The sequence below is a fragment of the Paeniglutamicibacter sp. ZC-3 genome, assembly GCF_025847175.2.
Taxonomy (GTDB): Bacteria; Actinomycetota; Actinomycetes; order Actinomycetales; family Micrococcaceae; genus Paeniglutamicibacter; species Paeniglutamicibacter sulfureus.
In genome coordinates, this window is the sequence record NZ_JAOYTG010000014.1 from 1 (window position 1) to 115,343 (window position 115,343).

The following is a 115,343-nucleotide window of genomic DNA, read 5'->3' on the forward strand; positions in this document are numbered from 1 at the left end:
CATGGACCTCATCGACCACCACATCAAAAACCACAGAAAGTAGCCAGAGAACCGGAACCAAAAACGCCAGGATCCCCGACAATCCGGGGATCCTGGCGTTCTGTCTGTCGTAACTTCAGATTAGGGCCCAGGTAGACCAAAGGCGAAGGTCCCTCCCCGGTTTCTCCGGAAGGGACCTTCGCCTTTGGTGCAGTGTCTGTGCGTTGGCCAAACACCTGACGTCTTGCTCTGGCTACCAGCTCAGAGCCTGGGCGCGACGACGGATTTCGGTCTTGCGTCCTGCCCGCAGTGCATCCATGGGAGTCCCGTTCAACGACTCGTCCGGGGTGAAAAGCCACACCAGGAGCTCATGGTCTTCGTAGCCCGAGTCCTTGAGCACAGAGATCGTGCCCTTGAGGCTGTCGACAATGGCCCCGTCAAGGAGGAAGGCAGCGGGGACGCTGCGGATGTTGCGCTCCCCCACTCGAACGGCAATGATTGCGCGCTCATCGATCAGGCTATGGACTCGTTTGATGGAAACGTCCAGTGCTTCGGCCAGGTCGGGCAGGGGCAGCCATTCGGCCACAAGATTCTCAAGATTGCTCACCATTCCAGCGTGCCACATGTGCGCGTCATTCTGGAGCCATATGAATGATTTCGTCGTGGGATCTTTCACAATTGCCATGTCGTGGTGTAAATTCACAATAGTCACAACCGCACCATGAGTCACATAACGCACATAGGCCACAGTCGTGTGCGTTCAATTGCGACCGAACGATTCGTCCTTGCCCCAACCCAAAGGATCGCTCCATGTCCCTTGCACATAACAATCGCGTCAGAGCCATTGGCAGCGCCGTCGCCACGGCGGCAATCCCGGCGGTGGTCCTTGGTTCCCTAGCAATCCCGGCCCAGGCGGCACCCTTGCCCACCCGTGACGCCCTCCAGCCGAAGCTCGCCACCCCGGCGATGGTGAAGGCTGCAGAGGCACGGATCAGCGCTCACTTGGTCGCGGCCCACGTTCCCGGATCGGTTATCCCCCTCGCAAAAAAGGGTGGAACCGCAACGGTCAAGAAAAACGACACCCTTTCCCATCTTGCCGCTCGTACAGGCGTCTCGGTGAGTGACCTGAAGAAATTCAACAAGCTCTCTTCCGACCTGATCAAGCCCGGCCAAGTCCTGCGTCTGAGCGGTGGCTCCTCAAAGGCGTCATCACCCAAGGCTTCGTCCAACAGCAATGGGTCGTCCGCCAAGGCGCAGACCTACAAGGTTGCCCAGGGTGATGTCATGGGATCGATTGCCAGGAAGCTCGGCGTGTCCCTTTCCGCGGTGCGCACCGCTGCTGGCAACCCTGCCAACGACACCATCTACGTCAACCAGACGCTTCGCTTTGGATCAACCGGTTCCACAGGCTCTGCCAAGGCTGCTCCGAGCGCCAACTCCGGCGGCTCGCAGGGCACCTACACCGTCAAGTCGGGCGACAGCCCCTCCATGATCGCGATCCGGCACAACATGTCGGTCTCCGCCTTCATGAAGCTGAACAACTTGTCGAACGGCGACATCATCCGTCCCGGTGACAAGTTGAAGATCAGCGGCTCATCCTCTTCCGCTTCGTCTTCGCCGTCCAGGGCGGCTGCGCCCTCCGCGCCCAAGTCCCAGTCCGGCGGCTCCAGCTACAAGGTGGTTTCCGGCGACACCCTCGGGCACATTGCCTTGAAGTCCGGGACGCCGCTGAACACCATCCTGCGGTTGAACCCGGGTCTCACCTACTCGACCGTGCTGAAGATCGGCCGGACCCTGAAGGTCAACAGCGGCGGCTCCGCCGCCCCGCAGTCCTCCGGCGTCAACCCCACCAGCTCCAAGCCGTTGGTAGGCAACTCCTTCCTGGGCCGCACCTACAAGTCGGACGTGGTGGGTTCGGCGAACGACAACAAGCGCGAGCTGCTTTCCCGGGACCTTCCATCCCCTGCAGCCATGCAGTCGATGATCGCCAGCACCGCCCGGCAGATGGGTGTCGATCCGGCGCTGGCCATGGCACACGCCTTCCAGGAATCCGGATTCAACATGAATGCGGTCTCCCCGGCAAACGCCGTGGGCGTCATGCAGGTCATCCCGTCGGCCGGCGAATGGGCAGAGGGACTGGTTGGACGCCAGCTCGACCTTCTCAACCCGCAAGACAACGTCACCGCCGGTGTGGCGATCATTCGCTCGCACCAGCGCAACGCGCCGTCCATGGAAATGGGCATCGCCTATTACTACCAGGGTGCCACCGGCGTAAAACGCAATGGCATGTACGCCGACACCAAGAACTACGTGGCCAGCGTCATGGCCCACCGGAACAAGTTCAACTAGCCTTCCGGTCAGCAAGACGGGTGTGGCCCGGTTCCCTCGGAACCGGGCCACACCCGTCTTTTGCCGTGCCCGTGCCGCGCTTAGCGCCTGGCTGCGACCGGTAGTTCGAGGACGACACGGGTGCCGGACCCTGTGCGGTCCTCCCAGTGGATGTTGCCGCTGAGCTCGCTGGTGACCAGCGTCCGCACAATCTGCAGCCCCAGGCCCTCCGTGCGGGGTTCGGGAGGCAGACCCACCCCGTCGTCGCTGATGGCTACCCTCAGGATGTCCGCGCCCACGGCGTTGCGCCGGCGTCCGGCGTCCAACACCACTGTGCCGTCGCGCTCGGCCAGTCCGTGCTCCACGGCGTTGGTGACCAGTTCGTTGATGACCAGCGAGAGCGGGGTCGCCAACTCCGCGGGCAGCTGCCCGAAGGCCCCGGTCCGCTCGGTCTTGACCTTCTGGCCCGGCGACGCGATTTCCACGATCAGCCGGAACTGCCTGTCAATCAACTCGTCAAAGTCCACGTTCTCGCTCAACCCCTGCGAGAGGGTCTCGTGCACCGCGGCGATCGTGGCAACCCGGCGCATGGCCTGGTCCAGGCCCTGGCGGCCCTCCTCCGACTTCATCCGGCGCGACTGCATGCGCAGCAGCGCGGCGACGGTCTGCAGGTTGTTTTTCACCCGGTGGTGGATCTCGCGGATCGTGGCGTCCTTGGACACCAGTTCCTTCTCGCGGCGGCGCAGCTCGCTCACGTCGCGGCACAGCACCAGCGCGCCGTAGCGCCCCTTGGCGTTGCGCAGCGGGATCGACCGCAGCGACAGTGTCACTCCCATCGACTCGATCTCGGTGCGCCAGGGCATCTTGCCCGAAACCACCAGTGGGAGCGACTCGTCGATCAGCCGGCGGTCGCTGACCAGGGACATCGTCGCCTCCGATAGCGACTTGCCCTCGAGCGTTGCGGCCGCCCCCAAACGGCGGTAGGCCGAGACGGCGTTCGGGCTGGCGTACTGGACCACGGCGTCGGCATCGAGGCGGATGAATCCGTCGCCCACGCGCGGGGCTCCGCGCCGGGACCCGGTGGGCGTGGCGAAGTCGGGCCACAGCCCGCGGGTGCACATCCGCAGCAAGTCTTCGGCGCATTGCTTGTAGGTCAGCTCGAGCCGCGAGGGCATGCGCGATCCGGCGAGGTCGAAGTGCACGGAAAGCACCGCCAGGGTGCGCCCGTTGCGGACCAGGGGAACAGTCTCGATGAGCATCGAGTGCTCCCCCGCCGAGGGCGCGCCGGCATCGGAGCGCACGATGTCCTGGGTCCGCCAGGCCTGCTCGACCAGCGGCTTGAGGTCCTTGCGGATCCGTTCGCCCACGAAGTCGGTGTGGAAGACGGTGTGCGAGGTGGAGGGACGCACATGGGCCAGGGCCTTGTACGTGCCCTCCACCGGAAACCACAGCACCAGGTCTGCGAACGCCAGGTCCGCGATGAGTTGCCAGTCCCCCACCAGGAGGTGGATCCAATCCTCATCCCCAGGACCAAAATCGGCCGACTCTCGAATTTGGTCCGTGAAGATGGCCAAGGATTACCTCCGTACGATGGAACGCAACAGCCGCAAAGCCACCGACAAGGACGCCATATCATCGCGTTCCAGCCGGTTCACTTCCGCGAACATGTTCTGTGCACGATCAAGATTAGCCGCGTTCGCTTCCAACCACTGACCCACGCGCGCCGCGGGGTCGGTTTCGGTTCCGTCCGTGGCCGCCACGACGTCGCGGGTGAAGTCGATGATCGTCGAGTACAGGTCGTCTCGCAGGGCCGCGCGGGCCAGCGCCTTCCACCTGTCGTCGCGCGGCAACGCGGTGATTCGCTCGAGCAGCGAGTCAACGCCGAAGCGGTCGTAGAGCACGTAGTACACCTTGGCCAGCTCGACCGCGTCTGTACCGCTGCGCTTGGCCTGGGCGGCAATGTCCAGCAACACGAAGGTCTCGAACTGACCGGCCCAGCGGGTCGCCAGGGCGTCGTCGAGCCCCCAGCCCTTTCCCTCGGCCTTCCACCTGGCCACGCGCTCGGCATCTGCCCCGCGCAGCAGCGAACCGACCACCGGGCGCAGCGACCGCACGGTGGGGGCCAGTGACGCAATGGCGCCGTCGACCGGCTCGTCGCGGTCCACATGGTGGATGAACCAACGAGTGGCCCTATCCAGCAGCCGGCGCATATCCAAGTGCAGCCGGCACCAGTGCTGGGCGTCGAAGGATGCCGGCAGCGCGTTGATTGCCCCGATCTCATCATCGAAGGAGTAGATCTCGCGCAAGGCCACGAAGGCCTTGGCAACCTGCGCCTCGCTGGCACCGGTCTCCTCCATGACCCGGAACGCGTAGGTGGTGCCGCCGATGTTGACCATGTCGTTTGCCACCACGGTGGCGATGATTTCCCGGCGCAGCGGGTGGTTCGCCAGCTCCGCGCCGAAGCGCTCGGCCAGCTGTGCCGGGAAGTAGTTGCGCAGGGTGGCGGCGAAGTACGGGTCATCGGGCAGGTCGCTGGCGGCCAGCGCGCCTGCCAGCTGGATCTTCGCGTACGCCACCAGCACCGACAGCTCAGGGGTGGTCAGCGAGCCGCCGGCGGCCAGACGTTCCTCGAGCACCGCCGCAGAGGGCAGGAACTCCAGGTCCCGGTCCAGCTCCGCGTGTTCTTCCAGCCAATCCATCAGCCGTTCGTAGGCCGGGGACATGGCTGCCAGCTCCTGCTTGTCGTTGAGCAGCATGACGTTCTGGTCGAAGTTGGTCTTCAGCACCAGGCGGGCGACCTCGTCGGTCATCGACTGCAGGAAGTCGGCGCGCTCCGAGGCCGCCAGCTTCCCGGCGACGACCATGCGGTCAACGAAGATCTTGATGTTGACCTCGTGGTCAGAGCAGTCCACGCCGGCGGAGTTGTCGATGGCGTCGGTGTTCAGGATGACCCCGTGAAGCGCCGCCTCGATGCGGCCGCGCTGGGTCATGCCCAGGTTGCCGCCCTCGCCGATGACGCGGGCCCGGACCTGCGCCCCGTCCACCCGGATCGCGTCGTTGGCGCGGTCCCCGACCTCCGCGTGCGATTCGCCGGAAGCCTTGACGTAGGTCCCGATGCCGCCGTTGTAGAGCAGGTCGACGGGAGCGCCGAGGATGGCCTTGAGCAACTCGTTCGGTGCCATGGAGCTGACCGTGGTGCCCAGGCCCAGGGCCTCGCGCACCTCGGGGGAAATCGGGATGGACTTCAGGGCCCGGGAGTACACCCCGCCGCCGGCGGATATCAATTCCTTGTTGTAGTCGGCCCAGGAGGAACGGGGCAGTTCGAAGAGCCGCGCCCGTTCGTCGAAGGAGGCACCCGGCTCCGGGTGCGGGTCCAGGAAGATGTCGCGGTGGTCGAAGGCCGCCAGCAGCTTGACCGTGCGGGTGCGCAACAGTCCGTTGCCGAACACGTCCCCTGACATGTCGCCCACGCCGACGGCGGTGAATTCCTGTGTCTGGGTGTCGACGCCGAACTCGGTGAAGTGGCGCTTGACCGATTCCCAGGCGCCGCGGGCGGTGATGCCCATGGCCTTGTGGTCGTAGCCCACCGAGCCGCCGGAGGCGAAGGCGTCGCCCAGCCAGTGGCCGCGCTCGGCGGAGATCGCGTTGGCGATGTCGGAGAAGGCGGCGGTGCCCTTGTCGGCGGCGACCACCAGGTAGGTGTCGTCCCCGTCAAGACGCACCACGTTGGCCGGCGGTACGACCCGTTCGCCGTTTTCGTCCACCACGAGGTTGTCGGTGATTTCCAGCAGCGAACGGATGAAGGTGCGGTAGGCGGCCTTTCCCTCTTCCAGCCAGGCATTGCGGTCCTCGGCGGGGTTGGGCAGTTGCTTCGCATAGAAACCGCCCTTGGCGCCAGTGGGCACGATCACGGCGTTCTTCACCATCTGGGCCTTGACCAGGCCCAGCACCTCGGTGCGGAAGTCCTCGCGTCGGTCGCTCCAACGCAGCCCGCCGCGGGCAACCTCGCCGAAGCGCAGGTGCACGCCTTCGAGGCGCGGGGAGCAGACCCAGATCTCGTACTTGGGCCGCGGGAACGGTGCGTCGGTGATCTTCCCGGGCATGAGCTTGAAGGCCAGCGCGGCCGGGTCGGTGTAGTAGTTGGTGCGCAGCGTGGCCTCGATGAGGTTCACGAAGCGGCGCAGCAGCTTGTCGGCATCCAGCGTCGGCACCTTTTCCAGGGCCTCGGCAAGCACCGCGTGGGCAGCCTCGATCTCCCGGGCGGATTCCTCGGCGCCAAGGGCAGGGTTGAAGGTGCCTTCAAAGAGCGCGATGATTCCGTGGGTGACCTCCGGGTTGCCGACCAGTGCGTCGGACATGAAGGTGTACGAGTTGGAGACGCCCAGCTGGTGCAGGTACCTCGAGTAGGCACGCAGCAGAGCGACCTGCCTCCAGGACACGCCCTCGAGCAGCACCAGGCGGTTCATGTGGTCGGACTCGGCCTCGCCGGTGACGACGGCGCCGTAGGCCTGGGCGAGCAGCGGCTCGGCGGCCAGCGGGTCGATTCCGGCCGGGAACTTCAGGCCCAGATCGTAGAGGTAGCGGTCCTCGGCGCGGGAAGGGGTAACGGCGAAGGGGCGTTCGTCGATGACCTCAAGGCCCAGGTTCTGCAGCACCGGCAGGATCTTCGAGAGCGAGAGCGGCGCGGTGAGGTAGAGCTTCATCCGCGCGTTGATCTCCGAGTCCTCGTCCTCCTCGGGGACGAAGAACTTCACCACCGGCCCGGTGTGGCCGGGCTTTTCGTATAGCCCGAAGCGCTCGATGTCCACCAAGGCGTCCTCGACCTCGTACTCGACGCGGTACGCGGCGGGGAAGGCCTCGGCCCAGTGGGCGGCCAGCTCGGTGCCTTGCTCGGGTCCGTAGCGCTCGTTGGCGGCCACGGCGATTCCCTCTGACCACGAGCGAACGGCGGCAACGAGGCGGGTTTCCAGCGCCGCGCGGTCCACCACCGGGGTCAGCCCGTGGCGCTGGAGGCGGATCCGGTAGAACAGCCGGACCAGCGAGGATTCGCTCATGCGGACCTCGAAATCCATTGACTCGGCGTTGAACGCCGCTGTCAGCTCCTTCTCGATGCGCAGGCGGACGCCGGTGGTGTACCTGTCACGAGGCAGGTACACCAGTGCCGACATGAAGCGCCCGTAGACGTCGGGGCGCAGGAAGAGCGAAGTGCGGCGGCGTTCCTGTAGGCGCAGGATGCCCAGCACGGTGTGCGTGAGGTCCTCCACTGAGATCTGGAAGAGCTCGTCGCGCGGGTAGGTCTCCAGGATCGTGACGATGTCCTTGCCGGAATGCGAGTCGGGGGCGAAGCCGGCGCGCTTGAGCACTGCCTCGACCTTCTCGCGGACCACCGGGACGCTGCGTACCGAGGAGGTGTAGACGCTGGAGGCGAAGAGGCCGATGAAACGGCGTTCGCCGTTGACGTTGCCCTCGGCGTCAAAGCGCTTGACGCCCACGTAGTCCAAGTAGATCCCGCGGTGCACGGTGGAACGGGAGTTGGCCTTGGTGATCACCAAGGCGCGCTTGTCGCGGGCCATGGCCCGGCCGCGCTTGGTCAGGTGCTGGAGGCCGCTTGCAGGTACCGCGTTGCGCATCAGCCCCAGGCCGGACTCGACCTGCAGGCGCAACACGTCTTCGTTGTTCTCGGTGATCAGGTCGTATTCGCGGTAACCCAGGAAGGTGAAGTTGCCGTCGTCGAGCCAGTGCAGCAGGTCCACGGCCGCGTTCAGGTCCGCGATGTCCTCGGCCCCCGTGACGTTGGCCAGCGAATCGGCGATCTCGTGCACCTTGTTGCGCATCGGAACCCAGTCCTCAACGGCCGCACGCACGTCCTTCAGGATCCGTTCGAGCCCGGCGACCAGGTCGGAGACGGCCTCGTCGCTCGGGTCCCCGCCCAGTTCAACGGAAATCCACGATTCGATGGCGGTGTCGCTGTTTTCGGCGACCAGCGCGGAGATCGACGGCATTGCCGCAGTGTCGCCACTGGCCAGGTGGCTGTTGGCGGAAACGGTGTGGAAGGTGGTGATGTGTCCGTCGGATGCATCGCGCGTCACCAGGAAGGTGGGGTGAACGACCACGTTGATGGCGATCTTTTGCCGCACGATCTCGGCGGTGACCGAGTCGACCAGGAACGGCATGTCGTCGGTGACCACGTAGACCATGGCGGTCGCGCCGTGCCGGGTGACAGCAACACCGGCGGTCTTGGACGCCCGCTGCCACCCCACGTCAAGGTGGGCAGCCACCCGGGCTTCGAGCTGCTGCGGCGAATAGCCCGCTTCGTCCTCTTGTGCCAACTGCCCGTAGTAAGTGTTTACCAAATCGGGCGTAAGTGTCTCAGCGATGAAAGTTTCGGACATGCTGGACTCCGACGTGTTCAAAAGAACGCCTCCGTGGATATCGAGTTTGCGTTTCGCTCCATTGCGCAACGCTTGTGTTACAACACTATCCCGCCGGGTTACGGACGTCACATCGAGGGGGTAAATCTGCGCAGAAGCGGCGTTTTGGCCCTAATTCGACGCCCGGCCAGGCCTGCGATCGCCACGCGGAGACCGGAATGCGGGGCGATTTCTGCTAGGGCGCTGCCTGCCAGCAGGGCGGCGTCGACCGCCGCGGCGTCGTGCGGCAGGTAGGCCGCGACGGGGATCTCGGGTCCGAAGCGCTCCCATGTCTCGGCAAGGGCCTGGCGCGGCGAGGCGCCAACATTGGCCGCGGAGACCTTGTTGAAGACCACTTTCATCTCCAGCTCCCCCAGCACCTCGTGCAATTCCTCCAGCGCCCGGATCAGTCTGGGCACACCGATGCTGTCGGCCGCGCCGACGGCGTAGATTTCATCGGCAACGCGCAGCATCGCCGCGGTGACGCCATTGCGTTGCGGGGCAGCGGTGTCGAAGGACAGTTCCTCGTCGAGTTCCAGCGGAGCCGCGACGTCGACGACGATGGTGTCGCAGCCTTCCTGCAGGGCAAGCACCGCCCGGCGCAGCGCGGTCGGGCGCAGCTCGGGCCACCGGCTGGCCCGCGGCAGCCCGGTGGCGACGCGCATACGGGCACCGGCAATCACCACTGGCGCACAGATTCGCTCCAGCTTCGTCGCATCGAACCTGCCCGAATCCACGGTGCGGCAAATCTGGGCTATGCCCGCTGCCTCGTCGAGCAGGCCCAGCTGCACCGCCTGGGACGCTCCGTAGGTGTCGGCATCCAGCAGCACCACGTCCTCGTCGCCCAAGGCACATTCAACCGCGTAGTTCAACGCCACCAGGGAGCGGCCAGGAGACCCGACCGGACCCCAGAAGACCACGACGCGGGCGCGCTTCCCCGTCGTCCCGTTCGCCGGTTCGCCGGCGTGGGCAGGGTCGGGTCCGCGCTCGCGGTGGCCAAGCTCGGCACGGGCGCGGGTGACCAGGATGCCCAGTTCCGCCGCCGGCGTTCCGGTCGGCGACACGTAGGCACCGGCGGCACGCAACCGCTGGCCCTGCGCAACGTCGTCGCAGAGCACCACCACCGGAACGCCGCGCTCGATCATGGAATCGATATCCTGCGTATCCACCTCTTCCGCCGGACCGGCCAGGATGACCGCATCGGCGAGCCCGGTTTCGCACAGCGCGATCACTTCGGCTATTTCCGCACAACTGCGGGCAACCGTGAGGACGCCGCGGTGGCTTTCCAGCTTGTCCACCACGACACCGTCGTCCCCGTGCACCACCACGGAAATGTTCATGAGGCACTGGCTCCTGGATTGAAGACGACTGTGATGCGGGCATCGTTGGCCATGGCCTCGAGCAGGTCCGCCAACCCGGTGTCCACCACCAGGATCTCGACCAAGGTCCCGGCGGTGCCGCCGAATCCGGTGGCGCGTTCGGTGCGTGCCGTCACTTCCGCGGCGGGCAGCAGCAGGGTGGGTGGCGAATAGGCGTTGGCCGAGCGGTCCTTCAGTGACACCCAGACATCGACATGTGCACCGGCGGTGATGGCAGAAGGCAGGGCGTCGGGCAAGTCGATGGAGACCGGGCGGCGGTTGGTGCCGTCGTTCAGCCCGAGCGCGCTGCGCGGAAGCAGCTGCCCGGCGCGGATCAGGGAGTTGGCCCGCGTCCCGGACAACATTCCGGGATCCGCCGGCACGTAGCCGGCTTCCAGCGCGTCCAGCTTCACGTTGACCACGTGGAGCTTGTCAGCGGTGATTTCCTCGCCCAGCGAGATGTCCGACTTGGCCGAGTACATGGGCGTGGTGCGGTCCATCGAACTGGTCAGGGCAACCACCCCTACGCTGGAAGCCAGCACGATGAGAATGCCGAGCAACAACCGGGGATCCTTCCAGCTCGGTCTGCCCAGCCGGCCCGCCGCCGCGGAAACCTGATCGTGTGCCTTGTCCATGTCCCACTGCACCCTCCGCCGCCCATCTCCCCGTGCGCGGACATCCGTCCGTTGTCCGGTGCGCACGATGGATGGAATGCTCCAACCCCGGGACCACTGGTCCCTTTTCGGTCCTTGTGGGCCACCCTACGCCGCGGCGGCGACCGGTGAACAGCAGGCTGCGTAACAATGTGGATAACTGGCGGCCGGTCGCTCAGCCCTCGCGGCGCACCCTGGCCAGCGCGGCGAATGGAATCACGGTCCTGCCCAACAGCGCGCCGGGCCGGCGAAACTCGTCCCGGGCATGCAGTGCCACCTCGAGGAAGTCCTGACCCACCTGGTCCAGGGTGCCGCTGGCCAGAAGCTGGCCGTCAATCCCACCGACGCTGACCCGGGCCCGGTCGCGCACCAGCACGCGAAGGGCCTGGGAGAATCTGACCCGCCGCTCCCCCGGCTCGGGCGCGCTTCCCGCCTCGAGTGCGGCCCACCAGGCCACCGCCTGGACGGGGATCAGTTCCTCGCTACCTCCGTGCTGGAGCATCAGCCAGTCCTTGCCGATTCCGGCCAGGCGTCCACCGATGCGTTCGGCGCCCAGCAGCTGCACGTCAATGCGGGTGCCCACGTGCCGGGCCAGCCGCTGCATCAGGGACTGCCGTGCACGCTCGATCCGCACGAATTCCTGGATCTCGCTGTTCTGCTCCCGGGCAGCCTCGGCCCCGAATTCCGCTTCAAGATCTGCGAAGAGCGCTTCCCATCTCATGAGCACACCCTAGATGCTCAAAAGTTTTCCGCCTACCCCCTAGCTTCCTCCATCATGAAGTGCCATCATACTTTTACAAACAACATCAAATGGCATCAAATCACATCTAAGGAGATCGGCATGGTCACCCAAGGCATCCGCGATACGTTGTCCCTCGCCGGCATTTCCTGCCTGTCGCTGGGCATGCTTGGGGCGAGTGCGGGAATCTGGCGCTCCCTGGATGCGCGTTCCTTCACCGGGACGACGCTCGATGCGACGTCGCTGCAACAACTCACCGGATTTGTCCTGGGCCTTCTGGGCGGGCTTGTGCTCGCCTGGCTGCTGGTCTGCCTCGGACTAGCACTTGTGGCCCGTCTGGCATATGCCTGCGGCCACCGGCGCCAAGCAGCGATCCTGGCCGGAGTCGTCCCTGCATTCGTTGCCCGGCTGGCACTTGCGGGCCTGGGTGGATCGCTGGTGCTGGCGACGTGCTCCCTCGCAGCCGGACCTGCCGGTGCCGCCACCGCCATTGCCGCTGAAGCCCCCGCACTGCCGCAAATGCAGCCGGAAACCTCCCCCGGGACACTCCCTGTCCACGAGGCCGTGAAGTTGCCGCCCGAAGCGATGGTCCCGCCCGGCGAAACAGAGCTGCTCAGCCCGGGATGGATTCCGCACCGGGTCCCGTTGCAGATGCAACGGCTCGTCGGGGGCGGCAACACGCGCCCCGCCACTGAAGTGGTGGTAAGCCCCGGCGACAGCCTCTGGTCCATCGCCGCCCGAAACCTGCCGGAAGGTGCCAGCGCCGAGGAAATATCCGCATCCTGGCCGCGCTGGTACGAGGCCAACCGCCAGCTCATTGGCCCGGACCCCAACAAGCTTTACATCGGTATGGTGCTTCAGGCACCCCTAAGCGCATCACTGCGATCCTGACCTGCAGGTTCGCCACCCCTACCGACAACTTGCCCGCACACCAGGAGCCCCTTATGACCACCACAGCGATTACGCCTTCCACAACAAACGCCGAGCCGCTGCTCTTGCACGAGAACGTGTTTGCAACGCCAGGCAATGCAACGGCACCGCCCATCGAGGTCAGGCGGTTCCCCGAAGCGCTGCGCGCTGGAGCCGGATCTCGTCCACGGCGATGCCTCAGCCCCGAGCCGGGCCCCGAGTCGCCGCCGCGCGGCGTGGTGTCCTCCGAAGATCGCCAAGCGAACTCCCCCGCGGAATTGGGTTGCGAGTCCGAGGAGGACTATCCGGCGCGGACCCCGAACCCTGCGGTAAGAGTGGTGCTCGAACAGCTATTCCCACCCACCAACGCGCTGTTGGGCCTGGAAGAATCCGTGGCGGCAGTCGTCCATGCGGCGGCACCTGCGGTCCTGGAAGTGCTGGCAGGTGCCCGTCCCGTGCGCCAACTACACCATGCCCTGAGCCCGAATTGCCTGGACAAGCTGGAGCAGCACATGCGTCTGGGTGCGATTCACCGGCCAGACCCCGCTGACTGCACGTACTCCAATCCGCGGGTCATGCGCATGCGCATCACCCAGGTCCTGCCGCTGGTCTTCGAGGCCGCAGTGATCCTGCGGGACATGCAAAAAGTCCGTGCCACTGCCCTACGAATAGAGCGGTGGCACGGACGCTGGCAGGTTACCGCCCTCGAAATCGGTTAGCGGCGCTTGCCCTTTTTCTTCTTGCCATCGGCCGGCTTCGTGGCCTCGGCACCTGGCGTGCGCTCGATGTGCGTGGCCGCCTCGCCGCTCTCCTCCGGCGCCGTGTAGCGCAGGGTGGACGGGCGCGCCGGGGCTTCGAGCCCCGGGGTGCTCAGGACCGGTTCGTTGGTCATGGAACGGGCATCGGTGACACCTGGCAGCGAAACCGCGGGTGCCTGCCGGGTTTCAACCTCGATGTTGAAGAGCATGCCGATGCTTTCCTCGCGGATGGACTCCATCATGGTCTGGAACATCAGGAAGCCTTCGCGCTGGTACTCGACCAACGGATCGCGCTGGGCCATCGCACGCAGGCCGATGCCCTCCTTGAGATAATCCATCTCGTAGAGGTGTTCCTGCCACTTGCGGCCAATGACGGAAAGCACCACACGTCGTTCGAGCTCTCGCATGTTTTCGTGGCCGACGGCCTCCTCGCGTGCCGCGTACTGCAAGCGGGCATCGGAGAGGATTTCGCGTTCGAGCAGTGCGGGGGTGATGGCGTCGTGGTGCCCGGCCTCCTCGGCGACCTCTTCCAGGGTGATGGAAATCGGGTAGAGCTGCTTGAGGTTCGCCCAGAGCCGCTTCAGGTCCCAGTCCTCGGCATGGCCCTCGCCGGTGGACTCGCTGACCATGGCCTTGACCACGTCTTCGAGGAAGTGCGCAACCTTTTCATGCAGGTCCCCGCCCTCGAGGATGCGCCGGCGGTCGCCATAGATGGCCTCGCGCTGGCGGTTCATCACGTCGTCGTACTTCAGCACGTTCTTGCGCTGCTCGGCGTTGGTGCCTTCCACCTGGGCCTGCGCAGTCTCGATGGCCTTGGAAACGATCTTGGATTCCAGTGCCACGTCGTCGGGCATCGAAGGATTGTTCATGATCCGCTGGGCAGCGCCGGCATTGAAGCGGCGCATCAACTCATCGGTCATCGACAGGTAGAAACGCGACTCGCCGGGGTCGCCCTGGCGCCCGGAACGGCCGCGCAGCTGATTGTCGATGCGGCGGGATTCGTGGCGTTCGGTGCCCAGCACATAGAGTCCGCCGGCGTCGGTGACTTCCTGGGCCTCGGCCTGCACCTGCTCCTTGGCACCGGCAAAGACGTCGTCCCAGACCCGTTCGTATTCCTCGGAGTTCGTCTCCGGATCCAGCCCACGGCGTTCCATCTCCGCGACGGCCAGGAACTCGGCATTGCCGCCAAGCATGATGTCGGTGCCGCGACCGGCCATGTTGGTGGCGACGGTGACCGCGCCCTTCTTGCCCGCCTGCGCAACGATCGCGGCTTCACGGGCATGCTGTTTGGCATTCAGGACCTCGTGGCGGATTCCCTGCTTGGCCAACAGCCGCGCCAGGTACTCGCTCTTTTCAACGCTGGTGGTGCCCACGAGCACCGGCTGCCCGGTGGCATGCCGTTCGGCGATGTCCTGGACGACCGCGTCGAACTTTGCGATCTCGTTCTTGTAGATCAGGTCGGCCTGGTCCTTGCGCAGCAGTTGCTTGTTGGTGGGAATCTCCACCACGCCGAGCTTGTAGGTGCCCATGAATTCCGCGGCCTCGGTCTGGGCCGTACCGGTCATGCCGGCAAGCTTTTCGTAGAGTCGGAAGTAGTTCTGCAGGGTCACGGTCGCCATCGTCTGGTTCTCGGCCTTGATCTCCACCCCTTCCTTCGCCTCAATCGCCTGGTGCATGCCCTCGGAGTAGCGGCGTCCTGCAAGCGAACGACCCGTGTGCTCGTCGACGATCATGACCTCGCCGTTGATCACGACGTAGTCCTTGTCGTTCTTGAACAGTTCCTTGGCCTTGATCGCGTTGTTCAGGAACCCGATCAGCGGGGTGTTGGAGGCCTCGTAGAGGTTGTGGATGCCCAGGTAGTCCTCGACCTTTTCGATGCCCGGTTCCAGCACGCCGATGGTTCGCTTCTTCTCATCGACCTCGTAGTCGACGTCAAGGGACAGCCGGGTGACGAGCTTGGCGAATTCGGTGTACCAACGGTTCACGTCGCCCGAGGCCTGCCCGGAAATGATCAGCGGGGTACGTGCCTCGTCGATGAGGATCGAGTCGACCTCATCGACGATGGCGAAGTTGTGGGTGCGCTGGACGAGCTCGTCGGAGCTCCAGGCCATGTTGTCGCGCAGGTAGTCGAAGCCGAACTCATTGTTCGTGCCGTACGTGATGTCCGCTTCGTACTGCTTGCGGCGCATCGCCGGGTCCTGATTGGACAGGATGCAGCCGTTGGTCAACCCCAGGAAGCGGTAGACCCGTCCCATGAGATCCGACTGGTATTCGGCCAGGAAGTCGTTGACGGTGACCACGTGGACGCCCTTGCCGCTCAGGGCATTGAGGTAAGCCGGCGCCGTTGCGACAAGGGTCTTGCCCTCACCGGTCTTCATTTCGGCAATGTTGCCCAGGTGCAAGGCTGCGCCGCCCATGAGCTGGACGTCGAAGTGGCGCATGCCCAAGGTTCGGTCGGCGGCCTCACGGACCGCGGCAAACGCCTCGGGCAACAGGTGGTCGAGGGACTCGCCGTCGGCGATGCGCGCCCTGAATTTGTCGGTTTCACCACGCAGCTCTGCATCGGACAGGGCACGGAATTCGCTATCAAGCACGTTGATGGCGTCAGCGTACCCTCGCAACGTCTTCAGCGTTTTCTTGTCGCCGGTACGCAGGATACGTTCAAGCAGTGATGCCACGAGGCAGCTCCCAAATCTCAAGCACAGGAATTCTGGCGTGTTCAGTCTACGTGAGGGAATGCTCTCACCTGTGGCTTTTAGCTGGAATCGGGCGAGCTAAGTGAAAACTCCAAGGCTGCTGCCAGATTCCCCCGTGCCGAAACCACCACTCCATCGAGCCCCAACCACCGGGCCATGAGCCGCAATTCGGCTGCAAGCTCGTCCGCTGTCTGCGCTGGCGCGCCGGGCTCGGCGAAGGCCCCGCGGACCAAGAGCAGCTTGTTTGCCCGGTCCGCCTTCAAATCGACCCGGGCAACCAGATGCTCTCCCAGCAGGAACGGCAGGACGTAGTATCCGTAGACGCGCTTGGCCTCGGGCGTGTAGATCTCCAGGCGGTAAGTGAACCCGAACAGCTTTTCGATGCGTCGGCGGTTGAACACCATCGAGTCAAAAGGTCCCAACAGGGCCCGGCCGGTCGCCGCCCTCGGAACGACGGTGCCGGGCAGCACATAGAATGCGTCCTTCAGCCCTTGGACGCCCACGCGTTCCAGCGCACCGCGCCCGGCCAGGTCTTCAAGCGCCACGGCGCTTTGCCGCAGCGGCAACCGGAAATAGTCGGCCAGGCAGTGCATGCTGCCCACCCCGTGCGCCTTGGCGGAAGCCAGCAGCAGCCGTTCCATCCCACATCGGCGTTCCTGCTCCGTCGCGGGTGCCCGGGATTCGGGAAACACCCGGTGCAGTGAGGTGTAGCGGCGTTCAAAGGCACCGTTGCGGCCCTCGGTGCTGATCATTCCCTCCGCAAACAACGCCTCCAGGGCGCGCTTGACCGCGGACCAGTTCCAACCCCAGGATTCCTGGTCCTTGACATGTTCATGGCCGAGTTCGGCGGCGACTTCCCGGGCTGTCAGCGCCGATCCCTGCGCGAGCAACTCCAGGATCCGGTGCGCCAGCACTCGCCCCTCTTCGTCGATGGTCTTCATGCTTCCGGGCCAGGAGCGTTGCTGCCACGGCACGAGGTCGTGGAAATGCTCGCTGCGCACCAGGGAGGCCTCATGCGCCCAGTATTCAACGACCTTCCGCGGGTGTCTCACCGCGAGCCTGTCCAGGAGGTCCGGGGCGTAAGGGCCCAGCCGCGAAAAGATCGGCAGGTACTGTGCGCGGGCCAGGACGTTGACCGAGTCGATCTGGATCAGTTCCAGACGCGCAAAGGTCCGGCCCACCGCACCGAGGTTGATCGGTGCGGTGGGCCGGACCCGATGCAGCCCTTGGGCTGCCAATGCAATGCGGCGGGCCTGCGATGCGGAAAGAATCCTGCTCATGAACCCATCGTAGGTCCCGCGATGCTAGGCGTTGGCCGTTGCCGGTTCCGGGTCGCGGTATCGGCGGGTCTCCAGGGTCGCCTCGTCGGTGGCGTCCGGATCCAGGGTGATGGTTCCGTAGGAGTACTGCTGGGTGCCCTTGCCCTTGCGGGCGTACACGACCGAGTGTGCCCCGGTTGCCGCGTCCACGAAGAGGTAGAAGGGGTGGCCGATCATTTCCATGCGGTCTACCGCGTCATCGACGCTCATTGTTTCCGCAGGGAAGACCTTGCGCCGGATTTCAATGGGTGGTGCGCCGTTTTGGTCGGCTTCCGCGGCCAGCCGGGCTTCTTCTTCCTGCTGGGCCAGGCGCGTCGATTCGTGCAGCGGAAGCGTGCTGTTGGCGGGCTCCAGGTTGCTGGTGGCCTGGTGGACGGCCGTCGGGGTCTGGCGTCCGTGGTGGATCTTGCGACGATCCCGGGCCTTGCGCAAACGCTCCAAAAGCTTTGCAAACGCGGTGTCAAAGGCGGCGAACTTGTCCGCTGCCTTGGCCTCGGCGCGGATCGCGGGGCCACGGCCCAGAACCGTCAATTCGACGGTCAGAGCAGTGTCCGCGTTGCGGGCGTGTTGCTCCTTGGTGACCTTGATGTCCAAGCGCTGGATCTTCGTCGCAAGCTGGTCGACCTTGTCAATCTTCTCGTCGACGTACTCGCGGAACCGATCCGTAACACTGACATTGCGTCCGTTGATCGTCATCTCCATGGTGTCCTCCATCATTGCTCAGGTGACACATCAGCGACCGAGGAATTCACTCCTTTCGGTCGCTGAAGATGGGTTCTTTTCCCCTTGCGGGGTGCCCATACCTCACCCTATGACAGATGGAAGGATAATCAAGGATGTACGGATTATTACTTCATCGCGTTGAGCGAACACCGCGTTTTTCATCGGGTGCCGGAGTCGCCGCCAGGACAACTGCACCGCACACCTGCAGCCCCGCCTCGGCCAACACGCGTTTCGCCTCGGCAAGCGTCGATCCGGTGGTCAGCACATCGTCCACGAGCAGGACCCGAGCACCCAAGACGGCGAGGCGGGCGGGCAATCCGCCTCCGCCCGCGCACATCGAATTCCGCACTGCGCCCCGGGCGCGTCGCCCCTTGCCCTTCTGCGCCGAGGTGAATTGCCGCGTCGCCCGGTAGCGCACCAGCCCGGCGACCAGCACCCGATCCGGGAGCACCCGCGTTCTTCGCAGCCGGCCCAGCAACAGGCCCACCGGGAAATAGCCGCGCCGGTTGCGCGCCTGCAGGCGGGTGGGCACCGGCACCAGCACCACGGGCGCTCCGGGTTCAACGAGCGTGTCGATGGCGGACTTTACGGCGCGGGCCAGCGGCGGCACCAGCATTCCGACAAGGCCCGGCATCTGGCGGTTCTTGAAGGCCAGGATGACGGCGGCCAGCTCGTGTTCGTAGGCGCCCGCCGCCACCACCGGCAGCGGCTCGTTGTGGTGATTCAGCGGCAGCGACTCGGCGCGGTGCTCAACCCTCCGGGGGCGGAGGCATGCGGTGCGCATGGCCTTGGCGCAGGGGGCGCACAGCACGGAGTCCGGACGCCGGCAGCAGACGCAATCCACCGGTAGCAGCACTGCTGCAGTGCCTTGCATTGCCGAGCGCACGGCGTACACGGCACCGTGCGCCCACCAGGCATCGACACGCCCCAGCAAGGTCCGCGCCGGTGCGCCGGCGACGGGACGTGCCTGCTTGAAGATGGCGTCGGCATCATTTCGCTTCCGGTCCTTCATGCCTTCCAGCATCACCCCCATGTTCCGTGGCGGGGACGCGCAGGCCACGTGCTGTGGACCATCCCGTCCCCGCACAGATCAGCCGGGGTAGGACAGGTCCCGCACCATGTCTTCCATTTCATGCCAGGAGCTGCCCACGCGCGAGTAGATTTCGTCATTCGTCTCGGCGTAGACGGGGCGGCGATCCCCGGGCCCGGCGGACAGGCCGACCATCCCCAGCAGCGGCAGGTACTTAACCCGGGTGCCGGTGAGGCTGATCTCCTCGGCCGTGACCCTTTCGGTGGTGCTGGCGGAAGAGACAATCACCGAGACATCCGAATTCCACACCGCCTGCGTCGCAGGTACGTCGGGATAGATGTTTTTCGGCGGCGCAAAGCCGCGCGGTGCGCCGTCAGCATCCCGCAGGATCCCGGCGATTGCCACGCTGGTCTGCCCGTCCTTGCTTGAGACGATCAACGCGCGCGTGCCGTCGCGCGAAACGCGCAGCGAGGAGACGTGGGCATCGGTGAGGCCGTCGGCGGTGATGGGGCGTACCTTCCCGTTCACGGTCGGGTCGGCGGGCACCGCCAGCACGCTGGTGGTCGAGGAGTTGTCCACGGTCCAGGTCCACCCGTGGGCGTCCATGGAGGGCCGCACCAGGTCTTCGCCGGTGGCGACCACGGAACTGCGGCCTTCCTCGTCGACGACGATAAGGGAGGTGAGGGATCCGTTCAGGAACGCATAGCGGTTCCCCAACGGGCTCATGGCCGGCAGCCGCGGCTGGTATCTGGCAATGTCTCCGATGCCGCCGACCAACCGCAGGGACCTGCCCTTGAGGTAGTACAGCGCATCGTCGACGACCCCGATCTGCGTGTCGGGAACGGCGGGATTGACTTCCGCGACCTCGAACTCCGGGTCCTTGGCTCCGATCTTTATCTCGGATTGCTCATCGCTCATCACCACCGAGCGCACGCTGCCCAGCCCTCCGAGGGTCAGCTCAAGCTGCTGTTGCATCAGCTGCCGCGAAAGCTCGGTGGATTCCAGGAACGTGGCCGAGCCAAGGTCCACCGTGGCCCGCTGTGATTCGATGGGCACCGAGGAACGGACCAGGCTGCTTCCTCCGGGGAAGGCGGAGACCACCGCGTTTTCCAGGTACTCGGAGGGACCCGCCAGTAGGGCCTCGACCATGGCGGCCGCCACGCCCGTGCGGTTCGGGAACCAGCGTACGTCGGGCACGGCGTATGCGAAGGTGACGTCGTAGAAGTACAGCGTCTGCGGGGAGAAGACGTGGGCGAAGTTGGCGGTGTCCAGCATGATGCCGTCGGGCAGCTGCGAAATGCGCCACTGCCCGTCGACCTTTTCCAGCGACACGTCAAGCGCCCGGGTGGTGTGCGGCGGCATTTCGGTCATGATGCCCGCCTCGTCGATCTCCGAGACGAGCTCCAGCTGGATGGTGTAGGTGTTGGGGTTGGACCCGGGGATCACCGACGGGCGGTCATCGTAGACCAGGGACCGCACCGACCCCTTCCAGACACCTGACTGCTTCGGGGTCAGGTATTCGCGGGCGACCTTGTAGTCGTCCTGCGATGCGACGCCTGCCTGGATGAAGTCCTCGACGATTTCGCGCGGGCCGTCCCCCTCCGTCGGGCCCGGGGCCGTGAACTGCACGTCCCCGCCCTCCTCGTTGTTGTTCCCGTCCAGGGCGATGGACTGCACCGGCGAATTGCGCGGGATCTCCGAGCAACCGGTGAGCACCAGCACCACGCCCAGCAGCACGGCCAGGAGCGAGGCGGTCGAGGGACGTTTCCTAGTCATGCGGGTGGTGCCTTCCTGAGGTGCGCGCGGGGGTGCCCTGGACATCCGCGTCGCTGCCCGGGGTTTCCTCGGGGATCAGCGGCGGTGCCGGCTTGAAGCCGATGGCGGGGATTTCGCCGGTCAACGGGAAGGAGACGACCATGCCGTCGTCCAGTACCGCGTCCGCCAGTACGATGGGTTCCAGCGGCAGCGGCGAGGCGACGATCTGGTTGCCCAGGATCCGCGGCAGGGTCAGCCGGAAACACGATCCCACGCCGCGCTCCCCCCAGGTCTCGAGCCTGCCCTCATGCAGGCGGGTGTCCTCCATCGCGATGGACAGGCCCAGCCCCGACCCCCCGGTGGTGCGGGCGCGGGCGGGGTCGGCACGCCAGAATCTGTCAAAGACCCGGCCGGCGGACTCCTGGCTCATGCCGATGCCGCGGTCGCGCACCGTGATGGCCACGGCGTTGGCGTTCCCGCCCACCGTGATGTCGATGGGGTTGCCCTCGCCGTGCTCAACGGCGTTCATCACCAGGTTTCGCACCACGCGCTCGATGCGCCGCGCATCCATTTCCGCCACCGCTCCCCCGGTCGGGGTGCCCAGGCGCAGCACCGAGCCCATGGCGTCGGCGTGCGGGGTGGCGGCGTCGATCACGCGCCGGGCCACGGAGACCAGGTCGGTCGGTTCGGCATCGAGCACCGCCACCCCGGCGTCGAAGCGCGAGACCTCCAACAGGTCGTTGAGCAGGATCTGGAAGCGCTCGACCTGGTTGTAGAGCAGCTCAGCGCTTCTCTTGTTGATGGGGTCGAAGTCCTCGCGCGCGTCGTGAAGCACCTCGGCGGCCATCCGCACCGTCGTCAGCGGGGTGCGCAGCTCGTGGGAAACGTCGGAGACGAAGCGCTGCTGCATCTGCGAGAGCGTGGCCAACTGGTTGATCTGGTCCTGCAGTGACGCTGCCATGTGGTTGAACGAGTTTCCCAGCCGCGCGATCTCGTCCTCGCCGGAGACGACCATGCGTTCTTGGAGCTGCCCGGCGGCAAGCTTCTCGGAAACCTGCGCGGCGGCCGCCACGGGGCGCACCACGGCGCGGGTCACGTACCAGGTGATTCCGCCGACCACCAGCAGCAGCAGTCCGCCGATCAGGCCCATGGCCCGGTTGATGAAGTCGAGGGTGTCCTGCACGCTGGAGAGATCGTAGACCAGGTAGAGGCCGTATTCGCGGCCCGGGGGCAGGGTCACCTTGGTGCCGAAGATCAGGCCCGGCCCGGCGCTGTCCCCGGCGTTGACCTCGATGGACTGCCAGTAGGTCGCGTTGGACTCCTGGACCTGGGCGGCCATCGCCTCCGGGACGATGCGGGAGGTCAGGTTGCCGCTGGCGGTGGGGCCCACGTAGAGGTTGTCATCACCGGGCAGCGGGACCAGCACGAAGTCGCGCGGCACCAAGGCCGTCTCGCCCTCGAGGATCTTCAGCGTGCTGGTCACCAGGGAGTGCGTGCTGGAGCGGTCGGTGGTGGCTGCGGAGTCGAAGATTGCGCGCACCTGGTTCAGCCCGCGCAGGGATTCGGACTCGACCTGGTTGAAACGCTCCTGGAACAGGCCCGTGGCGATCTGGTTGGACAGGAAAGCCCCGGCGCCCAGCATGGCCACGGCGCTGAGCAGCATCGCGGAGGTGACCGTCCTGAAGAGCAGCGAGCGGGTCCAGCGCGAACGCATGATGTTGCGCGTGCGCACCACCGCAGCCAGTGCGCGGCGGATCCAGGATGTCACCCGGGGAGGTTGCGCCGGGGTCGCGGGTGCGGGTCGCACCGGCTCGACGGAGTCCATGCTTCCCGCCACCTCCTGCCTCAGGCCTGTCCCGCCTTGTAGCCCACGCCGCGAACGGTCAGCACGACGCCCGGGTTTTCGGGGTCAAGCTCGACCTTCGAGCGCAGGCGCTGCACATGCACATTGACCAGGCGGGTGTCGGCGGCGTGGCGGTATCCCCACACCTGTTCAAGCAGCTGCTCGCGGGTAAACACCTGCCACGGCTTGCGGGCCAAGGCGACCAGCAGGTCGAACTCCAGCGGCGTCAGGCCGATGGGATCCCCCGCGCGGGTGACGCGGTGGCCGGCGACGTCGATGCTCAGGTCGCCGATCTTCAGGGTCTCGGGGGCATGTTGTTCGCCGGGGCGCAAGCGTGCGCGCACGCGGGCGACGAGTTCGGCCGGCTTGAAGGGCTTGGGGACGTAGTCGTCGGCACCGGATTCCAGGCCGCGGACCACGTCGGCGGTGTCCGACTTGGCGGTCAGCATCACGATGGGAACGTCGTCCTCGGCGCGGATCAGCTTGCAGACCTCGATGCCGTCCAACCCGGGAAGCATCAGGTCAAGCAGCACCAGGTCGGGCTTGACCTCGCGGAAAACACCCAATGCCTTGGCACCGTCGTAGCAGAACACGGCCTCGAAACCGTCGTTCTGCAACACGATGCCGATCATTTCGGCCAGCGCCTCGTCGTCGTCGACAACCAGGATGCGTGCCTTCATAATCTGCCCTTCCGTAGCCTTGCGCTGGACGCCGCGAAAAGCATGCGCCCGGATACCTCAAGACTACATGAGCATGCCGGGCAAATCGGCGCGGAAACGGCAATCCACCTCACCATTCACCCTCCCGGACCCGGCGCTAGACTGGAGCAAACCCAAGGGTCCGGCACCTGGTACCGAATCCTTGCACCACGTGCGGGAACGCGATGAGAGCGGGAAGCGATGAATACAGACGGCGATTCACCGGCGCCCGGTCCCGGCGACCCCGCGGGCCCCGAGGGCGGCTGGGGCCAGCCCCCTCCCGGATGGAACGAGCCGGCGGGCGATGGCGGGCCGACGGGTCGTGACCAGCGGCCCGGTCCGGCCGGCCCCTCCGGCCAGTGCCCGGCACCCAGGCCCGGTGTGGTGGAATTGCGGCCCCTGGGCTTCGCCGACCTGCTGGATGCCACCTTCGCGGTGGTGCGCCGCGCCCCGCTGGCCACCGTGGCCAATGCAGTGCTCGCCCAGCTGTTGCCCGCGCTGGTCGCGTTGTTGCTGGTGCAGGGGCTCGATGTCCCGCTGGCCGTCCTCGAGCGCACCCTGGACCCGGATACTGCCGGCTCCGTGTCCTGGGCCGAAGTCTTTCCCCACCCCTGGCCGGTCTATGCGGGCACCGCGGTTGCCGTGCTGGCGCTGCAATTGCTGGCCAATGTGCTGGTCGTGGGACCGGCCGCCGTCGCGGGAATGCGCGCAGTGCTGGGGATGCCCACCGGATGGGGGCAGGGGCTGGCTTTGGCACGCGGCGGGATGCTGCGCATCGCCGGGTGGCATGTGTTGCTCGGTGCCGCGGCCATGATCGTCGTCGCGGTTCCGGTGGCGGTTGCGCTGCTGCTGGCCCGCTCGATTGGCCTCGCGGTGGCGGCGCTCGGACTGGTGGGCATGCTCCTGGTGCTGGCGCCGTTGGCCCTCTGGATCGCCATCCGGATCTGCCTGGTGCCCACGCTGCTGGTGACCCGGCCACCGGGGATTCGTCGGGCCGTGCGGTCCTCGTGGTCGCTGACCCAAGGGTCTTGGTGGCGGATCCTGGGGATCCTGCTGGTGGTGGCGGTGGTGCTCGGCATCCTTGGCGGAGTGCTCTCGCAGCTTGCGGCCGTGGTCGGCGGCCAGCTATTCGGCACCGCTGCCACGACGGATGCGGTGCTGTCCACGGCCATTGCGGTCAATGCCCTGGTCGGGGCCGTGGGCATGGTGCTGACCCAGCTCATGCTCACCATGCTGCAGGTGGACCTGCGGATCCGCCGCGAACGCCTGGACTTGGCGCTGGCGGCCGAGGCGCAGGATCCCCGGAACCATCCCATTCCCGGTTACGGCGCCCGGGGCGCGGCGGAACCCCGAGGCTAGGCGTCGACGCGGACCTGGTTCAGCGCTTCCGCATAGCCGGCCAGGCGCCCCAGCACCGCGGTGGCCCCCGACGGGGAGAGGTCGGCCAGTCCCGCGGTGGGGCTCAGCACCAGTGCGCCCAAGGCCGAGTCCGGCAGGCCGAGCTGGCGCCAGGGGCGCCGGATCGCGTTGACGGCATCCACGACGCCGGGCGGTTGGGACCCGGGCTCCAGGCATCCCAGCCAGAGCCTGCTGCCGGATTCCACAGCTGCCGCCAGCAGTTCCCACCCCGGAACGGTGAGCGATGCCGCGTTGGCACCCAGCCCGTCGGCGCCGGACTCCAGCGCCGTGGTGGCCAGCGTCGTCCAGGTGCCGGGCTCGGCATCGGCGCCGATGACCACGGCGGCCGCTCCCGCCTGGTGCAGCCCGTCGGTGAGTTCACTCCACCAGCCGCGGATCTCGGCGGCCGGGACCGAGCGCAGCGTGCGGTAGCCGCTGGCGGTGGGCAGCGTCCCGTTGAGCACCGCACCGGCGTCGGGCTCGTCGATGTACACCGTGACCTGTTGCGCGCCGGTGGTGCGGGAGAGGGTTTGCAGGTGGCGAACGGCTCCCAGCGCCAGGGACTGGGCCAGGTCGCGGCGCGCCCCGTGGTCGGACACGGCACGTTCGCCGTGGTGCAGGTACAGGTTCGCGGCCAACGTGGCCGGGCCGGGGAACTGGATCTTCAGCTCGGTGCCGGGTTTTTCCTCGGCGCCGATGGCATCCGCCAGCACATTCAGGTCGGTGCGCAACGCCGAGGCGGCGCGCCTGGCGTCAATCCCCGGGGCATCGGCCAGGCGCCAGCCGTAGGGCTGCAGGTCCACCGCGAGGTCCTCGAGCAATTGCGCGCCGCGGCCGATGTTGTCGGAGCCGACGCCGCGGGCCGGGAGCTGCTGCAGGTGCGGCAGGTTCGGTTCGCCGATCTCGCCGCGGACCATCAGCACCGCTTCCAGCGGGTCGGTTCCGGGCATGGGGCCGTGCGCGCTGGCCTGCACCTGGCGTTCTGCCGGTTCGGCGGAAAGTTCCTCGTGCATGGGGTCCATCGGTGGCATCGGCTAGTTTCCGGACTCGGCGTGTGTGGCGGAAATGTTGTTGTGGTGCCTGATGACCTCGGAAATGATGAAGTTCATGAACTTCTCGGCGAATTCCGGGTCCAGGTGCGCCTCGTGGGCCAGACGGCGCAGGCGCTCGATCTGCGCTTTCTCCCGTCCCGGGTCACTCGGCGGCAACGCGTGCACGGCCTTGAGGTGGCCCACGCGCTGGGTGGCCTTGAAGCGTTCGGCCAGCAGGTAGACCAGCGTGGCGTCGAAGTTGTCGATGCTGCTGCGGATCGACAGCAACTCCGACATGACCTCATCCGGAACGGTGTCGGCCAGGGAGCTGGCAGTGGGGTCGTAGGCGCCGGCTTCCGCGTCGTCCGCGGCCTGCGGGTTCTTCTGTTGGCTCATGGTTCAAGTCTAGGGTTGCCACTTCATTGCGCCCAACCGTGACGCGCTGCCCGGGAGCCAATCAGCCACGGGCTGACAGGGGGCGGTGCCCCCGTGCCGCTCCCCCGGCCACGGATGATTCCCTGGCGGCGACCGACGGAAGCGGGGGTGCAGTTCAACCTCGGTGGACCGCACCCCGGCGCCAGGCGCTCCGATCCTCAGACGGCCTTGAGGAAGGCCTCGCGGCGCACAGCTTGTTCCACCGGGTCCGGCACCGGCAGTGAGGCGATGAGCCTGCGGGTGTACGGGTGCTGCGGGTCGCCCATGACCTGGTTCCCGATGCCTTCCTCCACGAGCTTGCCGCGGTAGAGCACCCCCACCCAGGTCGAGAGCATGTCAACCACGGCCAAGTCGTGGGAGATGAACAGTGCCGCGAAGCCGAGCTCGGCCTGCAGCTCCTTGAACAACTCCAGCACCTTGGCCTGGACCGAGACATCCAGCGCACTGGTCGGCTCGTCGGCGACCAGCAGCTTCGGGTCCAGGGCCAGCGCTCGGGCCAGCGAGGCACGCTGGCGCTGTCCGCCGGAGAGTTCGTGCGGGAAGCGTGCGGCGAACGCGGCCGGCAGCTGCACCGCCTCGAGCAGCTCGTCGACCCGCTTGCGGGCGGCCCGGGCATCGAGCGCCTTGTGCACCAGCAGCGGTTCGGCCACGCATTCGCCGATGCTCAGTTGCGGGTTGAAGCTGGCCGCCGGGTCCTGGAACACAAACCCGATGTCCTGGCGCAGCTTCTTGAAGCTGCGCTCCTTGAAGTCGAGCATCTCGTAGCCAAAGACCTTCAGCGAACCGGAACTGACCTTGTTCAGCCCGGCGATGGCCCGGCCGATGGTGGTCTTCCCGGACCCCGACTCGCCCACCAGCCCGTAGACCTCCCCCGCGCAGATCTGCAGGGAAACGTCGTCGACGGCAGTGAACGAGGGTGTTCCCAGGCGGCCGGGATAGACGATGGACAGGTTGGTGGCCTGAACCAGCACCTCCTTGTCCTGTCCGGAGCGGGAGGTCATCCCGGCGGAGGCGGAGTTCCTGCCCAGGTGCGGGACCGCGGCCAGCAGCGCCTTGGTGTAGTCCTCGCGCGGGGCGGTAAAGAGCTCCGAGCTCGGCGCACTCTCCACGATCTTGCCCTGGTACATCACCACCACGCGGTCAGCCAGGTCCGCGACCACGCCCATGTTGTGGGTGATCAGCACGATCCCGGTGTTGAAGTCGTCGCGCACCTCGCGCAGCAGCTCCAGGATCTCTGCCTGCACCGTGACATCCAGGGCCGTGGTCGGCTCGTCCGCGACGATCAGCGCCGGGTTCAGGGCCAGGGCCGCGGCGATGATGACGCGCTGCTTCTGCCCGCCGGAGAACTGGTGCGGGTAGTAGTTCACCCGCTTCTCCGGCTCCGGGATGCCGACCTTGCGCAGCACCTCGATGGCGCGGGCCTTGGCCTCCTTGCGCCCGACCTTGCCGTGGGCGCGGATGCCCTCGGCGATCTGCCAACCCACGGTGTACACCGGGTTCAGCGCCGTGGAGGGTTCCTGGAACACCATGGATACCTCGTCCCCGCGCACGGCGCGCAGCTCGCGGGCGCCCAGGGTGAGCATGTTGCTGCCCTTGAGCACCACCGCCCCGCGGGCGACCGCCGTCTCGGCGAGCAGCCCCAGGATGGTGCGGGCCGTCACCGACTTGCCGGAGCCGGATTCGCCGACCACCGCGACGACCTCCCCGGCGGCGACCTCGAAGCCGACCCCGCGCACGGCCGGAACCTCGCCGGCGTCGGTGGTGAAGGTGACCTCGAGGTCCCTGATTTCCAGGACGGTGCCGTCGGCGCGGCCGATCACGTCCCTGCGGTGTGCGTTCATGCTGTGGCCTTTCCGCCGCGACGCTTTGCTTTTCGGCGCATCCGCAGGCGCGGGTCTGCCAGGTCGTTCATGGATTCGCCCACCAGGGTCAGCCCGAGCACCGTAAGCACGATGGCGGCGCCCGGGAAGACGCCGGTCCACCAGATGCCGCTGGTGGCGTCCGAGAGTGCACGGTTCAGGTCAAAGCCCCATTCGGCGGCCTTGGTCGGTTCGATGCCGAAGCCCAGGAATCCCAGGCCCGCCAGGGTCAGCAGCGCCTCGGAGGCGTTGAGCGTGAAGATCAGCGGCAGCGTGCGGGTGGCGTTGCGGAAGATGTGCTTGGCCATGATGCGCACGTTGGAGGCACCGACGACCTTGGCGGATTCGACGAAGGGCTCTGCCTTCAGCCGCACGGTTTCGGCACGGATGACGCGGAAGTACTGCGGGATGAAGACCACGGTGATGGATATCGCCGCGGCCATGATCCCGCCCCACAGACTCGACTGGCCCCGGGAAATCACAATGGACATCACGATGGCCAGCAGCAGCGAGGGGAAGGCATAGATGGCGTCGGCCAGCACCACCAGCACCCGGTCCAGCCAGCCGCCGATGTACCCGGAGAGCAGTCCCAGGATCACGCCGAGGAAGATGGAGAAGACCACGGCGACCACGATCACCGCGACCGCCGTCTGGGCGCCCCAGAGGGTGCGGGAGAAGACGTCGAACCCGCCCACCGTCGTGCCCCAGAGGAACCTGCCGCCGGGGGCGGCCTGCGTGGGGAAGTTTCCCTCGGCATCGGAGGCCTGGGCGTAGCCGTAGGGCGCCAGCAGCGGGGCGAAGATCGCCGCCAGCAGGAAGAGTGCGGTCAGGACCAGGCCCGCCACGAGCATGCCGCGCTGCAGCCCGGCGCTCATCCTGTAGTGGGAAATGATCGGCAGCCGCGTCCACAGCGGCTTCCTGGCCCCGAGGGCCGTGGGCGTTGTGGTGGCCATGGCTAGAACCTCACTCGGGGGTCGATGAGCGCGGCGATGATGTCCACGATGAAGTTGGTGAGCGCGACGATGACCGCCAGCAGGACCACGATGCCCTGCACGGCCACGAAGTCCCGGGCAGTGAGGTACTCGGCCAGCTGGAAGCCCAGGCCCTTCCACTCGAAGGTGGTCTCGGTGAGCACCGCGCCGCCGAGCAGCAGCGCGATCTGCAGGCCCATGACCGTGATGATCGGGATCAACGCGGGGCGGTAGGCGTGCTTGGTGAGCAGTCGGTATTCGGAGACCCCGCGCGAGCGGCCGGCCTCCACGTAGTCGCGGCCCAGGGTGCCGATGACGTTGGTGCGCACCAGGCGCAGGAACACCCCGGCGGTGAGCAGTCCCAGGGCGACCGCCGGCAGGATCGCGTGCTCGATGACGTCGGATGCCGCGGCCATGTTCCCGGAGCGCAGCGCGTCAAGCAGGAAGATGCCGCTGGGGTTCTGCAGCGATGTCAGGGCAAGTTCGGCGTTGATCCCGGCCCGGCCGGCAATGGGCAGCCAGCCCAGCCAGACGCCGAAGATGAGCTTGAGCAGCAGCCCGGCAAAGAACACCGGGGTGGCGTAGCAAAGGATCGCGAAGACGCGCAGGATCGCGTCGGGCCAGCGGTCGCGCAGTTTGGCCGAGAGCAGGCCGAAGGGAATGCCGATCAGCAGGGCGACGACCAGCGAGTTGAAGGCCAGCTCGGCGGTCGCGGCGCCATAGGTGGCCAGCACCTCGGTCACCGCGCGGTTGTCGGTGAGGGTCCGGCCGAAGTTGCCGGTGAACACCTGTCCGAGGTACTCGAAGTACTGGACCAGGACCGGGCGGTCATAGCCCGCGGCGGCGATGCGCTCGGCCAGCTGGTCGGGGGTCAGGCGACCGCCGAGGGCGGCGGTGATCGGGTCTCCGGTGACGCGCATCAGGAAGAACACGAGTGTCACCAGGATGAAGATGGTGGGGAAAATCAGCAGGAAGCGTGTGACGAGGTAACGTACAAAGCTGCCCCCTGCCTTGGTTGCCGTTGCTGCCGGTGTCGGTGGTGGCGACTCGGCTTCGGCGAGGTCGGTCATGATGGCCATGGATGGTGCGTCCTAGCTAGGTTGGGGCTGTGGGAGGCGGGCCTGACATGGCCCGCCCCGGCTCCCCTCCATCGAAGGGGAACCGGGGCCGGGGTGTCGGCGGAACCCGCCGGGGTGGGTGGCTACTTGGAGATGACACCCATGCGGAACTTGAACGACGGGTCGAGGGTCTTCTCGACTCCCGAGACGTTGGCTCCCGCGACGGCAACCTGGGCACCCTGCAATAGCGGAATGGTGGAAAGGTCGCCGGCGACCTTGGTCTGGATTTCCTCGATCAAGGCGGTGCGCTTGGCAGCATCGGTTTCCACACGCTGTTCGCTGATCAGCGTGTCCACTTCCTTGTTGTCATAGGCGTTTCCCAGGAAGTTGTTCTTGGCGAAGAACGGGCTCAGGTAGTTGTCGGCATCTGAGTAGTCCGGGTACCAACCGAGCTGGTAGGACGGGTAGTCGGTGACGCGCGACTTCTGGTAAGTCACCCATTCGGTGGACTGCAGGTCGACCTTGAACAGGCCGCCCTTTTCCAGCTGGCTCTTGACCAGGGCATATTCATCGCCCGAGCTGGGGCCGTAGTGGTCGGGGTTGTACTGGAGCTTGAGGTCGACCGGTGTAGTGACCCCTGCCGCCTCGAGGACCGCTTTGGCCTTGTCCAGCGACGGCTTCCCGTCTTCCCCGTACATGTCCTTGAGCGGTTCGATGGCCCCGGTGAAGCCCTGCGGCACGAAGGAGTACGCCGGCAGGTAGGTGCCCTTGTAGACACCGGTGGCAATCGCCTCGCGGTCAACCAGGTTGGCCGCCGCCTGGCGGACGGCAAGCGACTTCGCCGGGTCGGCGTCATCGGTCTTGGCACCGAACGGCATGATGTCGAAGTTGAAGACGATGTAGCGCAACTCGCCGCCCGGTCCGGTGAGGACCTTGACCTTGGAGTCCTTGCCCAGGTCCTCCACATCGGTGGGCGAAAGCGCGCGCCACGCGACATCGATATTGCCCTGCTGCACGTCGAGCTTCAGGTTGTTGGAATCCGCGTAGTACTTGATATTGGCCGCGCTGTTCGCCGGCGCCCCGAGCAAACCCTTGTAGCCTTCATAGGGCTTGAAGGAAACCAGCGAGTTCTTGGCATAGCTTTCGATCGTGTACGGACCGGCAAAGGACTTCGCGGCGACAATGTCCTCGTCGGAGGCGACCTTGTCGGCGGGGAAGGCCTCGTCGTCGACGATCGGGCCGACGGGGCTGGTGAGCACCTGAGGGAAGGTCTGGTCGTTCCCGCTCTTGAGCGTGAACACGACGGTGGTGGCATCCGGTGCCGCGACGCTGTCCAAGTTGCCAAGCAGCGAAGACGGCCCGTTGGGATCGGCGATCTTCACCTGGCGGTCAAAGGAGTGCTTGACGTCCTTCGAATCGAGGGCAGTGCCGTTGGCCCACTTCAGGTCGGCTTTGAGCTTCACGGTGTACTCGGTTGGCGTGGTGAACTCGGCCGATTCGGCAATGTCGTTCACCGGGTCCGCCGAGCCGGGTACCGAGTTGAGCAGGAACGGGAAGACCTGGTTCATGACCATGAACGAACCGTTGTCGTACGAGCCTGCCGGGTCGAGCGAGGTGACCTTGTCCGTGGTTCCCACGGTGATTGGGCCGCTGGCAGGGGCGGTTTCGCCGCCGGTGCCGGTGCTGGGTGTTTCGGCCGGACCGGTGCAACCGGTCAGGACCAAGGCGGAGATGCCGATAACGGCTGCGGCGAGTCGCAGTCCGTTTTTCTTGCGGGCCATGAGCATTCCTTTTCTGTCAGCGAGCATGCGAGGTGATAGAAAACACATGCTTCATACAGCCTAAGTGATCATCGTCACTAAGCGCCATCAACTGTCGCCCTCAGTCGTATCGAAATGAAAATGTAACCAGGCTGTCCGTTCCCTTCCGCCGCCAGCAGGCCCCACCGGCGCTTTGCCCCCGTCCGTCCCCGCTCCCCGGCGAAGTGGCCTAGGGTTAAGCACGATGATGACACGAAGAGACGCTGCGATTGCGTTGGATATCCCCATGGAAATGGCCAAGCGCCACGGCATCCCGCCGCGCCTGAGCGAGGCCGCATTCGCCGAAATGAACGCCAATCCCCCGGCTTGGCTCATCCAGTCGCGCGCCAACCGCACCGGCAAGCGCCCCGTATGGGTTCACCTGACCTGCGCCGTTTGCGGTTTCGCCGAGACCGAGCGACCCAAGAAGTGGTGGCCGGAATTCGATTTCGTGCACTGCGCCGAGCACGGCCCGGCCCAGCTCCCGCGGCTCGAAGCTGGCAAGACACGCCTGGAATACCCGGACATCACCCCGCGCATGTACGGAATCGTCGACGAGGCCAAGGCCTAGCCGCACCTTTTGCATAAAAACGTCCCGTGTTCCGTCCCGCTTCCCGTAGGGACGGAACACGGGACGTTTCGTGTGGAATGCGCCACGCGGATGGTGGGAACGTGCCCTCGAGTGCGCTTCCCCGAGCTGTGGGAACCGGGAACGAGTGCGCAGGGCCTCTGGCCCAACGGCTGCCGGTCCGAAGAGGCAACCGAAACAATCCCGCGGTTCATGGCGGTCGGCGGCGGGACCAAGCGGGAATCTGGATTCGCCGGGTTGAGGGATTGCGCGTGCACCGGAGTACGATCTTGGCCGATCGATCGAGACCGGATGGGAGCAACGCTGGGTTATTGCTCGCTGTCGATGGCCTTGGCCGTGTCTACCGTTTCCGGAGGTCCCTCGAGCCGCCGGTAGCGGACCAGCATCACACCGCTTGTGAAGGACCTCGGCGGCTCGACCACTTCGAAGCGGGTCGGGACCGTGCCTGCCGGAAAGAGCCGCTTTCCCTCCCCGATCACCACCGGGCAGACCCACAGGTTCACCCGGTCAACCAGGCCTTCGCGAAACAGGGTCTGCAGGAGGTTCGCGCTTCCCCAGGTGTGGATCTGCTCGTGCCTCTGCCGCAGGTCGCGAACCTCCTGTGCGGCATCGGAAACCTGCGTGCTGGTGGCCCAGGTCAACTGCGGCTTGCCGCGGGATGCCACGTACTTGGGCACCCGATTGAAGACGCTTCCGATCTCGTCGGTCGCGCTCGGCCAGTAGCCGCGGAAGATGTCGTAGGTCGTCCGGCCCAGCAGCAGCGCGTCGGATGCCTGCACGTCTTCTACCAGCAAGTCGGATGACTCTTGATCCCAATATGGACGTTCCCATCCGGCGTACTCGAAGTCCCCGTCTTGTTCGTTTGGGCCTCCATTGGCCTGGATCACGCCGTCAAGCGTGATGTTCATATTGACGTGTAGCTCGCCCATGATGCCGTTCCCCTGATCATTCGCACAGTGTCCGCCGGACCACCCCTGCAGCCAGTATCCGACCCGGGCCTCAAATCGACAACAGGCAGGCCCTGCTGTTATGCGTCGGGGGGGCCGCTGCGACTTTGCCATTCACATGGCCCAAGGCCAATGAGTTGCTGCGGACCAATGTTCCGCCCTTCAGGGCAGGGTGTCTTAATGTTGGTTCTTGACGTCCTGCACGGAACGCGACAGCAGGCAGAACTCATTTCCCTCGGGATCACCCAAGACGACCCAGCTGACATCCCTTCCCTGGCCCACGTCCTTCCGCTTCGCGCCAAGGGCAAGCCGGCGCTCGAGCTCCTCGGCCGTGGACACGCCATCCGCACTCAGGTCGAAATGCAGCCGGTTCTTCACGGTCTTTCCCTCGGGCACCGCGAAAACATCGATGGAAGGCCAGGTTTCGTCTTTTGGAGCGATGCTGATTCCGTCGTTGTCCTCTTCGACAATGTGCCAGTCCAAGACGGCGCACCAGAAATCGGCCACTACCCGTGGCCTGATCGCATCGATGGCAACGGCAGCTATACGACTGGACATGGGATCACAGTAGACCAGGACGTGGTGCCATGGACAGGTCCACCAACTCTCGATTTCACTTCGGATCAAGAGCGTCCCGCATGCATCACGTGAACGATTCACCCGCGGCATCGCAGGCTCACCACCGCGGACCGGGTCGACAGGTATGCGCTTTCGATCCAGGGGGCACAGGTGGTCACGGTTTGGGGCCCCTATCGGACGGTTTGCGATGCGGAGGAATGGAAACTGGCAGTAGTTCCGCCGGCCTGTCTGCCTACGACTTGATAGGCACGAGGGTGTAGCGGTCAAGCCCACATTGGTTGGCCTCAAGTTGGAAGCCGCGTCGGGTGAGCATCTTGGCCGAAACGGTGTTGGCCGGATCCACGCGGGCAAAGAGTTCCCGGGAATTGTAGACCTCGGGAATCGTGGTCAGCGCGCCATCGAGCATGGCACCGGCAATGCCTCGACCCCAGAGTTCCGGTGACACCCAGTATCCGATCTCGATGCCCTCGTCCTTCCGAGTGGAAACCACGATGCCGACAGGTTCGTCTGCCTCCATGGCCAGGAACCAGCGCGATGCTCCCGCGAGATCGAGGGCGTCCTCCGCAAGCGCTGCACGAACACGGTCATTGATGGTTTGCCGGTCCCAGGGCCGACCGTCACCAACGAAGCGGGTCACCCGTTCGTCGGAGGCCATGCCGGCGAAAAATGCCGCATCGGACTCTTGAAATGGTTGCAGGGTAATGGGCGGAGGTTGCTGCATTGAGTCTCTTTCGCAGTTGGCGGGGACTTGGCCAACCTATCAAGGGCCCGGGATTGCGGTGCATCGCCTGGCGGGCCCCGGCATCCTGTGACTTGGCTGTTGGTCGCGGTCGGCCGGATACTCGGCGCCGACCGCGACCATGCCCCTCTAGTCTGCGATGAGTTCCACGACACGGCCCTGGTGCAGTGCCCTGTAGATATCGTCGCGCATGAGATTGGCTTCCCGAGCGGTGAGGGTGCTTTCGATCGGCCGGAGCGTAATGCGAATCAGTGCGTTCGCCTGCCCTGGTTCGATCTGCAGCCTGTCCCGTGCCGCCGCAGGCAGGTCCTCGCAGTCGGTCAGTCCAAGAAGCTCAACCGATTCAAGGTCGTCCATGCGTTCCTTTAGCGCTTGGCGGACTTCGTCGCCCAGGATCTCCTCGTCGAAGGATGTGGGGACAACGATCGAGATGTCACGCCGAATCGGCGGAAGAAGCGAGACCGGTTGCCACGGCGCCAGATCGAGCATCTGGGATCCGATGCGTTGGTCGCGGGCACGCAGGAGTCGAATGTCGGGAATGCCCTTGCGCAGCATCAGGGCCCGGTCCAGGCCCATGCCCAGGGCGAGGCCCGACCACTGTTCCGGGTCGAGTCCGGCCCCGGCGAAGAGGTGCGGCGCCATCATGCCGCACTCGGCGAGTTCCAACCATGCGCTGCCAACCAGGACATCCACTTGCATCCCGTTGGTCGTGTAGGGATGGACGGCAGGCACCGTGCGCCATCGGGCACCGGGCAAGACCGCTTCGACGAGAACGGCGATCATCGATTCAAGGTCGACCGGCCCCAGTGCCGGGGATGGACATATCCGCCAGAGGTCCACCTGGTGGGGTGCGCCGACGTGTGTCCGGTCGATGGCGTCCCGTCGATACACCAGCCCGGGCATAACGACCAGTTCGTCCAAGGCGCCGGTTCGCGGCAGATTTCTGAGCAACGAAGGGACCGATGCCGAGGTGTGGCTCCTGAGCATCACCGTGGGGCTCACGTATCGCGAATACCGTTGGTCGCGGGTCACGGTCGACGCGGAGAAGCCCAGGTTGTCGTAGTTATCGGCGACCGAGACCAGCGGGCTGTTTCGCACCGTCTTGGCGGCTACGCCCCAATGGCGGGTGAGAGCCGCGGTGACCTTGCCCAGCAGCTCCTGCATCGCGTGTGGGCCGTGCTCGGGATTGGAGAGGTCACGCATCGTGAGAGCGCCGTGGAGTTCATCGGCGGAAAGATAAGTAGTCATGGAAAGTCCTTGGGTGGGTTTGGATCGGTGGATAATCCCCCGATCCGCTCCGCCGCCAGGACCTAGGCGCGCGCCTCAGAGCCCTCGCGACCGGCGACCGGTCGGGGGCTGATAAATCGCAGTGAGTTACGCATGTAGCCGAGGCTAGCAGGTTGCATGGGCCTGTCCAAGCAACCCTTGGTCATGGGCACACCTGCAAATATCGACGACCTCATCTGAAATCCGGTGAAGGACAACTTCAAGCCACTCGGTGCAGCGACAGGCGGTCCACCGGACCATTCGCCGGGCCCGCCGAAAATATTCGGCGTCACAAGGTGGCACCCATCCTGGCGCTGCTCGGGCTGGTGCCCGTCCACACCGGCCAGGTGATTGATGTATTGGTCGTTTCGTAAGCGAGACGGCCTGCATAATTATTCCGGGGCACGGGCCGTCGAATCCTTGGGACGGAGCGCGGGGCTTCAAGCGCGTGAAGGGGCCGAGGATGGTCATCGATCCGTTTTTCCCCAGCACTACGCAGGCCACCATTCAGGGCATGAGAACCACGCTTGTTTGGGTTCCCGCATACTCGAACGCTGCGCTGACGGCTGTTCGACTCGACGCCGTGTTATCGGTTCTGGCTCGCCACTGTGGAATGAGCCCAGAGGCCATAGCCTGACCCATGGCTATCGTGGCAGCCTTGAGGGCGAGCCCGCGACGCCGCACTTCGGGCGCGGTGAGCACGCCCATCTGAGCCAGGCTGCCTGCCCAAATGTCATATCCGGCACCTGCGTGCGGGAATGGCGGATCAACACTGTCATCTAGCAAGACAAAAGTATTGGCCATCTCGCTCAGGAGAACTTCCGTGGAATCATCTGTCGGGCAGGCACCTTCCAAAGCGACGGCATGTCTTGGATCGCGGCTCACCGTCTGACCGACACTGGGTATGGCACGGCCATCGTCGCAAAAATAAAGTGCAGCTTCACCGAGCGGTTGTCCACCGTACGGTGAACTGATCTCCAATAATTTTGAATGGCTGGCGAGTTCGGCGTCAGTCAGGTCTTCGGCTGCTTCAATTGCCCACCCCGGGCCCACCAGAACGCCAGTTCCAAACAACGACACAAACATGAGCACGGAGCTGTCGTCTTTTTCGCAGAGGATCCTCGTACCGCCGTCAGCCAAGGCGTCCTGATCTACCCCTAGGATTTGTGCCCACGCCAGCTGAACGGTTGAGACGGTGCTGGGTCTTAGCGTCATGCGGCAACCCTAGCGGACGCTTGGCACGGTATGTCCCGGCTTCAGCCACGCCCACGATTTGCAGGCCTCCGGGCTATGAGACGAGTGACGGGTCCCAGGCGGTGGAGCGGGCCGAATCAATGGTGGCCTGGCCCAGCACGCGGGTGCCCTGGTAGATCACCATGGTCTGGCCCGGGGCAACCCCGCGCATCGGCTCGATGAGCGTGGCGACCAGGACGTTGGACCCGTCTTCCTGCGGCTCGACGCGGGCGCGGGCATCGACGGGGTCCCCATGCGCACGCACCTGCACCATGCAGTCGAACTCGGTGCCGGCCTCGGCATCTTTGATGGGCAGCCCGGCCCAGGAGATCCTGATGCCACGCAGCTCGTCGACGGCCAGCAGGGCCTCGGGGCCAACGATGACCTTGTTTTCCTTCGGGCGGATCTCCAGCACGAAGCGCGGCTTGCCATCGGCCGCCGGCGTGCCGAGCTTCAGGCCCTTGCGCTGGCCGACGGTGAAGGCGTGGGCGCCCTCGTGCTCGCCCAGGGCCTTGCCCTCCTGGTCCACGATCTCGCCCTTGGTCATGTCGATGCGCTCGGCCAGCCAGCCGCGGGTGTCCCCATCGGGGATGAAGCAGATGTCGTGGCTGTCGGGCTTGTTCGCCACCGAGAGCCCGCGGGCCTCTGCCTCGGCGCGGACCTCGGCCTTGGAGGGGGTCTCGGCCAGCGGGAAGATGCAGTGCTCCAGCTGCTCGTGGGTGAGCACGCCCAGCACGTAGGACTGGTCCTTGGCCCAGTCGGCGGCGCGGTGCAGCTCCGGGTTGCCTTCCTCGTCGCGGATCACCTTGGCGTAGTGCCCGGTGCAGACAGCGTCGAAGCCCAGCGCGATGGCCTTTTCCAGCAGCGCGGCGAACTTGATGCGCTCGTTGCAGCGCATGCAGGGGTTGGGGGTGCGTCCTGCCTCGTACTCGGCGATGAAGTCGTCGACCACGTCTTCCTTGAAGCGCTCGGAGAAGTCCCAGACGTAGTAGGGGATGCCGAGCACGTCGCAGGCACGCCAGGCGTCGTTGGAGTCCTCGACGGTGCAGCAGCCGCGGCTACCGGTGCGCAGGGTCCCGGGCATACGGCTCAGGGCCAGGTGCACGCCGACGACCTCGTGGCCGGCCTCGACGGCGCGTGCCGCCGCGACCGCGGAGTCGACCCCGCCGCTCATTGCTGCCAAAACCTTCATCGTGTAAACCCTGTCCCTGCCGTTTGGATGCTGCTGACTTGTGCGGCCATGCCGGCCTTTTTTGCCCGTGCATAGGCCTCGGGCAATGCCGCCACCAACTTCTCAACGTCGGAAGCGCTCGTTGTATGCCCGAGAGTGAAGCGTTGTGCGCCACGTGCCGTCGCTTCGTCCCGCCCCATGGCCAAGAGCACGTGGGAGGGTCGCGGCACCCCGGCGGTGCACGCGGAGCCGGTGGAGGAATGGATCCCGAGCATGTCCAGCACGAAGAGCAGCGAGTCTCCCTCGCAGCCCGGGAAGGTGAAGTGCGCGTTGCCCGGCAAGCGGGTGCCCGCGTGTCCGGGATCCGCGGTGCCGTTGAACACGGCCTCGGGGACCAGCCTGGATACCCCGTCGATGAGGGCGTCGCGCAGCGTGGCCAGGCGCTCTGCCTCGGTCGCCAGGTTGGCTGCGGCATGCGTGGCTGCGGCGGCGAACCCGGCCGCGGCCGCGGCGTTCAGCGTGCCGGAGCGCAGCGCGCGTTCGTGCCCGCCGCCGTGCTGCACGGGGGTGAGCACCACGTCGCGTCGCACGAAGAGTGCGCCGATTCCCACCGGCCCGCCGATCTTGTGCCCGGAGACCGCCATCGTGGCCAGCCCGGAGTCGGCGAAGCGGGTCGGCACGGAGGTGAAGGCCTGGACCGCGTCCGAGTGCACCGGGATGCCGTGGGCGTCGGCGAGCGCAACCACCTTGGCCACGGGCTGCACGCTGCCGACCTCGTTGTTGGCCCACATGAGGGTGATGAGGGCAATGTCGTGGGGGTTCTTCGCGATTTCGCCTTCGAGGGCGTTGAGGTCGATGACCCCGTCGGTGTCCACGTTCAGCCAGGTGACGTCCGCCCCCTCGTGGGCTTGGAGCCATTCCACGGTGTCGAGGACCGCGTGGTGCTCGATCACGGAGCAGAGGATGCGCTTGCGTGCCGGGTCGGCGGCGTTGCGGTTCCAGTACAGGCCCTTGAGGGCGAGGTTGTCCGATTCGGTGCCGCCGGAGGTGAAGACGACCTCCGAGGGGTGGGCCCCGGCCGCGGCGGCCAGCTGCTCGCGGGCCTCCTCGGTGACGCGGTGGGCGCGGCGGCCGGCGCCGTGCAGCGATGAGGGGTTGCCGGTCTGCGCCAGCTCATGGGTCATGGCGGCGAGCGCTGGGCCGGACATGGGTGTCGTGGCTGCGTGGTCTAGGTAAATGGGGCTCGTGGACACCGAACAATTCTAGCCCTGTTGCCGGTCTCCGGGGCGGAGTGATTCCTCACAGCGCCCCCGCATCCCCCTCCCACGCGCCCACAGGGGGCTAGTTGCCTTCCCCCTGGAAGTACTCCCCCGCCAGTTCCTCGGGATCGAAGGGTTCGTCATCCGCCGCCGGCAGCTCGTTGCGGGTGTCTCCGGCCGCATCGAGCCGGGAGTCGGCGTCGACTTCCCAGACCTCGATGCCGGCGCAGCCCAGCAGGGCGTCGATGAGCCCGCGGCTGCCGCCGACGATGGTGGAATCCTCGTAGAGCTCGGTGGACATCAGCCAGGCGCGGTCTTGGGGCCAGGCGAGGTTGGGCGACTGGCGCTGTTCACCCAGGGAGGTCCGTGCCCACAGTGGGCTGGCCAGGTCTTCCGCATCGCCGCGGAAAACGTAGAAGGAGCGGTAGCCGGAACCGATCTGCAAGGTCGGCGCGTTCCTGACCTCTTCGGAAAATGCCGGTGCCTTGGCACGGGCGGCAAGTTCCTCGGCGCGCCTTGCGTTTTCTTCCTCGGTGAGGGCGGGGTCGTTCTCGATCACTACCTCGACCTGGTCGCCGCCGTGGATGAACGCCAGCCCGTTCCAGAGCGCCAGGTGGATCTCGCCAGGGGTTCCGGTGTGCGCCGCCAGCAGCGGGGCGATGGCGCGCAGCTGGGCGGCACCCAGCCCGTCCCAGCCAGGGGCTTCCCCCTCCCAGGAGTCCTCTGCCAGTGGCACCCCGTCCTCGCCGATCCCAGAGAGCGCGGCGAACTGCGCCAAGGCGTGCATGGTGCTGCCGCGCCGTTTGGCGATCTCATCCCAGCGCACGGGCTGCCCGTCGGTCCCCATGGCCGGGTGGAAGATCCGTGCATAGGCGGCAAAGCCGCGGGGCACCTGCCCGGCAACCAGGTTTGCCGTGTCTGCGTCCCGGCCTTGTTCCTGCAGGGCCTGCACTATCCATGCGCCGGCATCGGGGGCGACGAAGTTCAAAGTCATTCATACAGGGTACCCAAGCCCGCGCCCGCGGTGCGCCGTGCCGTCCGGCCGTGGAGCCTTGCAATGGGCTTCATCCTCCCCAAAGCTTCTAAAACTGGTAAGAATGGTCTAACAGATCATTGCTAGGAGCCCGCATGAGCATGTACCTACCCGCACTTCGCCACCCGGTCCACCGCTTTGCGCACCGCAGTATTGATTTCAGCGCGCGGGTCGCGTTGATGGCGATTATCAACCGCACGCCCGACAGTTTCTATGATTCCGGGGCCACCTTCGCCCTGGGCTCCGCGGTGGACGCTGCGCTGGAGGCGGTGGACGCCGGGGCCGACTGGATCGACATCGGCGGGGTGCCCTTCTCTCCCGGGCCCGCGCTGTCCTGGCAGGAAGAGGCCCAGCGGATCGTCCCCGTCATCCGGGCGGTTCGGGCGCAAAGCGACGTGATCATCTCAGCCGACACGTTCCTGCCCGAGGTCGCTTCCGCCGCCATGGCCGCGGGAGCCGACGTCATCAACGACACCACCGGGCTGAGCGACCCGCAGCTCGGGCGCGTCGTGGCCGAGGCCGGGGCGCACCTGGTCATCACGCATTCGCTCGCCGCACCGCGCACCATCTACCCGCGCCCCACCTACGACGACGTGGTCGCTGAGGTCACGGGGTACCTGCGTCGGAAGGTCGACTTCGCACTCTCCCTGGGGATCGCCGAGGAGAAGATCATCGTGGATCCCGGCCACGACCTGAACAAGAACACGCTCCACACCCTGGCCATCACCGCCGGGTTCGAGGCCATCGCCGCCCTGGGCTACCCGAGCCTCGCTGCGGTCTCCAACAAGGACTTCATCGGCGAAACCCTGGATGTACCCAAGTCCGAACGCACCGCCGGCTCGATGGCGGCAGCCAGCATGTGCATCATGAACGGGGCACGGATCATCCGCATGCACAACATCCCCGAATCGGTCTCCACCATCCGGATGCTCGAGGCGGCCATGGGGTGGCGCGAGCCGGCGTACCTGCTGCACAACATGGGCGAGGTCAATCCCCCGGCGCACCCCGGTGCCCCGTCCGGTTCCCCGGTCCATGATGACCATTCCGTCCGCAGAACCGCCCGGGAAGGTTCCTGATGCGGCGCCTGCTCCCCGACCCCGCCCCGGACCTCGACGACACGGCCCTGCTCGAGTCCTACGCGCCGCCGGGCTCGGGGGATCCCTTCGTCCGCTTCAACTTCATCTCCTCGATCGACGGTGCGGCAACACTCGGCGGCCTTTCCGGTGACCTGGGCACGGCTGCCGACAAGCGCGTGTTCATGCTGCTGCGCCGGGTGGCCGATGTCATTCTGGTGGGTGCGGGGACGGTGCGGGCCGAGGGCTACGACGGCGAGTTGCTCGATGCCCCCTCGCGCGCCTGGCGCCTGGCGCGCGGCATGCCCGAGCGCCCGTTGCTGGCGGTGGTCTCCGGGCACCTGGACCTGGATCCCGGGAGCGAACTGTTCACCACGAACCCCGGCAAGATCCTGCTCCTCACCTCGGGCGCCGCGGATCCGGAGCGGGCGGCGGCCCTGGGCGCGGTGGCGGAGGTCATCGCTTCCGCGGAACCGGGGCCTGCCATCGACCCGCGGTGGATCATCCGGACGCTGCATGGCAAGGGCCTGCGCATGATCCATTCCGAGGGCGGGCCCACGCTCCTTGGCGACTTCCAGCGGGCCGATGCGGTGGACAGCCTCTGCGTGACCTTCTCCCCGCTGCTGGTGGGCGGGGACTCGCGCCGGATTGCCCGCGGCACCCCCACGGATGTGTCCCGCGAGATGTCCCTGCACCTTCTGCTCGAGGAGGATAGCGGCCTGCTGGCCGAATACCGGCGGGCGCACGGGAGCGGTCCTGCAGGGCAAACGTCCATCGGCAACCGGTAAGATCGCTTGAGCAACATCGCGCATCGATGCCTGCATTCCCGATCCGAAAGGCAGCCACGTGGCCCAGCGGAAAACCCATTACGAGGTCCTGGGCGTTGCCCCCACCGCCAGCGCCACCGAGATCAAGTCCGCCTACCGCAAGGCTGCCCGCCTGACCCATCCGGACCACGGCGGAGACGCCCGGGACTTCGCCGCCGTGACGCTGGCCTACGAAACGTTGATCGACTCTGCTGCCCGCACCCGCTATGACCGCAGCTACGGCACCGAGTCAAGCTACCTGCGCGGCAAGGCGCCAGCCCCCGAGGCCGGCGGAAGCCCGTCCGACGGCGGATCGATGCGTTTTGGGACCGGCACGGCCCGCCCCTCGGCCACCGACGCCACGACCTACCTCCCGGCGCTCGATGTCCCCGGTGCCATTGACCGGGAAACCTCGGTCCGCCAGGTGCATGGCACCCCGCGCAAGCGCGGGATCTTCGGCGCCCAGGCCCGGCTCGCGCGGGAGAACCGCACGGTCCAACTGCTGGTCCGCAGGGTGCTGCCGTCGCTGCCCTCCACGCGCCTGGTCAACGGGCTGCATGCCCCGGGCGGGGGCTACATCGACCACGTCCTGCTGGGCGGCTACCGGCTGGCGCTGATCCACTCCATGATGTTGCCCAAGGGCGTCTACCGCTGGGACGGTGCCTCGCTGCTGCGCGACGGCAAGCACATCGACCCGCCGCGCATTGCCCCGCTGGTGCACGAGATGCAGCGCCTCTTCCCCGAGCTGAACGTCACCGGCTGGACGGTCATCCTGTCCCCGGACGGGAACCTGCACGAACCTGTCATCGACTATGACCGCGGCGCCGAACCCGGCCCCATCAACGCGCTGAATGTCGTCAACGCCATCAACCTGGTGCGGGAAATGAAGATGTTCCTGGGCACCGGGCCCGCCCCGCATGTGGTGGATCGCACCATTTTGGCGCGCCTGCTGGGCGGAATGTACTAACCACGCGGGACGGCTGCCCGCCCGGGCGGACCGCGGGCCGCGCCATGGACCGGGCCCCTGCTGGCGTCGAGGCCCCGGCACCGTAAACTGGGGGGCGTGTTCCGAATCCTTTTTTACACTCCCGAAATTCCCGGCAATACCGGCAATGCCATCCGCCTGGCCGCCGTCACCGGCGCGCAGCTGCACCTCGTCGAGCCGTTGGGCTTCGACTTCGAGGACTCCAAGCTGCGCCGCGCGGGCCTCGATTACCACGACCTGGCAGTGGTCACCGTCCACAAGGACCTCGAATCGGCGTGGGCGGCGCTTGCCCCCACACGCGTCTTCGCCTTCACCTCCGAGGGAGAGACCATGTACACGGATGTGGCCTACGAGCCGGGCGACGTGTTGCTCTTCGGCCCCGAATCCGTCGGCCTGCCCACCGTGGTGAAGCAGGACGAGCATGTGACCGCCACGGTGCGCCTGCCCATGCTGGAGGCCCGCCGCTCGCTGAACCTGGCCAACTCCGCCTCGATCGCGCTGTACGAGGCCTGGCGACAGCACGGCTTCGCCGGCACCGGCACCGGCACGCGCTAGGCGCCCGGTGCATGCGGCCGGTATCCGGCCGGCACACACTAAACACCTAGGCTTCTCGCCTATGCTTACACGTGGCATTCCCCGGCCACCCCAACTCGATTTCCGAAGGACGGCAACTCATGACCGGCACCGATCCCGCCACCCCCGCGCACCGCGGCGACGAGAACGAAGAGGACCTCGGCATGGATCTGGTGGACCAGGTGTCCACCGACGCCGAGCGCCCGGCCCGACGCCCGCTCAAGAGGTGGGTGCTCGTGGTTGCAGGCCTGGCAGTGCTCCTGATCGGCCTCATCGCGGGCCTGTCGACCCTGGTCCCGACCAACTACGTCTCCAAGGTCGAGCGAGCCTCCGACCAGGTCGTCGTTCAGGCGGAGCTGGAAGGCGGCGGGAACGCGGTGCTCACCACCTCGGCGAAGGCCGATGCAGGCATGATCGAGCTCACCGGCCTGCCGGACGTGGGCTCGAGCGAGACCTACTCGGTGTGGCTCATCGAGGCCTCCACCGACAGGCCCACCCTGCTGGCCAACGTCGTTCCCGGGGAGGAACCGGCGCAGGAGGGATTCAACGGCGTCGAGAAGATCGCCTCCGTCATGGTCTCGCTGGAGCCCGCCGATGGCAGCAGCACCGCACCGAGCTCCGCGCCGCTTGCCGTGCTTGACCTTCCCGAGCCGAAGTAGCGATTCATCGGCGCACCCGCGCCGCAGACGACAGTGGGCCGTCTTCCCCTACGCGGGGAAGACGGCCCACTGTGCTCTGGTCCGATGAACGCTAGAAACCGGCGATGGTGTCGGCCGCGTTGACCGCCACCACGTGGAAGGCCTCCGCCAGGGCGCCGGGGGCCAGGCCCGCCTTGGCTCCCTGGTCCGCGCTCTGGGCCCGCACATAGCGTTCCATGGCCGGCACGTCGGGGTGCTGGCTCAGGTGCTGGCGAAGCGCGGAGAGCTTGAGGTCGAACACCTGGGTGATCTCCACCCGGTGGTTCTCCCTTTCCGCCGGCGCCCCGTAGAGCCAGAGCCACGGCAGCTTGTACGCCTCGAGCCCGGCCTCCAGCAGCTCCGGGTAGGAGAACGGGTTCTCCACCGCCGGGTAGATCGCGCGGGTCACCGCCTCGCCGCAGGCCAGGTGGTCAGGGTGCGAGCGCTGGATCCGCTCCCAGTTGCGTTCCGGGTGCATGGCCACCACCACGTCGGGGCGCAGCGTGCGGATCAGCTTGACCACCTGTTGCATGACCCGGTGGTTGGGTTCCAGGAAGCCGTCGGCCTCCCCCAGGAAATGCACGGTTTGCACGCCCACCAGCGCGGCGGCCGCGCGCTGCTCGGCGTGCCGGGTGGCGGTGATCTCCGCCGCGGTGCGCGTATCGAATCCCCCGGCGTCACCGTCGGTCATGATGCAGTATTCGACCTGCACGCCGGCAGCGGTCCAGGCCGCCACGGTGCCCGAGGCCCCGAAGTCCAGGTCGTCGGGGTGCGCGCCGAAGCACAGCACCCGGTTGACCGGCTCGGTCTCCGGGTCAAAGATGCCCACGCCCGCTAGCCCTTGCGCCGGCGGATCTCGGCGGCTGCCTGCGGCAGCACCGTGGCAAGGTCCCCCACGATTCCCAGGTCCGCGATCTCGAAGACCGGGGCGTCGGGGTCCTTGTTGATCGCGATGATGGTCTTGGCCGTCTGCATGCCTGCCTTTTGCTGGATGGCCCCGGAGATCCCGGCGGAGATGTACAACTGCGGGGAGACAGTGGTGCCGGTCTGCCCGACCTGCGCCGAGTGGTCGATCCAGCCGGCGTCGGTGGCGGCGCGCGAGGCGCCGACCGCCGCGCCCAGCGCATCGGCCAGGTCCTCGACGGGACCGAAATCCCCGTCGACGCCGCGGCCCCCTGCCACCACGAAGCGGGCCTCGGAGAGCTCCGGGCGCCCGGTGGCGGTGTGAGGTGCGCTGGCGGTGATGCGGGCAGCCGGGGCCGTGTCGCCGATTTCGAGTTCGTGCACCGGCGCGGTTGTGCCGCCGGCGGGCGTCGCCTCGGGCACCTCGACGCTGTTGGCCTTCAGCGTGATCAGTGCCGGCCCGCGGGTGGCCTGTGCCTTCACGGTCCAGCTGCCGGCGAGCACCGGCTTGGTCACGGTCAGCTCGGCGTCCACGTCGATGGCGTCGGTGATGACTCCGGCGTCCAGGCGCACCGCAGTCCGTGCGGCGATTTCACGTCCCTCGACGCTGTTGGGCAACAGCACCGCCGAGGCGCCCGATGCGCGCACCGCTGCCTCCAGCAGCGAAACGGCGGGGGCGATGAGCCCGTCGGCGTCCAGGCCGCCGGCAGCGGCATAGAAAGCGGTGGCGCCGGCTGCGCCAAGCCCCGCCAGTGCCGCGTCGTCGGCCGGGCCGCCGAGCACCGCGCTTGCATCGCCCAGCCGGGCCGCCAGCGCCAGCAGCTCGCGCTGGCCCTTGGACGGCGTGCCGGCGGGGGCGTGGATGTAAACCAATATCTTCATCATGCGTGTATCCCCTTGGGTAGGTGCTAGATCAGCTTGGCGTCGGCAAGGAAGTCAACCAGCGCGATGCCGGCCTGGCCGGAGTCGGTGATGATTTCGCCGGCGGCGCGCGGCGGGCGCGGATCGGCGCCCAGGACGCGGGTCGCGGACCCGGCGGCGCCCACTGCCGATTCGGCCAGGCCCAGCTCGGCGAGCGTGAGCGTGGTGACCTTCTTCTTCTTGGCTGCCAGGATCCCGCGGAAATTCGGGTAGCGCGGCTCGTTGGCCTGGTCGGTGACCGAGAGCAGCACCGGCAGCCCGGCTTCCAGGGTCTGTGCCCCGTCCTCGCCCTCGCGCACCGCAGTAACCGTGTTGGATCCGGGGTCGAGCTCGACCTTGGACAGGTTGGTCAGCTGCGCAATGCCCAGGCGTTCGGCCAGTTGCGCCGGCACGAGCGAGGTTTCCGCGTCGGTGGAGGCCATGCCGGTCAGCACCACGTCGAAGCCGCCCAGCTGCTTGATGGCCGTGGCCAGCACCAGGGACGTGGCCCCGGCGTCGGAGCCCGCCAGCGCTGGATCGGAAATGTGCACACCCTTCGCGGCACCCATCTGCAGGGACTTCTTCACGGCGTTCGCCGCAGCGTCCGGGCCCATCGTCATCGCGGTGACGGTGTTGCCGGCCTTTTCCCCGCCGCGGGACTCGGACAGCGCCAGGGCGGCCTCGATGGCGTACTCGTCGAGTTCCGACAGGACGGAATCCTTGCGGTCCAGTCGGTTGCCCGGACCTGTCAGCTGGCGCTCGAATTGGACATCTGGCACGTGTTTGACCAACACGAGAATGTTCAAGGGCGTGCCGGTGTTCTGGCTCATTGCTGCCTTTCTGAAAACGTGGACAGATCTGGGGGAACGGCGGCCGGTGCTCACCGGCTTCCGCCAAAGGCGGGCGGGACCGGCCCTTCCCCTCGTATATCGTATCGGTGCCTGGCACCGCCCGATGGCATTGCCCGGGCCCCGGGAGCTGCCCGTTCCCGGCCCCGACGCACCAAACGCGGCGTGCCTGCAGGAAGGGGGTGTGGTCCTTGTTGCAGGCACGCCGCGTCCGGTGACATTTCGCAAGGTTGCGTCGTGTTGCGCCGCGTTGCGGCCGGCGGGACCGGCCGTGTTACCGCGTGTTGCGGGCGGGCCCGGAGTCAGCTGGCCGGGGATTCCCCGACCGTCACATTCGCGGTGGCAGCGTTCCCTCCGCGGATGTAGTGGATTTCCGCTTTTCCACCGGAAGGGAGCTCACGGATCGCGGCGGTCAGCGAGGTGCTGTCGGAGATGGTGCGGGCATCCACCCCGGTGATCACGTCCCCGACCTCCAGGCCGGCGGCGGCCGCCGGGCTGTCGGCAACGACCTTCTTGACCTCGGCGCCGACGCTGAAGGACGACGATCCGCCGTTCTCCACGGATGCGGGCTTGGCCAGCACCTCCACCCCGAGCATGCCGTGCGAGGCCGAGCCGTCGGCGATGATGTCGTCGGCGATGCGCTTGGCGTAATCGATCGGGATCGCGAAGCCGACGCCGATCGACCCGCCGTCCGAGGAGCCCTCGGAACCGGACCCGGAGGAGGCGATCGCGACGTTCACGCCGATGATGTCCCCGTTGACGTCCACCAGTGCGCCGCCGGAGTTGCCGTGGTTGATGGCCGCATCGGTCTGGATCACGTTGATGAAGATCGAGCCGGCGGACCCGGACTGCTGCTCCGGGACACCGGGGAACTGGAAGTTGAACTGGTTGCCGTCCCCGTCTCCCTCCGCGCTCTCGTCCTGTTCGGGCACCGCCGAGGAGGCCACGGAGATGGTCCGGTTCAGCGTGGAGATGATGCCGTCGGTAACGGTGCCGCTCAGGCCCAGCGGTGCACCGATGGCTACCGCCGTGTCACCCACGTTCAGCTCGGACGAGGCGCCCAGCGTCGCCGGAACCAGGGACGGTGCATCGATCTTGATCACGGCCAGGTCCGAGAGCGGGTCGGTTCCCACCAGGGAGCCGTTGTGCACCTTCCCGTCCGAGGTCCGCACAGAGATCGACGGGTCGCCGGTGGTGCCGCCCAGGGTCACCACGTGCGTGTTGGTGAGGATGTGTCCGGCGGTGTCCAGGATGATGCCGGAGCCCGAGCCGGCCGAGCCGGAGCCCGAGACGTCGATGGTCACGACGCTGGGGCTGGCCTTGGCGGCAGCGGCGGTGACAGCGGTGACGTTCTCCGGGTTGTTGATGACCACGTCGCCCTGGGGCGTCTGGGTGCTCGAAGAGACGGTGGTCCCGTTGGAGGACATCACGTAGTTGGCGCCCACCGCGCCGCCGGCACCCACGAGCGCTGCTGCAACCATGCCCACGATCAGGGCGCCGGAGGTGAACTTCTTCGGGGAATTGTTCTGGGCAGGGGGCACGGCGAAGGCCGCGGCGTGGTCCTCGGGGGTCGGGGACCCGTAGGGCGAGGCCGAATGCTGTCCCTGCGCGTTCCAGGCTTGTCCGTAGGCAGGCTGCTGCACCGGCTGCTGCGGGCCGGCGGCATCCTGCTGCGCGGCGGTGTGGCGCGGCATTGACTGCGTCTGGTCCGCGGCGCCCTCGATCTTGTCCACCGGAGCCCGCCCTTCGTCCGCGGCGGGCTGCTCCATGGCAACCGGCTGCGCGGCGTCCGGACCGCTGGAAGGGGTGGTTGGCGGTGCCACGGGGCGCGGCGGCACGGCGCCGGCTTCGGGCTGCGGCCGGCCGTCGGCCGGGGTCCCCGGGTTCTGTGACTCGTTCTCGCTCATGGCTTTCTTCCCATCCTGAAGGTGGATAATCCTGCATTTCCTGGTTACAACTATGCCCTTTTGGGCTGTGGCGGCGAAAAGGGGCACCTGAGTGTTAGCTGTGAGAATGCGTTGTTCGCCATCAGCATCCGGATGATCCGGCGATTCTGTGGACTCGCGTGCATCGCCCCCCATAGACTCAACATCGACAGCAGAAACCGGAAAGTTGCGAGTATCCACGCATCCGACCCGACGTTTCCGCGGCCGACCATGCAAGGGTGAAGGAATAATATGAAGTCGCTCCCCCGGCGGATGGCACTTGTTGCCTCCGCAGGAATCTTGTCCCTGTTCATGCTTGCACCGCCGGCCTCGGCCGATTCCCCCGTGCAGATTCCCCCGGGCGAATTCGTGGTGGACCAGGCCCGGGTTCTGGGGTCCGACGCCACCGAAGTGACCGACGCCGTAAACCAGCTGCGCCTCGACACCGGGCAGTCGCTCTTCGTTATCTACGTGGATACCTTCTCCGATCCGGCCGACCCCGACGAATGGGTTAATGCCGTTGCGGAGTCCAAGCAGATGGGCACCAGCGACGCGGTCCTGGCCATCGCCGTGGAGCAGCGCAACGCGAAGTTCGTCGCCCACGAGGACGGTGACATTTCCGCCGAAGACAGCAGCACCATCTACAACAGGATGGTCGCCCCGCAGTTGTCCCAGCAAGACTGGGCGGCCGCTGCGCTGGCAGCGGTCACGGGCATCGAGAACGTGGCCAACGGCTTGTCGCCTACCGGCGGCGAGCCCGCTTCGAACGAATCGGGCGGCTCCGGCGGCGGCGCCGGATGGATCCTTGTCGGCGGCGTCGCGGTGGTCGGCGGTGCCACCGCCTGGGCGCTGGCACGCCGCAAGAAGCTTCCCGCAGGTCCCCCGCCGCTGGCCACGGGCCCCGACGGCAAGCCGCTGGATCCGCTGGCATCGCTGAGCATCCCCGACCTGCGTACCAAGGCCGGCAGCCTGCTGATTGCCGCCGACGACGCCATTCGCTCCTCCGAGCAGGAGGTCGGCTTCGCGCAGGCCCAATTCGGCGAGGCCGCCATCAAGCCCTTCGCCGAGGACATTGCTGCCGCCAAGGAGCACATGTCCGAGTCCTTCAAGTTGCAGCAGCAGCTGGACGACCACATCCCCGACACCGAAGCCGACCAGCGTTCCTGGCTCGGGGAGATCATCCGCCGCTGTGAGGCAGTGAACGAAACACTGGAGCTGCACACGGAGGAGTTCACCTCGTTGCGCGAGCTCGAACAGAACGCACCTGCGGCCGTCGCCTCGCTCAAGGCGCAGATCGAGCCCATGCGCCAACGTGTCGGCACCGTGAAGGACCATCTCGCCGAACTCGCCACCCGCTACACCGAGGGCGCGCTGCACCAGGTCCACACCAACATCGCCGAGGCCACCGACCGACTCGACTTCGCCAACACCGCGGTGCTGACCGCAGAGGCGAAGATCGCCTCGTCCGAGACCTCAGAGGCCGCCGTGGCCGTGCGGGCCGGCGAGGACGCCGTGCACCAGGCAACCGTCCTGCTTGAAGCGATCGCCCACGCCGGAGACGACCTGGACAAGGCCCGGGCGGACCTCGAATCCTTGGTTTCCACCGCCGCGAAGGACCTTGCGCAGGGCCGCGCCCTTGTCGCCAACGGTTCCAACCCCGAGCTTGCCGGTTCCGTCGCCCGCCTTGAGGCAGCGCTGTCCTCGGTCCAGTCCCAGGTCGGCAGCGGCCTGGTGGACCCGGTGGCGCTCGTCTCGGAGGTCGATGCCGGTCTTCGCCCGCTCAATGAACAACTGAACCAGATCCGCGATGCGCAGGAACGCGCCAACCGCGCGGCCGAGTCCCTGCAGTCCGCCATCCGCACCGCACAGATGAAGATCAGCGGCACCGACGACTTCATCAGGGCCAGGCGCGGCGGCGTCGGCGCCACCGCGCGCACCCGTCTCGCCGAGGCCCAGCGCAACTTTGAGGAGGCCCTGCGTCTGGCCCCCTCGGATCCATCCACCGCCCTGTCCCATGCCGAGCATGCCTCCGCACTGGCCGACCAGGCAGCACGCGAGGCGGAAAACGATGTCGATGGCTTCGGCGGCGGTTTCGGCGGAGGGCGCGGAGGCGGCAGCGGTCTTGGCGGTGCCATCCTCGGCGGCATCCTTATTGATTCCATCCTGCGCGGCGGTTCGCACTCGGGCGACTCCGGCGGCGGCCTCTTTGGCGGCGGCGGTTTCGGTGGATTCGGCGGCGGCGGAGGCGGCGGCTTCGGAGGCGGCTTCGGCGGTGGCGACGGGGGCAACTTCTAGGCAGGTGCCGCCCCGGCCGGCCTGACGGCCACCTGCCACGGCCGGCCCCGCCCCTTGATTGCAGTAACGCAGTTCCGGCACACGGAAGCGCGACAGGGAAAAGTTCAACAAGACAGTCAACGAAAGGTCTCACCGTGGTAAAGCAGTCTATTTTTGGTCGTGTCGCACAGCTGGCCAAGGCCAATATCAACGCCATGCTCGATTCCGCGGAAGATCCGCAGAAGATGCTCGACCAAATGGTGCGCGACTACACCGACAACATCGCCGAGGCCGAAACCGCCGTGGCGCAGACCATCGGCAACCTGCGCATGATGGAGGAAGACTACACCGAGGATGTCCAGGCCGCCTCGGATTGGGGCAACAAGGCACTGGCCGCCTCCGGCAAGGCCGATGAGTTCCGTTCCGCTGGCGACGGCGCAAATGCCGACAAATTCGATTCGCTGGCCAAGGTCGCCATCCAGCGCCAGATGCAGTCCGAGTCGGAGGCGAAGTCCGCCGAGCCAACCATCACCTCGCAGCGGGACATCGTTGACAAGCTCAAGTCGGGCCTGGACGCCATGAAGTCCAAGCGCCAGCAGCTCCTTTCCAAGCGCGACGAACTCGTTGCCCGCGCCAAGTCCGCCCAGGCGCAGAACCAGGTGCAGGAAGCCGTGAAGAGCATTGACATCATGGATCCCACCAGCGAAGTCAGCCGCTTCGAGGAAAAGATCCGTCGCGAAGAAGCCAGAGTGCGCGGTGCCGCCGAACTCGCCTCCTCGTCGTTGGACGCCCAGTTCAACTCGCTGGAGGACCTGGGCGAGCAGACCGAGATTGAGGCACGTCTCGCGGCGCTGAAGGCACCGAAGTCCGCGCCGTCGATCACCACGGGCGCCGGCGAGTAGCCTTCACCCCCACCCGCCATGGCATCCCGCGCTCTGCCGAATGAGGGGGCGGACGGCGGCGGAGCGCACCGGAATCGATCCGGTGCCCCGCCGCTGTCCGTCCCCTTTAGGCTGTCCGGTGACGGGAGCCGAGCTTCGTTCGGACGCATGAATCCCGCGAACGAGGCAGGGCGCTCCCCCGCACAAGGGAGGGCTCTCCTGAGCTTCTGGAAGCCAACCTCGATGGCTCGGCAGCGGCTTGTCCACAGATTTTCGCCGCCTCTGGAAACGGGGTCCACACATCAGCTCTGCTCAATGGCATGCACATCGAGCAATTCGACCGGAACCGGAGGAACGGCCCCGGACACGGCGGAGACCCTTTCAGCCCCGGCCACGCAGTGGACGGGGTCGATCGTCTGCTCTCATTGCTCGCCGCGGAGGAATTCTTCGTCGCCACCGCCACCGAACTGGCCATCCAGACCACCTCCCCCACCGAAGCAGCCGCACTGGCGCTGGTCGTGGAACGCGCGGAACGACGTGGACTGCTTTCGTCTAGATCCTCGCGGCACAGGGCGCCCAACGCACCCTCGCCCACGAGTTGTCGCTTGACTCACTCGAACAGCTCTCCGCCGCGATCGCCCACCCGGCGGCGTGACCAGCGCCGAGAATTCTGGTCCGGGCTGCAGTGCCCACCACCATGACTTCCATCCTGGGAAACTGAACTTGGTCCGGGACATGAACGGCTTGCCTGGAGTCCTGCTGCCCAAGTACATGGACCCGGAACAGATTCCACGCCGAAATGACCACTGGCAACATCGACGCATAACCAACCCAACAATGTTTTAAGCAGGTGGGGCCTGAATAGACGATTACTCGTTAACGCAAGAAACGCCCTGCGGATCCGAAGATCCGCAGGGCGTTCATTGTGGAGATGGGGAGAATTGAACTCCCGTCCGATGTGGTGTTGCCAGGTCTTCTCCGGGCGCAGTTTGCGTTGGATTTTCTCTGCCCCAGCCGTCATGCAAACAAGCGGCTGATCCGGGCACAGTTACCTAAATTATGCAGGTCGTTCCGGTAACGATAACTTCCCGCAGTGGCTATCTAAATGACGTAAGGAACAGGGGCGATAGCATCCCCTGGCTTACGGACTGTCTGGCTGCTTAGGCAGCGAGAGCGAAGTCAGTGCGCTTTGAGTCGGCACTTATTGTTTTGCAAAGAGCGTTAACGAGATAACTTTGCATCCTCGGCCCGCTTCACATGTCGCGACTCACACCGTCGAAACCGATCATCCCCGTATTTTGTTGTCAACGGGCAGCTTGCGCCACCCCAACCACACGCATCAACCGTGCATATCTAGTCTAACGCACAATCGCCTCACGTCTATTCCCTGTTGGACCGCGGCCAAAAGGAGTGGAGGGAACCGGTGGGTTCCCGAGACGAGGATGCGCAACTACTCACGAGCTCCGCGATTACGTTCCCTCATCGTGCGAAGCGCCTCGCGATTGTCCTGTTTTTCACGCAGGCTCTGGCGTTTGTCGTATTCCTTCTTACCGCGCGCAACGCCAATTTCGATCTTGGCACGCCCGTTCTTGAAATACAGGCTCAGCGGTACGATCGTCAGACCGGATTCATTGATCTTGCGTTCAATTTTCAGCAGCTCTTGGCGGTGCAGGAGCAGCTTGCGTCGCCGCCGGGCTGCATGGTTCGTCCACGAGCCATTGAGGTACTCCGGGATGTAGACATTCTCCACATACAGTTCATTGCGGTAGAACTGGCCGAATCCATCAACCAGCGAAGCCTTGCCCTCGCGCAGGGATTTCACTTCAGTTCCGCTGAGCACCATTCCGGCTTCGTAGGTATCGAGAATCTCGAAGTCATGTCTGGCCTTGCGGTTGCTGGCAATAATCCGCTGTTCCGAGTCTTTCTTAGACACGTTGGCAACTCCTCTCCGCGAGTGGTTTCGTCACTTGGCGAGCTTATAGCTTACCGCTAGAGAAGTCCCAATGGGTTTACGGCCGCACCATTAAGAATCGTTTCGAAGTGCATGTGGCAGCCGGTGGAGTTGCCGGTCGTTCCTACGTAGCCGATGAGCTGGCCCTGCTGAACGTTCTGGCCGACACCGACCACAATCCGCTGCATGTGATGGTAGTTCGTTGCCAGTGCCCGGCCCTTGACCACGCCGTGGCTGATCGTGACCTTGTTTCCGGAGCTTCCGCCCCAGCCGGCCATCCAGACCTCTCCGTCCGCAGCTGCGCGCACTGGAGAGCCGCATTGTCCGCCGAAGCCCCAGTCCACTCCGGCATGCACGTAACCGCCTCGTCCACCGTAGTCGATGGTTCCCGCAGGAGTGGGCCGCCAACCGAAGCCCGAGGTCTGACGTCCGCCGCTCACCGGCTTGATTAAGCCCCATGAGCTTCGTTCTGGCGGAGCAGCTTGCGGAGCGGGTGCAACGTACTTGGGTTTAACGTACGTGTTCTTCTTCTTCTGTCGAGCGGCTTCTTCCCTGGCCTCCTTGGCCCGAGCTGCCTCTTCACGTTCCCATTTCGCTTTGGCCTCAGCCTTGCGCTTGCGCTCAGCCTCGGCAGCCTTGCGCTTGCGCTCGGCTTCCTCACGGATCAGGCGCTCCTGGCGCTCCTTGATTTCCCCGTTGATCCTGACCTGGTCAGCCTCTTCGGCGCGCAGCTTCTGCTGAATGCGCGGACGCTGGGCGAGGAGCTCGGCACTCAGCGCGTCCGTCTGGGAGATGATCCCATCAAGTTCACGCTTCTTGGACTCGGCATCGTCACGGGCGACTTGCTCGCGCGCCAGCGCCGCATCGGCGGCGGACTTGAGGTCGGTAATTTCAGCTTCCACTGCAGCCAGACGCAATTTCGCGTTGGCGTCGGTCGCCGACTGTTCGGACAAGGCATCGAGGGCGGCGTTTTGCGACCGCATGGCTTGGTCTGCTAGATCCATGCCCGCGGCCAGATTGCCGTCGGAAGTGGCGTTCATGAGCAGTGAGAGGTCCGAGGAGACTCCGCCCCGCTTATAGGCTTCCGTTGCAATCTGTCCGATGATTTGCTTGGAATCCTCAAGCTTCGCCTTGCCCTCGGCGATTTTCACGTTCAGCTGATCGCGTGTTTCGCGAGCCGCTTGGACCCTCCGGGCCAGATCGGCCGCTTCATCCGCGGCCCTTCGCACCCGGCCCTGTGCATCTGCCAGGGCCTGTTCAGCCCCGGGAAGCTGAGCCTGCAGTCCTCGAAGCTTCGCATCGGTGACCTTGATATCGTCATCGAGGACTTCCAAGTCCTCGGAGAGGTGATCGATGTTCTGTTCAACTTGGCGCTTTTGGTCATCTAGCTCATCCGCGTGGGCACCCACGCCCCCGGAAACCAAGAGGGCGATCGACAATGCGCCCACGGCTCCCGAACGCGCCATACGGCACCATACTGCTTTGGCTAACATAAATGTCCTTTGAGTCCTCGGTGAACTGAATTATTCATAGGTAGGCGGCGCCCTAAACCTTCAAGTACCGCCGCAAGGTTACCAACGACGATACACCAGCCAAAACCACGCCCAGCAGGATCAACCACGGTGCCACCAGGAAAACTTCGCCGGTGGATATGAAGGCAGTGTCCTTGTAGTCGAGCGCAAGCTTCCCGTCGATAAGGAACCTTACCGCCGCCCACAAGACGCCACCGGCCAACAACGCGCCAATCAATGCCGAGATAACGCCTTCCAAAATGAAGGGCAACTGGAGCGAGGATTTCGAGGCCCCCACCAGGCGCATGATGCCAGTTTCGCGGCGACGTAAGTAGGCGGACAGGCGAATCGTTGTTCCAACGAGCAACACCGCGCAAAGGATCATTACGCCGGCAATGCCGATGGCAACGAAGGATGCGATGTTGATGATGGAGAAGATCTTCTCGAGCAGCTCCCGCTGGTCGACCACCACATCGACTCCGTCCATCGAAGAGAAGAGTTCCTTGATGATCTGGTATTTTTCAGGATCAACCAAGGAAACCCGGAACGACTCCGGAAGCTGGTCGGCAGTCACGGTTTCGCTCATGGACGAGTTTTCGAACTGTTCGCGGAAGTGGGTGAGGGCTTGTTCCTTCGATTCGTATTCGAAGCTGTCAACATACGGCTTCACCGCCGAGGAGCCCAACATCGAATCAATTTCGCCGCGTTGGTCCTCGGTTACGGCACCTTCGGTGCAGTTGGTTCCTTCGTTGTGCTCACCGCACAGATAAATGGCCACCTGGACCTTGTCGTACCAATAGCCCTTCATCTGCGAGATCTGCATCTGCATGAGCGCCGCGGTACCCACGAAAGTCAACGAAATGAAGGTGACCAAGACTACGGAGACCACCATGGAGAGGTTTCGGCGGAGGCCAGTGCCTACTTCGCCGAGAATAAATCCGAGTTTCATGGCAAGTCGTCCTCAGTGTCAAACGGCGCGAAGGCCTGGCTGCGATTCGACGGTTTCTGCCACGTACTGTGATCGGCCTGCCGCAATTCGCGTGTTCCGTCCTGATTAATCACCGGGATCATCGAGGTGTACTCGCCAGAGCTCTCATCGCGCATGATCCTGCCCAAGGAAAGCTCAACGACGCGTCGACGCATGGAATTGACGATTCCATCGTCGTGCGTTGCCATAAGGACCGTAGTGCCGTTTTGGTTGATGCGGTCCAAGACGTTCATGATCCCGACGCTCGTAGCCGGGTCCAAGTTTCCGGTCGGCTCGTCGGCAAGCAAAATCTGCGGCTTGTTGGCAATGGCGCGGGCAATGGCCACACGCTGCTGTTCGCCGCCGGAAAGTTCATCTGGCTGGCGCTTTTCCTTGCCCTCCAGACCCACGAGCTTTAAGACCTCGGGCACGTGGTCGCGGATTGCACTTCGGCTCTCCCCCACCACCTGCATGGCAAAGGCGACGTTCTCGAAAACGTTCTTCTGCGGCAACAGGCGGAAGTCCTGGAACACGACACCGATGCCGCGACGCAGCTTGGGCACGCGCCATGAGGGAATGCGTGCAACATTTTGTCCGGCGACATGGACGGAACCACCTGTGGCGACGATTTCACGCAGGATGAGCCGGAGGAAGGTGGATTTGCCGGAGCCGGAGGCACCAACAAGAAACGCAAAGTCACCACGGTCAATTTCAATGCTTACGTCGTCGAGGCCAGGGCGCGCATTCTCCGAACCAAGGCGCGACTTCTGGTCATAGACCATCGTGACGTTTTCGAATCTAATCATCGCAACTCTGCCCGCGGGATCGCCGGCGCATGATCCAGGCACGGGACTTTGTTGAAGGAAGTAGCAAAGCCAGCTCTTGCACTCTATCCGTCCCGGCGGCACACAGTCGGCACAAAAAGCGGGTGTGTCACGAATCTGTGAGCCAGGTGAACGCACCCTGCGTGACCGATTCCCGGCTAACTGCATTACCCGCCAGTCAGCAAGCCCGGTGGGACCGTCCGCCGACCGACCCACGGCGCAACCACCGATTGGCCTCGGGTTATTCCGACCACCAACGCACGGTTGGAACTCCTACGGTAGCGCCAACGGTGCGTCGGTTGCGGCCCTGATCTGTTCAGGAGTGACACCGGGGGCGCATTCGACCAGCTGCAAGCCGCTGGCTGTGACGTCTATTACGGCGAGATCCGTGATGATGCGTTGCACCACCGCACGGCCAGTTAGAGGCAAGGTGCATTCCTTGAGAATCTTCGCGCTTCCGTCCTTCGCAACATGCTCCATCAAGATGATGACGCGCTTGGCTCCCTGGACCAGATCCATGGCACCGCCCGGGCCCTTGACCATCTTGCCGGGGATCATCCAGTTGGCGAGGTCTCCGCCGGCGGAAACCTGCATTGCACCGAGGATCGCTGCATCGATCTTGCCGCCGCGGATCATCGCGAAGCTCGTCGAGGAATCGAAGTAGCTGGCGCCCGGAAGCACCGTCACGGTTTCCTTCCCCGCATTGATCAGATCGGGATCGACATCTGCCTCCGAGGGATATGGGCCGACCCCAAGGATCCCGTTCTCCGATTGCAGCACCAACGTGCGGTCCGCGGGAACATAGTTCGGCACCAGCGTGGGCATGCCGATGCCGAGATTGACATAGGCACCGTCTGGCAGTTCAAGCGCCGCACGGGCCGCCATTTCATTGCGTGACCAAGGCATTGGTTAGCCCTCCTTTGCAAATGGTGCGTCGTTGGACGCGGCACCGGCCGACTGGACCGTCAGCTTTTCAATCGGTTTCTCAATATCGGGCCCCACCTCCACCACGCGGTGCACAAAAACCCCGGGTAAATGGATCGCATCGGGATCAAGCTCGCCGGGCTCTACCAAGTGCTCAACCTGGGCAATGCAGATCCTTCCCGCCATTGCGGCCACGGGAGAAAATTGCCTCGCAGCCTTGTTGAACACCAGGTTTCCATGGCGATCTCCGTATGCGGCGTGGACCAGGGCGTAGTCGGTAACGATGGCTTCCTCCAATACGAAGGTCCCCGGCTCGCCGCCGGGCGCGAAGTCACGCTGGTCCTTGGGCACGGAAGCCTGGACAATCGCGCCGTCGGGACCGTAGCGCTGGGGCAGTCCTCCATCGGCTACCTGGGTACCTACGCCGGTGCGCGTGTAGAAGGCAGCGATGCCAGCACCGCCGGCACGCAGCTTCTCGGCAAGCGTTCCCTGCGGGGTCAACTCCAGCTCCAATTCGCCGCTGAGATAACGGCGCGCAAATTCCTTGTTTTCGCCGACGTATGAAGACGTCATCTTCGAAATCCTGCCAGAACGTAGCAGGATGCCCAGCCCGTGGTCGTCGGTTCCACAATTGTTAGAGACGACCTTCAGGTCGCCGACCCCGGTCTCTAGCAGCGCCTGTATCAGTACATTTGGGTTGCCCGAAAGCCCAAAACCGCCCACGGCGATGGACGCGGACTCCGGAATGTCCGCCACCGCTGCATTTGCTGATTCGTAGGTCTTGTCTAGCATTCCTGCGCTCCTGGGATTGCGGGTGGACGGTGCGATAGGCCACGGGCCTGTCTGCACCAGGCTTATCGCGCGGCGGAATTGGTCCCCGGCTTGCGACTACCCTGTAGCCACATCGTAGGACGTCCAGTGGCGGAATTCACCCATCCGGACACAATCGTTCCAGCAACGTGTTCTTGGAGCGATGTGCCTTGCGCCGTTGCAGGAGGTACCCCAAACTAACAAGGAGGCCCCCCGGGCACGCGATGAACGTGCCCGGGGAACCTCCCTTGTCTTCGTCCGCTGTGCGGCTCGGTGCCGGGCCGGTGTTCGGCCGGAGTGAATGTCTAGGACTGCGGACGGCGCTGTGCCGCCCTCCAACGTATCCCGGCGTCGATGAAGTCATCGAGCTCGCCATCGAACACGGCGGAAGTGTTTCCGACCTCGTGTTCGGTGCGCAGGTCTTTGACCATTTGGTAGGGATTGAGCACGTAGGAGCGCATCTGGTCGCCCCACGAGGCTTTGACGTCGCCGGCCATCTGCTTCTTTTGTGCGTCCTGCTCGGCCTTTTTCACCAGCAGCAATCGCGACTGGAGCACGCGCAGAGCCGCCGCACGGTTTTGGATCTGCGACTTTTCGTTCTGCATAGACACCACAATGCCAGTGGGGATGTGCGTCATGCGCACCGCCGAGTCGGTGGTGTTCACTGACTGTCCACCCGGACCCGAGGAACGATATACGTCGACGCGGATCTCGTTTTCCGGGATCTCGATGGAATCGTTTTGCTCAATCAGGGGTATGACCTCAACAGCGGCAAATGACGTCTGGCGTCGGCCCTGGTTGTCGAAGGGCGAGATGCGCACCAGGCGATGGGTTCCGGCCTCAACCGATAGCGTGCCAAACGCGTAGGGCGCGTTGATTTCGAAGGTGGCTGATTTCAAGCCAGCCTCTTCGGCGTAGGAAGTGTCCATGACCCGCGTAGAGTAGCCGTGCTTTTCGGCCCAGCGCATGTACATCCGCATCAACATTTCTGCGAAATCGGCGGCATCCACGCCTCCGGCACCGGCACGAATTGTCACAACCGCCTCGCGTGCGTCGAATTCACCGGAGAGCAGCGTCACCACTTCCAGGTTCTCCAATGCCTTGCGCACCGACTTTAGCTCGGTTTCCGCTTCCTGCAAGGTATCGGCGTCAGCCTCCATCTCGGCGAGTTCCACCAGCACTTCCAAGTCGTCGATGCGGGTGCGGATGCTCGTCAGACGCTCAAGCTCAGACTGGCGGTGCGAGAGCTTGGATGTGACCACCTGCGCCGCGGCCGGGTTGTCCCAGAGATCGGGAACACCCGCTTCCTCGGAGAGCATCGCGATGTCGGCGCGGATGCGCGGCACATCGGAGACCTCTTCGATGGAGGCGTAGGTGGAACGCAGTGATTTGATTTCGGCAGAAAAGTCAGTTGAAGCCATGGTAGTTTCCAGCCTACGACATATAAGGCGCCACAATTTGCTTCGGGGCTTGGTTATGACAGATGAAGCCCCATCGGTGATCCTGATGGACGCCGTGGTCCAGTCAACGGCGAGGGCGGATCCACCCGTTCCCGCTGGCGGCCTTGGCCAGGTGCATTCCGCTATTCAACGTGAGAGCAACGTGCGGGCGTGGGATTCGACGTGGATAGACACCCCGCGCGGGACCACCCAGCCGATGATCGGTGGATGCACCACCGCGCCCAGGCGCACGTGCGCCGTAACTCCGTCGGGTTCCACGCCGGCGCTGACGATTCGCAGGTTCGAGAACCCTGCCCGGGCGTCAATGTCCGCAAGGTATTTTTCCGCTGCGTTTCGGACCTCGGACGGCTGCAACCGAAGCGAAGCGATCTCTCCGCCGCCTGCCGAGAGCTCAAAGTTGTCGGCGGCCGCGGCGACAGCCCCGTCTGCCACCGAAAGGAGCTTGTGTGCCTGCACGTTAACAGCCGTGGCCGCAAGCACCACGCTAATGGCCAGCAGCGAGATTGCGACCATGCCGATGATCAATATCATCGACTGCCCGCTTTCCGCTCTGGACGGGGAAGGTGACCGGGTGGCGGGCATTGTTGCGGTGTCAATGACGCGTCCAGCGGCCCCGCTGCTGCTACCCATATCGATCGACCCGCTGGGTGGCCTTGGATCCCACGTTGCCCGTGCGCCAGTTCCAGCCATCGGGAAGCATCGGCAGGACGGTCTCGACCGACACATTGATTGTCACGGTGCTTCCGGGTGAGAGACATGTCCCCTGGCAGCTGTAACTGAAATTGGTGCGTCCAGGCCCGATCTCCATGTTGGCGGCTGCCCGCTGAACGGCATCCGCCGCCCGGGCACGTCCCTGGCCCTCGCTTTGCGCCGTGACGAAGACCTTGGCGGCGTGGTCAGCCGCGCCGACCGCCGCGTAGCTTGCCGCCTGGACCTGTGCGGCGCCCACCACGAGGTACACCAGCGGCACCAGAAGCAATACCACCAGGAAGATGAATTCGATGATGGAGGAACCACTCTGAGGCCCGGGTGCCTCGCGATGGTCCTGCGGCGGGCTAGCCATATCGCACCGACTCTCCGTGCACCACGAACTCACCTGCGAACGGGATCATGCCGATGAGTGGAATTCCCGCCCGGACGGTGATCCGCACGCCGGGAGTTCCCCCGATGCTGATGGCGTTGGCCTGCACATTGGAAGCAAAGCGATCGCTCAGTGCTCCGCGGATGATGTCCTGCGTGCGACCCACACCGTCACCGGGACCACGGTCTGCCAACGTGCCATACCGGGCACCGGCCGCTGCGGCATCCATCAAGGTATTCCTGACGTGAAGCGCAAGAGTGAGCTGCAGGATGGCCAGAAACACGGCGATGAGCAGCGCGGAGACCATCACAAATTCGGCAACGGCCGATCCGCGCTGGTCGCCCCGCACTTCTTTCATTGAGGGCACGGCGAACCCTGGCATGCCCGTCCCTTTAGCCCAGGCCCGAAACCCGGTTGATTGCCTGGTTGAACAGCTCTTCCAGCCGGGGACCGGCGATAGCCAGCAGCGCTGCAACCAACAACGCGCTCATCAAGGTGATCATCACCCATCCGGGCACGTCGCCACGTTCATTGCGCTTTACGCGTTCGGCCAACTCCGTGGCGCGGGTACCTGCCCACATGCCCATGCCGAACATCAACAATCCAAACTGCCGTGCGATCCTCATGTCATTTCTCCTTGCCGGTTTGTTGCCGCGCCGTCCGCCGGCGCGAGTGCCTGGTGCTGCTAGCCATGAATTTGGTGCCGCTCCGTACCTGCCGAGTTCCCGCGACAGTCGGACACGTCGGGATCCCGTCCGGGTTCCGCTGCTTGCCCTGCTTCTGCACCTTTCGTTAGTAGTTCATGTCGATCAGCGAAAGTCCCGGATACACCGCGAAAACGATGGTCAGGGGCAGTATGCCGAAAACTATGGGTACCATCATGCCGATTTCCTTCTTGCCCGCGGTCTCCATCAGCTCCCGCTTGGCAGCGTCACGCACGTCTTGGGCCTGCGCCCGCATGACCGCGGCGATTGGCGTCCCGCGCTCACTGGCCACGATGATCGCGTCGACGAAACGCGTCATTGCCGTGAGCTGAATGCGGTCGGACATGTCGGACAGGGCGCCGGCCAGTGTCGCGCCGGCGCGGACATGGGCAAGGGTGAGGGAAAATTCCTCGCTGAGTGCACCTCTGGATGTGCGCGCCACCCGTTCAATCGAGCCCACAGTACTTTCCCCCGCGGCCACGGCCAGCGCCATGAGCTCGGCGATCGTGGGGAATTGGTTCAGGATTCGCTTGCTGCGGCGGGTGGTCTGCTCCCCGAGGTACCAGTCGCGCAGCAGGTAGCCGCCCACCGCACAAAAGACGAGGACCACCAGTGCCAGCATCGGGTTGAAGCGACCGGCCACAATGTTCAGGCCGATCAGGGCGGCGCCGAGCAACGTCAACCCGGCCGACCACAGAAGCTGTTGGGCGCGAAAATCCAACACGCCGATCCGCAGCCCTGCACGCGCCAGTCGCCGTGCCAGGGCCTCGTTGCTCGGATTCAGCCGCTGCGACATTCGTGCCACATCGGCCAGGACCGGACCCACGATGCGCCCGAGCGGTCCAAAGGGGGTTTGCGCGGCGAGCGGTTCGACGAGGATTCGTGAACCGCTCCTGCCGGCGCGAAGGTGGGGAGCCAGACGCTGGGAGAAAGTCACAGGGCGCATCGCCGGGATCCGGACCAGCACGAGCCATAGTCCGCTGCCCAGACACAGACCCAACACCAATGCCAGGATCGTTGTGGTGCTCATCGAAACACCCGTTCTTCCTCGGGCAGGCGTCCGATGCGCATCATCGCCCGGTAACAAAGGAAGGACACCGCCAGGCCGCCGGCGAGCACCAGCATCCCGGTGACCGTGGAATACGCGTAGACCGCCGCCGGCTGCCCGGCCAACAGCAACAGGATGACCCACGGGGCGGCGATGGCAAGCCGGGCCGCCGACACCGTCCAGGACTGCCGGGCCTCGAGCTCACCGCGAGTCCGGGCAGCATCGCGCAGGAAGGAGCTGAGTGTGCCGAGCATCTCTCCCAGGTCGGTGCCTCCGACTTCGCGGGTGATGCGAAGGGCCTCTACAATCTTGTCGGCGACCGGATCGGCCAAGCGTGCAGCCAGACGTTCGAGCGAATCGTTGAAGCGTGCCGTCGCCCGGTAGTCCAGGCCGAATTCCGTGAATGCCGGACGCAGCGCCTCGGGCCCCTGTTGCCCCAGCTGGGTGAGCGCCTCGGGCAACGACATCCCGGCTCTGATTGCCGATCGCAGGTGGTCGACAACGTCAGGCCATTGTTCCCGGAGATTCGCGGCGCGCTTGGTGGCCTGGTGCGCCACGAGCACCCACGGGGCACCCGCGCCGAACCCGGCGAAGGTCAGGGCGATCAGCGGCGCTCCGGTCAGGATGAGAACTACCAGTCCGACGATGACCCCGGCGGTGATCGAAGCGGAGATGAATCCGCCCCGGGTCACCTTGTCCAGCCCGGCATGCAGCAGCAGGGTTTCGATATGTCCATTGCCGGCTCGCGATCCCGTTCCCGCCACAGAGGTGAAAGAGCGATAAACCAGCAGCAACCCGAAGCCGAGGGTGAGTCCTAGGAACACACTCACGCCACCAGCCTCCCCAGTTCCGCGACGTCGATGCCGGCGTCAAGCAATTTCGGGTGTGCAAGGTCCGCTGCGGGTTGCAGTTCCAGCACCCCTTCAACGTGCTCGAACAGCGTCGTTGTTTCGATCGCACCATTTTCCACGCGCCGGCCCAGCGCCATGATCTCCCCCACGAAGCGCTTTCCCGCCGCGTCGCGCCGGCAATGCACCACCAGGTCGATGCAGGCCGCCACCGTCGGGATGACGAAGTTCGGCGAGATGTTCTCTCCTGCCAGCAACGGCAAGGTGCAGATCTTGGTCAACGCGTCATGCGCGGAATTCGCGTGGATTGTTGAGAGCCCTGGCAACCCGGAGTTGAGAGCGATCAGCATGTCAAGTGCCTCGGCCTCACGGACCTCGCCAATGACCAACCGGTCAGGACGCATGCGCAATGCTTCCTTGACCAGCCGCCGCATGTTGATTTCGCCGTTGCCCTCGAGGTTCTGTTGCCGGGTCTGCAGTCCCACCACGTCGCGCAGGTTGATCTTGAGTTCGAAAATCTCTTCAATCGTCACCACGCGCTCTCGGCTGCCTATCGAGGAGGCAAGGCAGTTGAGCATCGTCGTCTTCCCGGCCTGTGTGGCCCCTGAAACCAGCACGTTCAACCCAGCTCCGACGGCGATATCCAAGTAGTACGCCGCTTGCCGGGACATCGAGCCGAGCTCCACCAGGTGGTCAAGCCGGCTGGCCCTGGCGATGAACTTGCGGATGTTCACGGCCCAGTGTCTTCTGGTGATATCCGGGATGACCACGTGGAGTCGTGAGCCGTCTGGCAACTGACAGTCAACGAAGGGCTGGGAAAGATCCAGGCGGCGCCCGGAGGACTTGAGCATGCGCTCGACCAGTGCCGGAATCTCGGCCTCGAGCAATCTGATCGAAGTCAGCTCCGAGGTGCCTCCGCGAGCGGCAAAGACCTCGTGCGGACCGTTGATCCAGATTTCCTCGACGTCCGGGTCATCGAGCAGGGGCTGGAGGGCGCCGAGACCGGCAACAGCGTCCATGACCCGTCGGCGGGCGATGCCCAATTCCCCCAGCGCCGGCAACACGCCGAGCAGGGAACGTTCGTCGTAGTCGCGGACCACTTCGTCAACCAGACGCCGGACCTCGCCCACCTGGGTGGATGGGTCGAGCCCATGCCTGCGGATGAGCTCGCGTACCTCATCCTCGACTATCGCCAGTCCGTCAGCCATCGTGCTTCCCTACCGTGACCCGTCCCGGACACTGCCGGGAGCGGCGCCGTTCGCCGAAGCGCGTGGGGAGGCGGTGCCTGGCGGTGGCCATGCTCGGCATCCCTTTGTGTTGTGCTGGTGAGCGACGGTATCCAGTTAGTTGCTAGACGCAATATGGCGACCCTATCCCGCGCGCCGGGCCAGCTTCAAGGCTCCTGCCAAATCTGTGGACAAATGACTATGTATCGGTCCCCCGTCCACAGACGGGCAAGGTCTCGGTGGTTGCCAGTCTCCGGATTCCCTAGATTGGGAGGGCGCGCCGCCCGGCGCCGAGAACGTTGCCGACTACGGCTTCCGGCACAGTCCGTCAAAGGCACAAGGGCCTAAACCAGCGAAAGGCGGTGCACGTGGCAGGGAAACTCCACATCCGGCTCAATTCCCCCGCATTGGGCCAGCCGGTGCTGCTCGAACTGGCGGCCGCAGAACCCGTCAGCGGCCTTCGGCTGGCCGGTGTCCTGGCCCCACGCTGGCCCGGCATTATCTGGCATTGGGCGGGAAAAGCACTCACAGACGTCCCGCGGCTGCCGATGTCGGGAAGGATCCTGCTCTCCGACTCGCCGGTGGGGCCCGAACCCCACCGGCACCCTCGCTCGGACGGGCATGATCCCGCCGTGCTGGTGGTGATGCGGGGTCCCGATCCCGGCGGAGCCCTGCCTCTTCGTCGCGGGGTCTATGCACTGGGACGCGGCGAAGTCGACCTGCCCATCGGCGATCTGAGGCTCTCGCGCCGTCACGCGCTGTTACGGGTGACCGACACTTCCATCGTGCTCAGTGACGAAGCATCGTCCAACGGCGTGTGGTTCGCCCAAACGCCGATCCTTGAGCGGCGACTGCTCATCGGTGATTCATTCACCGCCGGAGGGAGCGACTTCGCGGTGCTCCCGGCTCGTGGGCTCTCACCGGGTCCGGTGCAATGGCCGTTGGAACCAGTCCCCCTCGCCGCGGACGAGCCCGGCAGCAGGCTGGCGATGTTGCTCATCGGGGCCCTTGCGCCGCTTGGTCTCGGGTTCGGATTGTTCCTGATGACACGCAGCGTGTTCTTCCTGGCCTTCTCCGCCATTTCGCTGCTCACCGGAGGGTTGCCCGCGTTGCTGCTGCTTCGGGCCAAGGCACGCTTCCGTCGGGCCTGGGCCCAGGCAACGGTGGCGGATGCGAAGCGGCGCGAGGACTTGGCTCCTCTCTTGGGTGCGGTGGCGGCAGGACTTGCCGGCGGCTGCATCGTGGACGGGGCCGGTTTCCCGGCGCTGGTCATCGGGCACGGCCGCCTGGCCGCATGGTTGTGCAGCGGATCCGGCGCCGATCCGCCCGCCCCGCGGCTTGCACGCGGAAAATCCCGAACGACAGCGGGACCGCAGAGCCGACGGCGCCGGCGCACCAACGCGTTCGCCAACTTCCGGGCCACGCGAGCCGACGCCGAAAACGCGGATCCGTCTAACCTCGGCATACTGCAAGATTCCCCCGTCCCGCTGCTTCTGCACGCAGGGGCGATGGTGTGGTTCCCAGGGTTGGAATCAGGTTGGGGCCCGGTGCTGCGCGGCGTGTTGGTACGGTGGCTTCCGCTGTTGGCCGCGGGCACCCTGGAGGTGGTGGTGTTGGGCCCGGCTGGTTTTCTGCCCGCTGAATTCGCAATGCTGCCCGGTGTCCGGGTGCTCCCCGCGGATGCTAAGCTGCCCTCGACCCACACCCCCAGGATCGTGCTGTGCACCGGAGTCCGGAGTACACAACATGCCCAACCGGTTCCCCCCGCAACCACCGATGCCGGTCCGACAGTGTGGTTCCACTGCGGCGGTTCGGCACCGGTCGCCGGAGCCGAGGCGCACATCGACTGCCGGTCCGGTCGGTTGGTCCTGCAGTCTTCGGGCCGGGAACACAATCCATGGCTGTGGCCCGCACCGCCGGCGCGTGGGATAGCAGGGGGTCGCGCGCCCGGATCGCCGGGACACGCTTCACCTCGTGGTTCCGGACCGGCGAAAAACCCCGGACCGGGACCGGTTCAAGACGGCGATCTCACGGACAGCTCCCTGCCCGTGGAGTTGGAGGGGATCGGGTTCGACACCCTCGCGCGTGCCATCCGGCGGCTGGTGCCGCTGGATGCGGCTGGGTTGGATCCGGTCAACGAAGCCACCTCTGCGACCCCGACGGGCGTCACCCACCGCACGGGAGCCCTCATCGGGGACACCGCCGAAGGGCCACTGCACCTGGACCTCGACGCCGACGGGCCACACCTGTTGGTCGCCGGAACCACCGGTTCGGGAAAATCCGAGTTGCTTCGCTCCTTGGTGCTGGGCCTGGCCACGGGAACCGGACCAGACGCTTTGGCATTCATGCTCGTCGATTTCAAGGGAGGTGCCACGCTGGCCCCGCTGTCCGTGCTGCCGCACGTCCAGGACTTCGTATCCGACCTGGATGCTGCCGCCGGGGAACGGATCCTTGAACTGCTGGGGCACGAACTTCGCCGGCGCGAGGCATTCCTGGCGCAGCATGCGGCCACCGACCACCGGGACTACCTGCGATCGCGCACCGCCACCGACCCGCCGTTGCCCAAGCTCGTGGTGCTCATCGACGAATTTCGCGTTTTCGCCACCGAGCTGCCCGAGGCACTGGAACGGGTGGTCCACATCGCCACTGTCGGCCGCTCGCTGGGGATCCACCTGGTGCTCAGCACCCAACGGCCGGCCGGGACCATCAGTGCACCATTGCGCGCCAATATCGGCTCGGTCATCGCGCTGCGCACCATCGGCGAATCCGAATCCAATGACCTGATCGGCTCGGCCGCGGCGGCGCGGCTGGATGCGTCGACCCCCGGTTTGGCATATTTCCGGCGCGGGGGTGGCTCCCCTGTGAAGTTCCGGGCACGCGTCAACGCCCGTCCGAGCGTCCCGGCGCGGTTGCGGGGATTCGGCCCCTGCCTGGACGAAGTGCACTTCGATGAGGAGGTGCCCGCCGCCCGACCCGGCGCCGCATCCAAGGCAGCGGTGGACGAAGCCCCCGGGCAGACCGTGCCCGGTTCCGAGTTGACCGCGCAGGTGGAATCCATCCGTGAGAGGCACCGCGACGTCGAGCCCGCCCCGAACCCGTTTTCCGCAGCGCTCCCCCGGCACCTGCCCGCGATCCCCCGCTCGGTGCTCCGGCAGGTATCGGGGCACCAGGGGGTGGTCGGGATGCTGGATCGTCCCCACTTACCGCAGGCAGGTCCCCTGGTCTTCACCCCTCAGTCCACGTCCCGGCTCATGGTCTGCGGCCTGCCGGGCTCCGGCATCGAGCGGGTGCCGGAATTGCTGGTCCATGCCGTGAACCGGGGGTCCTTTGGAATGCCGTCCTTCGTACTCGACGGCAACGGCACCTTGGGCGCGCTGCGCGACCATCCGGCGGTGTCGGGCTATCTCGGCCCCGGCGACGCTTGGCGCATCAACGAGCTGCTGCTGCAACTCGGGGACCCAGGGCGCGGCCAACCGTTGCTGCTGGTCGTTTGCGGACTCGGCGGCTGGGCCCAGGCGCTGGAGGGCAGTACGTTCCTGACCCTTGAGGCGATGCTTGCAGGCTTTGCACGCACCGCACCCGAACTGGGACGTGCACTGGTCGTGTGCGGGGACCGGGACCTGACAAGTTCGCGGGCCGCATCGCTCTGCGAGAGCCGCTGGTATTTTCCGCGCGGTGCCGGCCCCGAGGTACTCATGGGATGGCCGCAACTGCGCAAGGTTGCCTCCCACGTGGGCCGTGGCGTGTTGCTGGACCCCGAGGGGCCACCGCGTGGGACGGAATTCCAGCTGCTCGACGGGGCCGCCTCCATGCCGATGCCCGTGGGCCAGGTGCCAGAAACATGGCTCCGTTCACTTCCACTGCCCGAGGTCTTGTCATCGTCGGATCTGGAAACCGCCGCCTGGGGACAGACCCAGGGAAGTCGTGGTGCTGCTGAGTCCCCGTCGTCGTTGTCCGTGGGGGTCTGCGGTCCGGACAACCGGCCGTTCATCTGGTCCCCGGGCCCCTGCGGGCTGGTCATTGGGCACGAAGGGGCAGGCAAGCGGACGCTGCTGGAACACCTCGCCGGATTGGCCGGTTCGGGTCAACTGCACACCGTGCACTTTGGCCCGGACGACGAGTTGCCCGCCCATGTCGAAGAGTTCCTCAACTTGCACCCACTAGCCGAACGCGTGCTGGTGGACCGTGCCGACCTGCGCGTGGCCCAGGCCTCCCGGGCCGCCGAGGTGTTACTTGCAGCCCACGTCCAAGTGATCCTTAGCGCCGAGCCCTCGGCTCGCTTGCTCTTCGAACTGGGACTTTCATCGGTGGTGCGGGACCAACGCTCATTTTTGGTGCTTGACCCGCAATTCGGTGGTGACGCCGACCCCAGCGGGTTCCGGCTTCAAGCCGCGGCCACGAGCTTGCCGGGACGTGCCTTCGCCATGGATCGCGGAACGATTCGGCAGATCCAGTGCGTGAACCGCGCAGCGTGATCCATGCGAGCGGGACCGGCCCCGGAAAGTGTCGACGGTCAGCTTTCGGGCTCGGCGTCGAATGAGGGACGATCGCCCAGGAACGCGGTGGTGCGCGGGTCGAAGATGAGGACGATGATCAGGGCGGCGGGAACCAGCCACAGCCAAGCCATGAGCGTATCTCCGGTTTGGAAGTAGGGAATCGCCAGGATGATCTGGAAGACCTGCCACATCAGGACCGCCGCACGCGTCCAGGCCCGCGCCCGGAAGAAGTGGTGCGCCACCAGCAACTGCCAGACGCCTGCTGCTGCGATCAAAACGAGCATGAAGATGCGGGCTCCCATGCCCAACGCACCGGCCTGGCCCAGCGCCATGGCGTAGGTGAAAGCATAGAAGAGAACGGCGAGGCCCTCGAGGACCAAAAGCCCGGAAACGAGTAGCACCGAGATCGGGCGGCGTTGGATCGCGGGGCGGACGGGCTTTGGCGCTGGCTGGTTCATCACTCCCCAAATCTAGTATGCGCAGCCTTCCCGAGGCCAAAGCCGGAGCCTGCCCGGGTGTGACAAACGACCACACAATGAGGCAAAAAATGCCCTTGTCACAGAGGTGGAAACCTGTTAGTCAGACCCGTAAAACCGGTGCTTGTGACCAAGCACTCAAGGTTGTGGAGGTATTTGCAACACAGGACTCTTGTTTACGTGAACGTAACATGAAAACCTTGTTAGGCAGTCGTTCGGGTAAGGCATTTTTCCCGCCGCGCTGCTTTTGTCCCGGCTTTTTATGCTGGGCAATCCCCTCACTTTTCCTAGACACAAGGAGCATCATCAAGCATGGATTGGCGTAGCCGCGCGGCCTGTCTGGACAAGGACCCGGAACTTTTCTTCCCGGTAGGAAACACCGGACCGGCCCTGCTCCAGATTGAAGAAGCCAAGAGTGTCTGCCGACGGTGTCCCGTAGTGGACACCTGCCTGGCCTGGGCCATCGAATCCGGCCAGGATGCAGGTGTTTGGGGCGGCATGAGCGAAGACGAGCGCCGGGCGCTCAAACGCCGGGCAGCACGGGCTCGTCGAGCCTCCTAGGCTGATCGGTGCATCACAGCACCTTCACGTGAGGGGTCGGTTCCACGGGAACCGGCCCCTCACCTGCATTTCGGCTTCAAGCCGGGCAACACGGGCAGCGCAAGAACCTCGCCGTTCCCGTGTTGCGGACTCCACCCACCCCCTAGCACTGGTTACCATCGATAAGTGACAGAGCCACACACCGACCCCCGCATAGGCACGACGCTTGATGAACGCTATCGGCTCGATGCCCGCATCGCCGACGGCGGAATGTCCACCGTGTACCGCGCCATGGACGTGAGGCTGCACCGCACCGTCGCCGTGAAGATCCTGCACGCGCATCTGGCTTCCGACCCCGTCGTCCTTGAGCGATTCGCCTCGGAGGCGATCATTGCCGCCGGTCTCACCCACGACAACATCGTGGGTATACGCGACCACCACGTTTCGGGCACCACCGCCTACCTGGTCATGGAATACGTGCGCGGGCTGAATCTGCGCGAGTCGCTCGCTTCCCGAGGGCGCTACACCCCGCGCCAGGCATTGGTGGTGTTGCAGGCCATCTGCACCGGCTTGTCGGTGGCGCACGAGGAAGGCATCGTGCACCGCGATATGAAGCCGGCCAACGTGTTGATTTCGGACGAGGGTCGCATCAAGGTCGCCGACTTCGGGCTGGCGCGCGCCGCCTCGGCCCACACCAATGCCACCAACTTCTTCGGCACCGCCGCGTACATCTCCCCCGAGCTGGCCAAGGGTGAACCGTCAGACGAGCGCAGCGACATCTACGCCGTCGGGATCATCGCCTATGAGCTGCTCACCGGGCGCCAGCCCTTCACCGCGGAAAGCGCCTACGGGCTGGCCTTCAAGCACATCAACGACGATGTCCCGCCGCCCTCGGCGATCGTGCCAGGACTTTCCCCGGAGATCGACGAGTTGGTGGCCTATTGCACCAACAAGGACCCGGAGGACCGGCCGCAGAACGCTTCGTTCCTGCTCAGCGACCTCAAGCAGATCCATGATTCGCTCACTCCGAACCAGCTCGACCTGGGCTCCGAAACCCTTGGCGGGCTCAAGGACCTGATTCCGCCGGCGACTTCCGCCCACACCACCGTCCACGACCGCCTTGCACTGGCCCAGGAATACCGTGACTCCGCAGCCGCCGGCCGGGCTTCCGGCGATGCCGCCACCATGGCATTGTCAGCCGCTTCCGGCGACGAGGCTACTCCCTCTACGGACGACACCACCGTGCTGGCAAGCGGTTCGGACCACACGCAGGTGCTGGCCGGTTCATTCTCCTCCACCCAGCAAGTGGACCAGGGCCACACCCAGGCGCTGCAGGCTCAGCTCCAGCGACCGGTTTCCGCGCGGCAGGCCAAGAGGAACGACAAGGCTGCCGACATTGCGTGGCGAAAAGACGCGCAGATCCCCACCCGCCAGCTGGATTCCCGGATCCCGACGCGCCGCAAGTGGCTCTTCGGGGTCCTGCTGACGCTCCTGGCAGCAATCGTTGCCGCCGTCGGCCTATTCTTTGGCATGGGCCCCGGGGCCCCCTTCACGATCCCGACACTGACCGGGGTCACCGGCAGCGAGGCGGTGCAACGCCTGTCGGACACCGGCGTCCAGGCCGGCACCCGCGAGGTATTCGACGACAAGCTTGAGCGTGGCCTCGTGGTTGGAAGTGAACCCGCCGCAGGGGAAACGATCCGCCGATTTCAAGGGCTCCAGCTCTTGGTCTCCAAGGGTCCCGAGCTTTTCTCCGTCCCGAACCTGACCGGCCGCACGCAGGCCGCGGCCGAGAAGGACCTGAAGGCCGCAAACCTGGCAGCCGGAAAGGTCTCGAAGAAATACTCCGAGGAAGTCGCCGAGGGCGTGGTGCTCGGCCATGATCCGGAGACAGGGGAAAAGCTGCGCCGCGGCACCAAGGTCGGGCTGACAGTGTCCCGTGGACCGGCCCCGGTGGACGTCCCGGTGCTTGCCGGCATGTCCCCCCAGCAGGCGGATTCCGAACTGAAACAGGCCGGGCTGAAGGGCAAATCCTCCGGAAAGGAATACAGCACCTCGGTGCCGGAAGGTGCAATCATTTCGCAGCAGCCTTCCGGCGGCCAGGTCGAGCGCGGATCCACCGTCGAATACGTGGTTTCCCGCGGGCCGCGGATGATCGAGGTACCCAACATGCAGGGCAAGCAGCTCGCTGAGGCACGCCGGGAGCTCGAGTCCCTGGGCTTCAAGGTCCAAGTCGAGGAGTTGCTGGGTGGGTTCTTTGGGACTGTTCGTTCGCAAAGTCCCGCCAATGGCAAGGCACCGGAGGACTCGACCATCAAGCTGGTCGTGGTCTAGCAGCGGCAGCCCCGGGCTCCCGCTGACGCTGATCGCGCAGCGTCCGGCACTGCCGGAGTTCAGAGCGATCCATCACCCGCGGAAAACAGCAATGGCCGGGTTCCTTTCCCTGTGTATCAGGGTGAAGGAACCCGGCCATTGTCTTGCGGTCGGTGCGTGTTGCGGCTAGCCGCGGACCCCGCGCTTGGCCAGTGCCCCGGAGACCAGGAAGGCCATTTCCAGGGACTGCTTGTGGTTCAGGCGCGGGTCGCAGACCGACTCGTAAAGATCGTCGAACTGTTCCTGGCGGATCGGGTCGGCACCGCCGAGGCACTCGGCCACATCGTCGCCGGTCATTTCCACGTGCAGGCCGCCGGGGTAGGTGCCCAGCGAGTCGTGGACCTCGAAGAAGCCGCGGACCTCGTCCATGACGTCGTCGAACTTGCGGGTCTTGTAGCCGTTTTCACTGGTGACGGTGTTGCCGTGCATCGGGTCGGTGACCCAAAGGACCTGGGCTCCGGAGGCCGTGACCTTCTCGACCAGGTTCGGCAGCTTCTCGCGGATGTTCTTCGCACCCATGCGGGTGATGAAGGTCAGGCGCCCCGGTTCGCGGTTCGGGTCCAGCTTGTCGATGAGCGCCAGGGCGTCTTCAGGCGAGGTGGTCGGGCCGAGCTTCACGCCGATCGGGTTGCGCACGCGGGAGAGGAAGTCGACGTGCGCGCCGTCGAGCTGGCGGGTGCGCTCACCGATCCACAGGAAGTGGCCGGAGGTGTCGTAGGGCAGCTCGGTGCGCGAGTCGGTGCGGGTCAGCGCACGCTCGTAGTCAAGCAGCAGGGCCTCGTGGGAAGCGAAGAACTCGGTGCGCTTCAGTGCCTCGAAGTCGGCGCCGCACGCATCCATGAAGCGCACCGCGCGGTCGATCTCGCCGGCAAGCTGCTCGTAGGCGGTGTGCGCCGGGTTGGCCATGAAGCCCGCGTTCCAGGAGTGCACGGAGCGCAGGTCGGCAAAGCCGCCCTGGGTGAAAGCGCGGATCAGGTTCAGCGTGGCCGAGGAGGTGTTGTAGGCCTCCACCATGCGCCGCGGGTCGTGGGCACGGGACTCGGGAGTGAACTCGTAGCCGTTGACGATGTCGCCGCGGAATGCCGGCAGGGTCACCCCGTCGCGGGTCTCGTCGTTGGAGGAACGCGGCTTGGCGAACTGCCCGGCCATGCGCCCCATCTTGATGACCGGCATCGATGCGCCGTAGGTCAGCACGACTGCCATCTGCAGGATGGTCTTCACCCGTGCGGAGATCTTGTCGGCGGTGGCACCGTCGAAGGTCTCGGCGCAGTCGCCGCCCTGGAGCAGGAAGGCCCGTCCCTGTGCGGCCTCGGCCAGGCGCTCGCGCAGCACGTCGACTTCGCCGGCGAAAACCAGCGGCGGACGTGAGCCGAGTTCGGACACGGACTTGGCATAGTGCGGGTGCTCGCTCCAGGTCGGCTGCTGGGCGATGGGCAAGGTGCGCCAGATGTCCAGTGCGGGGTCGGCAGCGGGACCGGCCGGGGATCGTCCGGACATTGAGGAAGTCGAAGATAGCTGAGTCACCCTCTAAGGGTAAACCGCTTTCGGGTCCGCGGGACATTCAGTGCGTAACCCTCGGAGTCGACGGGTTCACAGTGCCGGGCCCTGCGGGGGGAGGAAGCTATTTCTTCTTGCCGGCCTCGCGACGTTCGGCATCCAGCTGCGCCTTGACGGTGGCGGCATAGGTGTCGGCGTATTCCTGTCCGGAGAGTCGCATGATCGCGTACATGATCTCGTCGACCACCGAGCGCTGGACAAAGCGGTCCTCGCTCATTCCTGCGTAGCGGGAGAAATCCAGCGGTTCGCCGATGATCATGCCGACGCGCCGGATGTTCGGGACGCGCTTGCCGATGGGCTGGACCTTGTCGGTGCCGATCATGGCGATCGGGATGACAGGGACCCCGGCTTCCAGGGCGAGCTTGGCGACCCCGAGCTTGCCGCGGTACAGGCGCCCGTCGGGGCTGCGGGTGCCCTCGGGGTAGATGCCCAGCAGGCTTCCGTCGACAAGCGCCTGGGCCCCGGCGCCCAGGGAGTTTGCGCTTGCCGCCCCGCCGGAGCGGTCCATCGGCAGCTGGTTGATCATCCGGAAGAACCAGGCGGTCACCCGTCCCTTGGGGCCCTTGCCGGTGAAGTAGTCCATCTTCGCCAGGAAGATCACCGGGCGGCTCACGGCCACGGGCAGGAAGATCGAGTCGGAGACCGAGAGGTGGTTGCTGGCCAGGATCGCGCCGCCGGAGGCAGGAATGTTTTCCAGCCCCTTGACCCACGGGCGGAAGAACACGTTTACGAGCGGCCCCACGATGAACCGCTTCATAAATTGGTAGAACATGCTTGGAACGCCTTCCGGGCCGAGAGTGGTGCGGGACTCCACCGAGAAACCGTGCGCGCGGAGCCCCGGGACATGCCCGGAGACCTGGTGTTGATCACGTGGTTCTCGGTTAGGCTCTAACTGTAGGCAAAACTACGCCATGGGTCACACTTGGCACGACGCGGTGACGTCCGAAGCAGGTGTCCCAGACCCCTCCGATCCTCGCAGGAGCACGCTCCCCATGCCAGAGACGCCAGCGGCCCCCGGCCCCAACGCTCCGTTCCACCACACCGGGACAAACGGCGCGGCCGTCCTGGTGCTCCACGGATTCACGGCCGGCCCGGCGGGACTGCTGCCCTGGGCCGGGGCCTTCGCGGATGCCGGATACACCGTCAGCCTGCCGCTGCTGCCCGGTCACGGCACGCGTTGGCAGGATCTGGCCGCCGTGAAGCACACCGCGATCATCGATGCCGTGCGACAGGAATTTGCGACGCTGGCCGCCACGCACCGGCGCGTGTACGTCGCCGGGCTTTCCATGGGCGGCGCCCTGGCCCTGCACCTGGCATCGACCCATGCGGTGGCAGGACTCGCGCTGGTGAACCCCGGGCTGACCCTGGCCTCCCCGTTGGCGCCCTTCACCGGGGTGCTGCGCCATCTGTCCCCGACCGTCGCGGGGATCGCCAACGACATCGCCAAGCCAGGTGGAGACGAGCACGCCTACGCCCGCACCCCGGTCGCGGGGGTGCATGAGCTGCGCAAGCTCTTCAGGGAGACCATCAGTCGGTTGCCGCAGGTCAAGGCCCCGGTCCTCGTGTTCCGCTCAAACACCGACAACGTGGTGCCCGAATCCAGCCTGGACGTGTTGTGCGCCCGGCTCGATGCCGGTGTCCACCTTGAGGTGAACCGGTTGACTCGCAGCCGCCACGTGGCCACGCTTGACTATGAGGCGGAGTCGATCTTCGCCCGTTCCATCGCGTTCTTCCAGGAAGTTGAAGACAGCAAGCCATGACCAACCCCATGCACGAGCCGGCCGAATCCGGCGATTCCGACGATTCGGTGTGGGAAGACCTGGTCCGCCGGCTGGAGGCGACGCCCGGCGATCCCACGGAACCCGTTTCCGGCGACTCCCCCGCGCCCCCGGTGCCGGGCTCCGTCGCCCCGCGCGGTGTGGACCCGGGGCTCTTCAGCATGCACCCGGCGCTGTCCGGTCCGCGCGACCACGACCTGCCCGACGAGGACGAAGGCTCCTTTGTCCCGGAGGATCCACCGGCCCTGGGGTCGGGAAACCCGCTGTTGACCCTGGCCTGGTCCTGCGCCGCGGGCGCCCCGATCGCACTGCTGCTGTTGGCCATCTTCTGGCGACGGGCACCCATGCCGCTGTGGATCGGGCTGGTCGTGGTGGCGGTGGCCGCCGCGGTGTTCCTCTTCGCCCGCTTGCCGCGCCACCGGCAGGACGGCGACGACGGTGCCCGCGTGTAGCCGCGCGGGAATTTGTTGCGAAGCGTGGCAAATACCCGTAAGTTACCTGTCAGTAAACAATGTGTGACCCGAACCACTATGATGGGTGACATGGGGGAAGAGGGGTTGGCGGGCACGCCCAACACCGCCCCGGAACCGAAGGAGCTCCAAATGCAGGAATTAGCCGTCCCTCCGCTGGTGGAGAACCCGCCGCAGACCAACATCACCGACCTGCTCCTGCGCCATGCCCGGTCCGCCGCCGACCCGGCGCTGCTGTCCAAGCCGGGCCCGAACGGGACCTGGATCGACATGCCGGCCTCGGAGTTCGCGGCGGAGGCCTCCGCCCTGGCCAAGGGGTTCATCGCCTCCGGCATCGCACCGGGGGCACGCATCGGCCTGATGGCCCGCACCCGCTACGAGTGGACGCTCGTCGACTTCGCCATCTGGTTCGCCGGCTGCGTCACGGTTCCGGTCTACGAGACCTCCTCCCCCAGCCAGGTCGCCTGGATCCTGGGCGATTCCCACGCCGTTGCCGCCGTCGTGGAGGCCCCGCGCCATGAGACCGTCGTGCGCCAGGCCGCCCACCAGGAAGGCCTGGAGAAGCTGGAACATGTGTGGCAGATGGACGGCAACGGGCTCGATGCCCTGCGCGAGGCCGGCAAGGACGTTGACGACGCGGTCTTGGAGGAGCGTCGCTCGGCCGCCGGGCTGGACTCGCTGGCCACCATCATCTACACCTCCGGCACCACCGGGCGGCCCAAGGGCTGCGAGCTGACCCACTCGAACTTCGTCGAGCTCAGCGACAACGCCGCCGCCGAGCTTCCCGAGGTCGTCTACCCGGGCGCCGCAACCATCATGTTCCTGCCGCTGGCCCACGTCTTCGCCCGCTACATCTCGGTGCTCGCCGTAGCCGGCGGGGTCAAGGTGGCCCACACCGCCGACGTGAAGAACCTGCTGCCCGACCTGCAGTCCTTCCAGCCCAACTTCATCCTCGCGGTGCCGCGCGTGTTCGAGAAGGTCTACAACTCCTCGATGCTCAAGGCCGAGGACGCCGGCAAGGGCAAGATCTTCCACGCCGGCGCCGACACCGCCATTGCCTTCTCCCGCGCCGAGCAGGAGGGCAAGGTCCCGCTGGGCCTCAAGCTCAAGCACAAGCTCTTCGACGTGCTGCTGTACGGCAAGATCCGCGCCGCGATGGGCGGGAAGGTCGTGCACGCGGTCTCCGGCGGCGCCCCGCTGGGCGAACGACTGGGGCACTTCTTCCACGGCATCGGACTCACGGTGCTTGAGGGTTACGGCCTGACCGAGACCACCGCCCCGATCACGGTGAACACCCCCAAGAACTTGAAGATCGGCACCGTGGGGCGCCCGCTGCCCGGCAACGCCGTGCGGATCGCCCAGGACGGCGAGATCCTGGCCAAGGGCTTCTGCGTGATGCGCGGGTACTACAACCGCCCGGACCTCGAGGCGGAGACCTTCTCCGATGGCTGGTTCCGTACCGGGGACATCGGCGAGCTGGACGCCGACGGCTTCCTGCGCATCACCGGACGCAAGAAGGAAATCATCGTCACCGCCAGCGGCAAGAACGTGATCCCGGCACTGCTGGAGGACCAGATCCGTGCCGACGCCCTGGTCTCCCAGTGCGTCGTGGTCGGCGATGCCCGCCCGTTCATCGCCGCGCTCATCACCCTGGACGCGGATGCGCTTCCGGGCTGGCTGCAGCGCCACCACCTTCCGGCCGAGACGACGGTGGCCCAGGCCGCAGAGCTGCCGCAGGTCCGCGACGCGATTGCCGCGCTGGTGGAGAAGGCCAACGGCGCGGTCTCGCGCGCCGAGGCCATCAAGGAGTTCCGCATCGTGCCCACCGACTTCACCGAGGACTCGGGGCACCTGACCCCGTCGCTGAAGATCAAGCGCGCCCAGGTGCTCAAGGACTACGAGGCGGTGCTCGAGGACATCTACGCGGGCTCCAAGCCGCGCGTCTTTTGCCCTTGCCCGGTTGCTCCTACAACGGGTCGGAGTCGCCGACCGGCACGCCGAGGCCCAGCAGGGCGTTTTCCACGACCTCGCTCAGCGCCGGGTGGATCCAGAACGGCTCGCGTGCCATGGTGTTGACCGACATTCCACTGACCATCGCCTGGATGAGCGGCTGGATCAGCAGCGAGGCCTCATGGCCCATGATGTGCGCTCCCAGCAGGAGTCCGGTGTCCTTGCAGGCCAGCAGCTTCACGATGCCCTCTTCGTCCTCCATGGCCCAGCCGTAGGCGGTGGAGCCGTAGGGCTGGATGACCGAGAGCACGGCCTCGTCCCCGTGCTCGGCCCGGGCCTGGGCCTCGGTGGCACCGACGGAGGCGATCTGCGGGTTGCTGAACACCGCCGCTGGCACTGCCCGGCGGTCCATGGGGCGCATGGCGTCGGGGTTCTCCAGGTTGTGGGCCACCACGCGCGCCTCGCGGTTTGCCACGTGCTTGAGCTGCTCGATATTCGCCGCGTCGCCCAGTCCGAAGATGCCCTGCACGGGCTCTCCAGAAGCCAGCACGCGCTGGTATTCGTCAACGACCAGCGAGCCGTCATCCCGCAGGTCGAACCCGAGGTCGGCCACGCCAAGCCGGTCGGTGTTCGGCGTCCGGCCGGTGGCCACCAGCACCACGTCGGCTGCCATCTCCAGCGGCTTCCCGTCACGCTCGAGGCGGACCAGCAGCCCGTCCCCGTGCTTCTCGATGCCCTGCACCGCCGCATTGAGCTCCACGCCCCAGCGCTTGGTGGCGGCCTGGGTGAAGGCAGCTGAAATGTCGGCGTCCTGTTGGCGCATCAGGGCGCCGGAGCGATTCACCTGGATGACCTCGCTGCCCAACGCGGAGAAGACCGCTGCGAATTCGCTGGCAATGTAGCCGCCGCCCAGGATCACCATGCGCCGAGGCAGCTCGTCCAGGCGCATGACGGTGTCTGAGGTGTGCACGCCGGGCAGGTCGATGCCGGGGACCTCGGGCAGGACCGCGCGCGATCCGGTGGCGATGACGATGTTGTCCGCAGTGATGCTCTGACCGCCGGCCGTGTTCAACTCGGTGCGCGAGATGAAGGAAACGTGCTCGGTGTAGAGCGTGACGTTCTCCAGCTCGTGGGCCCGGTAGTTCTTGCCGGATTCGGAAATGGAGTCGATGCGTCCGAAGATCCGATCCCGCAGGCCGGCCCAGTCGGCCCCCTCGAACGTCATCGACACGCCCAGGCGCTTGGCCTCGGCGACGGAAGCCGCCAGCTGTGCCGGGTAGACGAACATCTTGGTGGGGATGCAGCCGACGTTCAGGCAGGTGCCGCCGAAGGTGCCGGCATCGATGATCGCCACCTTCTTGCCGTCCCAGTGCTCGGTGATCAACGAGTTGCCGGATCCGGATCCGATGATTGCCAGGTCGTAATGTGTCATGGTGGGTGCCTAGTGCTCCTGAAAGATGGTGGAAATTTCGTGGACAAGTTGGTCGATTGCCTGACGTGCCGCCCGGCGCGGAGCCCTTGACACCGTCGCGGGGAGGGACAGCGCCGGGTCAAAGGGCAACAGGATCACCGGCCGGTCAAGGTCCGCCGGGAGCTGCAGCTCCCCCCTCTCCGCCGCTCCGATGTTGATCGCGAAGAGCGTGCGCGCCGGCAGGTCCGGCCTGCCGTTGGCTTCAAGCCAGCGCAGCTTCTCCCCCAGCTCCGCGGTCATGCCCGGGTCCGGCGGGCAGACGAGCACCAGCGCATCTGTGTCACCCAGCATTCCGGCAAAAGCGGCGCGGGCCAGGCCGGGGCCTGCAGTCCGGAACCGCCATTCCTTGCCGTCGGTCCGGCGCTCGAGGGCTGCGGCCAGCGTCGCGGCGCCGGCATGCTCGACCAGCGAGAGCACCGTGATGACCTTGTGGTCGCGGGAAATCGGTGCCGGGGCTGCTGTGGGTTCGGGGGCCTCGGATGCTGCGGAAGCGGATGGCTCCGGCGTTCCTTGCTCCGGCACCGTGTCCGCCTGGGTGTCAACGTGGGTGTCGGCGTGGATGTCGGCGTCGTTCTCCGGAAGATCTCCGGATGCGGGGAGGGTCATGTCAGCATCGGCAGGTTCGTCGGACTGCGCTGTCGGGAGCGCCGGGGCTTCGACTGCCGGTGCTTCGGTCGCCGGTGCCTCGGTCGCCGGGGCTTCCTGTGCGGATCCATCCCCCGTTTTGGCCGCGGGCCGGGCTTCTGCGTGAGTGGCTGCGGGTTCACCGGCAGGTGACGGCGACTGGCTCCCGGTGGTATCCGGGGGTGTCGGTCCGGGGGTGTCGACAGGGGCGGGTTTGGCCGGCGCAACGTCGCCGGCGGATCCGGATTCCGTCCGCGCCGACCGTGACAGCCGCGCGAATATCCGTGAAATAAAGCCTGCACGTTTGATGGCCATGGATCCCACTCCTTCCAACGGCGTTCCGGGTTTGGTTCGCCGCCTGTTCGTTGCCGCTGGTGCATCCACTGGCAATTGGCACCCTAACACGCAAGTGAGGATGGACCCGTCCCAGGCCCTCGGAATCGGGGCGGGCGGGTCCATCCTCGCGCGCGTTGCATGCTTGTTTGCGGTGCCGGCCCCCAAGGGATGGCCGGCACCGTGTGGCTATGCCGGGTCGATGACCACCAGTAGGTCCCCGCCCTGCACCTGGGCGGTGCCGGCGATCGCGAGGCGGGCCACGGTGCCGGCGACCGTGGAGGTGATCCCGGCCTCCATCTTCATGGCCTCGATGGTGGCGACGGTGCCGCCGACTTCGATGCGGTCGCCCACGGCCACCTGGGCGGTGACGGCGCCGGCGAACGGAGCCGCAACATGCCCGGGGTTCGCCGAGTCGGCCTTCTCCGCGGCAACCACCGTGGATTCCACCGATTCGTCGCGCACCATCAGCTGGCGGGACTGGCCGTTGAGCGTCACCGTCACGGTGCGCAGGCCCTTCTCGTCGGGCTCGGAAATCGACTGCAGGATGACCAGCAGGCGCACGCCCTTGCCCAGGGACACCACATGCTCGCGGCCCTTGACCAGGCCGTAGAGGTAGTCGCGGGTGTGCAGGACCGACAGGTCCCCGTAGTTCTCCACGCTCGCGGCAAAGTCGCGGGTCGGGCCGGCAAAGAGCAGGCGGTTCAGCGTGGCGCGGCGGGTGGCCGAATCTGCGTTCAGCGCGTCCGAGTCCTCGGCCGAAAGCTCCTCGACGTGCGGGCGCACGACGCGGCCCTCCAGGGCCTTGGAACGGAACGGCTCCGGCCAGCCTCCCGGAGGATCGCCCAGTTCCCCGGAGAGGAACTGGATGACCGAGTCCGGGATGTCGAAGGACTTCGGGTCCTTCTCGAACTCGGCCGGGTCCACGCCCATGCCCACCAGCTGCAGGGCGAGGTCGCCGACCACCTTGGAGGACGGGGTCACCTTGACCAGGCGGCCCAGGATGGCGTTGGCCGCGGTGTACATGTCCTCGATGGCCTCGAAGCGCTCGCCCAGGCCCAGCGCGATGGCCTGCTGGCGCAGGTTGGAGAGCTGGCCCCCGGGGATCTCGTGGCGATAGACGCGGCCGGTCGGGGCGGCAAGCCCGGATTCGAACGGGGAGTACATGGAGCGCACCGATTCCCAGTAGGGTTCCAGCGAAGCTGCGGCCTCCAGGGAGATGCCCGTGTCGCGCTCGGTGTTCTCCAGCGCCGCGATCAGCGCGGAGGCCGATGGCTGGGAGGTGGTCCCCGACATCGATGCAGCGGCGACGTCCACGGCGTCGACCCCGGCGTTGATGGCCGCCAGCAACGTGGCCGACTGGCCTCCGGCGGTGTCGTGGGTGTGCAGGTGCACCGGCAGGTCGAAGCGCTCGCGCAGGGCGGTGACAAGCTTCGCCGCCGCGGCAGGGCGCAACAGGCCGGCCATGTCCTTGATCGCCAGGATGTGCGCCCCGGCGTCCACGATCTGCTGAGCCAGGTTCAGGTAGTAATCCAGCGTGTACAGGTCTTCGGCCGGGTCCAGCAGGTTGCCGGTGTAGCACAGGGCCACCTCGGCCACCGCGGTGCCGGTCTCCCGGACCGCCTTGATGGCCGGGGCCATCTGCGAGACGTCGTTCAGCGCATCGAAGATGCGGAAGATGTCGATGCCGGTGGCCGCCGCTTCCTTCACGAAGGCGTCGGTGACCTCGGTCGGGTACGGGGTGTAGCCCACGGTGTTGCGTCCGCGCAGCAGCATCTGCAGCGGGATGTTCGGCAGCTCGGCGCGCAGCAGCGCCAGGCGCTCCCACGGGTCCTCGCCCAGGAAGCGCAGCGACACATCGTAGGTCGCGCCTCCCCAGACCTCCATGGAGAAGAGCTGTGGCATCACGTGCGCGTAGGCGGGTGCCGCGGCCAGCAGGTCACGGGTGCGCACGCGGGTGGCCAGCAACGACTGGTGGGCGTCGCGGAAGGTGGTGTCCGTGACGGCCACCGCCGTCGAGTCGCGCAACGCCTTGGCGAAGCCCTCCGGGCCAAGTTCCAGCAGGCGCTGGCGCCAGCCGGCGGGCGGTGCCTGGTCCGAGGGACCGTCGAACGGGCTGCGCTCCGGCTCGGTGGACTTGTCCCCCGGGAATGCCGGAAGCTTCTTGCGCGGGTCGATGCCCTCGACGCGGGCGCCGTTGGGCTGGTTGACGGTGACATCGGCCAGGAACGCCAGTGCCTTGGTGCCGCGGTCCTGGGACTTCTTCCCGGCCAAGAGCTCCGGGTGCTTGTCGATGAAGTCTGTGGCTGCTTCCCCGGCCAGGAAGGCCGGGTCGTCGAGCACGTTCATCAGGAACGGGATGTTGGTGGTCACGCCGCGGACACGGAACTCGGCCAACGCACGGCGGGCCCTGGCCACCGCGGTGGCGAAGTCGCGACCGCGGCAGGTGAGCTTGACCAGCATCGAGTCGAAGTGCGGGGAGACCTCGGCGCCGGTGTAGATGGTGCCGCCGTCCAGGCGCACGCCCGAGCCGCCGGCGGAGCGGTAAACCGTGATGGTTCCCACGTCCGGGCGGAAGCCGTTGGCCGGGTCCTCGGTGGTGATGCGCGATTGCAGGGCAACGCCGCGGATCTGCAGCTCGTCCTGGCGGATGCCCAGGTCTTCCAGGGTCTCGCCGGCGGCAATGCGCATCTGCGCCTGCACCAGGTCGACGTCGGTGATTTCCTCGGTGACCGTGTGCTCGACCTGGATGCGCGGGTTCATCTCGATGAACACGTGCTGTCCAGCGCGCTCGCCCACGGTGTCGACCAGGAACTCCACGGTTCCGGCGTTCTGGTAGTTCAGCGCCTTGGCGAACTTCACCGCGTCGGCGTAGAGCGCCTGGCGGATGTTCTCGTCCAGGTTCGGTGCCGGGGCAATTTCGATGACCTTCTGGTGGCGGCGCTGCAGCGAGCAGTCCCGCTCAAAGAGGTGCACGATGTTGCCGTGCTCATCGGCCAGGATCTGGACCTCGATGTGGCGCGGGCGCAGCACGGCCTGCTCCAGGAACACCGTCGGGTCGCCGAAGGCGCTCCCTGCCTCGCGCATAGCAGCCGAGAGCGATTCGGCCAGCTGGTCACGGGTGTCGACGCGGCGCATGCCGCGGCCGCCGCCACCTGCCACTGCCTTGACGAAGATCGGGAACCCGATCTTGTCGGCCTCGGCGGTCAGGTACTCAAGGTCGTCACTGGGTTCCGAGGACTCAAGTACCGGAATACCCGCAGCGCGTGCCGCGCGCAGCGCTGCAACCTTGTTGCCTGCCAGTTCGAGGACCTCGGCGGCCGGGCCGATGAACTTGATGCCTGCTTCGGCGGCAGCCCGCGACAGGTCGGGATTCTCGGAAAGGAATCCGTAGCCCGGGTAAATGGCATCCGCGCCGGCTTCCTTGGCGACGCGGATCACCTCTTCAACGTCCAGGTAGGCACGGACCGGGTGGCCCTCTTCGCCAATCCGGTAGGCCTCATCGGATTTCTGGCGGTGGATCGAGTTGCGATCCTCGTAGGGGTAAACGGCGACAGTCTTCGCACCCAGCTCGTAGCCGGCGCGGAAGGCGCGAATTGCGATCTCGCCGCGATTGGCTACCAAGATCTTCTTAAACATGGCGCTCCTGCGAAATGACATAGGGATGAATGACACGCACGAATATCAGGGTCTGAGTTCGTGTTTGCGGGGCAGAACGTGTGTTTCGGCGCCCAACGTCACACACTACCGTGACGGGGCGCACGTATCGCAAAAGATTGCGGCAGGCACGAAACAGTGGTGTCAGGTGGTCGTTTGAACCCGTGGCGGCAAAGGAACCAGAAGCCGATTATGATGTTGAGGGAACCAATCGTTAAGACGTGAGCAACTAACAGTAGAAAAGGGCGTGGTCCGTTCCGTGCAGGTAGTGAGCATTAGCAGCCTTAAAGGTGGCGTAGGGAAGACCTCCGTTACATTGGGGCTCGCTTCGGCCGCCCTAGCCGCTGGTATCCCCACACTCGTGATCGACTTGGACCCGCACGCCGACGCCAGCACCGGTCTGGGAGTGCGCGCCGACGGCAAGATGACCATCGGCCGAATGCTGAAGGCCGCGCGCAAGGCGAATCTGTCCGAAAACATCGTTTCCAGCTCCTGGCAGTCCAAGGCCGTCTCCAAGCGTTCGCTGACTCGAGTCCCGGTGCTGGATGTGGCAGTCGGCGACGCCTACACCGGCATCTACGACCGGCCCGACCTGCGAGCCCGCGATTTGCGCCGGCTGACCCAGCTGCTTTCCAAGACCTCCGGTTACGCGCTCGTGCTCATCGACTGCCCGCCATCGCTCAATGGCCTAACGCGGATGGCATGGAGCGCCAGTGACCGTATCTTGCTGGTTGCCGAACCGTCGCTGTTCTCCGTGGCCGGTACCGAGCGCACGCAGCGTGCCTTGGAAATGTTCCGCAAGGAGTACGCGCCGGACCTCGGCCGCATCGACGTGGTCGCCAACCGGGTGCGCAAGGATTCCGACGAGCACCGCTTCCGCCTGACCGAAATGCGTTCCATGTTTGGCACCTCCGTGCTGAGCCCCGAGCTTCCCGAGTTCGCGGACTGGCAGCAGATCCAGGGAGCCGCCTACTCGGTGCACCAGTGGCCGGGCAGGCCCGCGCAGAAAACGGCGGTGCTCTTTGACGAGTTGCTGCGCAACATCACCGATACCGCTGTGAAGCCGGAACGCAGCTAGTCTTCGCTTCACCGAATCCTCGAACCACTGTCCCCATCCTCAAAACCGCTCCGCTCATCGCCTGGCCAATGTCCGGTCGGTGAAGGGCGGTTTTTTATGGGCGGATTGGACCATGCCAGAGCTCTCCCAAGCCGAAGGCGGGCATAAAAATGGACGGGGTCGGACGCTGCCTGCCTGCGCCTGGGCGCAGCGGCGGCATCCGATCCCGTCCGCAAGAATTCGTGTCTTGGTGCGGGCCTAGCTGGCGGAGCGCTTCGCGGCGCGACGCAGAGCCAGTTCGTCCTCCGGGAAGTCCGTGGCACGCTCACTGGGCAGCTGCGACAGGGATCCCTCGACCTCGCGCCACACTCGCCCGACGGCAATGCCGAAGACGCCTTGTCCCCCCTGGACCAAGTCAATCACTTCGTCTGCGGACGTGCACTCATATACCGAGGCGCCGTCACTCATCAAGGTGATCTGGGCAAGGTCTTCCACCCCGCGCTCGCGAAGGTGACCGACGGCAGTCCGGATCTGTTGCAGGGATACACCGGTGTCCAGCAGCCGCTTGACGACCTTGAGCACCAGGATGTCGCGAAAGCCGTAGAGGCGCTGGGATCCCGAGCCCTTGGCACCGCGCACGGCCGGTTCCACCAGACCCGTACGGGCCCAGTAGTCGAGCTGGCGGTAGGTGATGCCTGCCGCCTTGCAGACGACGGGGCCCCGGTAACCGGCGTCCTCGTCGAGGACCGGCAGGTCCTCGGTGAAGAGGAGTCCCTGGGTGTTGCGAAGGGACGCGGCGTGCGCCGGTGAGGCCGCGTGTTGGTCGTCCGTGGGATTCATTGGAATCTCCTTGCTCAAGCATCCCCGTGCGGGAAAGAGGGCTGCCGGGTGTGGAACGACTCCGTTGCGAGTGAAACCGAAATCCGAGGGCGGCAAACCTTGGGAACTTATGCTTCGACGGTACGACTACATTGGGGCTGCGTCAAAGACCTTCAAGCTTAACTTGAGGCGTGTCGCGAACGGTCGTCTATTTATCGAAATCTTCCGGCTCGACCTCGTTGAGGAATTCACGGAACTCACGCACCTGGTCCTCCTCCCCCTCGGCGACTTCGGCGTCCTCCGAAACCATGACGGAGGCCTCGTCTAGCACCTGGTCGTCGCACAGTATCGGGCATTCCGCCCGGAGCGCCAGGGCAATGGCGTCGGAGGACCTGGCGTCGACGCGCACGTCGTCGGCAAAGACCAGCTCCGCGGTGAATACGGCGTTGAGGACCGATACGATCTCCACTCTCACCAACGGCGCGTGCAGCGCCTGCAGGGTCGAAATCATCAAGTCGTGGGTCAGCGGACGCGGCGGGATGATGCCTTGCTGGAACATGGCGATGGCTGATGCCTCGGGGGCACCAATCCAAATGGGCAGGTGGCGTTGGGTATTGGCTTCCTTGAGCAGAACAAGGGGCTGGTTGGAGGGAAGCTCTATGCGAACTCCCACAACTTCAAGTTCCTGCATGGTTCGCTCCTTTACCCGGGTCGCTGCAACTTGCAGTGACCGTTTGTCCGGCCTAGTGGTCCAACTTGGCGATGGCACCGTTGACCAGGGCACCATGCAATGCCATGCAGGCATCGCTTATTTCGCGGGCTGTCTCCGCCGCCCTGGCACGCGACGCCACATCTCCGCGGCTCATGTGCGGAGCCACGACACGTTCCACCAAACCCACTTCGCGATCGGCCGCTGCGCGGAAGGCCCGCAAGTGGCGGGGCTCGATGCCGTGCGCCGCAAGCGCAGCTGAAGCGGCGGCAATCTTCTGCGCATGTTCATCGAAACGCTCGTTTTCCGACGCGATCATGCCGAAGGCCAGGAGGTCATTGACCAGCTCCGGGCTGGCGCCACACAGCCCCTGCAATTCGGCCTTGGTCACCGGGCGGGTGCGGGCAGCCAGGTCCTGGGTCATCTGTTCGCTGATGCTTCGCGGTGCCAGTGTGTGCCCGCCGGGCAACTGGTCCGGCCGTTCGCCTCGGTCTACCGCGTCCAGGTAGTCCTTGATGACCTTCAGTGGCAGGTACTGGTCGCGTTGCAGGCCCAGGATGAAGCGCAGTCGGCCCACGTCGTCGGGCAGGTACTTGCGGTAACCCGCCGAGGTGCGTTGCGGGGTCAGCAGTCCCTTTTCCTCGAGAAAACGGATTTTCGACGCTGTGACCTGAGGAAACTCATCATGAAGCTCCGAAAGGACCTCGCCGATATTGAGCGCAACGGCGCGCTGGGTATCGCCGGCAACAACTGCCAGTCGCGGGTTTCGGGCTGCCTGGTTCACTACCATGTCCTGCTTAGTCGCGGACGTTGGCCGGGTTGTTGGGCAGTGCGTTATAGAAGGTCAGCCGGAATTTTCCGATCTGCACCTCCGAGCCGTTGGCAAGGCGCACCGAATCCACCCGGTCGTTGTTGACGTAGGTTCCGTTCAACGAACCGCTGTCGACCACGCTGAACCCTGAAGCATCACGAATGAATTTTGCATGCTTGCGCGAGACAGTGACGTCATCAAGGAACACACCGGCGTCCGGATGGCGTCCTGCCTGGGTCATATCCTGGTCCAGCAGGAAGCGTGCTCCCTGGTTCGGTCCGGAGTGCGCGATCAACAATGCGGAGCCTTCCGGCAGCGCGGAGACGGCGGCGCGTTCTTCAACACTCAGACCGTAGAAGACAACTGGTTCACGCGTTACCGGCGGCAAGGCAATTCCCGTTGTTTCGGTAGACGACTCGTGCTGCTGGTTAGGCACCTGAGCTTCAGCCATTTCCGGTCCTCCAAAAATCTTTATCATAATTCCCTGTGGACGTTGCCCGGCCCCAAAATGGGGCAATCGTCCTATCACCAGATTAGCCTACTAGCCACCGGTCAGTTTTCGTGAATAACGAGACAGTTAATCTCCACAGTTGCGCGGTCGGCGTGGGAGGATGCAGGCATGCCTGATTTCGAGAAAAAAGACCAGTCACCCACGGTGGCCACCCGGCAGGCCGAGCCCAAGCCCCGGTGGGGCCTGCGGATTGGGCTGGGCATAGCAGCGGTGGCGCTGCTGGCGATCGTCTACCTTATCGTCCGCCTGTTCCTGCCCGTTTGGTGGGCCACGAATATCGGCAATCAAACCCAGGGGTCACTGAGCAGCGGAATCATCCTTGGACTCGTGTATGGCTTCGTCTTCACCTTCGTTCCCCTGCTCATTATCTGGCAGGCCCGGTACAAAAAGGTGTCATGGCCGTGGAAGTCAGTGATTGTCATAGTCGCTATCCTGCTGGCGATCCCGAACTTGCTGACCCTGAGCATCTATGCGAACTCATCCAGTGCTGCCGCCAAGGCCAGGTCGATGATCGACATCAGCGCCACGTATTTCCCGTCCTGGTCCATTGGCGGTGCGGCAGCCGCCCTGGTGCTCTTCGTGGGCATTGCCGCGTTCTGGCACCTGTGGCATTCGCGTGGCAAGAAGTTGAAGGCCATGAAATCAGACATGAAGACCCAGGCCGCACTGCGGGACGCCGAGTCGTCCGCCCCGACCGCCGAATCGGGAAGGGACGGTTCCCGGCCCGTGGCCTGGTCGCCAACGGAGAACGCCGAGCATCCCAAATCCGCCAACTGACACCCTGTGCCGCCTGAACGCATTTAGCGGCGCCTCTCCAAGCATCTCCGCCCATCCGGCGGGAGTCTTGGCGGGGCGCCGTTCGCGTTTGGCCAACTTCTGGCTGGGCAGTTCACAGATGAACCACAACCGCACCCACCCGAGAAAAAGATCCGGCTAATTCGTCGCGACCCTAGACATTGCCAACGACTTCACCTTAGTCTTGGTGAATAGCTTTCAGTGAACGCTATTGGCGGATCTCCAATGGCCGCCGGACGTACCCATGTCCGCGATGCGGATTCCCCCAAGGTCCACATCGAAAATGAGCCCCGCCGGTCTCCGGCGGGGCTCATTCGTGCGTTCAGCCGGGTCTAGCTGGGGCCCTGCGCCCCCGTCCGCCAATAAGCTGGCCAAAGCCGGTTCGCAAGACGGCGTGTCCTCGGCTTTTGGCTGTCAGCTTCACAAGCGCCTGAACGACTTACCTTTCCGACTCCAAACCTCCGGCAATTATCGAAATCTAGTCATGACGGCGGGAACGGTGAGAGTCACCGGGACATGGAAAAACCCCGGCAGTTCAACGCTACTTCGTTGATCTGCCGGGGTTTTAACCGGTCGGGCTAGCGGGATTCGAACCCACGGCCTCCTGACCCCCAGTCAGGCGCGCTACCAAGCTGCGCCATAGCCCGGTTGCTTTCGCAGCCGTTCTCCCTCACTCTCGTGAAGGTGCCGTCTGCGAAAAGCTCCGTGATTACCCTACCCTATTTTTTGGGCTACTTCGAACGCTGGCGCTTTTCGCGCACTCGCATCGACACTTCAATGGGGGTTCCCTCGAAGCCAAAGGTCTCGCGAAGCCTGCGGGTAATGAATCGGCGATACCCGGGATCCAGGAAACCTGTGGTGAACAGCACAAATCGCGGCGGACGCGAAGAGGCCTGGGTGCCGAAGAGAATACGCGGCTGCTTGCCTCCGCGCAGGGGGTGCGGGTGCGCCGCCACAAGCTCGCCCAGGAAGGTGTTGAGCTTGCCGGTGGAGATGCGCTTGTCCCAGGATTCCAGGGCCGTGTGCAGGGCGGGAACGAGCTTGTCCTTGTGCCAGCCGGTCTTGGCCGAGATGTTCACGCGCGGGGCCCACTCCACGTGCGCCAGATCGGTCTCGATCTCGCGCTCCAGGTAACGGCGGCGGTCATCGTCCATCAGGTCCCACTTGTTGAACGCGAGCACCAGGGCACGGCCCGAGTCGATGGTCATCTGCAGGATGCGGACATCCTGCTCCGAAAGGACCTCGTCGACTGCCAGCAGCACGACGGCAACCTCGGCCTTTTCCAAGGCGGCCTGGGTGCGCAGCGAGGCGTAGTAGTCAGAGCCCTGTGCCATGTGCTGGCGGCGGCGGATTCCAGCGGTGTCAACGAAGCGCCAGACCTCGTCGCCCAGTTCTACGAGCTCGTCGACGGGGTCGCGGGTGGTGCCGGCGAGGGTGTCAACGACCACGCGCTCGGAGCCGGCCATCTTGTTCAGCAGCGAGGACTTGCCCACGTTCGGGCGGCCGACCAGCGCAATGCGGCGCGGGCCGCCGCGCGGGATGATCCCACCGAAGGCAGAGTACTCGGGGAGCTTGGCCACAACGGCATCCAGCAGGTCCGCTGCGCCGCGGCCGTGCAGGGCCGAGACCGGCCAAGGCTGGCCGAAGCCAAGGCCCCAGAGGAAGGAGGCGTCGGCTTCCTGATTGGCGTCATCGACCTTGTTGGCGACCAGCAGCACCGGCTTCTTCTTCCGGCGCAGCATCTTCACCACTGCCTCGTCGGTGGCGGTTGCGCCAACGCGGGAGTCAACGACGAAGAGGATGACGTCGGCGATGTCAGCGGCAACCTCGGCCTGCTCTGCCACTCGGGCGTGGATGCCCTTGGCGTCGTGCTCCCAGCCGCCGGTGTCAACCACGGTGAAGTTGCGGCCCGCCCATTCGGCCTGGTAGGACACGCGGTCGCGGGTCACGCCCGGGACATCCTCCACGACTGCCTCGCGGCGGCCCAGGATGCGGTTGACCAGCGTGGACTTGCCCACGTTGGGGCGCCCGATGATGGCCAGGACCGGCGGGATGACCTCGTCGGCGTCGTCGTCGAAGTCATCGCCCAGGTGCGCGAGCAGCTCGGCGTCTTCCGGGTCCAGGTCGTAGTCATCGAGGCCGGCCAGCAGCGCGGTGGCGCGTGCGTCGGCATCCTCGTCGCTGATTTCGGCCAGGCGGTCGGCGATGTGGTCCTCGTTGTTGAACGGGACGTACTCGGCGCCCTCGTCCGGAAGCAGGCTCTCACTCATGGTGTGGTTCCTTTGCGTTGCGTGCCTCCACCAAACGCGGAAGCCGGTATCAATTCAAGCATGTACCCCGCCTTGGCGCGCAGCATTCGCTGCGCACCGGGGCGGGGATGGTGATCCGCCGGCGGCGGATCGGGAGGTTCTATTAGTCGGCCTGGGCCTTGATGGCCTCGAGCACGGCTGTCACCGTTTGCTCGAAGTCCATCTCCGAGGAGTCCACGGTGGCCACCCCGTCGGCGGCGACGTGGAAGTCCACCACCGTCGAGTCCTTGGCGTCGCGGACGAGCACCTGGGCCTGCAATTCGGCGTCCGACTGGGTTCCGCCGAGCTGCAGGCCGCGGCGGCGCAGGCGCGCCTCCTCGGAGGCGGTGAGCAGGATGCGGGCGTCGGCGTCCGGGGCCACCACGGTGGTGATGTCCCGGCCCTCGGCAACGATGCGTTCGTGCGCGGCAATGATGGCCCGCTGCCGTGCGACCAGCTCGGCCCGGGCGGCAAGGTTGGTGGCCACCGCAGATACGGCCTCGGAGACAAACGGTTCGCGGATCGCCTCGGTCACGTCGGTGCCGTGGATGGTGATGCGTTCCACGTCCGGATCGGTGGAGATGAACAGGTCGGCCGCCTTGACTGCGGCGGCAACCGCCTCGGCGTCGGACAGGTCGGTGCCGGCATCCAGCGCGTGCCAGGTCACCGCGCGGTACATGGCGCCGGTGTCGAGGTAGGCGGCACCCAGACGGCGCGCCGTTTCCTTGGATACCGAGGACTTTCCGCTGCCCGAGGGGCCGTCGACTGCAACCGTGATTTTCCGCATTACTGCACTACCTTCCATCCAAGTGCGCTGAGCACCGTGATCAATTCTTCCCGGCGTCCGGGGATGACGGAGATGTCTACCAGCCCGACCTGGTGCCCGGCGGAGTGTTCCATCCGCAGGTCTTCCATGTTGATCCCGGCGTTCCCGACGTCGGCCAGCAACCTGGCCACCTGCCCCGGCTTGTCCTTGACCGCGACGGTGACCAGGGCGAAGGCCTGCGGCGGCGCGCCGTGCTTGCCAGGGATCCTGGCCTGCCCGGCGTTGCCCTCCCCCATCAGCTGGGCGAGATCAAGCAGCGCACCGGGGGCCGAGGGATCCTCGAGCGTAGCGACAAGCCGCTGCAGGTCCTCTTGCATGCCGCGCAGGATCGGCACCAGAGCGCCGGCATTGTGGCTGAGGATCTGGATCCACAGCTTCGGGTCCGAGGCCGCGATCCGCGTGGTGTCGCGCAGCCCGTTCCCGGCAAGCGCCAGCGAATGCCCCGGCGCGTTCAGCAACCGGGAGGCAATCAGCGAGGAGGCCACCTGCGGGAAGTGCGAGATCAGTGCGACGGCCGCGTCGTGGTCGGCGGCATTCATCCGGGCGACCGTGGCCCCCAGGTCGATGGCCAGCGCCTCGGCGGTCTTCACCGAGTCGCCGCGCGATCCGGCATGGGCACAGATCACCCACGGCATGGAGGTGAACAGTTCGCCGCGGGCAGCGGCCGGGCCGGAGCGCTCGCGCCCCGACATCGGGTGCGTGCCCACGTAGCGGCTCAGGTGTTCCTCGCCGATGCGCGGATCCGCCCGCACGGCCTCGAGGATCGAGCCCTTGACTGAGGCGATGTCCACCACGGTTGACATCGGGAAGTCGAGAAGGGCCTGCGCCACGACCGCGGCGGTGACGTCCGGCGGGGCGCCGACGACGACCAGCTCGGGTGCCAGCGGGCGCCCGGGGACGTGAATGGTGCCCGCGCCGATGTCCTGCGCGACGATTTGTGCGCTGGGCGAGGGGTCGGCAAGCCAGACGTTCAGTCCGCGCTGGCTCAACCCCAGCCCGACGCTGGTGCCCAGCAGCCCGGTGCCGATGACCAGAATCGGTCCGGCCAGGTGCGTGGTGGGCATGTGGCTACATCCCCACCATTGCCAGCAGGTGCCCGACTTCCTGGTTGCCCAGCGGGCGGATGGTGCCCTGCTTCTGGTCGCCCAGGCGGATCGGGCCGACCTGGACGCGGACCAGGCGGGTCACCGGGTGTCCTACCTCTTCGAAGAGGCGGCGGACGATGCGGTTGCGGCCCGAGTGCAGGATGACTTCCACGAGCACGTGGCCCGGGGTGGAGTCGACCAGCTTGAAGGAATCGACCGACTGCCAGCCGTCCTCGAGCTTGATTCCCTTCTTCATCTGCGCGCCGATGCCGGCGGCCATCGGTCCGCGGACCTGCACGAGGTAGGTCTTGGGGACCTCGTAGGACGGGTGGGCCAGCCGGTTGGCGGCCTCGCCGTCATTGGTCAGGATCAGCAGGCCCTCGGTTTGGTAGTCGAGGCGCCCGACGTGGAAGAGGCGCTCCTGGCCCTTCTTGCGGATGAAGTCAGAGATGCACTTGCGGCCCTCGGGGTCCTCCATGGTGGAGACGACGTTGCGCGGCTTGTTGAAGACGAAGTAGCGCATGTCGGCGTTCAGCTGCAGGCGCATGCCGTCCACGTGCACGGTGTCGCGCTCGGGGTCGATGCGGATGCCCGCCTCGGTGATCAGCACGCCGTTGACCTCGACGCGGCCGTTGGCGATCATTTCCTCACAGACGCGGCGCGAGGCCACACCCGCGTTGGCCATGACCTTCTGCAGGCGCACGCCCTCGAGATCGGAGTGGGCGGCGGCTGCCTGGGCCCGCTGCGTGGGCTTGGTGCGCTCGGTGTTGACCGGGCCGAGGTTCTTGCCGAAGCGTTCCTTGCCGAAGGCCTGGGGACCGGTGTACTTCTTCTTGCCCGGGGCACCCGACTTCTTGGACTGCTTGGGTCCGCCGTGTGCCTTGGACCAGGATCCGGCAGATGACTCGTTGCCGCCTTCGGAGCCCGGGCGCGGGTTTGACGAGCGTGGATTTTGGTTGGAACGGCCAGCACCGGTTGCTCCTCGGCCGCGGCCGTTGCCGGAGCCGGAGCCTTGTGGGCGCTGGTTGCCGCGGCCTGGGCGGGATCCCTGGTTCATGATCTGTCCTTATGTTGTTTCGTGGTTCGCCTATTGCCAGGGCGAATCAACGTCATAGTCGTCGATGTCACCCACTCCGGGAAGATGCGGGGAGAGCCTGGGCAGCTCGGAAACGCTGCCCAATCCCAATCTTTCCAGAAAGTACGAGGTGGTCTGATACAACGTGGCACCACTTTCACCGTCGTCGAGTGCTTCGTGGATCAGCCCGCGCGTCAGGAGTGTGCGCACCACCGAATCGACGTTGACCCCGCGAATCGCCGCGATCCTGCCGCGGGAAACCGGTTGCCGGTAGGCGATCACTGCCAAAGTCTCCAGCGCTGCCTGGGTAAGTCTTGCCGTTTGGCCGTCGATGACGAAGCGTGAAACGAAGGGAGCAAAATCACGTCGGGAGAAGATGCGCCAGCCGCCGGCCAATTCACGCAGCTCAAAACCGCGTGGTGTATCCCCACCATCATACTGTGCCCGCAGCTTTTCAAGGGCCGCTGTGACGCGTTCCTCACTGACCTCAAGCACCTGCGCGAGGTGGCCGGCGGCGATGGGCTCGTCGATCACCATCAGCACCGCCTCGATGCCGGCTTCCAGCCCCCCGGGCAGTGCGTCTATTGCCGACCCGGCGGCTTCGGGAAGCCCCCCGGCGGCAGGTGTGGCGGTGTGGTTCATGGATTTCCCCCCTGCGGGTCTGGTGCCAACGTGGTGGATGTCTCGGACGGTTCAGCGGCCACGGGTTCGTATTCCTCTTTCAGCGCGGCAGGGTCCCAGTCCGCATCGGGTTCAAGCCAGCGCACGTTCAGCGCATCCAGCGGCGCATCCTGGGAAAAGGCGATCACCCGTTCGCGATACATTTCCAGCAGCGCCAGGAAGCGGGCCACGACCTCCAGGTGGCTTGCCGCGTCGGCGACCAGCGCGGTGAAGCTCAGCGAGCGGTGTTCCTTCAGCAGTGCTGCCAGGATGCCTGCCTGCTCGCGCACCGACACGGTGCCGCCGTGCAGGTGCCCGGTCCCGACCTCGGTGGGTGCCGGTGCCTTGGGTGCCAGGGCTGCGGCGGCCAGCTGCGCCAGCGCCTCGGGGCTGGTCTTGAAGACCAGTTCGGGAAGCAGCGCGGCGAAGTGCGCCTCCAGGCCCGCCTGCCGCGGGAAGCTGGTGGCTTCCTCGTGCAGCTTCCCGGCGATCCAGCCGGCGGCGTGCTTGAACGCCTTGTACTGCAGCAGCCGGGCGAAGAGCAGGTCGCGGGCCTCAAGCAGGGCCATGTCCTCGTCGTTTTCCGTCTCGCTGCCCGGCAGCAGGCGTGCCGCCTTCAGGTCAAGCAGCGTGGAGGCGATGACCAGGAACTCGGTGGTCTCATCCAGCGCCTTGGACCCCGGCCGGGCCTGGAGCAGCTTCAGGTAGGCGATGAATTCGTCGGTGACCTCTGCCATGGCGATCTGGGTGATATCCATTTCGCGCTTGGCTATCAGCGAGAGCAGCAGGTCGAAGGGGCCGGAAAAGTTTTCCAGCGAAACCCGAAAACCACCGGCCGAATCGTCTGGGACGACTCTGCCGGTGGCGGTGGTTTCGGCGGCGGGTGCCGTCATTACGGGGCGCCGCCGCGGGAGATCAGTTCCCTGGCGAGCTGGCGGTAGGCCTCGGCACCCGGGTGCGTGGTGGCGTAGCTGGTGATGGGTTCGGCAGCAACGTTGGCGTCGGCGAACTTGATGGTCCGGCGGATGACCGTCTCGAAGACGGTGTCCCCGAAGGCCTCGACCAGCCGGCCGACGACCTCGCGGCCGTGCAGCGTGCGCGGGTCGTACATGGTGGCCAGCACGCCGTCGATGGCCAGGGCGGGGTTCAGCCGGTCCTGGACCTTCTCGATGGTCTCCACCAACAGGGCCACGGCACGCAGTGCGAAGAACTCGGCGGTCAGCGGGATGATCACGCCGTGGGCGGCCGTCAGCGCGTTGACGGTCAGCAGGCCCAGCGAGGGCTGGCAGTCGATGAGCACGATGTCGTAGTCATCGGTCACCGAGCGCAGGGCACGTTCCAGGACCTGTTCGCGGGCGACTTCGTTGACCAGCTGCACCTCGGCGGCGGAGAGGTCGATGTTGGCCGGCAGCAGGTCGACGTTCTCGACATCCGTGCCCAGGATGGCGTCGCGGATCTCGGTCTTGCGGTCCATCAGCACGTTGTAGACGGTGACGTCGAGTTCGTGCGGGTTGGTGCCAAAGCCAGCGGACAGGGCGCCCTGTGGGTCGAAGTCGACCAGCAGCACCTTGCGCCCGTATTCGGCCAGGGCCGCCGCGAGGTTGATGGTGGAGGTCGTCTTGCCGACGCCGCCCTTTTGGTTGACCATGGCGATCACGCGGGCCGGGCCGTGGGATTCCAGTGGCTGCGGTTCGGGGAAAATCGTCATCGGGCGCCCGGTGGGCCCCATGGGGGTGGGCTCCTTGAGCAACCCCACGCCTCGCGCCTTGCTGCCCTGTTCCTCGCTCACGGTATGAACCACGCTTCCGTTCGTTGTGCGATCTGGTTGACTACTTGTTTCAAGGGTATAGGTTGTGCACCGGCCTTTGCCCAACCAGCGTCACGGCGAGCCTTTACCTTGAAGTTGAAGTCCAACGTTGGTTTGGTGCCGGACGCACCAACGCCAGGGCCCCGGATGCGGGGGTCCCTGGCGCTGGTACCGGGTGCCGCGGAAGCGGCGCCGGTGTTAGTGCTCGTTGGCGGTCAGCGAGAGCTCGTCGAAGGGACGGTCCCCGGCAAGCACCGAGCGGGCCTGCTCCATGTCGATCTCCTTGGTCCACTTGCCGATCAGCAGCGTGGCGACAGCGTTGCCGGTGAAGTTTGTCAGTGCGCGGGCCTCGGACATGAACTTGTCGATGCCCACGATCACGCCCATGCCGTCAAGCAGTTCCGGGCGGTGCGACTGCAGTCCGGCCGCCAGCGTTGCCAGGCCGGCGCCGGTGACCCCGGCGGCGCCCTTGGAGGCGACGATCATGAAGACCAGCAGGGAGATCTGCTCGCCGATGTTCATCGGCATGCCCATGGCGGTGGAAACGAACAATGCGCTCATGGTCAGGTAGATCGCGGTGCCGTCGAGGTTGAAGGAGTAGCCGGTGGGAACCGTGATGCCCACGACCGGCTTGGAGACGCCCACGTGTTCCATCTTGGCGATCAGGCGCGGCAGGGCGGACTCGGAGGAGGAGGTGGAGAAGATCAGCAGGTATTCGCGGGCCAGGTACTTCATCAGCGCGAAGATGTTCAGGCCGGTCACGGCGCGCAGCAGCGAGCCGAGGATCACGATGATGAACAGGGCACAGGTGACGTAGAAGGCGCCCATGAGGATGGCCATGGAGCCGATGGCTGCCCAACCGGTGGCGCCGACGACCGCGGCGATGGCGCCGAAGGCACCGATCGGGGCGGCCCACATGATCATCATCATCAGGCGGAAGACCACGGCCTGGATGTTCTTGATGGCACCGAGCACCGGCTCGCCGCTCTTGCCCATGGACTGCAGGGCGAAGCCCACGAAGAGCGCCAGGACCAAGGTGGGCAGCACCGGGATGTCGCCCGGGATCAGCTCGAGCAGGAACTTGACGGTGGCGTTTTCGGCTCCGCCGGCGGCACCCTCATAGGGCTGCAGCTGCAGGCCGGAGCCCGGGTGGACCAGGTTGCCGACGAACAGGCCGATGGCCAGGGCGAAGGTGGACATGGTGATGAAGTAGAGCAGCGCGAGCCCGCCGACCTTGCCGACCGTGGCGGCCTTGGCGATCGAGCCGATGCCCAGCACGATGGTGCAGAAGATGACAGGTGCGATGATCATCTTGATCAGGGCGACGAAACCGGTGCCCAGCGGCTTGAGCGCCTTGCCGAGGTCCGGGGCCACCAAGCCGATGGTGGCGCCGGCGACCACGGCTACGATCACCATGATGTACAGCCAGTGGGTGCGGTCCTTCTTGAGAGGTGGTTCCTGGTTCCCGATGGGGTCCCGGTCCAGGACTCCGCTCGATGCCGGCGTCGTTGCCATGATGGCTCCTTCTGGAAAATGTTGCTTCGGTGTGGGGTGGCGGCGATTGGATGCGCCGTGAGCTCTTCATCCATGGTGGGGCCCGGAGTGATCGAGATCTCTCTTGTGTTCATAATGGTCATGGCGGGTTTGTTGACGTGCCACCCTTGAGGTGCGCGTTGCGCGCCACCGAGGAACCACACGAAGGGGGGAAACCGCCCATGCCAGCAGCCGATCGCCGCTCCCCCGCCGCGCATCCGCGCGGCCGCGGCCCGTATTCGCTGGCCGCCCGCATCTTCGTCGCGCAGCTGGCGCTGGTGGCGCTGGTGGTGTCGGTGGTCAGCGCCGCGGGCTACCTCAATGCCCGCGCCCAGGCACACGATTTCGCCGCCAAGCGGGTGCTATCCGTCGCCGAGACGCTCTCGCACGATCCGTTCGTGATCGACGGGGTGCAGCTTCCCGACCCGTCGGTGGCGCTGCAACCCTTTGCGGCGCAAATCCTGGAACACGCCCAGGTGGATTTCGTGACCATCATGGACACCGACCGCACCCGCTACACCCACCCCACTCCAAGCGAGATCGGGCGCAAGTACGTAGGCAGCGTCGAGCGGGCCCTGGCCGGGGACAGCCAGGTGGAGGACTATCCCGGCACTTTGGGCCCCTCGGTGCGAGCCATCGCCCCGATCCGCGATCCCGGCGGAAACGTGATCGCGATGGTCTCGGTGGGCGTGACCCTGCAGTCCCTGAGTGTCACCCAGGCAGCCCTCATTCCCGCCACGCTGCTGGTGGGGCTGCTGGCGGTGGGCCTCGGGGGCGTGTTCACCTATGCGCTGTCCCGCTACCTGCGCCGCGCCACCCTGGGCTACGGCCCGGAGGAGCTGCGCCGGCTCTACGCCTATTACTTTTCCGCGCTGCATTCGCTGCGCGAGGGACTGGTCCTGGTGGATGCCAAAGGCCGGCTGGTGCTCTACAACGACCAGGCCGCCCAGCTGCTGGGCCTGCCGCCCGCCGGTTCCCTGCGCCCGCTGCCGGTCGTGCAGGTGGGGCTGCCGGAAACGGTTGCCGAACTCTTTGCCTCGGGCCGGCGCGCCACCGACGAGATCCACCTGACCCAGAACCGGGTGCTGGTGATTTCCCAGCAGAACGCCGAGCAGCCCGATTCGGATCCCGGGGCGCGGGTGCGCTGGACGCTGCGCCGCAAGCAGGTGGAGAGCTCGCTGGGCACGGTGGCGACGCTGCGCGACCACACCGAGGTCCAGGCGCTGACCGGGCAGCTCGAGTCCCTCACCACGCTCACCGAGGCGCTGCGCGCCCAGACCCACGAGCACGCCAACCGGCTGCACACCGTGGCCACGCTCATCGAGCTGGGCCGGGAGCGCGAGGCGCTGGAGTTCGCGGTGGCGGACCGTCAGGAGTCCCAGCGGCTCACCGACGAGTTCGTGCAGGCAGTCGACGAGCCCTACCTGACTTCGCTGCTGGTGGGCAAGGCCGCGCAGGCCCACGAACGCGGCATCACGCTGACCTTCTCCGCCTCGGGGCACCTGCCCGCCGGCGCGCTGGATGCCAGGGACCTGGTGACGATCACCGGGAACCTTTTGGACAACGCCTTCGATGCCGCGGCCGGGTCGGAGCAGCGCCGTGTCTGGGCCGACTTCGCCGCCGACGACGACTCGGTGGTGGTCTCGGTCGCCGATTCCGGGCCAGGCGTCGACCCTGATTTGCTCGACGAGTACTTTCGGCTGGGTGTTTCCTCCAAGCCGGTGGCCGCGGGAAGCGGGTCGCGCGGGCTGGGACTGGCGCTGGTGCGCCAGGCGGTCGCACGCCTGGGCGGGTCCCTGGAAGTGGATAATGATGCCGGGGCCATTTTCACCGTGACGCTGCCGCTCTCCCGGCCGGTGCGTTCCGCGCCTTAGGCCGCCGGCACCCGCCCCACACCAAGACCCCCCAGGAAGCACAGGTACATGGATCCGCACAGAGACCTCCGCGTTCTCGTGGTTGACGACGAGGCCACCACCGCCGCTGCGCACGCCAAGTACGTCGCCCGCGTCCCCGGCTTCGAGGTGCAGGCCATTGCGCACAGCGGCCAAGAGGCCTTCGCAGCCCTGGATGCGGCCCAGGAGGCCGGCACGCCCATCGACCTGGTGCTGCTGGACATGAACCTGCCCGACTTGCACGGATTGGACGTGGCCCGGCGGGTGCGTGGGCGCGGCAACACCGTGGACATCATCGCGATCACCGCGATCCGGGACCTGAACGTGGTGCGCACCGCCATCTCCGCGGGCGTGACCCAATACCTGATCAAGCCCTTCGGCTTTGCCGCGTTTTCCGAGAAACTCGAAAACTACCGGATGTTCCGCTTCAACCTGGGCACCACCGGCCAGTCGGCCTCCCAGGAGTCAATCGACAACGCCTTTGCCGCTCTGCGTTCGGTCGGCCCGGCCCCGCTGCCTAAGGGGCTGATCACCGAGACCCTGGGCGCCATCGCCGAGGCGCTTCGCTCGGCGAGCGCGGCACTCTCGGCCACCGAGGTATCAGAATTGCTGGACCTCTCCCGCGTCACCGCACGTCGCTACCTGGAGCACCTGGCAGAGACCGGGCAGGCCGCCAAGGCCCCGCGGCACGGGACCCGGGGGCGCCCGGAGTACGAATACAGCTGGCGCCCCAGGGCGTAGGCCCCCTGGCCTACCGGCCCGCCGGGCGCAGGAACGGGATGAGTTCATCGATGACCGCCGGGTCCTCGATGGTGGAGGGCACCGCGTAGGGCTTGCCGTCGGCGATCTGCCGCATGGTCTTGCGCAGGATCTTGCCCGAGCGGGTCTTGGGCAGCGCCGCCACGATGCGGACCTCGCGGAAGTCCGCGACCGGGCCGATGTGGGCCCGCACCATCGCGACAAGTTCCCCGGCCAGATCCTCCTCGGAGATCCCTGCCCCGCTCTTGAGCACCACGTATCCGCTGGGGCGCTGGCCCTTGAGCTCATCGGCGACCCCGATGACCGCGCATTCCGCAACCGCGGGATGGGAGCCAAGCACCTGTTCCATGGCGCCGGTGGAGAGCCGGTGCCCGGAGACGTTGATGACGTCGTCGGTGCGGCCCATGACAAAGAGGTAGCCGTCGGCATCGAGATAGCCGGAGTCCCCCGTGGCGTAATAGCCGGGGAACTGCTCCAGATAGGTTTCGATGAAGCGCTGGTCGTTTCCCCACAGCGTGGCCAGGGTGCCCGGGGGCAGCGGGAGCTTGATGGCGATGTTGCCCTCTTCGCCTGCCCCCACCTCGGCACCGAGCCCGTCGAGGATCCGCACGTCGTACCCGGGCACCGGGACAGTGGGAGAGCCGGCCTTGGGCTCCAGCACCTCAAGGCCCACGGGGTTCGAGGCAATGGGCCAGCCGGTCTCGGTTTGCCACCAGTTGTCCACCACCGGCACCCCGAGCTTTTCCCCGGCCCAGGCGTAGGTGTCGGGGTCCAGTCGCTCCCCCGCCACGAAGAAGTTCCTGAGGCTGGACAGGTCGTAGCCGGCCATCAGCTCGGCGGCGGGGTCGGCCTTGCGGATGGCGCGCAGCGCGGTGGGAGCGGTGAAGAAGGTGTCCACCTTGTGGTCCTGAATGAGCCGCCAGAAGGCCCCTGCGTCGGGGGTGCCCACGGGCTTGCCTTCGTAGAGGACCGTGGTGGCACCGGCGATCAGCGGGCCGTAGACGATGTAGGAGTGCCCGACCACCCAGCCGACGTCGGAGGCGGTGAGCATGGTGGAGCCCGGTCCAACGCCGTAGATGTTGCGCATCGAGAAGTCCATGGCCACCGTGTAGCCGCCCGAATCGCGCACCACGCCCTTGGGGGCGCCGGTGGTCCCGGAGGTGTAGAGGATGTAGAGGGGGTGGGTGGCGGGCACCGGAACCGCGGCGGCGGGTTCGGCGAGCGCGGCCAAGTCGTCCCAGTCGTGCCAGGTGGCGTCGGTGCCGGCGAACTCGGAGCGCTGGTGCGCGAAGCCGTCACGGTGGTGGACGATGACGGTGGAAACCTTGTGGCCGGCCATCCCCATGGCCTCGGCGACGGCGGGCAGGTATTCGATGCGGCGCGAGGGCTCGATGCCGCCGGTCGCGGTGACGATGGCGGCAGGGGTGGCGTCGTCGATGCGTGCGGCCAGTTCCTTGGGGGCGAATCCGCCGAAGACCACCGAGTGCACAGCGCCGATGCGGGCGCAGGCAAGCATGGCGATGTGTGCCTGCGGAATCATCGGCAGATAGATCAGCACCCGGTCGCCGATCCCGATCCCCGCATCCCGCAGGACACCGGCGAACTTCTCGACCTTGGCCAGCAGCTCGGCGTAGCTGAAGCGTTCCTGGATGCCCAGGACCGCGGAGTCGTAGATCAGTGCGGTGTTCTCCCCGCGACCCGCCGCAACGTGGCGGTCCAGGGCGTTGTGGCAAACGTTGAGGACCCCGTCGGGGTACCACGCATAGATCGGCGCGCGGCTCTCATCCAGTCCGGCGGTGGGCTTCTGCTCCCAATCGATTGATGCGGCCGCATTGAGCCAAAAGGCTGCGGGGTCGGTCTTGGCTTCGGCAAAGGTCTGCGCGTAGGTCGGTGCCATGCGAACCGTCCATCCATTCGTATCAGGTACTTGATCGGGTCCCACTGAGCATATGACTCCCGCCACACAATTTCAAGATGAATGTATACACGAACGGACTATTTTGGAATAAAGTCTCATGCTTCGCGTGACTTTGTGGCTTTTCTGTATACAATTAACGGCATGAGGGCAAGCGACAAGGCTTATGAGGCACTGCGAACGGACATCGTCGAATGGCGGTTGCGTCCCGGTGCCGTGCTGGGCGAGGTTGAACAGGCCGAACGCCTAGGTGTTTCACGCACCCCGCTGCGTGAGGCCCTGGCCCGGCTGGTCGCCGACGGGCTGGCAGTTCAGCAGCGCGGCCGCGGTGCCGTGGTCTCCGACGTCTCGAGCGAGCACGTTGACGACCTTTTTGACCTGCGTCGCGCCCTCGAGGTCGAATCCGCCCGCATTGCGGCGCGAAAAGCCGAGCCGGCCACCTTTGCGTCGCTGCGCTTCCGCTTCCTGGAGGCGGGACGCTGCACCGGCCCCGAAACCCGCGAGGCCTACTACCTGTTGGCCGGGGAACTCGACAGCTGCATCGATGCCGCGGTGGACAACCCCTACATCGAACAGGCCCTGCGCTCACTGCGGGTCCATCTGGCCCGGGTCCGCCGCCTGGCACAGGACGACCCCGAAAGACTGGCGAGGTCCGCGCTTGAACACGCGGCGATCGCCGAGGCCATCGCGGCCCGAAATCCGGAGGTCGCCGCGGCGGCCACCCAATTGCACCTGCACCACAGTCTTGAACACATCAAAACCCATGCTGGACCCCGAGAGGACACCCCATGATCAACCACCCCGTACGCGTGTACCGCAGTGAAGAAAACCTTGCCCGCGAGGATCAGCTCGCGCACAAGATCGCTACCGTTGCAGCCGACCCGGTAGAGGTCACCGCAGAGGTCACCGAGATGATCATCAACCGCATCATCGACAACGCCTCCGTTGCCATTGCCTCGCTGAACCGCGGTCCGATCGTTGCAGCACGTGCCCAGGCCCTGACCCACGCCCCGTCCACCGGCGGCAAGGGTGCCTCGGTCTTCGGCATCACCGAGAAGGTCTCCCCCGAATGGGCAGCCTGGGCCAACGGCGTGGCGGTGCGCGAGCTCGACTACCACGACACCTTCCTGGCCGCCGAGTACTCCCACCCGGGCGACAACATCCCGCCGATCCTGTCGGTGGCACAGCACACCGGGGCTTCGGGCAAGGACCTGATCCGCGGCATCGCCACCGGCTACGAGATCCAGGTCGACCTGGTCAAGGCGATCTGCCTGCACAAGCACAAGATCGACCACGTGGCACACCTGGGCCCGTCGGCCTCCGCCGGCATCGGCACCCTGCTCGGCCTGGATGTCGAAACCATTTTCCAGGCCGTGGGCCAGGGCCTGCACACCACCACCGCCACCCGCCAGTCGCGCAAGGGCGAGATCTCCACCTGGAAGGCCCACGCACCTGCCTTCGCCGGCAAGATGGCCGTCGAGGCAGCGGACCGCGCCATGCGCGGCCAGACCTCGCCGGTGCCGATCTACGAAGGCGAAGACGGCGTCATCGCCTGGCTGCTGGACGGGCCGGACGCAGCCTACGAGGTTCCGCTTCCGGAGGCCGGCGAAGCCAAGCGCGCCATCCTGGACACCTACACCAAGGAGCACTCGGCCGAATACCAGGCACAGGCCTGGATCGACCTGGCCCGCAAGCTCAACCGTGAACACCCGGAAGCCGCCGACGCCAAGAACGTCGCCTCGGTCCTGATCAAGACTTCCCACCACACGCACTACGTGATCGGCTCCGGCGCCAACGACCCGCAGAAGTACGATCCGACCGCCTCGCGCGAGACCCTTGACCACTCGATCCCGTACATCTTTACCGTCGCCCTGCAGGACGGCGCCTGGCACCACGTGGATTCCTACTCCCCGGAGCGTGCGGGACGTGCCGACACCGTGGAACTGTGGAACAAGGTCACCACTGAGGAAGACAAGGAGTGGACCCGCCGCTACCACTCGCTGGACATCAACGAGAAGGCCTTCGGCGGCTCGGTGGTCATCACCTTGGCCGACGGCACCGTCATCACCGACGAGATCGCCGTGGCCGACGCCCACCCGTTGGGAGCCCGGCCGTTCGCCCGCGAGCAGTACATCAACAAGTTCCGCACCCTGGCTGCCGGCCTGGTCGAGGAAGACGAAATCGACAGGTTCATCGCAGCTGCCGAAAACCTGGAGAAACTGGGTGCCGGCGAGCTTGACCAGCTGAACATCGTTGCCGCCCCGGGCGTCATCGACCTCGCGGCAGCCCCGAAGGGACTGTTCTAACATGTTGTACTCCACCACCACCCCGGAGCAGAAGCGCGCGGCACTGCGCGATATGCTCGTGCCGGGAACCGCACGCCAGTTCCCCGGGGCCTTCAACCCGCTCTCGGCCCGGTTGATCGAGGAAAAGGGCTTCGACGGCGTCTACATCTCCGGTGCCGTGCTGGCCAATGACCTTGGACTGCCGGACATCGGGCTGACCACGCTCACCGAGGTGGCCACCCGTGCCGGGCAGATCGCCCGGATGACCGACCTGCCCTCGTTGGTTGACGCGGACACCGGATTCGGCGAGCCAATGAACGTGGCCCGCAGCATCCAGGAACTCGAGCATGCGGGGTTGGCCGGCTGCCACATCGAAGACCAGTTCAACCCCAAGCGCTGCGGCCACCTCGACGGCAAGAACGTCGTGGACCTGGACACCATGGTCAAACGCATCGCCGCGGCGGCGGATGCCCGGCGGGATTCGAACTTCCTGATCATGGCCCGCACCGACGTGCGCGCCGTGGAGGGGCTCGATGCAGCCATCAACCGGGCCAAGGCCCTGGTGGATGCCGGCGCGGATGCCATCTTCCCGGAGGCCATGAAGGACCTTTCCGAGTTCGAGGCAGTCTGCAAGGCGGTTGACGTGCCGGTGTTGGCGAACATGACGGAGTTCGGCAAGTCCGACCTGTTCACCCGCCAGCAACTGGCGGATGTCGGAGTGGCCATGGTCATCTACCCCGTGACGCTGCTGCGCAGCGCCATGGGAGAGGCCGAACGCGTCCTGGATGCGCTTGCAGCCGACGGAACCCAGGAGTCTCGGGTAGATTCAATGTTGACGCGTGCGCGTCTCTACGAGCTGGTTGACTACGAGGCGTACAACCGCTTCGACACCGGGATCTTCAATTTCCAGGTCCCTGATCTGGATATCCATTCAAACAACGCGAATTTGTAGGAATCAGGAGCGAAGTGATGACTGAAACTGAGATCAAGAAGGGCCTCGCCGGCGTCGTCGTCGACTACACGGCGGTCTCCAAGGTTAATCCGGAGACGAATTCGCTGCTATACCGTGGATACCCGGTCCAGGACCTGGCCGCCAGGAAGAGCTTCGAGGAAGTGGCCCTGCTGCTGTGGACCGGAGAGCTGCCCACTGAAATCGAGCTCACCGACTTCGTCGCCGCCGAGCGGGCAGGGCGCGCCCTGGCCGCCAACGTCAAGGCCGCCATCGACCTGCTGCCGCTCGATTGCCACCCGATGGACGTGGGCCGCACGGCGGTCTCGGTCATCGGCGCCAACCACGCACTGGCCGACGATTCCTCCCCCGAGGCCGAACTCATCAAGGCCAAGGAACTCTTTGCCGCGTTCCCTGCAGTTGTCGCGTACGACCAGCGCCGCCGCCGCGGCCTGGGTGTCATCGAGCCACGCGAGGACCTGGACTACTCCCAGAACTTCCTGTGGATGACCTTCGGCGAGGAAGCCGCACCGGAGGTGGTCGACGCGTTCCGCGTTTCGATGGTCCTCTACGCGGAGCACTCGTTCAATGCCTCGACGTTCACCGCCCGTGTGGTCACCTCCACCCTCTCGGACCTGCACTCGGCCGTCACCGCGGCCATCGGGGCGTTGAAGGGGCCGCTGCACGGCGGCGCCAACGAGGCAGTGATGCACACCTTCCACGAGATCGGCATCGACAAGAACGAATCCCGCCAGGATGCCGCGGCCCGCGCCAAGGCGTGGATGGAGGAGGCCCTGGCCGCAAAGAAAAAGGTCATGGGCTTCGGCCACCGTGTCTACAAGCACGGCGATTCCCGCGTTCCGACCATGAAGGCTGCGCTGGACAAGATGATCGCCTACTACGGCCGTAGTGAAATGCTCGGGCTGTATGACGGACTCGAAGCGGCCATGGACGAGGCCAAGGCCATCAAGCCGAACCTCGACTACCCGGCCGGCCCAACGTACCACCTGATGGGCTTCGACACCGAGATGTTCACCCCGATCTTCATTGCCTCGCGCATCACGGGTTGGACAGCACACATCATGGAACAGCGCGCGTCCAACGCGCTGATCCGCCCGCTGTCCGAATACAACGGCCCGGAGCAGCGCGCGCTGTAATCATTCGGGACCTCAGCACGTTGCGAGGGAGTTGGCCGGGACCCAAAATGGGTGCCGGCCATCTCCCTCGCTTTCTTGTTCGTGCCTGTGCCTACGTGAGTCTCAACGACTCGGCAACCTCGATGGCCCGCAGGTACTCGCTGGATTCCAGGTAAGCGTCGCGCTCGGCCGCGTTCTTGAACCCCATGGGTCCGGTCCAGGCGTCCGATTGGACCATCTTGCCTTGGTAGTGGAAGGCGGTGGCCAGGTCGCAGAGCTTGCCCTCCGTGGCGCTGTCGACCGGGACCAGCGAGACCACGGATCGCTCGATCCCGAAGACGTCGGTCTGGGTGACCAGACCCAGGCCCAGCTTCCCCTCGTCGACCTCCACGGAGGTGGGGTTCAAGCCATGCAGCGTGTAGGTCCCCTCCGGGTCGCCGCAGCTTTCGGAACCGTCCTGGCCGGGACGGTCGTCGGGGAAGAGGCCGAGGTTGAAGACGGCCTTGCCGTGCGCATCGAAGAACATCAACTGGTAGGTTGCCGCGTCCCGTGGATCCGCCGTGGCGGGATCCATGGCCTTGCCGTCCTCGTCGCGCATGTTTTCGTACATGCTCCATGACGGGTGGGTGACTTCCAGGACGGAGTTGCCGTAGGCGACGCGTTCGGCCCCGTTCTCGGCTTCCATCCACGAAGGCACGTTCGGCCCGAAGAGCGTCGCGGCGACCTGCCGGGGTATTTCCTGGTCCTTGATGGCCCGGTCCATGCGTTTCTCGGGCGTTTCATCCGCTTCGTAGGTGTACCCACGCAGCAGGGGCCAGCTGAGGTGTTCTTGGTGCACCTCCACGCCGTCCTCGGCGATCTTCAGGGGCGAACTCACCCAGCGTCCCGCGTCGGGATCCCACTTGGCTATTAGCATGCCACCGGAAACGTCGTCGACGTTAAGCTCGGTGCGATACCGATCCGATGGCGTGAAGGCCGCGAATCCCTCCAGGCAACCAATGAGCGAGAAGGATTCGGCATCCAGTCCCGGATTGCTGAGCTTGCCGTTGCCGTCGGCGAACTGCATCTCGGGCAGCGACAGGGCACTGCAGGCCTCGTCGTCGGCGAAGTGCGCGCCGTCGTAGGCGGGGAACAGTTCGTTGGGCAACTGCAATGATTCCGGTTGTGAGGTCGGATCGGCCGCGCCGGTTTCCGACGGCACGGGGGCCGTGGGGCTTGGCGTGGGTGTTATGGCCGGTAGCGGGTCCGGAAGCGGGGCGTTCCACGGTGACCAGACGATCACCGCGGCCACCGCTGCGGCGGTGAGCATCCCCCCCACTGCCACGGGGCGCCAGGAGCGCCGCTGCTTGGGTGTTGCGCGCACCTTTTGCTGGGTAAAGACCGGGCGTGGTTCTTCCAGGTCCAGGGGAAGGGGCCCGGCGGAGTCCCGGCGCATGCGCGGGTCGGCGTCTCGCAGGAGCTGTTCAATGTTGTCCATTTGAGGTTCCACCCTTCAACATCTGGTTCGGTGCCTTCTTCGAGAAGGCCTTGCGCGCCCTGAAAAGCCGGGACTTGGCCGAGTCGGGCGAGCAATCGAGAATGGCCGCGATTTCGGCCAGGCTCAGTGAATCCCAATAGGCGAGCATCAGGATTTCGCGTTCCTGCGGGCGCAAGGTGTTCAGGACTTCGCGGACCGCGGCACCGGGGTCGTTATCCTGCGGGCGGCGGGCCAGTTCACTGCTGCCCAGCTTCTCGACGAGGCTGCGTTGGCGGCGTCCGGCCCTGTGCTCATTGGCGACCAGGTTCCGCGCTGTCACCAGCAGCCACGGCAACACATCTTCCGACGGCTCCTTCTGGTGCTGCCAGGCGATGCGGAAAACGTCGTTGGTGATCTGCTGGGCGGACTGCACATCGCTGGTGCGCCGGTACACGTATCCGTAAACGCGCTGGGAGTACTGCCGGTGCAGTTCTTCCACGTGCAACGCGGTTCTCGCTTCCACGGGTTCTCCCCCTTCACGGCACCCGATGTCGGATGCTCCACTATGCCTGGGTAATGTCCGGGAAGTCGGCTTCGGTTGCATCAGCGGCGGGAATTCCATGTCCCGGCCAGTTGACGGTGGAAAAGCCGTCCACCGATTCGTTGTCGGCGGCAAGGCGCACCAGGGCGTCGAAACGTTCACCCGACAGGATCCGCCCCAGCCACAGAGCCGAATCGTCCCACATCCGATCCAACGGCAGGTTCTCCACCCGATGCCATTCCGGGGCAAGCTCCGCCGAGGGCCGGGCCATGCCGGTGAAAGCCGAAGTGAGGTAGATGGTGCAGTCCATGTCAGCGGCGGGGTTCGCGGGGAAGCGGAAGTAGACCCGGGCTGCGGGCAGCAGCGATGCAATGTCGGCGACCAGCGAGGTTTCCTCGAGCAGTTCGCGCACCGCGGCGGCCTCGGGGCTCTCCCCCGGCTCGATCTTTCCGCCCGGGGCAACCACCCGTCCGGCACCGAACCCGCGCTGTTTCAGCCCCAGCAGCACCTCGGTGCCGTTTGCCCCGTGCTCCACGGGCAGGCACAACACGACCCGGGTGGGGGTTTGCGTCGATGCGTGCTCCATGGCTGGCAGCTCTTTTCCCTAGTTGTGGGCCCGCGGGTGGGCTGCCGCGTAGATTTCACGCAGCGTATCGGCCGTGACCAGCGTGTAGACCTGGGTCGTGGTCACCGAGGCGTGGCCCAGCAGCTCCTGGACCACGCGAACGTCGGCCCCGCCCTCGAGCAGGTGGGTGGCGAAGGAATGGCGCAGGGTGTGCGGGGAGACGTCTTGTTCGATGCCCGCCCGTTCTGCTGCCTTGGTGAGCACCGACCAGGCGGATTGGCGCGAGAGCCGTCCGCCGCGCTGGTTCAGGAAGAGGGCGGCAGTGCCCTTGCCCTTGGCCACGAGCTCGGGGCGCCCCCGGACCAGGTATGCGTTCAGTGCGTCAATGGCGTAGGAGCCCAGCGGTACGATGCGTTCCTTCGAACCCTTGCCGAAGAGCCGCACCACCGCCGGCCCGCTGGCCGGGCGTTCCAGGTGCAGGTCATCGACATCCAGGCCCACTGCCTCCGAGATGCGGGCGCCGGTGGAGTATAGGAATTCGAGGATGGCCTTGTCGCGCAGGCCCGCGGAAGTCTCGATGGAGACCGAATCCAGGATCGCGGTCACCTGTTCGACGCTGATGGCCTTGGGCAGGCGGCGCCCGGGTGCCGGCGGGTGCAGGTCGACGGCGGGGTTGGTGGGTGCCAGCCCCTCAAGTTCCCAGAACTTGTGCACTCCGCGCACCGCGACGATGGTACGCGCCGCCGAGCGTGCGCTCAGGGGCGCAGCTCCGTCGGCACCGTCGCGCACGGCCTGCGCGAAGGAGGTCAGGTGACCCAGGGTCACCCGGGACGGTTCGTGCACATCCTGGGTGTGCAGAAAGGAAACGTAGCGGTACAGGTCCCGGCGATAGGCGCTGACGGTGTTCTTGGCCATGCCGCGTTCCACGGCCAGATGCTGCAGGTAGGTCGCCAGGTGCTTGCCCATGGGCAAGGTTGCCGGGTCTGGTCCGGCAGGTGCCGGCGGAGCTGCAGGTGCCGGCTCGACGGGTGTCAGCCGGATGGTGGCCGGGACCGAACCGACAGGGGTCAACCGGATCGTGGCCGGCCCAATCGTGTCGGAAGACATTTCGCCGCTCCCCTAGAGCCTTGGCTCGTTGGAGCGCAGTCGCGGGTGGGCTTCGAACGAGGTGTCAACCGGGCGCAGCGATGTGTATCCGTCCGCGCGTGCCGCGACGGCCGCCAATAGGCCTGCAACTGCGGAAGGGTTGTGGATCCGCCCGCCCAGGACGCCGGCAACGGCTTCGTCCAGGGGAACCCAGGCAAGTTCCATGTCGGCTTCCTCGTCGGTGCGTTCGTGGCGTTCGTGCTCGGGGACCGGGTGGGCACTGCGGGCCAGATAGATGCGGATCGCCTCCGAGGATGATCCGGGGGAAAGGAACAGGTCGACCAGCACGGCCCAGTCCTCGGCGACCAGGTCGGCTTCCTCGGCAAGTTCGCGTGCGGCGGCAAGGTGCGGCGCCTCGTCCTCGATGTCCATGAGCCCGGCGGGGATTTCCCACAGGTTCATGCGCACCGGGTGGCGGTACTGGTTGATCATCAGCACCTCGTCGGCATCGTTGAGCACCAGCACCGCAACGGCCCCAGGGTGGTCGATGTAGTCCCGGACCAGCGGTGCGGCATCGGGCGCGAATTCAAAGGTGTCCTGCACTACGTCCCAGATGCGCCCGTCGTAGACGGTCTCGGACTTAAGCAGGCGGCGAGGGCTGAACGAATCGCCCAGCGCCTCGCCGTCTGTTGTTCCCATGGTGTTACTTGCCGGCCTTCTGGTGTGCCAACCCGGCCTTGACCAGCCCTGCAAAGAGCGGGTGCGGGCGGGTGGGACGGCTGGAGAGCTCCGGGTGGGCCTGCGTGGAGACGTAGTACGGGTGCACGGCCTTGGGCAATTCCACGAACTCGACCAGCTTGCCGTCCGGCGAAGTGCCGGAGAAGACCAAGCCAGCCTCCGCGATCTGGGCGCGGTAGGCGTTGTTGACCTCGTAGCGGTGGCGGTGGCGTTCGGCGACGGAGGTCTTGCCGTAGGTCTCGGCGATCACGGAACCCTCGGTGAGGGTCGCGTCGTAGAGGCCCAGGCGCATGGTGCCGCCCAGGTCGCCCTTGCCGTCGACAATGTGCAGCTGCTCAGCCATCGTCGCGATGACCGGGTGCGTGGAATTCGGTTCGAACTCGGTGGACGAGGCGTCTGCGAGTCCCACGACGTTCCGTGCGTACTCGATGACCATCGACTGCAGGCCCAGGCACAGGCCCAGGGTCGGCAGACCGGTTTCGCGGGCAAACTTCAGCGCGCCGAGCTTGCCCTCGAGCCCGCGGATGCCGAAGCCTCCGGGAACACAGATCGCGTCAACGCCGGCCAGGGCCTTCTTGGCGCCTTCGGTGGTGGAGCAGTCGTCGGAGGGAACCCAGCGGATCTGGACCTTGGCCTTGTTGGCGAAGCCGCCGGCGCGCAGCGCCTCGGTGACCGAGAGGTAGGCGTCGGGCAGGTCGATGTACTTGCCCACCAGCGCAATTTCCAGGTGGTGCTTGGGGTTGTGGACGGCGTCAAGGAGCCTGTTCCACTTGGACCAGTTCACGTCCTTGAACTTCATGCCCAGGTGCTGGACGATGTACGCGTCCAGGCCCTGTGCATGCAGCACGACGGGGATGTCGTAGATGCTCGGAGCGTCGGCGCAGTTGATCACTGCTTCCGGATCGACGTCGCAGGTGCGGCCGATCTTCACGCGCATCTCGTCCGGGATATCCCGGTCGGAGCGGATCACCAGGGCGTCGGGCTGGATGCCGATGGAGCGCAGCGCCGCCACCGAGTGCTGGGTCGGCTTGGTCTTCAGTTCCTGGCTGGGGCCGATGTAGGGCACCAGGGAGACGTGGACGAAGAAGACGTTGCCGCGGCCTATGTCCTGGCGGACCTGGCGCGCCGATTCGAGGAACGGCTGGGACTCGATGTCGCCAACGGTGCCGCCGATTTCGGTGATGATCACGTCCGGGGCCTTCTTGCCCTTGCCCGGCTCGGTGGCCGGCAGGCGCATGCGGCGCTTGATTTCGTCGGTGATGTGCGGGATGACCTGCACCGTGTCGCCGAGATAGTCGCCGCGGCGTTCCTTCTCGATGACCTCGGAGTAGACCTGGCCGGTTGTCACGTTGGCCATGCCGGTGAGGTTTTCGTCCAGGAAGCGCTCGTAGTGTCCGATGTCAAGATCGGTTTCTGCGCCGTCATCGGTGACAAAGACTTCACCGTGCTGGAAGGGGTTCATTGTGCCCGGATCCACATTGAGATACGGGTCTAGCTTCTGCATGGTGACGGAGAGACCACGTGCGCGAAGAAGGTGACCGAGGCTGGAAGCCGTCAATCCCTTTCCGAGGGACGAGGCCACGCCACCAGTGACGAAGATATGCTTTGTCGTTTCAGACGACCGGGAATCACGAGAAAGATTACGTTGCACCACGGGGTTCTACCCTATCACCTTTTCGTTGTTGGACGGTTGGGAAAGACTCTACAGCCTTGCCGGAAGCGGCAGGCGGAATCCGGGGTTCAGGAAAGCGAACTCACAAGCAGCTGCGCCTCGCCGAGCAGTTCCTCGGCATGGGCCTGGGCTGTGCTGGAGTCTTCCTGGCCGGCCAGCATCCGCGCCAATTCGCGCACGCGCTCGGCTTCGTCCAGGAGCACCACGTCGCTGGCGGTGAATCCCGCACCGTCGGCGGCCTTGGCATTCGAGGACTTGATCACGCGCACGTGGCGGTCCGCGTAGGCTGCCACCTGCGGCAGGTGGGTGACAACTATCACCTGGACGTGCTTGGCCAGCATGGCCAGGCGCTTGCCGATCTCGACGGCCGCCTTGCCGCCGACACCGGCGTCCACCTCGTCGAAGACGAACGTCGGAACGGGGTCCACGGCTGCCAACACCACCTCGATGGCCAGCATCACCCGGGAGAGCTCGCCGCCCGAGGCCCCCTTGCCCAGCGGCCGCGGGGAGGACCCGGCGTGGGGCTGCAGCAGCATGGTGATCGCATCGATGCCGAAGCGGTTGGGTTCGGCGAGCTTCTCAAGCTCGACCACGAACTTCGCGTCGGGCATGGCGAGGGCCGCGAGCTCGGCGGTGACCCGGGCTGCCAGGTCCTTGGCCGCCTTGGCACGCAGCTTCGAGAGCTTGGCAGCCAGGTCGGCGACCTCAAGGCGCAGCGCCTCGGTTTCGGCACGCAGCTCCTCGATGCGGCCGTCGTCACCCTGGATCTCGGCCAGACGCGCGCGAGAGTTGTTGGCCCAGGCGATTACCTCGTCGATGTCGGGCGCATACTTGCGGATCAGCCGGTTCAGGTCGGCGCGGCGTTCCTCGAGCGCAGCAAGCTG

97 protein-coding genes, 1 tRNA gene and 1 other RNA gene (1 of these 99 running past the window's edge) are annotated in these 115,343 nt (G+C 65.9%); 26 read left to right on the forward strand and 73 right to left on the reverse strand.

Annotated elements, in window-relative coordinates; genetic code table 11:
* Positions 1-232: 232 nt before the first annotated feature.
* Positions 233-589, reverse strand: coding sequence for an Rv2175c family DNA-binding protein (locus OIU93_RS14005; protein WP_264270693.1), 357 nt, complete (start codon positions 587-589; stop codon positions 233-235).
* 200 nt (positions 590-789) lie between these two features.
* Between OIU93_RS14005 and OIU93_RS14010 the strand changes: the two genes are divergently transcribed.
* Positions 790-2,328, forward strand: a complete 1,539-nt coding sequence (locus tag OIU93_RS14010) for a LysM peptidoglycan-binding domain-containing protein (RefSeq protein WP_264270694.1) — start codon at positions 790-792, stop codon at positions 2,326-2,328.
* An 80-nt stretch (positions 2,329-2,408) separates the two neighbouring features.
* Here OIU93_RS14010 and OIU93_RS14015 read toward each other — a convergent pair whose 3' ends face one another.
* From OIU93_RS14015 to OIU93_RS14035, 5 genes are all read right to left on the reverse strand, one after another.
* Positions 2,409-3,881 carry a sensor histidine kinase gene (locus OIU93_RS14015; protein WP_264270695.1) on the reverse strand — a complete coding sequence of 491 codons (1,473 nt, stop codon included), beginning with the start codon at positions 3,879-3,881 and terminating at the stop codon, positions 2,409-2,411.
* A gap of 3 nt (positions 3,882-3,884) precedes the next feature.
* On the reverse strand, positions 3,885-8,699 hold the full coding sequence (locus OIU93_RS14020) for an NAD-glutamate dehydrogenase (protein ID WP_264270696.1): 4,815 nt from the start codon (positions 8,697-8,699) through the stop codon (positions 3,885-3,887).
* Between the two features lie 107 nt (positions 8,700-8,806).
* Complete coding sequence (locus OIU93_RS14025) at positions 8,807-10,057, reverse strand: chromosome partitioning protein (protein ID WP_264270697.1); 1,251 nt, start codon at positions 10,055-10,057, stop codon at positions 8,807-8,809.
* On the reverse strand, positions 10,054-10,710 hold the full coding sequence (locus OIU93_RS14030; RefSeq protein ID WP_264270698.1) for an SAF domain-containing protein: 657 nt from the start codon (positions 10,708-10,710) through the stop codon (positions 10,054-10,056). The genes OIU93_RS14025 and OIU93_RS14030 overlap by 4 nt, the downstream gene beginning before the upstream one ends.
* Before the next feature lie 193 nt (positions 10,711-10,903).
* Positions 10,904-11,449 carry a hypothetical protein gene (locus OIU93_RS14035; RefSeq protein WP_264270699.1) on the reverse strand — a complete coding sequence of 182 codons (546 nt, stop codon included), beginning with the start codon at positions 11,447-11,449 and terminating at the stop codon, positions 10,904-10,906.
* 120 nt (positions 11,450-11,569) lie between these two features.
* Between OIU93_RS14035 and OIU93_RS14040 the strand changes: the two genes are divergently transcribed.
* Both OIU93_RS14040 and OIU93_RS14045 read left to right on the forward strand, forming a co-directional pair.
* The gene (locus OIU93_RS14040) at positions 11,570-12,358 is read left to right on the forward strand and encodes a LysM peptidoglycan-binding domain-containing protein (RefSeq protein WP_264270700.1); all 789 of its coding nucleotides are present in this window, start codon (positions 11,570-11,572) and stop codon (positions 12,356-12,358) included.
* A 53-nt stretch (positions 12,359-12,411) separates the two neighbouring features.
* Complete coding sequence (locus OIU93_RS14045; protein WP_264270701.1) at positions 12,412-13,095, forward strand: Rv3235 family protein; 684 nt, start codon at positions 12,412-12,414, stop codon at positions 13,093-13,095.
* Here OIU93_RS14045 and secA read toward each other — a convergent pair.
* The 7 genes from secA to mtrA all read right to left on the reverse strand — a co-directional run bounded on the left by secA (position 13,092) and on the right by mtrA (position 23,180).
* Entirely contained in the window at positions 13,092-15,812 is a 2,721-nt protein-coding gene (gene secA, locus OIU93_RS14050) for a preprotein translocase subunit SecA (RefSeq protein ID WP_264270702.1), read from the reverse strand. The genes OIU93_RS14045 and secA overlap by 4 nt on opposite strands.
* Positions 15,813-15,889: 77 nt before the next feature.
* The gene (locus OIU93_RS14055) at positions 15,890-17,110 is read right to left on the reverse strand and encodes a winged helix-turn-helix domain-containing protein (RefSeq protein ID WP_264270703.1); all 1,221 of its coding nucleotides are present in this window, start codon (positions 17,108-17,110) and stop codon (positions 15,890-15,892) included.
* A gap of 24 nt (positions 17,111-17,134) precedes the next feature.
* Complete coding sequence (gene hpf, locus OIU93_RS14060; RefSeq protein WP_264270704.1) at positions 17,135-17,851, reverse strand: ribosome hibernation-promoting factor, HPF/YfiA family; 717 nt, start codon at positions 17,849-17,851, stop codon at positions 17,135-17,137.
* 151 nt (positions 17,852-18,002) lie between these two features.
* Entirely contained in the window at positions 18,003-18,884 is an 882-nt protein-coding gene (locus OIU93_RS14065) for a ComF family protein (protein ID WP_264270705.1), read from the reverse strand.
* A 78-nt stretch (positions 18,885-18,962) separates the two neighbouring features.
* Positions 18,963-20,678: an LpqB family beta-propeller domain-containing protein gene (locus OIU93_RS14070; protein WP_264270706.1), complete on the reverse strand. Its 1,716-nt coding sequence runs from the start codon at positions 20,676-20,678 to the stop codon at positions 18,963-18,965.
* Complete coding sequence (mtrB, locus tag OIU93_RS14075; RefSeq protein WP_372342934.1) at positions 20,671-22,482, reverse strand: MtrAB system histidine kinase MtrB; 1,812 nt, start codon at positions 22,480-22,482, stop codon at positions 20,671-20,673. Before mtrB ends, OIU93_RS14070 begins: the two co-directional genes overlap by 8 nt.
* Before the next feature lie 20 nt (positions 22,483-22,502).
* A complete protein-coding gene (gene mtrA / locus OIU93_RS14080; protein ID WP_264270707.1) occupies positions 22,503-23,180 on the reverse strand; it encodes an MtrAB system response regulator MtrA in 678 nt (225 codons plus the stop codon).
* Between the two features lie 219 nt (positions 23,181-23,399).
* Between mtrA and OIU93_RS14085 the strand changes: the two genes are divergently transcribed.
* The gene (locus OIU93_RS14085) at positions 23,400-24,557 is read left to right on the forward strand and encodes a glycerophosphoryl diester phosphodiesterase membrane domain-containing protein (RefSeq protein ID WP_264270708.1); all 1,158 of its coding nucleotides are present in this window, start codon (positions 23,400-23,402) and stop codon (positions 24,555-24,557) included.
* Here OIU93_RS14085 and OIU93_RS14090 read toward each other — a convergent pair.
* The 6 genes from OIU93_RS14090 to OIU93_RS14115 all read right to left on the reverse strand — a co-directional run bounded on the left by OIU93_RS14090 (position 24,554) and on the right by OIU93_RS14115 (position 31,731).
* Positions 24,554-25,609, reverse strand: coding sequence for a hypothetical protein (locus OIU93_RS14090; protein ID WP_264270709.1), 1,056 nt, complete (start codon positions 25,607-25,609; stop codon positions 24,554-24,556). The genes OIU93_RS14085 and OIU93_RS14090 overlap by 4 nt on opposite strands.
* Before the next feature lie 21 nt (positions 25,610-25,630).
* The gene (locus tag OIU93_RS14095) at positions 25,631-26,023 is read right to left on the reverse strand and encodes a chorismate mutase (protein ID WP_264270710.1); all 393 of its coding nucleotides are present in this window, start codon (positions 26,021-26,023) and stop codon (positions 25,631-25,633) included.
* 197 nt (positions 26,024-26,220) lie between these two features.
* A complete protein-coding gene (locus tag OIU93_RS14100) occupies positions 26,221-27,903 on the reverse strand; it encodes an ABC transporter ATP-binding protein (protein WP_264270711.1) in 1,683 nt (560 codons plus the stop codon).
* On the reverse strand, positions 27,900-28,874 hold the full coding sequence (locus OIU93_RS14105) for an ABC transporter permease (protein ID WP_264270712.1): 975 nt from the start codon (positions 28,872-28,874) through the stop codon (positions 27,900-27,902). The genes OIU93_RS14100 and OIU93_RS14105 overlap by 4 nt, the downstream gene beginning before the upstream one ends.
* A gap of 2 nt (positions 28,875-28,876) precedes the next feature.
* Positions 28,877-29,962, reverse strand: coding sequence for an ABC transporter permease (locus tag OIU93_RS14110; RefSeq protein ID WP_372342938.1), 1,086 nt, complete (start codon positions 29,960-29,962; stop codon positions 28,877-28,879).
* Between the two features lie 131 nt (positions 29,963-30,093).
* Entirely contained in the window at positions 30,094-31,731 is a 1,638-nt protein-coding gene (locus OIU93_RS14115) for an ABC transporter substrate-binding protein (RefSeq protein ID WP_264270714.1), read from the reverse strand.
* A gap of 223 nt (positions 31,732-31,954) precedes the next feature.
* Between OIU93_RS14115 and OIU93_RS14120 the strand changes: the two genes are divergently transcribed.
* Positions 31,955-32,320, forward strand: coding sequence for a hypothetical protein (locus tag OIU93_RS14120; RefSeq protein ID WP_264270715.1), 366 nt, complete (start codon positions 31,955-31,957; stop codon positions 32,318-32,320).
* 326 nt (positions 32,321-32,646) lie between these two features.
* Here OIU93_RS14120 and OIU93_RS14125 read toward each other — a convergent pair whose 3' ends face one another.
* From OIU93_RS14125 to OIU93_RS14160, 8 genes are all read right to left on the reverse strand, one after another.
* A complete protein-coding gene (locus OIU93_RS14125; protein ID WP_264270716.1) occupies positions 32,647-33,267 on the reverse strand; it encodes a dihydrofolate reductase family protein in 621 nt (206 codons plus the stop codon).
* 195 nt (positions 33,268-33,462) lie between these two features.
* A complete protein-coding gene (locus OIU93_RS14130; protein WP_264270717.1) occupies positions 33,463-33,843 on the reverse strand; it encodes a VOC family protein in 381 nt (126 codons plus the stop codon).
* Between the two features lie 253 nt (positions 33,844-34,096).
* Positions 34,097-34,585 (reverse strand): GNAT family N-acetyltransferase, encoded by a 489-nt coding sequence (locus OIU93_RS14135; RefSeq protein WP_264270718.1) that lies wholly within the window; start codon positions 34,583-34,585, stop codon positions 34,097-34,099.
* 147 nt (positions 34,586-34,732) lie between these two features.
* Entirely contained in the window at positions 34,733-35,851 is a 1,119-nt protein-coding gene (locus OIU93_RS14140) for a hypothetical protein (protein WP_264270719.1), read from the reverse strand.
* Positions 35,852-36,376: 525 nt separating this feature from the next.
* Positions 36,377-37,084 (reverse strand): GNAT family N-acetyltransferase, encoded by a 708-nt coding sequence (locus tag OIU93_RS14145; protein ID WP_264270720.1) that lies wholly within the window; start codon positions 37,082-37,084, stop codon positions 36,377-36,379.
* Positions 37,085-37,157: 73 nt separating this feature from the next.
* Positions 37,158-38,294, reverse strand: coding sequence for a tRNA 2-thiouridine(34) synthase MnmA (mnmA, locus tag OIU93_RS14150; protein ID WP_264270721.1), 1,137 nt, complete (start codon positions 38,292-38,294; stop codon positions 37,158-37,160).
* Positions 38,291-39,526, reverse strand: a complete 1,236-nt coding sequence (locus tag OIU93_RS14155) for a cysteine desulfurase family protein (RefSeq protein ID WP_264270722.1) — start codon at positions 39,524-39,526, stop codon at positions 38,291-38,293. Before OIU93_RS14155 ends, mnmA begins: the two co-directional genes overlap by 4 nt.
* 88 nt (positions 39,527-39,614) lie before the next feature.
* Positions 39,615-40,526 (reverse strand): hypothetical protein, encoded by a 912-nt coding sequence (locus tag OIU93_RS14160; RefSeq protein WP_264270723.1) that lies wholly within the window; start codon positions 40,524-40,526, stop codon positions 39,615-39,617.
* Between the two features lie 134 nt (positions 40,527-40,660).
* Between OIU93_RS14160 and folP the strand changes: the two genes are divergently transcribed.
* From folP to OIU93_RS14185, 5 genes are all read left to right on the forward strand, one after another.
* A complete protein-coding gene (folP, locus tag OIU93_RS14165) occupies positions 40,661-41,641 on the forward strand; it encodes a dihydropteroate synthase (RefSeq protein ID WP_264270724.1) in 981 nt (326 codons plus the stop codon).
* Positions 41,641-42,426, forward strand: coding sequence for a pyrimidine reductase family protein (locus tag OIU93_RS14170; protein WP_264270725.1), 786 nt, complete (start codon positions 41,641-41,643; stop codon positions 42,424-42,426). The genes folP and OIU93_RS14170 overlap by 1 nt, the downstream gene beginning before the upstream one ends.
* A gap of 58 nt (positions 42,427-42,484) precedes the next feature.
* On the forward strand, positions 42,485-43,411 hold the full coding sequence (locus OIU93_RS14175) for a J domain-containing protein (RefSeq protein ID WP_264270726.1): 927 nt from the start codon (positions 42,485-42,487) through the stop codon (positions 43,409-43,411).
* A gap of 96 nt (positions 43,412-43,507) precedes the next feature.
* Positions 43,508-43,984 carry a tRNA (cytidine(34)-2'-O)-methyltransferase gene (locus OIU93_RS14180; RefSeq protein WP_264270727.1) on the forward strand — a complete coding sequence of 159 codons (477 nt, stop codon included), beginning with the start codon at positions 43,508-43,510 and terminating at the stop codon, positions 43,982-43,984.
* Between the two features lie 119 nt (positions 43,985-44,103).
* Positions 44,104-44,661 carry an anti-sigma factor gene (locus OIU93_RS14185; protein ID WP_264270728.1) on the forward strand — a complete coding sequence of 186 codons (558 nt, stop codon included), beginning with the start codon at positions 44,104-44,106 and terminating at the stop codon, positions 44,659-44,661.
* 91 nt (positions 44,662-44,752) lie between these two features.
* Here the strand turns inward: OIU93_RS14185 and OIU93_RS14190 are convergent, their stop codons facing one another.
* From OIU93_RS14190 to OIU93_RS14205, 4 genes are all read right to left on the reverse strand, one after another.
* Positions 44,753-45,508 (reverse strand): PIG-L deacetylase family protein, encoded by a 756-nt coding sequence (locus tag OIU93_RS14190; protein ID WP_264270729.1) that lies wholly within the window; start codon positions 45,506-45,508, stop codon positions 44,753-44,755.
* Positions 45,509-45,513: 5 nt separating this feature from the next.
* Positions 45,514-46,467 (reverse strand): electron transfer flavoprotein subunit alpha/FixB family protein, encoded by a 954-nt coding sequence (locus tag OIU93_RS14195; RefSeq protein WP_264270730.1) that lies wholly within the window; start codon positions 46,465-46,467, stop codon positions 45,514-45,516.
* 23 nt (positions 46,468-46,490) lie between these two features.
* A complete protein-coding gene (locus OIU93_RS14200; protein WP_264270731.1) occupies positions 46,491-47,312 on the reverse strand; it encodes an electron transfer flavoprotein subunit beta/FixA family protein in 822 nt (273 codons plus the stop codon).
* 320 nt (positions 47,313-47,632) lie between these two features.
* Positions 47,633-49,237 (reverse strand): S1C family serine protease, encoded by a 1,605-nt coding sequence (locus tag OIU93_RS14205; RefSeq protein WP_264270732.1) that lies wholly within the window; start codon positions 49,235-49,237, stop codon positions 47,633-47,635.
* Between the two features lie 270 nt (positions 49,238-49,507).
* Here OIU93_RS14205 and OIU93_RS14210 point away from each other — a divergent pair, with 270 nt between their 5' ends.
* Both OIU93_RS14210 and OIU93_RS14215 read left to right on the forward strand, forming a co-directional pair.
* Positions 49,508-51,550 (forward strand): TPM domain-containing protein, encoded by a 2,043-nt coding sequence (locus tag OIU93_RS14210; RefSeq protein WP_264270733.1) that lies wholly within the window; start codon positions 49,508-49,510, stop codon positions 51,548-51,550.
* 134 nt (positions 51,551-51,684) lie between these two features.
* Positions 51,685-52,431 (forward strand): PspA/IM30 family protein, encoded by a 747-nt coding sequence (locus OIU93_RS14215; RefSeq protein ID WP_264270734.1) that lies wholly within the window; start codon positions 51,685-51,687, stop codon positions 52,429-52,431.
* A gap of 902 nt (positions 52,432-53,333) precedes the next feature.
* On the opposite strand, the gene ssrA is transcribed toward OIU93_RS14215, so the two are convergent.
* The 15 genes from ssrA to OIU93_RS14290 all read right to left on the reverse strand — a co-directional run bounded on the left by ssrA (position 53,334) and on the right by OIU93_RS14290 (position 65,746).
* Positions 53,334-53,703, reverse strand: a transfer-messenger RNA (tmRNA) gene (gene ssrA, locus OIU93_RS14220).
* Between the two features lie 157 nt (positions 53,704-53,860).
* Positions 53,861-54,343 (reverse strand): SsrA-binding protein SmpB, encoded by a 483-nt coding sequence (gene smpB, locus OIU93_RS14225; RefSeq protein ID WP_264270735.1) that lies wholly within the window; start codon positions 54,341-54,343, stop codon positions 53,861-53,863.
* A gap of 56 nt (positions 54,344-54,399) precedes the next feature.
* Positions 54,400-55,854 carry a peptidoglycan DD-metalloendopeptidase family protein gene (locus OIU93_RS14230; RefSeq protein WP_264270736.1) on the reverse strand — a complete coding sequence of 485 codons (1,455 nt, stop codon included), beginning with the start codon at positions 55,852-55,854 and terminating at the stop codon, positions 54,400-54,402.
* A gap of 52 nt (positions 55,855-55,906) precedes the next feature.
* The gene (ftsX, locus tag OIU93_RS14235; RefSeq protein WP_264270737.1) at positions 55,907-56,821 is read right to left on the reverse strand and encodes a permease-like cell division protein FtsX; all 915 of its coding nucleotides are present in this window, start codon (positions 56,819-56,821) and stop codon (positions 55,907-55,909) included.
* Positions 56,818-57,645, reverse strand: a complete 828-nt coding sequence (gene ftsE, locus OIU93_RS14240; RefSeq protein ID WP_264270738.1) for a cell division ATP-binding protein FtsE — start codon at positions 57,643-57,645, stop codon at positions 56,818-56,820. The genes ftsX and ftsE overlap by 4 nt, the downstream gene beginning before the upstream one ends.
* Before the next feature lie 291 nt (positions 57,646-57,936).
* Positions 57,937-58,569 carry a CoA transferase subunit B gene (locus tag OIU93_RS14245; protein WP_264270739.1) on the reverse strand — a complete coding sequence of 211 codons (633 nt, stop codon included), beginning with the start codon at positions 58,567-58,569 and terminating at the stop codon, positions 57,937-57,939.
* A gap of 3 nt (positions 58,570-58,572) precedes the next feature.
* Positions 58,573-59,379: a CoA transferase subunit A gene (locus OIU93_RS14250; protein ID WP_264270740.1), complete on the reverse strand. Its 807-nt coding sequence runs from the start codon at positions 59,377-59,379 to the stop codon at positions 58,573-58,575.
* Between the two features lie 323 nt (positions 59,380-59,702).
* Entirely contained in the window at positions 59,703-60,818 is a 1,116-nt protein-coding gene (gene prfB, locus OIU93_RS14255) for a peptide chain release factor 2 (protein WP_264270741.1), read from the reverse strand.
* 165 nt (positions 60,819-60,983) lie between these two features.
* Positions 60,984-61,388 (reverse strand): hypothetical protein, encoded by a 405-nt coding sequence (locus tag OIU93_RS14260; protein ID WP_264270742.1) that lies wholly within the window; start codon positions 61,386-61,388, stop codon positions 60,984-60,986.
* A gap of 91 nt (positions 61,389-61,479) precedes the next feature.
* On the reverse strand, positions 61,480-61,920 hold the full coding sequence (locus OIU93_RS14265) for a hypothetical protein (RefSeq protein ID WP_264270743.1): 441 nt from the start codon (positions 61,918-61,920) through the stop codon (positions 61,480-61,482).
* Complete coding sequence (locus OIU93_RS14270) at positions 61,913-62,296, reverse strand: TadE family protein (RefSeq protein WP_264270744.1); 384 nt, start codon at positions 62,294-62,296, stop codon at positions 61,913-61,915. Before OIU93_RS14270 ends, OIU93_RS14265 begins: the two co-directional genes overlap by 8 nt.
* Before the next feature lie 34 nt (positions 62,297-62,330).
* Positions 62,331-62,525 (reverse strand): hypothetical protein, encoded by a 195-nt coding sequence (locus OIU93_RS14275; protein WP_264270793.1) that lies wholly within the window; start codon positions 62,523-62,525, stop codon positions 62,331-62,333.
* Between the two features lie 205 nt (positions 62,526-62,730).
* Positions 62,731-63,672 carry a type II secretion system F family protein gene (locus OIU93_RS14280; protein ID WP_264270745.1) on the reverse strand — a complete coding sequence of 314 codons (942 nt, stop codon included), beginning with the start codon at positions 63,670-63,672 and terminating at the stop codon, positions 62,731-62,733.
* Entirely contained in the window at positions 63,669-64,520 is an 852-nt protein-coding gene (locus tag OIU93_RS14285) for a type II secretion system F family protein (RefSeq protein ID WP_264270746.1), read from the reverse strand. The genes OIU93_RS14280 and OIU93_RS14285 overlap by 4 nt, the downstream gene beginning before the upstream one ends.
* Positions 64,517-65,746, reverse strand: a complete 1,230-nt coding sequence (locus tag OIU93_RS14290) for a CpaF family protein (RefSeq protein WP_264270747.1) — start codon at positions 65,744-65,746, stop codon at positions 64,517-64,519. The genes OIU93_RS14285 and OIU93_RS14290 overlap by 4 nt, the downstream gene beginning before the upstream one ends.
* A gap of 386 nt (positions 65,747-66,132) precedes the next feature.
* Here OIU93_RS14290 and OIU93_RS14295 point away from each other — a divergent pair, with 386 nt between their 5' ends.
* The gene (locus tag OIU93_RS14295; protein ID WP_264270748.1) at positions 66,133-70,239 is read left to right on the forward strand and encodes an FtsK/SpoIIIE domain-containing protein; all 4,107 of its coding nucleotides are present in this window, start codon (positions 66,133-66,135) and stop codon (positions 70,237-70,239) included.
* A 38-nt stretch (positions 70,240-70,277) separates the two neighbouring features.
* Here the strand turns inward: OIU93_RS14295 and OIU93_RS14300 are convergent, their stop codons facing one another.
* Complete coding sequence (locus OIU93_RS14300; protein WP_264270749.1) at positions 70,278-70,721, reverse strand: hypothetical protein; 444 nt, start codon at positions 70,719-70,721, stop codon at positions 70,278-70,280.
* A gap of 327 nt (positions 70,722-71,048) precedes the next feature.
* Here OIU93_RS14300 and OIU93_RS14305 point away from each other — a divergent pair, with 327 nt between their 5' ends.
* Positions 71,049-71,297: a WhiB family transcriptional regulator gene (locus OIU93_RS14305; protein ID WP_007271814.1), complete on the forward strand. Its 249-nt coding sequence runs from the start codon at positions 71,049-71,051 to the stop codon at positions 71,295-71,297.
* Positions 71,298-71,462: 165 nt separating this feature from the next.
* Positions 71,463-73,610, forward strand: a complete 2,148-nt coding sequence (locus OIU93_RS14310) for a Stk1 family PASTA domain-containing Ser/Thr kinase (RefSeq protein ID WP_264270750.1) — start codon at positions 71,463-71,465, stop codon at positions 73,608-73,610.
* 165 nt (positions 73,611-73,775) lie between these two features.
* Here OIU93_RS14310 and OIU93_RS14315 read toward each other — a convergent pair whose 3' ends face one another.
* Both OIU93_RS14315 and OIU93_RS14320 read right to left on the reverse strand, forming a co-directional pair.
* Positions 73,776-75,146, reverse strand: a complete 1,371-nt coding sequence (locus tag OIU93_RS14315) for a class II 3-deoxy-7-phosphoheptulonate synthase (RefSeq protein ID WP_264270751.1) — start codon at positions 75,144-75,146, stop codon at positions 73,776-73,778.
* 124 nt (positions 75,147-75,270) lie between these two features.
* Positions 75,271-75,978, reverse strand: a complete 708-nt coding sequence (locus tag OIU93_RS14320) for a 1-acyl-sn-glycerol-3-phosphate acyltransferase (protein WP_264270752.1) — start codon at positions 75,976-75,978, stop codon at positions 75,271-75,273.
* 220 nt (positions 75,979-76,198) lie between these two features.
* Here OIU93_RS14320 and OIU93_RS14325 point away from each other — a divergent pair, with 220 nt between their 5' ends.
* From OIU93_RS14325 to OIU93_RS14335, 3 genes are all read left to right on the forward strand, one after another.
* The gene (locus OIU93_RS14325) at positions 76,199-76,966 is read left to right on the forward strand and encodes a carboxylesterase (protein ID WP_264270753.1); all 768 of its coding nucleotides are present in this window, start codon (positions 76,199-76,201) and stop codon (positions 76,964-76,966) included.
* Positions 76,963-77,436 (forward strand): hypothetical protein, encoded by a 474-nt coding sequence (locus OIU93_RS14330; protein WP_264270754.1) that lies wholly within the window; start codon positions 76,963-76,965, stop codon positions 77,434-77,436. The genes OIU93_RS14325 and OIU93_RS14330 overlap by 4 nt, the downstream gene beginning before the upstream one ends.
* A gap of 150 nt (positions 77,437-77,586) precedes the next feature.
* Entirely contained in the window at positions 77,587-79,530 is a 1,944-nt protein-coding gene (locus tag OIU93_RS14335; RefSeq protein ID WP_264270755.1) for a long-chain fatty acid--CoA ligase, read from the forward strand.
* Here the strand turns inward: OIU93_RS14335 and OIU93_RS14340 are convergent.
* From OIU93_RS14340 to OIU93_RS14350, 3 genes are all read right to left on the reverse strand, one after another.
* Positions 79,421-80,836 carry a mycothione reductase gene (locus OIU93_RS14340; RefSeq protein WP_264270756.1) on the reverse strand — a complete coding sequence of 472 codons (1,416 nt, stop codon included), beginning with the start codon at positions 80,834-80,836 and terminating at the stop codon, positions 79,421-79,423. The two genes, OIU93_RS14335 and OIU93_RS14340, sit on opposite strands and share 110 nt — an antisense overlap.
* 9 nt (positions 80,837-80,845) lie before the next feature.
* On the reverse strand, positions 80,846-81,814 hold the full coding sequence (locus tag OIU93_RS14345; protein WP_264270757.1) for a hypothetical protein: 969 nt from the start codon (positions 81,812-81,814) through the stop codon (positions 80,846-80,848).
* 207 nt (positions 81,815-82,021) lie between these two features.
* On the reverse strand, positions 82,022-85,471 hold the full coding sequence (locus OIU93_RS14350; protein ID WP_264270758.1) for a pyruvate carboxylase: 3,450 nt from the start codon (positions 85,469-85,471) through the stop codon (positions 82,022-82,024).
* A 277-nt stretch (positions 85,472-85,748) separates the two neighbouring features.
* Between OIU93_RS14350 and OIU93_RS14355 the strand changes: the two genes are divergently transcribed.
* Complete coding sequence (locus OIU93_RS14355) at positions 85,749-86,567, forward strand: ParA family protein (protein ID WP_372342935.1); 819 nt, start codon at positions 85,749-85,751, stop codon at positions 86,565-86,567.
* A 237-nt stretch (positions 86,568-86,804) separates the two neighbouring features.
* Here the strand turns inward: OIU93_RS14355 and OIU93_RS14360 are convergent, their stop codons facing one another.
* From OIU93_RS14360 to OIU93_RS14375, 4 genes are all read right to left on the reverse strand, one after another.
* Positions 86,805-87,386 carry a MerR family transcriptional regulator gene (locus OIU93_RS14360; RefSeq protein WP_264270760.1) on the reverse strand — a complete coding sequence of 194 codons (582 nt, stop codon included), beginning with the start codon at positions 87,384-87,386 and terminating at the stop codon, positions 86,805-86,807.
* Positions 87,387-87,573: 187 nt separating this feature from the next.
* Positions 87,574-88,056, reverse strand: a complete 483-nt coding sequence (locus OIU93_RS14365; protein WP_264270761.1) for a bifunctional nuclease family protein — start codon at positions 88,054-88,056, stop codon at positions 87,574-87,576.
* 52 nt (positions 88,057-88,108) lie between these two features.
* Positions 88,109-88,864 carry a MerR family transcriptional regulator gene (locus tag OIU93_RS14370; RefSeq protein WP_372342936.1) on the reverse strand — a complete coding sequence of 252 codons (756 nt, stop codon included), beginning with the start codon at positions 88,862-88,864 and terminating at the stop codon, positions 88,109-88,111.
* A gap of 7 nt (positions 88,865-88,871) precedes the next feature.
* Positions 88,872-89,336, reverse strand: a complete 465-nt coding sequence (locus tag OIU93_RS14375) for an FHA domain-containing protein (protein WP_264270763.1) — start codon at positions 89,334-89,336, stop codon at positions 88,872-88,874.
* A 168-nt stretch (positions 89,337-89,504) separates the two neighbouring features.
* Here OIU93_RS14375 and OIU93_RS14380 point away from each other — a divergent pair, with 168 nt between their 5' ends.
* A complete protein-coding gene (locus OIU93_RS14380; protein WP_264270764.1) occupies positions 89,505-90,173 on the forward strand; it encodes a hypothetical protein in 669 nt (222 codons plus the stop codon).
* Between the two features lie 591 nt (positions 90,174-90,764).
* On the opposite strand, the gene OIU93_RS14385 is transcribed toward OIU93_RS14380, so the two are convergent.
* From OIU93_RS14385 to OIU93_RS14425, 9 genes are all read right to left on the reverse strand, one after another.
* Positions 90,765-90,838 (reverse strand) — tRNA-Pro (locus tag OIU93_RS14385).
* An 84-nt stretch (positions 90,839-90,922) separates the two neighbouring features.
* Positions 90,923-92,461, reverse strand: coding sequence for a ribosome biogenesis GTPase Der (gene der, locus OIU93_RS14390; RefSeq protein WP_264270765.1), 1,539 nt, complete (start codon positions 92,459-92,461; stop codon positions 90,923-90,925).
* A gap of 142 nt (positions 92,462-92,603) precedes the next feature.
* Complete coding sequence (gene cmk / locus OIU93_RS14395) at positions 92,604-93,266, reverse strand: (d)CMP kinase (RefSeq protein WP_264270766.1); 663 nt, start codon at positions 93,264-93,266, stop codon at positions 92,604-92,606.
* On the reverse strand, positions 93,266-94,369 hold the full coding sequence (locus OIU93_RS14400; protein WP_264270767.1) for a prephenate dehydrogenase: 1,104 nt from the start codon (positions 94,367-94,369) through the stop codon (positions 93,266-93,268). Before OIU93_RS14400 ends, cmk begins: the two co-directional genes overlap by 1 nt.
* Positions 94,370-94,373: 4 nt before the next feature.
* Positions 94,374-95,447: a pseudouridine synthase gene (locus OIU93_RS14405; protein ID WP_264270768.1), complete on the reverse strand. Its 1,074-nt coding sequence runs from the start codon at positions 95,445-95,447 to the stop codon at positions 94,374-94,376.
* 30 nt (positions 95,448-95,477) lie between these two features.
* Positions 95,478-96,107, reverse strand: a complete 630-nt coding sequence (gene scpB, locus OIU93_RS14410) for an SMC-Scp complex subunit ScpB (protein ID WP_264270769.1) — start codon at positions 96,105-96,107, stop codon at positions 95,478-95,480.
* A complete protein-coding gene (locus tag OIU93_RS14415; RefSeq protein ID WP_264270770.1) occupies positions 96,104-97,018 on the reverse strand; it encodes a ScpA family protein in 915 nt (304 codons plus the stop codon). The genes scpB and OIU93_RS14415 overlap by 4 nt, the downstream gene beginning before the upstream one ends.
* Positions 97,018-97,914 (reverse strand): ParA family protein, encoded by an 897-nt coding sequence (locus OIU93_RS14420; protein WP_372342937.1) that lies wholly within the window; start codon positions 97,912-97,914, stop codon positions 97,018-97,020. Before OIU93_RS14420 ends, OIU93_RS14415 begins: the two co-directional genes overlap by 1 nt.
* A gap of 216 nt (positions 97,915-98,130) precedes the next feature.
* Positions 98,131-99,447 (reverse strand): cation:dicarboxylate symporter family transporter, encoded by a 1,317-nt coding sequence (locus OIU93_RS14425; RefSeq protein ID WP_264270771.1) that lies wholly within the window; start codon positions 99,445-99,447, stop codon positions 98,131-98,133.
* 200 nt (positions 99,448-99,647) lie between these two features.
* On the opposite strand from OIU93_RS14425, the gene OIU93_RS14430 reads away from it, so the two are divergent.
* Both OIU93_RS14430 and OIU93_RS14435 read left to right on the forward strand, forming a co-directional pair.
* Positions 99,648-101,339, forward strand: coding sequence for a sensor histidine kinase (locus OIU93_RS14430; protein ID WP_264270772.1), 1,692 nt, complete (start codon positions 99,648-99,650; stop codon positions 101,337-101,339).
* Between the two features lie 48 nt (positions 101,340-101,387).
* Positions 101,388-102,098 carry a response regulator gene (locus tag OIU93_RS14435; protein WP_264270773.1) on the forward strand — a complete coding sequence of 237 codons (711 nt, stop codon included), beginning with the start codon at positions 101,388-101,390 and terminating at the stop codon, positions 102,096-102,098.
* Between the two features lie 10 nt (positions 102,099-102,108).
* On the opposite strand, the gene OIU93_RS14440 is transcribed toward OIU93_RS14435, so the two are convergent.
* A complete protein-coding gene (locus tag OIU93_RS14440) occupies positions 102,109-104,013 on the reverse strand; it encodes an AMP-binding protein (RefSeq protein ID WP_264270774.1) in 1,905 nt (634 codons plus the stop codon).
* 162 nt (positions 104,014-104,175) lie between these two features.
* Between OIU93_RS14440 and OIU93_RS14445 the strand changes: the two genes are divergently transcribed.
* From OIU93_RS14445 to OIU93_RS14460, 4 genes are read left to right on the forward strand one after another with little or no spacing between them, the layout of a single operon-like run.
* A complete protein-coding gene (locus OIU93_RS14445; RefSeq protein ID WP_264270775.1) occupies positions 104,176-104,823 on the forward strand; it encodes a GntR family transcriptional regulator in 648 nt (215 codons plus the stop codon).
* Positions 104,820-106,337 carry an MmgE/PrpD family protein gene (locus OIU93_RS14450; protein ID WP_264270776.1) on the forward strand — a complete coding sequence of 506 codons (1,518 nt, stop codon included), beginning with the start codon at positions 104,820-104,822 and terminating at the stop codon, positions 106,335-106,337. The genes OIU93_RS14445 and OIU93_RS14450 overlap by 4 nt, the downstream gene beginning before the upstream one ends.
* A gap of 1 nt (position 106,338) precedes the next feature.
* Positions 106,339-107,268 (forward strand): methylisocitrate lyase, encoded by a 930-nt coding sequence (gene prpB / locus OIU93_RS14455; RefSeq protein WP_264270777.1) that lies wholly within the window; start codon positions 106,339-106,341, stop codon positions 107,266-107,268.
* A 17-nt stretch (positions 107,269-107,285) separates the two neighbouring features.
* On the forward strand, positions 107,286-108,422 hold the full coding sequence (locus OIU93_RS14460) for a bifunctional 2-methylcitrate synthase/citrate synthase (protein WP_264270778.1): 1,137 nt from the start codon (positions 107,286-107,288) through the stop codon (positions 108,420-108,422).
* A gap of 91 nt (positions 108,423-108,513) precedes the next feature.
* On the opposite strand, the gene OIU93_RS14465 is transcribed toward OIU93_RS14460, so the two are convergent.
* The 7 genes from OIU93_RS14465 to recN all read right to left on the reverse strand — a co-directional run.
* Complete coding sequence (locus tag OIU93_RS14465) at positions 108,514-109,878, reverse strand: hypothetical protein (protein WP_264270779.1); 1,365 nt, start codon at positions 109,876-109,878, stop codon at positions 108,514-108,516.
* Complete coding sequence (locus OIU93_RS14470; protein WP_264270780.1) at positions 109,865-110,380, reverse strand: RNA polymerase sigma factor; 516 nt, start codon at positions 110,378-110,380, stop codon at positions 109,865-109,867. Before OIU93_RS14470 ends, OIU93_RS14465 begins: the two co-directional genes overlap by 14 nt.
* Before the next feature lie 40 nt (positions 110,381-110,420).
* Positions 110,421-110,984, reverse strand: coding sequence for an 8-oxo-dGTP diphosphatase (locus OIU93_RS14475; RefSeq protein ID WP_264270781.1), 564 nt, complete (start codon positions 110,982-110,984; stop codon positions 110,421-110,423).
* Positions 110,985-111,002: 18 nt separating this feature from the next.
* Entirely contained in the window at positions 111,003-111,929 is a 927-nt protein-coding gene (gene xerD / locus OIU93_RS14480) for a site-specific tyrosine recombinase XerD (protein ID WP_264270795.1), read from the reverse strand.
* Between the two features lie 153 nt (positions 111,930-112,082).
* Positions 112,083-112,748 (reverse strand): NUDIX hydrolase, encoded by a 666-nt coding sequence (locus tag OIU93_RS14485; RefSeq protein WP_264270782.1) that lies wholly within the window; start codon positions 112,746-112,748, stop codon positions 112,083-112,085.
* Between the two features lie 4 nt (positions 112,749-112,752).
* Complete coding sequence (locus tag OIU93_RS14490; protein WP_264270783.1) at positions 112,753-114,441, reverse strand: CTP synthase; 1,689 nt, start codon at positions 114,439-114,441, stop codon at positions 112,753-112,755.
* An 86-nt stretch (positions 114,442-114,527) separates the two neighbouring features.
* Positions 114,528-115,343 carry the 3' end of a DNA repair protein RecN gene (gene recN, locus OIU93_RS14495; protein WP_264270784.1) on the reverse strand. 918 nt of this gene lie beyond the right edge of the window, so 816 of the gene's 1,734 nt are visible here — the last part of the coding sequence; its start codon lies off the right edge, out of view; the stop codon is at positions 114,528-114,530.

What these genes read in the sequence shown, in the direction of transcription:
- OIU93_RS14005 (WP_264270693.1), bottom strand. Translation starts at nt 589, where the DNA reads ATGGTGAGCAATCTTGAGAATCTTGTGGCCGAATGGCTGCCCCTGCCC.
- OIU93_RS14010 (WP_264270694.1), top strand. Translation starts at nt 790, where the DNA reads ATGTCCCTTGCACATAACAATCGCGTCAGAGCCATTGGCAGCGCCGTC.
- OIU93_RS14020 (WP_264270696.1), bottom strand. Translation starts at nt 8,699, where the DNA reads ATGTCCGAAACTTTCATCGCTGAGACACTTACGCCCGATTTGGTAAAC.
- OIU93_RS14025 (WP_264270697.1), bottom strand. Translation starts at nt 10,057, where the DNA reads ATGAACATTTCCGTGGTGGTGCACGGGGACGACGGTGTCGTGGTGGAC.
- OIU93_RS14030 (WP_264270698.1), bottom strand. Translation starts at nt 10,710, where the DNA reads ATGGACAAGGCACACGATCAGGTTTCCGCGGCGGCGGGCCGGCTGGGC.
- OIU93_RS14035 (WP_264270699.1), bottom strand. Translation starts at nt 11,449, where the DNA reads ATGAGATGGGAAGCGCTCTTCGCAGATCTTGAAGCGGAATTCGGGGCC.
- OIU93_RS14040 (WP_264270700.1), top strand. Translation starts at nt 11,570, where the DNA reads ATGGTCACCCAAGGCATCCGCGATACGTTGTCCCTCGCCGGCATTTCC.
- OIU93_RS14045 (WP_264270701.1), top strand. Translation starts at nt 12,412, where the DNA reads ATGACCACCACAGCGATTACGCCTTCCACAACAAACGCCGAGCCGCTG.
- OIU93_RS14055 (WP_264270703.1), bottom strand. Translation starts at nt 17,110, where the DNA reads ATGAGCAGGATTCTTTCCGCATCGCAGGCCCGCCGCATTGCATTGGCA.
- hpf (WP_264270704.1), bottom strand. Translation starts at nt 17,851, where the DNA reads ATGGAGATGACGATCAACGGACGCAATGTCAGTGTTACGGATCGGTTC.
- OIU93_RS14065 (WP_264270705.1), bottom strand. Translation starts at nt 18,884, where the DNA reads ATGAAGGACCGGAAGCGAAATGATGCCGACGCCATCTTCAAGCAGGCA.
- OIU93_RS14070 (WP_264270706.1), bottom strand. Translation starts at nt 20,678, where the DNA reads ATGACTAGGAAACGTCCCTCGACCGCCTCGCTCCTGGCCGTGCTGCTG.
- mtrB (WP_372342934.1), bottom strand. Translation starts at nt 22,482, where the DNA reads ATGGACTCCGTCGAGCCGGTGCGACCCGCACCCGCGACCCCGGCGCAA.
- mtrA (WP_264270707.1), bottom strand. Translation starts at nt 23,180, where the DNA reads ATGAAGGCACGCATCCTGGTTGTCGACGACGACGAGGCGCTGGCCGAA.
- OIU93_RS14085 (WP_264270708.1), top strand. Translation starts at nt 23,400, where the DNA reads ATGAATACAGACGGCGATTCACCGGCGCCCGGTCCCGGCGACCCCGCG.
- OIU93_RS14090 (WP_264270709.1), bottom strand. Translation starts at nt 25,609, where the DNA reads ATGCACGAGGAACTTTCCGCCGAACCGGCAGAACGCCAGGTGCAGGCC.
- OIU93_RS14095 (WP_264270710.1), bottom strand. Translation starts at nt 26,023, where the DNA reads ATGAGCCAACAGAAGAACCCGCAGGCCGCGGACGACGCGGAAGCCGGC.
- OIU93_RS14100 (WP_264270711.1), bottom strand. Translation starts at nt 27,903, where the DNA reads ATGAACGCACACCGCAGGGACGTGATCGGCCGCGCCGACGGCACCGTC.
- OIU93_RS14105 (WP_264270712.1), bottom strand. Translation starts at nt 28,874, where the DNA reads ATGGCCACCACAACGCCCACGGCCCTCGGGGCCAGGAAGCCGCTGTGG.
- OIU93_RS14110 (WP_372342938.1), bottom strand. Translation starts at nt 29,962, where the DNA reads ATGACCGACCTCGCCGAAGCCGAGTCGCCACCACCGACACCGGCAGCA.
- OIU93_RS14115 (WP_264270714.1), bottom strand. Translation starts at nt 31,731, where the DNA reads ATGGCCCGCAAGAAAAACGGACTGCGACTCGCCGCAGCCGTTATCGGC.
- OIU93_RS14120 (WP_264270715.1), top strand. Translation starts at nt 31,955, where the DNA reads ATGATGACACGAAGAGACGCTGCGATTGCGTTGGATATCCCCATGGAA.
- OIU93_RS14125 (WP_264270716.1), bottom strand. Translation starts at nt 33,267, where the DNA reads ATGGGCGAGCTACACGTCAATATGAACATCACGCTTGACGGCGTGATC.
- OIU93_RS14130 (WP_264270717.1), bottom strand. Translation starts at nt 33,843, where the DNA reads ATGTCCAGTCGTATAGCTGCCGTTGCCATCGATGCGATCAGGCCACGG.
- OIU93_RS14135 (WP_264270718.1), bottom strand. Translation starts at nt 34,585, where the DNA reads ATGCAGCAACCTCCGCCCATTACCCTGCAACCATTTCAAGAGTCCGAT.
- OIU93_RS14140 (WP_264270719.1), bottom strand. Translation starts at nt 35,851, where the DNA reads ATGACTACTTATCTTTCCGCCGATGAACTCCACGGCGCTCTCACGATG.
- OIU93_RS14145 (WP_264270720.1), bottom strand. Translation starts at nt 37,084, where the DNA reads ATGACGCTAAGACCCAGCACCGTCTCAACCGTTCAGCTGGCGTGGGCA.
- mnmA (WP_264270721.1), bottom strand. Translation starts at nt 38,294, where the DNA reads ATGAAGGTTTTGGCAGCAATGAGCGGCGGGGTCGACTCCGCGGTCGCG.
- OIU93_RS14160 (WP_264270723.1), bottom strand. Translation starts at nt 40,526, where the DNA reads ATGACTTTGAACTTCGTCGCCCCCGATGCCGGCGCATGGATAGTGCAG.
- folP (WP_264270724.1), top strand. Translation starts at nt 40,661, where the DNA reads ATGAGCATGTACCTACCCGCACTTCGCCACCCGGTCCACCGCTTTGCG.
- OIU93_RS14170 (WP_264270725.1), top strand. Translation starts at nt 41,641, where the DNA reads ATGCGGCGCCTGCTCCCCGACCCCGCCCCGGACCTCGACGACACGGCC.
- OIU93_RS14185 (WP_264270728.1), top strand. Translation starts at nt 44,104, where the DNA reads ATGACCGGCACCGATCCCGCCACCCCCGCGCACCGCGGCGACGAGAAC.
- OIU93_RS14195 (WP_264270730.1), bottom strand. Translation starts at nt 46,467, where the DNA reads ATGATGAAGATATTGGTTTACATCCACGCCCCCGCCGGCACGCCGTCC.
- OIU93_RS14200 (WP_264270731.1), bottom strand. Translation starts at nt 47,312, where the DNA reads ATGAGCCAGAACACCGGCACGCCCTTGAACATTCTCGTGTTGGTCAAA.
- OIU93_RS14205 (WP_264270732.1), bottom strand. Translation starts at nt 49,237, where the DNA reads ATGAGCGAGAACGAGTCACAGAACCCGGGGACCCCGGCCGACGGCCGG.
- OIU93_RS14210 (WP_264270733.1), top strand. Translation starts at nt 49,508, where the DNA reads ATGAAGTCGCTCCCCCGGCGGATGGCACTTGTTGCCTCCGCAGGAATC.
- OIU93_RS14230 (WP_264270736.1), bottom strand. Translation starts at nt 55,854, where the DNA reads ATGTTAGCCAAAGCAGTATGGTGCCGTATGGCGCGTTCGGGAGCCGTG.
- ftsX (WP_264270737.1), bottom strand. Translation starts at nt 56,821, where the DNA reads ATGAAACTCGGATTTATTCTCGGCGAAGTAGGCACTGGCCTCCGCCGA.
- ftsE (WP_264270738.1), bottom strand. Translation starts at nt 57,645, where the DNA reads ATGATTAGATTCGAAAACGTCACGATGGTCTATGACCAGAAGTCGCGC.
- OIU93_RS14245 (WP_264270739.1), bottom strand. Translation starts at nt 58,569, where the DNA reads ATGCCTTGGTCACGCAATGAAATGGCGGCCCGTGCGGCGCTTGAACTG.
- OIU93_RS14250 (WP_264270740.1), bottom strand. Translation starts at nt 59,379, where the DNA reads ATGCTAGACAAGACCTACGAATCAGCAAATGCAGCGGTGGCGGACATT.
- prfB (WP_264270741.1), bottom strand. Translation starts at nt 60,818, where the DNA reads ATGGCTTCAACTGACTTTTCTGCCGAAATCAAATCACTGCGTTCCACC.
- OIU93_RS14260 (WP_264270742.1), bottom strand. Translation starts at nt 61,388, where the DNA reads ATGATATTGATCATCGGCATGGTCGCAATCTCGCTGCTGGCCATTAGC.
- OIU93_RS14265 (WP_264270743.1), bottom strand. Translation starts at nt 61,920, where the DNA reads ATGGCTAGCCCGCCGCAGGACCATCGCGAGGCACCCGGGCCTCAGAGT.
- OIU93_RS14270 (WP_264270744.1), bottom strand. Translation starts at nt 62,296, where the DNA reads ATGAAAGAAGTGCGGGGCGACCAGCGCGGATCGGCCGTTGCCGAATTT.
- OIU93_RS14275 (WP_264270793.1), bottom strand. Translation starts at nt 62,525, where the DNA reads ATGGGCATGTGGGCAGGTACCCGCGCCACGGAGTTGGCCGAACGCGTA.
- OIU93_RS14280 (WP_264270745.1), bottom strand. Translation starts at nt 63,672, where the DNA reads ATGAGCACCACAACGATCCTGGCATTGGTGTTGGGTCTGTGTCTGGGC.
- OIU93_RS14290 (WP_264270747.1), bottom strand. Translation starts at nt 65,746, where the DNA reads ATGGCTGACGGACTGGCGATAGTCGAGGATGAGGTACGCGAGCTCATC.
- OIU93_RS14305 (WP_007271814.1), top strand. Translation starts at nt 71,049, where the DNA reads ATGGATTGGCGTAGCCGCGCGGCCTGTCTGGACAAGGACCCGGAACTT.
- OIU93_RS14315 (WP_264270751.1), bottom strand. Translation starts at nt 75,146, where the DNA reads ATGTCCGGACGATCCCCGGCCGGTCCCGCTGCCGACCCCGCACTGGAC.
- OIU93_RS14320 (WP_264270752.1), bottom strand. Translation starts at nt 75,978, where the DNA reads ATGTTCTACCAATTTATGAAGCGGTTCATCGTGGGGCCGCTCGTAAAC.
- OIU93_RS14325 (WP_264270753.1), top strand. Translation starts at nt 76,199, where the DNA reads ATGCCAGAGACGCCAGCGGCCCCCGGCCCCAACGCTCCGTTCCACCAC.
- OIU93_RS14330 (WP_264270754.1), top strand. Translation starts at nt 76,963, where the DNA reads ATGACCAACCCCATGCACGAGCCGGCCGAATCCGGCGATTCCGACGAT.
- OIU93_RS14335 (WP_264270755.1), top strand. Translation starts at nt 77,587, where the DNA reads ATGCAGGAATTAGCCGTCCCTCCGCTGGTGGAGAACCCGCCGCAGACC.
- OIU93_RS14340 (WP_264270756.1), bottom strand. Translation starts at nt 80,836, where the DNA reads ATGACACATTACGACCTGGCAATCATCGGATCCGGATCCGGCAACTCG.
- OIU93_RS14345 (WP_264270757.1), bottom strand. Translation starts at nt 81,814, where the DNA reads ATGGCCATCAAACGTGCAGGCTTTATTTCACGGATATTCGCGCGGCTG.
- OIU93_RS14350 (WP_264270758.1), bottom strand. Translation starts at nt 85,471, where the DNA reads ATGTTTAAGAAGATCTTGGTAGCCAATCGCGGCGAGATCGCAATTCGC.
- OIU93_RS14360 (WP_264270760.1), bottom strand. Translation starts at nt 87,386, where the DNA reads ATGAATCCCACGGACGACCAACACGCGGCCTCACCGGCGCACGCCGCG.
- OIU93_RS14365 (WP_264270761.1), bottom strand. Translation starts at nt 88,056, where the DNA reads ATGCAGGAACTTGAAGTTGTGGGAGTTCGCATAGAGCTTCCCTCCAAC.
- OIU93_RS14370 (WP_372342936.1), bottom strand. Translation starts at nt 88,864, where the DNA reads ATGGTAGTGAACCAGGCAGCCCGAAACCCGCGACTGGCAGTTGTTGCC.
- OIU93_RS14375 (WP_264270763.1), bottom strand. Translation starts at nt 89,336, where the DNA reads ATGGCTGAAGCTCAGGTGCCTAACCAGCAGCACGAGTCGTCTACCGAA.
- OIU93_RS14380 (WP_264270764.1), top strand. Translation starts at nt 89,505, where the DNA reads ATGCCTGATTTCGAGAAAAAAGACCAGTCACCCACGGTGGCCACCCGG.
- der (WP_264270765.1), bottom strand. Translation starts at nt 92,461, where the DNA reads ATGAGTGAGAGCCTGCTTCCGGACGAGGGCGCCGAGTACGTCCCGTTC.
- cmk (WP_264270766.1), bottom strand. Translation starts at nt 93,266, where the DNA reads ATGCGGAAAATCACGGTTGCAGTCGACGGCCCCTCGGGCAGCGGAAAG.
- OIU93_RS14400 (WP_264270767.1), bottom strand. Translation starts at nt 94,369, where the DNA reads ATGCCCACCACGCACCTGGCCGGACCGATTCTGGTCATCGGCACCGGG.
- OIU93_RS14405 (WP_264270768.1), bottom strand. Translation starts at nt 95,447, where the DNA reads ATGAACCAGGGATCCCGCCCAGGCCGCGGCAACCAGCGCCCACAAGGC.
- scpB (WP_264270769.1), bottom strand. Translation starts at nt 96,107, where the DNA reads ATGAACCACACCGCCACACCTGCCGCCGGGGGGCTTCCCGAAGCCGCC.
- OIU93_RS14415 (WP_264270770.1), bottom strand. Translation starts at nt 97,018, where the DNA reads ATGACGGCACCCGCCGCCGAAACCACCGCCACCGGCAGAGTCGTCCCA.
- OIU93_RS14425 (WP_264270771.1), bottom strand. Translation starts at nt 99,447, where the DNA reads ATGGCAACGACGCCGGCATCGAGCGGAGTCCTGGACCGGGACCCCATC.
- OIU93_RS14430 (WP_264270772.1), top strand. Translation starts at nt 99,648, where the DNA reads ATGCCAGCAGCCGATCGCCGCTCCCCCGCCGCGCATCCGCGCGGCCGC.
- OIU93_RS14435 (WP_264270773.1), top strand. Translation starts at nt 101,388, where the DNA reads ATGGATCCGCACAGAGACCTCCGCGTTCTCGTGGTTGACGACGAGGCC.
- OIU93_RS14440 (WP_264270774.1), bottom strand. Translation starts at nt 104,013, where the DNA reads ATGGCACCGACCTACGCGCAGACCTTTGCCGAAGCCAAGACCGACCCC.
- OIU93_RS14445 (WP_264270775.1), top strand. Translation starts at nt 104,176, where the DNA reads ATGAGGGCAAGCGACAAGGCTTATGAGGCACTGCGAACGGACATCGTC.
- OIU93_RS14450 (WP_264270776.1), top strand. Translation starts at nt 104,820, where the DNA reads ATGATCAACCACCCCGTACGCGTGTACCGCAGTGAAGAAAACCTTGCC.
- prpB (WP_264270777.1), top strand. Translation starts at nt 106,339, where the DNA reads ATGTTGTACTCCACCACCACCCCGGAGCAGAAGCGCGCGGCACTGCGC.
- OIU93_RS14460 (WP_264270778.1), top strand. Translation starts at nt 107,286, where the DNA reads ATGACTGAAACTGAGATCAAGAAGGGCCTCGCCGGCGTCGTCGTCGAC.
- OIU93_RS14465 (WP_264270779.1), bottom strand. Translation starts at nt 109,878, where the DNA reads ATGGACAACATTGAACAGCTCCTGCGAGACGCCGACCCGCGCATGCGC.
- OIU93_RS14475 (WP_264270781.1), bottom strand. Translation starts at nt 110,984, where the DNA reads ATGGAGCACGCATCGACGCAAACCCCCACCCGGGTCGTGTTGTGCCTG.
- xerD (WP_264270795.1), bottom strand. Translation starts at nt 111,929, where the DNA reads ATGGGCAAGCACCTGGCGACCTACCTGCAGCATCTGGCCGTGGAACGC.
- OIU93_RS14485 (WP_264270782.1), bottom strand. Translation starts at nt 112,748, where the DNA reads ATGGGAACAACAGACGGCGAGGCGCTGGGCGATTCGTTCAGCCCTCGC.